The sequence below is a fragment of the Pseudovibrio sp. Ad46 genome, assembly GCF_001623065.1.
Classification (GTDB): Bacteria; Pseudomonadota; Alphaproteobacteria; order Rhizobiales; family Stappiaceae; genus Pseudovibrio.
The window spans coordinates 1-115343 of sequence record NZ_LMCG01000004.1 but is presented as its reverse complement, the minus strand read 5'-3'; the positions used below and the strand labels follow the sequence as shown (position 1 = coordinate 115343).

Here is a 115343-nt window from a genome sequence, read left to right as displayed (position 1 = left end):
GTGCAGATGTATTCTTTGGAGTTTCCGTGAAGGGTGCTTTGACACCTGACATGGTGAAGACCATGGCGCCGGACCCAATTATCTTTGCGATGGCGAATCCGGATCCTGAGATTACGCCAGAAGAAGCGAAGGAAGTTCGCCCGGATGCGATTGTTGCAACGGGTCGTTCTGACTACCCGAACCAGGTGAACAACGTTCTCGGGTTCCCGTATATCTTCCGCGGGGCGTTGGACGTTCATGCAACAACCATTAATGATGAGATGAAAGTTGCCTGCGCTCGAGCGCTTGCAGAACTGGCTCGTGAAGATGTTCCTGATGAAGTGGCAGCAGCTTATCGTGGCAGCCGTCCTCGTTTCGGCCCCGAATACATCATTCCGGTTCCGTTTGATCCTCGTCTGATTTCCCGTATTCCTCAAGCAGTTGCACAAGCTGCTATGGACAGCGGTGTGGCACGTCGCCCAATCGTGGACATGGATGCTTATGGTGCGCAGCTGCAGGGTCGTCGTGACCCAATTGCCGGCACTTTGCAGCGGATCATCTCCAAAGTGCGTCAAAATCCGAAGCGCATTGTGTTTGCGGAAGGGGAAGAGCCAGCGGTTATTCGCGCAGCTTCCGCCTTTGTTGCGCAAGGGCTGGGTGAAGCGATTCTTGTTGGCCGTGAAGATGAGATCCGCGCCAATGCGACATCTGCCGGTATTGATGTAAACCGCCCGGGCATTCGCCTTGAAAGTGCGCGATCCTCCACCCGCAATGCGGATTACGCGGAATATCTGTACTCTCGCCTGCAACGTAAAGGCTACCTGCAACGTGATTGTCAGCGTCTCGTCAACAATGACCGTAACTACTGGGCGTCCATTATGGTTGCGCGTGGCGATGCTGATGGCGTTGTAACGGGAACAACACGAAACTATTCCGTTGCGCTGGAAACCGTCAGCCGCTGTATTGATACCAAACCGGGGCACCGCGTGATTGGTGTTTCACTTGTTGTGACACCGGGCAAAACCGTTCTTGTGGCCGATACGGCTGTTCATGACATGCCGACCTCAGAGGAACTGGCGGATATTGCGGAAGAAGCAGCGCATGTTGCCCGCCGTCTTGGGTCCGAGCCTCGCGTTGCTATGCTGGCGTACTCTACATTTGGTCACCCGAAAGGTGAACGGACTGAGCGTCTTCAGGAAGCCGTTAAGATCCTTGATCGTCGCCGTGTGGACTTTGAGTATGATGGTGAGATGGGTGCAGATATTGCACTTAACATGGAGAAGATGGCGGCTTATCCGTTCTGCCGTCTGAATGGACCTGCAAACGTGCTCATTATGCCTGCGTTCCACTCCGCTTCCATCGCGACGAAATTGTTGGAAGAGCTTGGCGGATCAACGCTTATTGGCCCATTGCTGGTTGGCATGGACAAGCCGGTTCAGATTGTACCGATGGGTGCCAAGGATAGCGAGATCTTCAATATGGCAGCTATTGCGGCCTACAACATCACTTAGGTCTGACGGAATTGTGAGATCAGGAAAAGCGTCGCTTCTGCGGTGCTTTTTTATTCCCTAAGCCTCTGATGAAACTACACTTCTATCTGAAAGAAATTATATTAATTACAGATCTCTCAAAAATGGCCAAACAGTCTCAAACCTCTCTTCACCTTGCTATCTAAATGCATGCGAATTGGGTCCGTATTTATAGATATTGTTGGCCTCAACATTGATAGCCTTAAGGGCCTGGGAAAGTTGGGAGTCGATCTATGGTTAAGGGTACGCTCGAAGTTACTGAGTACCAATGGGCGCAGAAGGTTTACAAGCAAAACTCATGGCCGTTCGATGCATATGACGGCGACCCCACTCCTGCTTCGATTGAGGCTCACTGCAAAAGTCGTTCTGCTCAATACAAAGCAGAACTTAAGAGCTACAAGGCGCTAAAACCCACTCTCCAAACAGACGCTCAAATGCAAACATTTGATAGTCTTTGCGAGCAAACTCAAAGTCGCATGAAGAATGCAGACTATCTATCGCAAACTGGCAATTTTCTTGATGCGGATAGCACACTGGATGACATAGCAGCACTTGTTGATGGTGTTGGAATTTTAGTAGGGAAGAGCAGGGCTTCAGAGCAGCAGAAAAACGGTGTAGATGGCAAGCAAACTGCTGATAAAGCAGCTACACGCGTTGATCCTCTACTCGCTGTACAACAACGAGTAGCGGAGTTTTCTGCAAAGTTGAAAGGCTACAAAGCTGAGAGGAAGATACTGGTCTCTAAAGATCAGAAAACCTTGTTCGATCAACTCTTCAAACAAGCTGCTTCAACAATGACATTCGTCACCAGTTTGGTAAAAAATAGAGATGCAGATGGTGCTGATCAGCGACTTTTTGATGCTGAAGCGCAATTGCAAGGTGTGCAGCAAGTACTTGAAATACAGAAGCAAACTGTTCGCGATTCGGAAAGTATCAAAGCCGCTCTAAAGGATGCAAATGCTCGGCTTTCAGGAGTCAATGGGCTTCGCAAAACCATTAAATCCCCTCAGGAGCAGAAAGCGTTCACGGATTCTTCAAAGCAAGCAAAAGGGCAAATTAAGCAGGTTGAGGGCTTACTTAAACGACATGAATTTGATGCCTGTCAGGCTGAGTTGAAAGTCCTTAATAACCTAGTTGAAAAAGCAGAGAGTTACGTCAAATTTGTTCCCGTTGATCCGAGTCTTAGCAAACAATTGAAAACGACACGGATTGAAATCCAATCTTGCTATCAGCAGGTAAATGAAGTTCCTGATAAAACTCTCAAACGGGATTTTGAAAAGAACTATCAAGTCGCGATCAACTTACTTGCAGAGACAGAGGATCTGATTGAAGGGCATGGACGTTCCTCTGAGGAAGATATTGCAGCCAATTTAGCTACACTTAAGACCTTAACTGAAGCATTGATAGATTGCGTGGTCAGCACAAAAGAAGCTGCAAAAAAACAAGCAACTAATCAACCGACAGGAAGACGGTCGCGGCCAAACTCAGCTTCGAAGAATGCAGCTCAAAATGCGCTAAATAAAGCTCTTTCCGATTGCACAGGATCTTTGGATGTGGCTCAAGAAAATCTCAACGAGCTTTTGAGGTCTGGGTCCGAGATCAAAGATGCTGCTCTTGCCAGCAGCTTTGCTCAGTATAACAGTGCGGCGCAGACCTATATCACCGAAGGCAAGCAGTATGTAGCGGATCGGAAACTTCAGGAAGCACGAGGCAAACTTGCTACTTGTGAGGATGCAATCAACTCAATGCGGTTCTTCTTAGAATCCGCTCAAGGTTCTCCCGATTTGCAGGCGTCAGAGCAGCAACCATCGCCTCACGATCAAACTGCCTCACCTAGTCAATCAGATCCCATAGCTTCGCACCAAGAAGCTCAGCTTAATGAAGAACGTCTTTTAGAAGAAACAAGGCAAAGAGCTAGCTCTATTCGCAACGCATTGAAAGAAGCAAGAAAGAGGGAAAAGCGTCTGAAGCAGCAACAGGCATCGATCACTGACCAGCAGCTAATGGCACAATTTGTCTCGATGATTGAGCAAGCAGACAAAACAATCCGAGATGTAGGCGTTATGCTTTCTTCAAGACGTGACGGTCGTATCGAATACTCTGAGCAACGCTTACCCTTGATTGATCAGCTCTATCAAAGAGCCCAGGAAATCCTTGATCTGAATAATACTCCTCAACAACACCCCAAAACGCAGGGTGCTCAAAAAACTAGTGATGATGGAGCAAAACAGGCCTTAACTGATCAACTGAAACAGTTAAAAAATGTGATTGCAGTCTCGGTAGCGAATGAATCCACGATTTCAGATCCAAAAATCCTGGATGAAATTGCAACCTATAAAATGCTTTCTGATCAGATGGTTAGTCAGATTGAATTGTACCTGGAAAACAATGACACAAAAGCTGCCCGAGATACTCTGCAGCAACTTCAAGATGTCAGCAAAAACCTTCAGGCCTGTGTAAAGCAGCAGCTGGGACCGGCACAAGAAGAAAAGCGCGCTGAACCAGAACCCATCACTACTCCAAATATCGCTGAGGCCAAAAAATGGGCAAAATCCTTGAAGGGGTTGAAAGCAAGCATACCTAATGAAGACAAAATCCCAGTTTTTGAGAATTGCCAACTGTTGAGTTCAGAATTGATACCGATGATTGAACGTTCAATTAGATCAGGTAACATGGCAGAAGCAGAGGCTCTCCTTGAGCAAGTTGCTGGCTTAATGCGTGAAGTTCAAGAAATAATGTCGGAAAAGAAGTATATTCTTGTACCTTACAAGCATGCAGCCCCGGGCATTCTGAACAACGTCGACTCTCGCAAAACGCCTAGCGGCCCTAATCCAGAACTCTACTGCGAGGAACAAGACGGTAAGTTTTGTCTGAAGCATGCTCTTAATGCGTGTTTGGGTTTTGGAGCAGTATCTCCGCAAGACATGGAAGATGCTCTTTTACAAAATACCTGTGAAGGTTACAAAAACCAGTCCGATATCATAACTTTTGGGGAAGTACGCGAGTATTATCCTGGCTTAACAATCGAAGAGATGCGCCGTCAGATTTCAGAAGACGCTGATGGCTTTTTCCTTAAATCCGCAAAAAAGCAATTCGAGTTGCTCTACGAGGGAATGACACCTGAAGACTATATTCGAGAACGTGGAGCAGATCCTCATACTGGTATGGCCATAATAAAATCAAAACAACAACAACTCGGAGTGCCTAACCTAAAGGATACCCATCTTGATAAGCCTAACTCAGAAGCAGACCTTCAAGCTAATGTGAAGAAAGTCACAGACCTTACGAAAGACGGCGCCGTAGATCGATTGATTGTAGGAGCAGGAGCTCATTTTATTGCTCTTCGAAGGAATACTGAAGGTGAGTGGTTTGAAGTGGATAGTAAATCCCCCACGGCGAGAAAAGTTGAACTAGAAGAATATGTTAGACTGAAAGCTAAGCAACACAAGGATGAAGCAATCACAATTATGCACTTTGATGGGGATGTGAACGCTGATGCCACCAAGGGAGCTTCTCAACCAAGGAGATGAGTTGAGAAGCTGACAAGGAGGAGTGAGTGCGTCGGTCAGACGCGCCGCATGTAGCCTTTGTAGACCCAACCGATTTGCTCGGAGGTTTGGGCGTCGCGGATGCCTAGCCAGTTGCCTTTGCAATCGGCGATGTTGATTGCTTGATTTGGGATAAGGCGGCCAATGACGTTGTAATTGGTTCCGGGGCCGGTACGAAGGTTAAGCACGCCTGACTTCAATGGCTTAACTGCATACGTGCCTGCACATGCCTGATCAAACCCGATGGGCACTTTTGGTTGGTGCTGGTAGACTGTCTGTGCTGGGGAGCTGCTTGCAAAAGCAACGAGTGCTCCACATATACCAAGGGTCATCAGATGACCGCGATAAACTCCAGATTTTCTCATTGGTCCCGTCCAGTTCAGGTTCCATAAATGACCAGAACAGGGTGACAAACCCCGATAATTTTGGTCTAACGGTCATTCTGGTATTGCTTGAACACGGTGCAAATATGGTCTCTTCCGCTATGATAAAAATCTGCGGCATCTCTACGAAGGAAACTGCGGACGCGGTTACGAAAGAACAAGTCGATATGATCGGATTTGTCTTTTTTCCGAAAAGTCCGCGCTATGTTTCCATGGCTAAAGCCAAAGAGCTGGCAGACCACGTGCGCGGTAAGACGCAAATTGTTGCACTTACTGTGAACATGGATGATGCAGGCCTGAAGGAAATTGTCGACACTATCTCACCAGATGTTTTGCAGCTGCACGGGAGTGAAACCCCTGAGCGCTGCTCTGAAATTCGTGAGAGTTTTGGCGTTCCTGTGATGAAAGCCTGCGGGATTTCCTCTGCAGAAGACGTGGAGGCACTTACGCCCTATATTCCGCACGTAGACAGATTTCTTCTAGATGCAAAACCACCAAAAAATTCCGATATTCCGGGAGGAAATGGTGTCAGCTTTGACTGGAAACTGCTACAAGGCCTAGAACTTGGAAAGCCTATCATGCTTTCTGGCGGCTTAAGCCCTGATAACGTCCGCGAAGCTTTGGCAATCTCCGGAGTGAGTGATGTCGATGTTTCATCCGGCGTCGAACGCGAGAAGGGCGTTAAAGACATCGAGTTGATTGAGGCTTTTGTGCGTGAAGCGCGCAGCGTTGCCGAGTGAATTTGGGAAGAATTAATGAACCAGCAAGCCAACACATTGCGTTCCGGTCCGGATGATCGCGGCCACTTTGGTGATTTTGGGGGTCGTTTCGTAGCTGAAACGCTCATGCCTTTGATCCTGGATCTGGAAAAGGCTTACAGTGACGCAAAGGCTGACCCAGCATATGCGGCAGAGCTGGAAAACCTGAACACCCACTATACTGGTCGCCCATCTGCGCTTTATTTCGCTGAACGCCTGACAGAAGAGCTGGGCGGTGCGAAGGTTTACTTTAAGCGTGATGAGCTGAACCACACCGGATCTCACAAGATCAACAACTGTATTGGTCAGATCCTGCTGGCTAAACGTATGGGCAAAACCCGCATCATTGCGGAAACCGGTGCTGGTCAACACGGTGTTGCGACCGCAACAGTTTGTGCGCGCTTTGGTTTGCCATGCGTTGTTTACATGGGTGCTACCGACGTTGAGCGTCAGAAACCAAACGTGTTCCGCATGAAGCTTCTGGGTGCTGAAATTGTTCCCGTTACTGCGGGTGCTGGTACGCTCAAGGACGCGATGAATGAAGCGCTACGTGACTGGGTAACCAACGTGGATGACACGTATTACCTGATCGGTACAGCTGCTGGCCCGCATCCTTATCCAGAGATGGTTCGTGATTTCCAGTCTGTGATTGGAGAAGAGACCAAAGAACAACTGATGAAAGCAGAAGGCAAATTGCCAGATGCTCTCGTTGCTGCAGTTGGTGGCGGCTCTAACGCGATTGGCCTGTTCCACCCGTTCCTTGATGATCCATCCGTTGAAATTTACGGCGTTGAAGCTGGTGGTAGAGGCCTGCAGGGTGAAGAACACTGTGCCTCGCTAAACGCAGGTAAGCCGGGTGTACTGCATGGTAACCGCACCTATCTGCTGCAGGATGATGACGGACAGATCCTTGAAGGACATTCCGTTTCTGCAGGTTTGGATTATCCTGGTATCGGCCCAGAGCACTCCTGGCTGAAGGATACAGGCCGTGTGAACTACGTGCCTGCGACCGATGAGGAAGCTCTGGATGCATTCCAGATGCTGACCCGCGTTGAGGGTATCATTCCAGCTCTGGAGCCAAGCCATGCGCTTGCTCAGGTGATCAAGATGGCGCCGAAGATGGACAAAGACAAAGTGATCGTCATGAACCTTTGTGGTCGTGGTGACAAGGATGTCTTCACTGTTGGCAAGATCCTTGGATTTGACCTGTAAGTCATTTGATTTTCAAATGAAAAAGGCGGGCCTTGTGCTCGCCTTTTTTGTTGCCTGACATTGAATCGGAAATGAAACGATTAGCCCGTGGCAGCAATGCCATCCAGAACGCCGGAAACGCCAGCTTCCCAGCCTAAAATGGCGCGCTTACGAGTGATGCCCCAGTGATAGCCACACATATTGCCCTTTGCCCCGAGGACGCGGTGACACGGAACGACGAAGGACAGCGGGTTCTTTCCAACGGCTGTTCCGACAGCACGAGAGGCTTTGGGATTGCCAAGGTTATTCGCGATCTCCGAATACGTGGTAGCCTTGCCTAAAGGAATTCTCAGAAGTGTTTGCCAAACGCGGATTTCAAAGTCCGTACCAATGAAGACAACACGAAGCGGCTGTTCTTCCTTCCATTTATTTGGTTCGAAGATGCGGGAGACGTAAGGAGCGGTGAGTTGCTGGTTCTCTTCAAACTCAGCAGCTGGCCAGCGTTCGCTCATGTCAGTAAGTGCTTTTGCCTCTTCACCAGCATCAGCAAAGGCAAGACCTGCCAGACCACGCTCTGTTACCATCAGCAGGACAATCCCAAACGGGCAGGGATGGAAGCCCCAACTGATCTTTACGCCTGCACCACGCCGTTTGTAGTCGCCAGGCGTCATCGCCTCATGGGTTACAAACAAGTCGTGCAAACGGGCGGGGCCTGAGAGGCCAACTTCGAGCGAGGCTTCCAGAATACTAGCGGAATCTTGTAAAAGGGCACGTGCGTGATCGATGGTGATGGCTTGCAAGAATTGCTTGGGTGTAATGCCTGCCCATCTTGAAAACACCCGTTGAAGCTGAATTGGCTGAAGGCCAACGCTGTAGGCAAGCTCTTCAAGGGAGGGTTGTTCCCTCCAATTCTCGGAGATGCCTTGAAGGGTTTTCTGGACGACACGATAGTCCTCAAGAGCAGAACTGTCTTCTACAAACGTGCCATTTGCGAGATTGGCTGCATTAAACATCTTGATTCATGGCTCTTAGATTTCGTTTCTCATTTGGTAAAATCTAGATGATCCTCAGCCTAAGAGCCACCCGAAACGCGAGTACATGGGAACAGAGTATTTCAGGCTCAGGCGTGATCAAACCCACGATTGCGTGCGGAGTGGATTGCCTGAGAAAACGCAGAGGCGAAACTTGTCCGGTCATCCGGGTTCAAAAACGCTCCAACAATGAGGAAAAGTTGATCAGAACGCACCAAAATGCGGGTAACTCCAACATCATCATCCCGTTCAATTTGGAGTTTCATGTGAAACGGATTGAGCACATACTCCTGCACTTCGCCTTTGTACGTGACATGCTTCAATCTAACCTCAAGCGGAGAAACGCTGATTTCCTCATAGGTTTCAGCCGTCGCAAAGTTGTGCCTGAACGCGAGCCAGAGAAAGAGAACAGGTAGTGATAGGAGGATAGGCGCGGGCCATAATCCCATCAAAACAAGCACGAGCGAATAAAAGCCAGCAATCAAGCCGGCGCACCAAAGAACGATGTTCACGCCCCGGCGGGACAGTGAGCGGTGCGGGGTTAGAACAGCCTGAAAGAAAGGGGGATAAGGCTCCCGCTTTTGAAGATCATGGGGCATTGGTGCTATTTCGCACTCTGTTTCATTGCTACTCTTTATCGCTTAAGAGTATAGAGCTTTCAAAGCCTACGCAAAGTCACTTATTTCCTTCGAGAGTCCTATGGTTGACGCTACCAAAACAAAGAAGGTTGCATCTTCTTCCAGTACACGCAAAAAGCCGGTTTCCAGATCAAGGTATTCTAAAGCCGAGATCTACGAAATCTTTGCGGCATTTGAAAAAGACAATCCAGAACCGGAAGGGGAACTTAATCATTCCAACGAGTTCACACTGCTGGTTGCTGTTGTGCTTTCCGCTCAAGCAACAGATGCCGGGGTGAACAAAGCAACGAAACATCTCTTCCAAATTGCAGATACGCCAGAGAAGATGGTTGCTCTTGGAGAAGATAAGATCCGTGAAGAGATCCGCACAATCGGGCTCTATAAAAACAAAGCAAAGAACACGTTTTTGCTCTCTCAAATGCTGATTGAGCATCATGGTGGGCAAGTTCCGCAAACCCGTGAAGAGTTGGAAGCTTTGCCGGGTGTTGGCCGTAAAACAGCTAATGTGGTGCTGAATATTGCTTTTGGGCAGCCGACGATTGCGGTCGACACGCATCTCTTCAGGATAGCAAACAGGTTAGGGCTTGCCCCCGGCAAAACACCGCTGGATGTTGAGTTGAAACTGGAAAAGATAATTCCGCAAGACTTTATGCAGCACGCACACCACTGGCTGATCCTACATGGCCGTTACATCTGTAAGGCGCGCAAGCCGGCGTGCGATCGCTGCATCATCTATGATCTTTGCAAAAGCAAAGAGAAAATCTTGAAGGAAGTTGCCTAAGTAAAAGCAGAGGCTCTTAATGCATCTGCTTTTTACGGAGACGAACAACCACTTCCACGCGGGAAATTTCCATTCCTTCAGGTGGGACTGGCAAGTTGTCTAGTGTCAGGCCACTGTCTGGAATATCGATTACACGGTTCTCATCTTCCAGGAAGAAATGGTGATGCTCAGAAGTGTTGGTGTCGAAGTAAGTCTTTGTTCCTTCAACAGCAACTTCACGCAGCAAACCAACTTCAGTGAACTGATGAAGTGTGTTGTAAACTGTCGCCAGAGAGACGGGCACATTCGCTAGGATAGCTTCTTCGTGAAGGACTTCCGCCGAGATGTGGCGATTACCCTGAGAATAAAGAAGCTCAGCCAGTGCCACGCGCTGACGTGTAGGGCGCAGACCTGCGTCTCTTAGCATCCCTGTTACATCTTGATGTTCGTTAGCAATCTGCGAGCTCATTTTTTCCTACTTTAGTTCTTTAGGGTGCTGATGTTTTAACACCTACGCACCAATTCTACCAGCATTAGATTAAAAGCAACCTATTGACCTGCACCCAAGCACTCTCAATATAAGGGAGCATAACCCTTGATACATCAAGCTAAAACCAAGCAGGATTAACCGGACTGCTTATAACAATAATAAGAATAGTATAAGTTTAACACAACTGCGTACATTGAGCACACGCAAACTCACATACATCGCTCTTTCGATATTCGGGCTCGTGTGCTAGGAAGGCCCGAACAGTTAATACTTAGAACCATCGTTACGTTTAGGTAAGGTGAACCCTACGTTTTTCTGGCCTCAAACAAACGACAAATTATGCGGGAATAGAATGCACGAGAAGCGTTCAAGCTACGATAAAGAAGCTCTGCTGGCCTGTGGTCGCGGTGAGCTGTTTGGCCAAGGCAATGCACAGCTGCCACTTCCTCCTATGCTGATGTTTGATCGCGTCACCGAAATTTCTGAGGACGGCGGCGAGTACGGCAAAGGCGTAATTCGTTCTGAATTCGACATTAATCCAGATCTCTGGTTCTTCGAATGTCACTTCCAGGGCGATCCTGTTATGCCTGGCTGTCTTGGTTTGGACGCTCTGTGGCAGATGACTGGCTTCTATCTTGGCTGGCTGGGTGAGCCTGGGCGTGGTCGTGCACTTTCTACCGGTGAAGTTAAGTTCACAGGTCAGGTTACTCCTGACGTAAAAATGCTGGAATTCGGTGTTGATATGAAGCGCGTTATGCGCTCCCGCCTGAAACTGGCAATTGCTGATGGCTGGGTAAAAGCTGACGGCGAGACTATTTTTGTTGCGAAAGACCTGCGTGTTGGTCTGTTTCAAGACGAAGCGAAATAAGTAATCAAATTATGCGAGGGTTTGTCATGTGGAATGATGAACCCTTTTTTGGAATTTGGTCCGAACGGACCACTTAACCCACGGGAGACCTTAGATGAGGCGTGTGGTTGTTACTGGTATGGGTATTGTTTCACCTCTTGGCAACAATGCTGAGGAAGTGAAAGCAAGCCTTTACGAAGGTAAATCCGGTATTGTTGCAGCTGAAGACTACGAGAAGCTCGGCTTCCGTTGTCAGGTTCATGGCGCACCTACCCTAGATCCATTGGAAAAACTTGGCCGTCGTACTTCTCGCTTTATGGGTGAAGGTGCTGCATGGAACTACATTGCCATGGAGCAGGCCATTGAAGATGCCGGTCTTTCCGAAGACCTGGTTACCAATGACCGCACAGGCCTGATCATGGGTTCTGGTGGACCATCCACCAAAGCGATCGTTGAAGCTGCGGATATCACCCGTGAAAAAGGCCCACGCCGCATCGGGCCGACCGCTGTTCCGAAAGCTATGAGCTCTACGAACTCAGCAACGCTTGCAACACCATTTAAAATTCACGGCGTCAACTACTCCATTTCCGCAGCTTGTGCGACAACCAATATCTGTATTGGTAATGCCTATGAGCTGATCCAATGGGGTAAACAAGACGTGGTATTTGCGGGCGGTGGCGAAGAACTGGACTGGACACTCTCCAACCTGTTTGATGCTATGGGCGCAATGTCTTCCAAGTACAATGACACTCCTTCTACTGCTTCTCGTCCATATGACAAGAACCGTGATGGCTTTGTTATTGCTGGCGGCGGCGGCGTGCTGGTTCTTGAAGAACTTGAACATGCAAAAGCACGTGGCGCAAAGATCTACGCAGAAATCGTTGGTTACGGCCAGACTTCTGATGGTCACGACATGGTTGCACCAAGTGGTGAAGGCGCAGCTCGCTGCATGAAGATTGCGCTTAAAGACGTTGATTGTGACATTGACTACATCAATCCACATGCAACCTCTACGCCTGTTGGTGACATCAAAGAAATTGAAGCGATCCGCGCCGTGTTCGGCGACAAGGTTCCGCCAATTTCTGCGACTAAAGCGCTTTCTGGCCACTCTTTGGGTGCTGCCGGCGTTCATGAAGCGATCTACTCTTTGCTTATGATGGAAGGCAATTTCATTGCGGCTTCTGCTCATATTGAAGAATTAGATCCGGATTTTGAGGATATGCCAATCGTAAGAGAACGCGTAGATAATGCAGAATTGAATTGCGTTCTTTCAAACGGCTTTGGATTTGGCGGCACCAACGCGACCGTCGTGTTTAAGCGATACAAAGACTGAGTTTGAGGTCCTGAGCTTGCTCAGCTCCTTTAGCTTTTGATTAAAGGAGTTTTCTATGAGCAAGCTTATGCAAGGCAAGCGTGGTCTGATTATGGGCGTTGCCAATGACCACAGCATTGCCTGGAGCATAGCCAAAACTCTTGCAGAACAGGGTGCAGAAATGGCGTTTACCTATCAAGGTGACGCCTTCGCCCGACGCGTAAAACCACTGACAGACAGTGTTGGATGCGATATGCTTCTTCCATGTGATGTGGAAGACATTGATAGCGTGGACAAGGTTTTCGCTCAGCTCCAAGAAAAATGGGGGAGCATTGATTTCCTCGTGCACGCGATCGCGTTTTCAGACAAGTCTGAACTGCGTGGCCGTTATGCAGACACTACCCGCGATAATTTTGCCCGCACCATGCAGATCTCCTGCTTCTCATTCACAGAGATTGCAAAGCGAGCGGCTGATTTGATGCCGAATGGCGGTTCCATCCTGACACTAACGTATGGCGGCGCGACAAGCGTTATGCCAAACTATAACGTCATGGGCGTTGCCAAGGCCGCACTGGAAGCATCTGTGCGCTATCTGGCTATGGACTTTGGAGAGCAAGGCATCCGCGTGAATGCTATATCTGCAGGGCCTGTTCGCACGCTGGCTGGCGCAGGTATCTCTGACGCTCGTTTGATGTTCAACTTCCAGCAGGCAAACTCTCCGCTGAAGCAGACTGTTACAACCGAACAGCTTGGTGGTTCTGGTCTTTATCTTCTCTCAGAGTTATCTGGCGGAGTGACTGGTGAGGTTCACTTTGTGGATTCTGGTTACAACATCGTTTCCATGCCACGCATGAAAGAGTTGAAGACCGCCGACAAGCTGATGCGAGAAAAGGAAACTGTCTAGATTTCTTTGATTGTTCAGGTGAATAGCAAAAAGCCTCCAAGTTTCCTCAGAGGCTTTTCGTTAAACTGTTGTTGGAACTGAGATCAATTATTGATTGTCTCGTTTTTATAAACACCAAACAATCTGCTCTGATCAATCCAACCTTCAAAATCTTTGCCGGAAACGCGGCAGTAACCATCCGTGCATTCGACAACACCAGCAAGAACCAAAGGCTCAAGAAACGCGATGATCTCTTCATTCGGACCAGGCCGCTTACGGAGAGGGGTGGTTTCAACGGTGTTTTCCAGCCAAGGCGTTACCAGTGCAGAGCGGTAGCCAGTCAGCAAGGTTTTGAAAACCCAGCCGTCTTTGCCTTCCCAATCGCGAATGCGGCGCCAGTCGTCATATTCCTGAATGACTTCAACCGGCAGCCTGCTGCGAATGAAAGTCCAACCAATGTCGTGGTTTCTGCTTGGACCTTTGCGAACGTTCACTCTATCAGATTTAAGACTGACAAAACGCGGAACTGGAAGACCAGATACACCAGAACCTGCAGACTGGGCCTGAGCGGTGATTACGAATGGGGAAACAAAAAGGAATAATAGAAAAGTAGCTGCAAGGGCACTAAGAGTACGAAAGCTTTTATTTTTCATAGTGATACCAAAACTTCCCGTAGGCTAATCCGTAATTTTCACTAAAATCGAGACACAAGTATCATACCTTAGATCTCGCGATTTCCGATAGTGGCTGCTATTAGATGTAGACGTGTTTGACAAGTCTTGTTTTCACCGGAACATTTGGTAATGAAACTTTGACAGCCTGTAAGACCTTTGAGTCATTGACTCATATGGTGATTAGGGCAGGGTTAAAAAACTTCGAATTTTTGACAGAAGGCGGGGACGATGCCAAAAAAGAAGCCTATTGTGGTTGTGACGCGGAAACTGCCGGATGTTGTTGAAACACGCATGCGCGAGCTTTTCGACACACGGTTGAATGAGCAAGATAAGCCGTTTACACAGGCTGAGCTTGTGGAAGCCGTCAAAATTGCTGATGTTCTTGTCCCCACTGTTACAGACCGCATTGACGCTTCGGTTTTGGCTCAGGCTGGCCCTAATCTGAAAATGATTGCCAACTTCGGTAATGGCGTTGACAATATTGACGTTATCTCTGCCAACAATCGCGGTATTGCAGTTACCAATACTGCTGGTGTGATGACCGAAGACACCGCAGACATGACCATGGCGCTTATTCTCGCTGTTCCACGTCGCCTTTCTGAAGGCATGAAGAAGATTGAGAACAAGGAATGGGACGGCTGGTCTCCAACCTGGATGCTTGGTCGCCGTATCTGGGGTAAACGTCTCGGTATCATCGGCATGGGCAGGATCGGTCAGGCGGTCGCCAGACGCGCAAAAGCGTTTGGTATGTCTATCCATTACCACAATCGAATTCGTGAGCCTCTGGAGCTTGAAGAGCAGCTGGAGGCTACTTTCTGGGAGAGCCTGGATCAGATGCTTGCGCGCATGGATGTCGTCTCCATCCATTGTCCGCATACACCGGGTACCTACCACTTGCTTTCCGCACGCCGTTTGAAGCTGATGAAGCCTGATGCGTACATCGTGAACACCGCTCGCGGTGAGATCGTGGATGAAAACGCGCTGATCCGTCAGATTGAATCAGGTGAACTTGCAGGGGCTGCGCTGGACGTGTTTGAGCACGAGCCTGCGATCAATCCGAAGCTTGTGGCATCCGATAAGGTGGTTGTGCTGCCTCACATGGGGTCGGCAACAATCGAAGGGCGTATTGATATGGGTGAGAAGGTCATCATCAATATCAAAGCCTTTATGGACGGGCATCGTCCACCGGATCGCGTTTTGCCATCTATGCTCTGATAACAGTTTGAAGCGCTTCAGAAATCTGGAGCGCTTTTTGTTTGGAACCTACTTCAGATACTTGTTCCAGGCAGGGTCAGATTTCATTCCAGCAAGGAATTTGGCGTGCGCCTCAATTTCTTCCTCTGACAGGGAAGGGGAGAGAGGGTTTGGGCGTTGCTTGGCTGCGTCGCGCTTTTTCGGCTCATCATTGAGTTTATCCAGATCGATCGCTTCATCGTCTGGCACCAGACCAAGATTTTTCTGCTTACCGCCGTTCATCTCCAGATAAACTTCAGCCAGCAGTTCCGCATCGAGCAACGCGCCGTGGTATACGCGCTTTGTGTTATCCACGCCGTAGCGCGAACACAAAGCATCCAGAGACACCGATCCGGTCGGGAACTTTCTGCGGGCGAGCTTTAGAGTATCCAGCACCTGCGTATTTGGGATTTTCGGTTTATTACAACGTCCAAGCTCCATATTGATGAAGCCCATATCGAATGGAGCGTTGTGAATAACCAGGCGTGAATCTCCAACAAAATCAAGAAATTCGTCAGCTACATCGACAAACAGCGGTTTATCGGAGAGGAACTCAGCAGAGAGGCCGTGAATACGGAACGCTTCTTCTGGCATATCTCGTTGCGGGTTGACGTAAAGATGGCAGGTCCGGCCCGTTGGAATGAAATTTATGAGTTCCACTCCGCCGATTTCAACCAGCCTATCCCCATCAAGCGGATTCAGGCCTGTGGTTTCAGTATCGAAGGAGATTTCGCGCATAATTACACCGTTCTAGAAGCGATAGAAGACACAGCGCGCATAATGGCACCCACTGCACGACGGGCCGGCTCAACGCCTCGGCCAGTGTCGACAATAAAATGCGCTTTTTTGCGTTTTTCTGCGTCGTTTAACTGTTTTGCGTAGATAGCCTCAAATTTCTCTTCTGTCATGCCTGGTCTTTCAAGAACACGCTGACGCTGCACATCATATGGTGCAGAAACCACGACGACTGCATCAACGGCCTTGTGTTTGCCGACCTCGAAGAGGAGAGGGACGTCGAGAACAACGACCTTACGACGATCTAGTTTTGCTTGATGCAGAAACTCAGTTTCAACTTCCTGAACGAGCGGGTGGATGAGGCTTTCCAGAAGCATCATCTTTGCTTTGTCGTGAAGGACGATTTTACCGAGGGCTTCGCGGTCAATCCGACCATCTTTAGCAGTGCCGGGAAAGGCGCTGCCAACAGGTTCAACAGCTTTGCCAGTGTAAAGTGCATGGACCGCAGCATCTGCATCATAAACAGCGGCTCCAGCCTCTGCGAAGAGCTTTGAGGTGGTTGATTTCCCCATTCCAATCGAGCCAGTCAGACCGAGAATAACCATTCAGGTAAGTCCCATTTCTCTCAGGATCATCTCACGAAGCTCGTCGGTGACTTCCGGACGAACTCCAAACCATTTTTCAAAACCCGGTACAGCTTGGTGAAGTAGCATTCCCAGACCATCAACCGTCGAATTGCCACGCTGAGCAGCATCACGAAGCAGTTTGGTTTGTAACGGAGAGTAAACTATATCCGTCACAACTGCTGATTTCGACAGGTTATCAAGATCAATGTTTAATTCTGGTTGTCCAGGCATACCAAGAGAGGTCGTGTTCACCAGAAAATCCGCTTCTCCAAGCTTTTCCCCCAGACTATCCCATTCAATTGCGATGGTATTTAGGCCAAAATGATCTGCAAGTTTCTGCGCTTTTTCTAGTGTTCTATTGGCGATATACACTTCTGTGTATCCTCTGGACAGCAACGCCCAGATAATCGCTCGGGAGGCCCCGCCAGCACCCAGAACAACGGCTTTATTCCCGTTGTTATCCCAGTTGGGCAGCATTTGGTCGAGATTTCCCAGAAAGCCAAGACCGTCGGTGTTTGAGCCATTCAAGACACCTTCATCATCCAACCAAAGCGTATTCACAGCTCCAATCATTTTGGCTGCATCATCCAACATCTCAGCAGATTTATACGCATGCTCTTTGTTTGGAATTGTCACGTTACAGCCAACAAACCCATGCTCGGCCAGTGCGCTGTAAAAGCTTTCGGCAGTCTCAGGAGGTACATCCTGTGCAATGTAGCTGCCTTTTATGCCGTGCTGCTTGAGCCAATAACCATGTATCAGAGGAGATTTTGAGTGGCCAATTGGATGTCCTGTGACAGCTGCATTCCTCATTTCTTCAAAACCTCAATCTCGCGCAAGAATGAGAGGAGGCTCAGGAGAGGCAGGCCCAACACTGTAAAGTAATCACCCTCAATCTTATCAAAGAGCTGTACGCCTTCGGCTTCCAGCTGATACGCACCAACGCTGGAGAGAATTTCGGACCCGGTTCGCTCAATGTACCAGTCCAGAAAATCTTCTGATAACTCACGTACATTCAGAATTGCCGTCGAAATACCTTCCCAGACAACTTCACCGTCTTTAACAACACATGCCGCAGAATGAAGCGCGTGGCTTTTGCCGGAAAAGCTCATGAGTTGCTTGCGGGCTGCGTTCAGATCTTCTGGCTTAACGAGGCGTTTCCCTTCGAATGCCAGGATCTGATCAGCGCCAACGACGTAAGCACCATGATTTCGGGCGGAAACTTCTTTCGCTTTCGCAACGGATAATTTAGCTGCAATCACTTCTGGGTCCACACCAGTGGAAAGCAATGGCTCTTCTATCTGTCGTTCATCAACATTTGCTGGAATACGATCAAAAATTAAGCCTGCGTTTTCTAAGAGAGTCGCGCGAATTTTACTTCCGCTCGCTAAAATCAGTCGAGTCATACTCTGCTTTCTCAATCTGAGGATTTCTTGTGCTGTTTATTGGGATAAAGCGCGATGCTTCTCAATATTCTTCTGTCTCTTTTTGCTCATTTTTATGTTTTCGGAGCAAATCCATGATCTCAGCTGCCGTTTCTTCGATTGAACGGCGCGTTACATCGATGAGCGGCCAGCCATTTTCAGCACACAACCGTTTCGACATCGCAATCTCCTGAGCAATTGATTTGCGATCAACGTAGGTGTCGTTGTCTGTTTTGGCATCCAGCGACAATATGCGGTTCTGGCGGATATCCCGAATACGTTCGGCCGTGGCCATCAGACCGACCACGAGAGGTCTTTTGGCTTTCAGGAGCTGACGGGGAGGGCGCATATTGGGAATAAGCGGGATGTTAGCCGCCTTAATACCTCTATTTGCCAGATAGATAGAGGTTGGCGTCTTAGAGGTTCGGCTAATGCCGACGAGAATAACGTCTGCTTCGTCCAAAGCCCCTGCGATTTGGCCGTCATCATGCAGCATGGTGTAGTTCATCGCTTCCATGCGCTGGAAGTATTCCTCATCCATCACGTGCTGTCCGCCCACACGCCACGTTTCTGTGACGTTCAGATAGCTATGGAAGACCTGATAGACGGGCTTGAGAACATTAACGCATGGCAGCCCCAAATCCTGGCATTTACGCTCCAGACGGCGGGCATAGGATTGTTCCACAAGGGTGTAGAGAACAATTCCTGGTGCAGATTCAATCTCTTCCAAGACTCTACTCAACTGTTTGTCATGCCGGATCAGCGGGTAAACATGCTCGATGGGCTGAATATTCTCATATTGCGCGGTCGCAGCACGCACAATTGTCATCAAAGTTTCGCCTGTTGAGTCCGAAACCATGTGTAAATGGAAGTAGTTAGAGTGGTTACCCAAGGTATCATCCTCAACATTCCTAAGAGACTTGGAAAAACTAGCCAAATCTCACTGTGCTTTCAAATTAATGCCCGCTGACCCTAATCCGTCAACAATTCCATATTTTGAGAATACTGATTTCGAAACGACTTGGATAAACGGGATTGCACATTGCCCACGCAAAAGATTCACAGCACAGCATACGGGATAAACTGTGATCTGTGGTTATTTTCCAGATTGTAACCTATTGAATCTTTAGAAAAAACAATTTGTTTTCGACTCCTGTTGAGAGTCTTGCTTGTTTTTGATCTGTGACTTTTCCTATTAGGGTTTTCTCAGTTAGGAATTGTGGAATTAAATTGATCCCTGCTATTCACTCACTAATAGAAATAGAAACTTCCAAATAAGAAGATTCTTTTTAAGCAGGCTTGGGAAAAAGAGGCGATTTATGGAATCTCATGAAAGAGCGGTAATGCGCGTTTTGGCAGGCGAGAAACTAGAGCGCCCACCAATCTGGATGATGCGCCAGGCAGGACGGTATTTGCCTGAGTACAGAGCTGTACGAGCTCAAGCACCGAATTTTCTCGACTTCTGCTACAATACCGATCTTGCGACAGAAGTTACTCTCCAACCCATTCGCCGGTATGGCTTTGATGCTGCCATCCTATTTTCTGACATCTTCGTTGTTCCAGATGCGCTTGGCTACCCTGTAAATTTTGAGGAGGGTCGAGGACCAGTTCTCGAACCACTTTCGACAGAACTCGTTGATAAGCTTGATCAAGCTAGGACGATGGAGCATTTGGCTCCTGTTATTGCCACAGTCGAGCGTTTGAGAGCGGAGTTACCGACTGAAACCACCCTTCTGGGCTTCTGCGGAGCCCCGTGGACGGTTGCTTGCTATTCTGTGGCTGGTCATACCACCCAGGACCAGTTTGCCGCTCGTATCGGCTCCTATCAGGATCCTGAGCTTCTGACTGCATTCATTGATCAGCTGGTTGAAGCTTCGATCACGTACCTGGTGGCTCAGTTTGATGGTGGTGCAGATGCGCTGCAGATCTTTGACACCTGGGCAGGTGTTCTGGATGACATAGGTTTTGAGCAGTGGTCCGTTGGTCCAACCCGCAAGATCGTTGATGGTGTGAAAGCTCAGCGTCCAAACGCGAAGATCATTGGTTTCCCGAAAGCATCAGCTGCTCGCTTGAAGCGCTATGTTGAAGCCACTGGTGTTGATGCAGTTGGTCTGGACTGGACTGTTCCGGCAGAAGTGGCGCAGGAAATTCAGAAAATTGTTCCTGTACAGGGCAATATGGATCCAATGCGCCTAGTTGCTGGTGGACGTGCGCTGGAAACTGGAATAGATCACGCTCTCGAAGTTTTGGGTAATGGTCCGCACATCTTTAACCTTGGTCATGGCGTTGTTCCGCAAACTCCGCCAGAACATGTTGCTGAGATGGTGAAGCGGGTTAAAGGCCTGTAAGCAGACACTGCGAATTAGATAAGGCGCGGATCATGGAAGATGCATATTCCTGGGCGAAGTCCCTCCACATAATTTCTGTGATTGCCTGGATGGCGGGATTGTTCTACTTGCCGCGCCTTTTCGTTTATCACACGAACGCTGAAATCGGTTCTGATAAGAGCGAGACCTTCAAGATCATGGAGCGCCGATTGCTTAAAGCGATTATGGCTCCATCCATGATGGCCACCTGGATTTTTGGCTTGTGGCTGGTTTATCTGCTTGATGCTTATTTTGATCTTTGGTTTATGCTGAAGTTTTCACTGGTTATACTGATGACGATATATCACGTGATGCTTTCACGTCATGTCACTAAGTTTGCGCAGGATCAAAATAAGAATAGTGAGCGCTACTTTAGAATTATTAATGAACTACCGACACTATTAATGGTTGCAATTGTGTTCCTGGTGATCTTTAAACCCTAGGTGATCCGAACATTCGAATTTTAATATTGGAAAATTAGGAGAATTAGTGGGCAATAAGCACTTGCCGAATTCAATTCGATTAGTTATTGTCCCCGCAACTTCACGATGTAGCTTATGTGATCGCTGATCTCCTAGCGATTTTCGAAGGTCGATAAATATCGTATCTAGATGAGCTGCTATTCCCCCCTAACGTTTTGTGTTCGAAAGTTCTTGATCCTTCTAAAGCTAAATCAAGTCCAGAACCCATAGTAAAGACGATCCCTATTGATGCGGGAAATGAAACTCAGAGACCTGAAAACTAAGAGCGCAACTGAACTCCTTGCTTTTGCTGAGGAACATGACGTTGAAAATGCAAGCACCATGCGCAAACAGGAACTTATGTTTGCGATTTTGAAGAGACTTGCAGAGCAAGATATTGAGATCATCGGCGAAGGTGTCGTAGAGGTCCTCCAAGATGGATTTGGATTCCTCCGCTCTCCTGATGCGAACTACTTGCCAGGCCCAGACGATATTTACGTTTCACCTTCACAGATCCGTCGCTTTTCTCTGCGCACCGGTGATACTGTTGAAGGCCAGATCCGTAGTCCTAAAGAAGGTGAGCGTTATTTCGCCCTTCTGAAGGTCAACAAAATCAACTTTGAAGACCCTGAAAAAGCGAGACATAAGGTTCACTTTGATAACCTGACACCGCTTTATCCAGATGAGCGCTTCAATCTTGAAATCGAGAATTCTACCTCCAAGGATATTTCTTCTCGCATTATTGATCTTGTAGCTCCGCTCGGCAAAGGCCAGCGTGCTTTGATCACTGCGCCTCCTCGGACAGGTAAAACAGTATTCCTTCAGAATATTGCGAAATCTATTACCACCAATCATCCTGAATGTTACCTCATCGTTCTGTTGATCGATGAACGTCCGGAAGAAGTAACGGACATGCAACGTACAGTTGATGGTGAAGTTGTATCTTCAACCTTTGATGAGCCAGCTACTCGTCACGTTCAGGTTGCTGAGATGGTTATTGAGAAGGCAAAGCGTTTGACCGAACATGGTCGCGACGTTGTTATCCTTCTGGATTCTATTACTCGCCTTGGCCGTGCTTACAACACCGTTGTTCCTTCCTCCGGTAAGGTTCTGACCGGTGGTGTTGATGCGAACGCCCTGCAGCGCCCTAAGCGCTTCTTCGGTGCTGCGCGTAACATTGAAGAGGGTGGTTCTTTGACCATCATCGCAACGGCGCTGATTGATACCGGTAGCCGTATGGATGAAGTTATCTTCGAAGAATTCAAGGGTACCGGTAACTCCGAAATCATCCTTGATCGTAAGATCTCTGATAAGCGCGTCTTCCCAGCAGTTGATATTCAACGCTCTGGTACTCGTAAGGAAGAACTTCTTGTTCCTGCTGATAAGCTCAAGAAGACTTTCGTTCTGCGCCGTATTCTCAGCCAGATGGGTACTGTTGATGCTGTTGAGTTCCTGCTCGACAAGCTGCGTCAGACCAAGTCCAATGATGACTTCTTCGACTCTATGAATACCTAGGTTTACTGCCTACCGAATTTTTCAGCCCCGCTCGTCAATTCGGTGAGCGGGGCTTTTTTATTTTTTAAGCCAATGTATTTGAATAAAAATGTCTACTGATGAAGCATCTGCAACTTCTGGGAAGGGTACAATGCTTAATATCTTTTGCAAATGTGGTTGTGTTCTCAGAGAGATGCGGTTTTTTATCTGAGGACCTTGGCAGCAAGATTAGATGAGACACTCATGAAAGTAGTAGCTTTGGATAAATGTCCGCGGATTGAAACTGATCGACTTGTTTTGCGGAAATGGGAGCCACGGGATTTAGATGGTCTCTATCGCCTAAATACCGATCCCAAGGTGGGAGAGTTTTTCCGCACACTAAACTCTCCGGAAGAAACACCTTTGCTGCTGGAAGTACATTTGCTCAAACAACAGAAAGATGGCTTCTGCTTTCCTGTGATCGAAGATAGAGCCACAGGAGCTTTTCTCGGGTTCTGCGGGTTTAACGTCCCTCTGTACCAAGAGCCGATGTTTTTTGAGCCGTGCACTGAAATGGGCTGGTGTCTTATCCCTGAAGCCTGGGGGAAGGGGATTGCAGTTGAGGCAGCTAACATCTGGCTTAAATTCGGATTTGAAACTCTTCAATTAGAAGAGATTGTATCTTTTACTGTTGTTCAAAATCATCGATCGCGACGTGTAATGGAGAAGCTTGGCATGATTAATGATCCTGCCGAAAATTTTGACTTTCCTGGTGTTGAAACTGATGATCCGTTATGTCGGCATGCTTTATACCGGCTTTCCAAAGAGCATTATTTTAGGCAATTGAATGATGGAAACTTTAATCGATAAATGCCCGCGTGTTGAAACCGAAAGGCTTGTTCTTCGTAGATGGGAAGAGCGTGATCTGGATGGTGTCATTCGCATGAATGGTGACCCGAGAGTGATGGAGTTTTTCCGATCTCTGAATACGCCAGATGAAGCGCGGCAGTTTCTTGATATTATGATGAGGCAGGAAGAAAAGCATGGTTTCTGTTTTCCCGTGGTGGAAGACAAAAAGACTGGTGCCTTTCTCGGTTTTTGTGGGCTCAATGTTCCTGCGTACAGTGGGCCTTTGCCATGTGAGCCCTGTGTTGAGATTGGTTGGCGGCTTACCCCTGAGACATGGGGCAAGGGCATTGCTGTCGAAGCGGCTAAGTTCTGGCTTGGATTCGGATTCGAAACGCTTCAGCTTGATGAAATTGTTGCCATCACGGTCGTGCAAAATCACAAGTCCCGGAGAGTGATGGAGAAGGTTGGCATGACACATGATCCTGCTGAGGACTTTGATTTTCCGAATGTTTTGGTTGACCATCCTTTGTGCCGGCATGTTTTGTACAGGCTCTCTGCAGCTCAGTTCGTTGAGCAAGCTAATGGTTGATATCGCGATTGATCGGTGTTCGCGCATTGAGACTGAGCGATTGGTGCTGCGGAAGTGGGAGCTTGCTGATCTGGATGGTCTTGTCGAGATGAATGCTGATCCGCGGGTGATGGAGTTCTATCCATCGGTGCTGTCTCGTGCTGAGAGTGAAAAGATGTTGGCGCGTTACATGGATGCGCAACAGCAGCATGGATTTTGCTTTTCGGTTGCCTCTGAAAAACGGAGTGGGCGGTTTCTTGGATATTGTGGGTTGAAGGTTTCGGGATATCAGGAGCATCTTTTATTTGGTCCCTGCGTTGAGATAGGCTGGCGGCTCTTACGCAGTGAGTGGGGAAAGGGCTTTGCTACTGAAGCCGCACAAATGTGGCTTGGATTCGGACTCGAAACTCTTAAGCTCAATGAGATTGTCAGCTTTACACCCGTGCAAAACTCTCGCTCCGAGAAGGTAATGCAGCGTCTTGGTATGGTTCGTGTTGAAGAGTTTGCGCATCCCATGCTTGAGGATGGGCACCGGCTTAAACGCCAAGTGCTCTATAAAATGACGCGACAACGGTAATTGGGGCAGGGCTATGATTGAAGACGTCATCGACAAATGTCCGCGTATTGAGACTGAGCGGCTCGTGTTGCGGAGATGGGAAGAGCGGGATTTGGAAGGGCTTGTTCAGATGAATGCAGACCCACAGGTGATGGAGTTCTTTCCGGCGGTGATGTCCCGGCAGGACAGTGAGCGGATGTTTGAGCGGCTCATGGCGAAGCAGGTGAAGTATGGGTTTGGTACTCCAGTTGTTGAGGAACGGGCGTCAGGGAGGTTCTTAGGGTTTTGTGGGCTCGGTGTACCGACCTACCCAGAACCGCTGCCCTTCGACCCGTGTGTGGAAATCGGATGGCGTTTTATACCCGGTGCATGGGGGAGGGGGATTGCTCAGGAAGCCTCGCGGATCTGGCTTAGATTCGGATTTGAAACTCTTCGTTTGGACGAGATTGTAAGTTTCACTTCTGCTATCAATCAGCGTTTTGAAAAAGTAATGCAGAGGCTGGGAATGGTGAGGGATGCTTCGGCAGACTTTGATCACCCTTTGATTGAAGAGGGGCATCCATTGAGGCGGCATGTTTTGTACCGCCTTTCTAAAGAGAAATATTTGGAACGGAAAAATGGTTGAGACATTAATTGATAAGTGCCCACGTATTGAGACCGAGCGTCTCGTGTTGCGAAAGTGGGAAGAGCGTGATCTGGACGGTATGGATGAGATGAACTCAGATCCGCGCGTCATGGAGTTTTTCCCAGATGTGATGTCTCGCGATGAGAGTGCCCATATGCTTGAGCGTATGATGGCTAAGCAGACTGATCTGGGTTTTGCATGTCCTGTTGTTGAGGATCGGGCTTCTGGTAGGTTTCTTGGTTTTTGTGGTTTGAACATTCCGACCTATCCAAAACCACTTCCGTTTGATCCGTGTGTGGAGATTGGTTGGCGGCTTATCCCTGATGCCTGGGGGAAGGGGATAGCGCAGGAAGCAGCTCGTATCTGGCTTGGATTCGGTTTCGAAACTCTTGAGGTTGATGAGATCGTCAGCTTCACGACGGAGACAAACTTGCGTTCGCAAAAGTTGATGCAACGGTTGGGTATGATGAGGAACCCAGCTGATGATTTTAATCATCAAATGTTGGAGGATGACCACCCGTTGGTGCGTCATGTGCTTTACCGATTGATGAAGGATCGTTTTGAAAGCGTATCTAAGAGCTGAACGTAATTGAATGCTCGTGTATGGGTGATCTGTGAATTATGTGATGTTTCACGTGAATCACCCATGTTTTCAAAAGTATATTTATGAGCGCTGACTCACGTGAAACTGTGAGTCAGCGTTTAGTTCATTTGCGGATCAGATCTGCTCTTTCACCTGTTCAGGTGCTGTTGTTGGCAGAGAGCATCCTTTTTCGGAGCAGATGAAGACAGTGGTTTCATCCGTGTTCCAGGATGAGTTTTCCAACTCCACCGGCTTAGCCACACCAGCAGGAATAACATCCACATAGAGGGCAGGATCAGCTTGAGAATGTAGAGCCTGCATTATTGGATTCGCGTCCGAACCAGTTCCCAGAACCACAAGCGCTTTCTTGAATCGGGTACGTGCATCAAGTGCTGTAAGCAGTGATGCTGTGCCGAAGATGTTGTTTGGAACATCCGCTGCAAATGCATTCAAGGTTCCATCGGCGACATCACGAGAAGATGCGTCACCTGTCAGGATCCAATGTTCTGAGAAGGCAAAAGCTGCCACGGCGTTGTAGTTTGGTGTTGCTTCATCATAGGCGTGGTAGGGGCGGAGGATGAGATCGTCGGCGTCCTTATCTGTCATGTAGAACGCACCGTTGGAATGGGTGAAGCGCTCTTTCAGAATATTCAGGAACTCTTCTGCCTGTTGCAGGTAGCTCTGCTTTTCGGATGGATTCGGTTCCGATCTGTACAAGGCAAGAGCTGCTCTAGCGGCCCATGCATAGTCAGCGGCAAAACCGACTTCCAGTCGTTGGCCCTGACGCCAGGAATGACTGAGCTTTCCATCAACAAACATATGCTCTGTGATGAAGGCGAAAGCGGCCTTGGCGGAAGTGCGCATAGTTTCATGTGAGGTAAGAGCACTTGCTTTTACCAGCGCACAGATGAGCATACTGTTCCAGTCTGCCAGTACCTTGTCGTCTTTGTGAGGCGGAATGCGTTTGCTTCTGTGATCCAACAGGATTGCTTTGCAGGTTGCCAGAGCTTCTTCTTCAGCAGCTTCCAGAAGAGTAGGGGAGTGGCGTCGGTTGAGGATGATGTTGCCTTCCCAGTTTCCATCCGGGGTGACGTCGTAGACATTAGAGAACAGCTCGAAGTGTTCTGCCAGAACGAGGTTCTTCAACTCATCATAGGCCCAGACATAAAACTTGCCTTCGACACCTTCACTGTCTGCATCCATGGAAGATGCAAAGCCACCTTCAGGAAGCTTCATGTCACGCTCAAGCCAATCGGCGACTTCCTGGATTCGGATGTGAAACAGTTCATCGCCCGTTTCCTGATAAGCCAAGCACAGGTGTTCGATAAACTGCGCGTTGTCGTAGAGCATCTTTTCGAAATGAGGGACCAGCCAAATAGAGTCGACTGCGTAACGAGCCAGGCCACCTCCCACATGATCATAGATTCCACCTTGCGAAATCGCTCGCGTGGTTTTCAAAAACTGCTCACGCATGAAGGTGTTTTTTTGCGCCTTGGCGGTTCTGAAGATGAGCTCCTGAACGGAGGCTTGAGGGAACTTTGGTGCACCCTTCATGCCGCCTTCTTCCTCATCCTGTATGTTGAAGAGTTGCTTGCCGGCAGCGGTGATCAGGAAGCCAGATAGAGGGGAGGCCTCTGATGGCGGCTTGTTGAGAGCCTGGCTGATGGCTTGCCGGTTCTCTTCAATAGTGTCGCGATCAGCAATGAAACTTTGTGAAATTGCGGTCAGAATATCCTTGAAGGCAGGAGAGCCGTGTCGTGCTTCATTCGGGAAATAGGTACCACCCCAGAATGGATCACCCTCTGGAGTGAGGAACATGGTCAGTGGCCAGCCACCCTGTTGACCAAGCATATGGAGTGCTTGCATATAGATCTGATCAATGTCCGGGCGCTCTTCGCGGTCTACCTTGATGTTGACGAAATGCTCATTCATGAGAGCCGCTGTTGCTTCATCCTCAAAACTTTCATGGGCCATAACGTGGCACCAATGGCAGGCGGAGTAGCCAACAGACAGCAGAATTGGCTTGTTTGTTTTTTGCGCTTCTTCCAGTGCTTCCTTACTCCACTCCCACCAGTGGACAGGGTTATTTTGGTGTTGAAGAAGGTAAGGGCTTGAAGCGTTCGTTAAGCGATTTCTGCTCATAAAGAGGTGATCCTGAGTTCAAGGTATTGCTTGGCGTAAAGGCTAGGTTTAACGCAGTTCATACGAGATCATACAGTTAAAGAACCGGACGTGGAATGAATACACAACAGGAAACCATCTACGCAGTTTCTAGCGGCGCACTTCCTTCAGGCGTTGCTGTTATCCGTTTATCAGGTCCACAGTCCGGGCCAATCCTGAGAAAGCTGATTAAGGGTAAATTCCCCGTTTCACGTGAATCATGCCTTAAGAAATTATGGGACCCTGTAGATGGTTCTGTTTTGGATCACGCGCTGATTTTGTGGTTCGAAGGCCCTGGAAGTTTCACCGGTGAAGACACTGTCGAGCTACATTGCCATGGCGGGCGAGCTGTTGTTGCGGCGGTGCTACGCGCACTTTCCACCTTTGAAAAGACACGACCAGCTGAACAGGGTGAGTTCACGCGCCGGGCATTTCACAACAACAAACTCGACCTGACTGAGGTTGAGGGTCTCGCTGATCTGATTGATGCAGAGACTGATGCGCAACGTCGACAGGCTCAGCGTCAGATGGATGGGGCGCTTGGTGACCTCTATTCGCAGTGGCGGGAAACACTGATCCGCAGCCGTGCGATGATTGAGGCTGAGCTCGACTTCTCTGATGAAGATGACATTCCAGATTCTGTGGCCGATGAAATATGGGTGGAGCTGGCGAAGCTTCGGGACCAGATTGTCGCCCACCTTTCTGATGCGCGGAGAGGGGAGCGTCTGCGCTCAGGTCTGCAGGTTGTTCTGCTTGGTCCACCGAATGCGGGTAAGTCCAGCTTGATGAATAAACTGGCTCAGCGTGATGTGGCGATCGTGACACCGGAAGCTGGAACGACCCGCGATGTGCTTGAGGTGCATCTGGACCTTGGCGGTTATCCGGTCACGCTGATTGACACAGCGGGCATTCGTGAGAGTGCTGGCATGATCGAGAAAGAGGGCATTCGCCGTGCTCTTGTTCATGCTGAAAAAGCGGATCTCATTCTCTGGACACATGCGCCGAATGTGACTGCTGAGGAGTTGCCGGAGAGCTTGCTGAAGAATGGTGCGGAGATCTGGCGTCTCAATACCAAGAGTGATCTGGGTCCTGATGCTGATCATGACTCCTTCGAAACGACAGAAGAGATCAATGTCTCCGTTCGTGAAGAGGGCGGCATGAACGCGCTGCTATCAAGCCTCGAGTCGTTTGCGGAACGAAATATCGGATTGATCGAAAACCCGCTTATCACTCGTGAACGTCATCGTTCTCATCTGACCCAATGTGTGGAAGATCTGAACCACGGTATTCAAGCGGAGGGCTTTCCGATTGAATTGAGAGGTGAGGATTTGAGACGAGCAGCTGATCAGCTGGGGCGTATCACAGGTCGAATCGACGTTGAAGATTTGCTCGATGTCATCTTCCGTGACTTCTGCGTTGGTAAATAAAAGATGTAGAAGTGCCATGTTTCACGTGAAACATTTATTGGGAATCGTGAGTCAGTGGGGAAAAACTGGTGAGTCTCGTGGATAACTAATGCTGCGGCATTGGCGACTCATTGCGCTGTTTTCTTTGACCCAGCGCGTGACCTGTTGTATCAAGTCTTCAAGAAAATAGGTAGTTGCCCTTCTAGTTCCCCCAAGTTTTATCTGCGGCCTTCATATGGTCCAGAGGCTCGCAGAGAGTGTGGCTTGTCCTTTCTCTGTTTTTAGATGGGCGAAATGCAGGACCGAAATGTCTGATAATTTTGATCTTGAGTTTGACGTTGTCGTGATTGGCGGCGGCCATGCAGGCTGTGAAGCCGCGGCTGCGGCTGCGCGCATGGGTGCCCATACAGCGCTTATAACTCATCGCTTTGACACCATTGGTGTGATGTCATGTAACCCAGCTATTGGCGGTTTGGGGAAGGGGCATCTGGTTCGAGAAATCGATGCGCTGGATGGATTGATGGGCCGGGTGGCTGATGCTTCCGGTATTCAATTCCGCATGCTCAATCGCCGCAAAGGGCCAGCTGTGCAAGGGCCGCGCTCTCAGGCTGACCGCAAGCTTTATCGCGAAGCGATGCAGGCTGAGATTAAAGCGATTGATAATCTCGATGTGGTGGAAGGTGAAGCTGACACGCTGATCCGTGAGGGTGATATCCTCAAAGGCGTCGTGCTTGGTGATGGTCGTCGGGTTTCGGCCAAGGCAGTTGTGATCACGACCGGCACGTTCCTGCGTGGTCTGATCCATATCGGCGATAAGCAAATTCCTGCGGGTCGTGATGGTGAAGCGCCAGCGCTTGGTTTGTCTGTATCTCTGGAAGAGATTGGTCTGCGTCTTGGTCGTTTGAAGACAGGCACTCCGGCACGTCTGGATGGGCGCACGATCAATTGGGATATCCTTCAGCAGCAGCCAGGTGATGAAGAGCCTATTCCATTTTCAACACTGACTGACAAAATCCAGATCCGTCAGGTGCCGTGTTACATCACACGCACGACCCCAGAGACGCATCAGATCATTCGCGACAACATTAAACGTTCAGCGATGTATTCGGGCGAGATCCAGGGCAGGGGTCCTCGGTACTGTCCGTCTATTGAAGATAAGATCGTTCGCTTTGGTGATCGTGACGGTCATCAGATCTTCCTTGAGCCAGAAGGATTGGATGATCCAACGGTCTATCCGAATGGTATTTCGACCTCGCTGCCTGAGGATGTTCAGATCCAGTTTCTGCGCACCATTCCGGGTTTGGAGAAGGTTGAGTACTTCAAACCGGCTTATGCGATTGAGTACGATCACATCGACCCGACTGAACTGACAAATACGCTTGAGGTGAAGAAGCAGAAGGGCCTTTACCTCGCGGGTCAGATCAATGGCACGACCGGCTATGAAGAGGCTGGAGCTCAGGGATTGTTGGCTGGTTTAAATGCTGCCAGAACGTCTCAAGACGGCGCTGCAGTGACTGTTGGACGTGCTGACGGGTACATTGGTGTGATGGTGGATGATCTCATTACACGGGGCGTTTCTGAGCCGTATCGCATGTTCACATCCCGCGCTGAGTATCGTCTCACACTACGTGCAGACAATGCGGACCAGCGCCTCACACCACTTGGTCTTGAGTGGGGATGTATTGGTGATACGCGTCGAGTCGCTTTCGAAACGAAGATGGAAAAACTGCGGAAAACCAAGGATTTGATGCAGTCCGTCAAAATTACACCCAACGAAGGGCGCAAGCATGGCTTGCCGATCAATCAGGATGGTGTGAAACGCTCTGTCTTTGATTTGTTGGCCTATCCAAATATCACTCTTGAAGACCTCATTGAGATCTTTGATGAGATGAAGGATGTCGATATCAAATGTGCCGAGCAAGTTTCTATAGATGCGATGTATGCCGTCTATCTGGAACGTCAGGCAGCTGATATTGCCGCTTTGAAACGGGATGAGGACTTGGTTATTCCTGAGCGGATTGATTATGCCTCATTGACCGGACTTTCCAACGAGGTGCGCCAGAAGCTTGAAGCTTTGCGCCCTTCAACCATCGGGCAGGCATCGCGCATGGATGGGATTACCCCAGCGGCGCTGACTTTGCTGCTTGCGTATATTCGCCGCTCAGGCAAAAACATTGCTGGTGCTGTTTAGTATGTCATTCGAAAAAAGGGCTGATTACAGCCAGATTACACCTGTCATGCGTATGTATGAGGATGTTTCACGTGAAACGTTTGAGCGTCTAAGTATCTATGTGGACCTCGTTCTCAAGTGGCAACCTGCACAGAATCTGATCGCACCATCTACGATGAATGATATCTGGATGCGGCATGTGGCCGATTCTATTCAGATTCAGCGTAGTTTGCCGGATGCACGTTCCTGGATTGATTTCGGAAGCGGTGCAGGTTTCCCTGGATTGGTGACTGCGATGTTGCTGAGGCAGGAAGGGGGAGAAGGCATTGTGCATATGGTTGAGAGCAACCAGCGCAAAGCAGCTTTCCTTCGGACTGTGGCACGTGAGACTGGCTGTAACGTCAAAGTTCATGCGGGTAGAATCGAAGCCGTTACGAAAGACTGGCAGGCTCCGATTGAGGGTGTTTCGGCGCGTGCACTAGCTTCTTTACAGGTTCTCTGCGGGTTTTCTTCGCAATTTGTACAGCGTGGCGCGACTGCTGTTTTCCACAAAGGTCAAGATTTTCGCCGCGAAATTGAAGAAGCATCTGCCGATTGGTCAATTGATCTGGTAGAAAAAGTAAGTCTAGTAGATCCGCTAAGTCGCGTTTTGGTTCTATCTAAAATTGACCCGAAAACCGCTAACTAGGGTGCTGTCGGATGAGCTTACTGCCGCAATCTCCACGTGTATTGACTATCGCCAACCAGAAGGGTGGCGTAGGCAAGACGACAACAGCCATTAATCTTGGCACAGCGCTTGCTGCAATTGGCGAACGCGTCCTGATTATTGACCTGGATCCGCAAGGCAATGCGTCGACAGGGTTAGGGATTGATCGCGTCGATCGTGAATATTCTACCTATGATGTTTTGAGCGGAGATTCGACGCTAGAGCAAACTGTTCTGGAAACCGCTGTTCCGCGTTTATGGATTGCTCCATCAACTATGGATTTGCTGGGTGTTGAGTTGGAGATTTCTTCTGCACCTGACCGGACATTCCGATTACGGAATGCAATTTCAGGTATGGCGCAGGCAGCTGAGATGGGTAGGGCACAAGGGTATTCATATATTCTAGTGGACTGTCCGCCGTCGTTAAACCTCTTGACTATCAATGCCTTATCGGCATCTCACAGCATTCTTGTACCGTTGCAGTGCGAGTTTTTTGCTCTGGAAGGTCTAAGCCAGCTGCTTAGCACCGTTGAGCAGGTGAAGCAGTCTCTCAATTCAGAGCTGAGCATCCATGGCATTGTGTTGACCATGTATGACAGCCGTAACAATCTCTCCAGTCAGGTTGTACAGGATGTGCGTGAGACGATGGGTGATGCAGTCTATGAGACTGTGATTCCACGGAACGTACGTGTTTCCGAGGCTCCATCTTATGGCAAGCCTGCTTTGCTTTATGATTTGAAGTGTTCCGGTTCGCAGGCTTATTTACGACTCGCTTCCGAAATTATTCAGCGAGAGCGTGACATGCGGATGGCGGCTGCCTGATCTGGCTGCCGCTTCTACTTTAAAGAGATTTGTTATTTGACCCGCAGAGCGTGCGGGAAGGGGCTACCGACTCCCGAGCTCCTAGAATGTAGATAGGTGGAATTGAAATGGCGAAAACTGAGGAAGCAGGGCGTACCAATAAGCGACTAGGGCGCGGCCTTGCAACGCTGTTGGGTGACGTAAACTCAGAGCCAGCTGTCTCCACTCCAGAACGTAACCGTGATGTACGGAAGGTGCCGATTGAGTACCTTCAGCCGAACCCACGTAACCCACGCAAATCATTTGTAGAAGATGATCTGAACAACCTGACCGAATCCGTTCGTCAGAAGGGGATTGTACAGCCAATTCTGGTGCGTCCTCGTCCGAATAAGCCGGGTCATTTCGAGATCATTGCTGGTGAGCGTCGTTGGCGCGCAGCTCAGAAGGCTGGTTTGCATGATGCGCCTGTTGTCATCCGTGAGGTGACTGATCAGGAAGCGCTGGAACTTGCGATCATCGAAAATGTTCAGCGTGCAGACCTGAATCCTATCGAAGAAGCGTTGGGTTATGATCAGCTGATCGAAGAGTTTTCTTACAGCCAGGTTGAACTCTCCAAGGTTATCGGTAAGAGCCGGAGCCATGTGGCCAACACACTGCGTTTGCTGAAACTGCCAAACTCTGTGAAGGACTATCTTGCAGAAGGGCTTCTCACTGCTGGTCATGCACGTGCATTGATCACTGCAGAAGATCCTGCGGCTTTGGCTGAGCTGATCGTGGAGAAGGGGCTCACAGTTCGTGATGCAGAGCGTCTGGCTCAGAACCCGGATTTGTTCCAGAAGAAAGAAGCTGCTCCGAAGCCTGAAAAGGATGCGGATACACGCGCTTTAGAGAAGCGTCTGGCCGATGGTCTGGGTCTTAAGGTGGCTATTGCTCACAAGACTGATAAGGGCACTGGTGAGCTTAAGATCAAGTACAAGAATGTAGAGCAATTGGACGAAGTCTGCCGCTTGCTGGGCATTCAGAACTGATTGTTTCTGTTTTCGGAAATTTAGAAAAGGCCGCGTCTCTTAACTGAGGCGCGGCCTTTTTAGATTCGGAAAAGAAATGATTTTTTTGACCAGCAGACTTAACCTACGACTGGAAGCAGTTTTTCAATGCGTGCATTGACTTCTGCTCTCTTCTTCTCAGCCATATTGCGACGGCCGAACATCAAGCCCAGGCAAATGAAGTACCAACGGAAAACCCAATAAGCTAAGAGGATCAGCGCGGGCAGGCCTATGATCAGATTTATGACTGATCCCAGTGCCGCGTAGTTCTGCATGAGGTAGCCGATTAAAACACCAAAGCTGAGCAATGGCGGGAAAATCCAGGCCCACAATGATGCTGCTCCAAAAAGCGACAATTGAGGGCGTAGGAGCGCGAAGTTGATTGCCCAAAGTTCGTGTTGAGCAAACTTCAGCCTGATCCAGTGGATGAGTGAGTGAGACATAGGAGTGCCTGTGATTTCGCTTTGTGCGAATATTGTTGTTGTCTGTGAGGAAGGTGGCGACCCACCTTCCGCGTGTTTATCGTCGTCTGTTTGAGGCTTTAGCTACCTGAGCAATTGCCAAAAGGGTATGAGACACAATCGCAGTTGAGAGATTGGCGTTGAAGCGGGCTTCTTTGACAGCGTCGTTGAGACGGGTCAGAGCGCGTTCCAGAAAGTCCTCATTCCAGATCTCAACCTGTCTAACAATCTTCGAGCGACGCTTCCAGAAGATTGGAGGACGCACGCCGCCAATAACATCTTCTACAGCAATGCGTTGATTGGCTTTTAAGCGGCACAGGTGAAGCATTTGGAAGTGTCTGAGGGCTTGAGAGGCTATCACGCCAACGTCCGTCCCTGAGGCTGAGAGGCGCTCCAGGCCGTGGTCCAATGTGATCGTGTCACCCAATGCAGCGGCGTCGATTAGTTCATCCATGGCGAATGCAGAAGCATCGCCAATGATCTCTTCGACATGATGCACCTCAATGCGATTGTCATTCATCGCGTAGAGGCACAATTTCTTGAGTTCTCCGCGGCTTGCAATGCGGTCAGCGCCAAGCAGAGTGTGAAGCGCCATACGGGCTTCTTTGCTGATTTGCAGGTTTGCTGACTGGGTTTCTTCATCAATCAGACGATCTACATCGCGTGCCGTATCTGCAAAGCAGGGGATGGCGACAGCGGTTTTGCTGGCTTCAATCTTCTTGCGCAGGCCTGCTGTCTTCTTCAGGTCTCCGGCCTCAATCACGATGAAGGCAGAAAAGTCGTTGTTTTTGAGAAGCGGTTCGACGGCTGGCAGCACGCTCTTGGTGCCGTTTTCGCGGACCCAGATTGTGCGACGGCCACCAAAGAGGGGAATAGTCAGTGCCTCATCAATCAATCTGCTTGGGTCTGCAGCGATATCAGCAGCATCCAGTTTGACTTGGGAGAACGGATCATCATTCTCGGAGGCTGCTTTGGAGATGAGTGCTTGCGCTCGCTCATTCACCAACCCGGTGTCTGGTCCATAAACAAGAATGAGGTTTACGGAGTCTGGCGGGTTGGCGATGTACCGGTCAATTTCAGCAGCTTTGAGGGCTACCATAGTGGTCCTATTCTACAGGCTCTACAGGATGTGTTGCAAAGAAGCTTGCTATGCGGGTGTTGATGTCGGCAGCGACAACCTTGGTAGCACGGTCTTCTGCATCTCGTTCTGCTCTCAGGTTTGCAAAGCGCTGACTGGAAAAGTCAAAGGATGCAGAGGCAAAGGAGCGGCCAGTGTAGAGCGTACGATCTGTCTGGATATCTGCCAGAACGAAGCTGGTGTTGACGGTGATGTTGTAAGCGGTTGGCACGTCGGCCAGCTGCTCAACACCCACTTCAGCACGGCGCTTGTCTGTCAGGATTTCCAAACGATACTTTGGCGGCAGAGCATCACCACCACGTGTGAATGCGAAAATCAGCTGATTGCGCAGGACCTGATTGATACGCTTGATAGACCCTGAATCCCCATAGCTTGGGAACTTCATGGAAATTGCCGCCATTTGAGCCTGGACGGTCTGGGTCTGCTCTGAACCATCGCCTAACAGCGTTGGGCTAACGCCATAGAGCGGACGGAACTGGCAGCCAGAAAGAAGAAGGGCACCCGCAACAATTGTTGCCCCGCCGAGTAGAACCCGGCGGGAAGGGCGACCTGATTTAGCAGGGCGATCAAACAACGACATTTACAATCCTCTGAGGTACCACGATGATTTTACGTGGGGCCTTGCCATCCAGAGCTTTCTGAACAGCCTCATGTGCCAGAGTAGCTTCTTCTACCTGCTCTTTGGAAGAGTCTCTTGCTACAGAAAGCTCACCTTTTTTCTTCCCATTGATTTGAATCGGAAGCGTAATGGTGTTTTCTACCAGGAGATCCTCTTGGACAACTGGCCAGTTTGATGTGGATACCAGTCCTTCATTGCCGAGCATGGACCAGCATTCCTCAGAAAGATGAGGCGTGATTGGTTCCATGAGCTGCAGGAGGAAGCCAGTTGCTTCGCGCAGAGCATACGCCATGTCCGGTTTGGACAGGTCTGATTGAAGCGCCTTGCTGATCGCGTTGGTGAACTCATAAAGACGGGCAACAGCACGGTTGAAGCCAAGGCCATCAAAGTCTTTTGTGATGGCAGCCAGAGTTTTATGAGAAGCACGGCGCAGGGCTGTTGCTTCATCACTGAACTCAGCAGGTCTTGCGATGTTGGCTTCGGTCTTTTCTGAGACTTCACCAATGGTACGCCATACGCGCTGTACGTGACGCCATGCACCGATGACACCATCTTCAGTCCAGATGATGTCGCGTTCTGGCGGGCTGTCAGACAGAACGAAGAGACGTGCTGTATCAGCGCCGTAGGTGTCGATGATGTCGGTTGGGTCAACAACGTTCTTCTTCGACTTGGACATCTTCTCGATGGAACCAATGGTAACTGGAGCGCCGGTTTCTGCGTGAACCGCTTTTCTGTCGCCTTCGGTGCTGATGATGTTGATCTCAGCTGGTGTTACCCATTTCCCATCAGGGTCTTTGTAGGTCTCATGGTTCACCATGCCCTGTGTGAAGAGGCCTTTGAATGGCTCTTTCACATCCAGATGCTTGGTGATCTGCATGGCGCGTGCAAAGAAGCGGGAGTAGAGCAGGTGCAGGATCGCGTGCTCAATGCCACCGATGTACTGATCAACCGGCAGCCACTCAGAAGCAACCTTTGGATCGGTCGGATTGCTGTTCTTCGGATCGGTGAAGCGTGCGAAGTACCAGGAGGAATCCACGAAGGTGTCCATGGTATCGGTTTCACGTTGAGCATCCTTGCCACAGCATGGGCATTTCACGTTGCGCCATGTTGGATGACGATCCAGCGGGTTGCCCGGACGGTCGAAAGTGACATCTTCCGGCAGAACGATTGGCAGGCTTTCTTTTGGCGCAGACTGAACACCACAGTCATCACAGTGGATGACAGGGATCGGACACCCCCAGTAGCGCTGACGGGAGATGCCCCAGTCGCGCAGACGGTAGTTGGTTTCGCGGTGTGCCTGCTGTTTGCCTTTGGCTTCTTGTGCTTCTAGCTTGTCAGAAACAGCATTCTTCGCATCCTCGATGGACATGCCGTCCATGAACTCGGAATTAAAGATGGAGCCTTCGCCGGTGTAAGCTTCGGTGCCAACGTCGAATATGGCCGGGTCTTCACCTTCTGGCAGCACAACTGCTTTGACTGGCAGTTTGTACTTGTGAGCGAAGTCCAGGTCGCGCTGGTCGTGTGCAGGGCATGCGAAGATCGCGCCTGTGCCGTAATCCATCAGGATGAAGTTTGCGACATAGACTGGCAGTTCCCAGGACGGATCCAGTGGGTGTTTCACGCGCAGACCGGTGTCGAAGCCGAGCTTTTCTGCGGTTTCGATTGCTTCAGCTGTCGTGCCGATACGGCGACATTCAGCAATGAACTCCTGTAGTTCTGCGTTGTCTTCAGCCAGTTTCTGCGTGATCGGATGATCTGGTGACAGGCCCATGAAGGACGCGCCGTACAGCGTGTCTGGACGGGTCGTGAAGATCTCCAGAGTCTCATCACCGGTTGGAGCGGTTTCGGTGAACTCGAAATTGACCTTCAGACCAACCGATTTGCCGATCCAGTTCTTCTGCATGAGACGAACTTTTTCAGGCCATTCGGTCAGAGTGTCGATTGCTTCCAACAGCTCTTCGGAATGATCTGAGATCTTGAAGAACCACTGGGTCAGGTCTTTCTGCTCAACAACTGCGCCAGAGCGCCAGCCTTTGCCGTCGATCACCTGTTCGTTTGCCAGAACGGTCATGTCGACCGGGTCCCAGTTTACCTTCGCGTTTTTGCGGTAAACCAAACCAGCTTCCAGAAAGTCCAGAAACAGGGCCTGCTGTTGTGCGTAATAACTTTCATCGCAGGTTGCGAATTCGCGGCTCCAGTCAAAAGACAGGCCGATTGTTTTCAGCTGACCGCGCATTGCTGCAATGTTGTCGTAGGTCCAACCCTTTGGGTGTACCTTCTTTTCAGCTGCCGCGTTTTCCGCAGGCATGCCGAATGCATCCCAACCCATCGGGTGCAAAACGTTGTAGCCGCGTGCACGTTTGAAGCGTGCAACCACATCACCCATGGAGTAGTTGCGCACGTGCCCCATGTGTAGACGACCGGATGGGTAAGGGAACATCTCTAGTACGTAGTATTTTTCGCGCGGATCATCGTTGTCCGTCTCGAAGACGTTCTTTTCGTCCCATACTTTTTGCCAGCGCGCTTCCGTTGCGCGTGCATTATACCTATCCGTAGCCATTTATTCCGCCGTGTGTTTGATTTTTGCCCTGATCAAGCAAATTAGGTTTGCTCGGACTGTCACCAGAAATTGCCAGCTTGGTCAAGCGGTAGACAGAGGAAAAACCAAGAAGATTTGTCAGAAATTTCTCAATGAAGTGCAACTACTCTTGCATTTAGACCTTAGGGAGCGCATTTCATGTCTCCAATATGGATTTTTCGCTGGAGTTAGGAATGAGTGACGCTGCTGCACTTCGCCTTAAAGAGGTTAAGGAAAACATCGGAAAAGCTGAGACGGATGTTGAACGTCCGAACGGCTCTGTAACGTTGATTGCAGTCTCAAAAACATTCGAAGCTTCAGATATTAAGCCGGTTTTAGAAGCTGGACAGCGTGTGTTTGGTGAAAACCGGGTTCAGGAAGCGATGGGCAAATGGCCTGGGCTTCGTGAGGAGTTTGAAGGTGTTGAGTTGCATCTGATCGGCCCGCTTCAGTCTAACAAAGCGAAAGAAGCTATTCAGACCTTTGACGTGATCCACACTGTGGACCGGGATAAGATTGCTAAAGCGCTGAAAGTTGAGATGGATAAGCAAGGCAAAGCGCCAAAGCTGTTCATTCAGGTTAATACCGGGGAAGAAGACCAGAAGGCTGGTATTCCTCCAAAGGAAGCGGATGCGTTTATCGCGAAGTGTCGTGATGAATATGGGCTGGAGATTGAAGGCCTGATGTGCATTCCGCCAGTTGACGAAGCACCGGGCATGCATTTCGCGTTGCTAGAGAAAATCGCAAAGCGGAACGGTCTGGAAAAGCTCTCCATGGGAATGTCTTCTGATTACCCAATTGCCGTTCAACATGGTGCAACACATGTGCGTGTCGGTTCTGCGGTATTTGGTGCGCGCGATTATTCGCAGTAAGCATCACTGAAAATCTTGAGTTTTGAACGGGCGAGGGATTTCTCGCCCGTTTTTCGTTTGTATTAAAGTAGTTGATCGCTCAGCCATTGGACTGTGGTGGAGACCACGAGGTCGTTGTTTTGTGGGCTGATGATGTTGCCTGCGATGACGTGGTTGTTATCGTCACCTGAGCTTTTGATAAGCAGACGCTGTTTTGGTGCGCCCCATTTGTCATAGGCGACATTGGTGAGTGCTGCGTCGATGGTTTCATCCTTTTCACTGTAGATGAACAGGGCAGGTACGCTTGCTTTTGCGGGGTCTTGTTCCTGCAAAACTGAGATTGCGGTTGCCATTGGGAGGAGGGCTACACTTGGGTAGCTGATGGTCCAGCCCATTTGCTCTTCTTTAGATGGTGCCTTGGAAGATGAGCGGGTTTTGCCAATGATCAGAGGGACATAGTGTCTTGCGAACGGCATATCGAGCAGGAAGCCGCCTGCTGCTTTGACACCGAAGTTTGGTGAGACAAACACCATCGCGGCCACATCATCTTTCAGCGGATGGTCCTGCATGGCGAGCCAGGCTGCAAGTGAGCCACCGGTTGAGGTGGACATTATGATTGTCTTTTCACCAATGCGCCGGCCAATTTCGACTGCTTCAGCGAGATCATTGACCCAGTCGTTCAATGAGGCTTCTGCCATCGCTTCACCCGAGCGGCCATGGCCAGTCAGGCGGGTGAAGAAAAGATTGGCGCCCATCTCATTTGCAACGCGGTCCGGTACAGGGCGGATCTCGTGTTTGCTGGCGGAAAAGCCGTGGACGTAAATGATTGAAAGAGGTGTTTTGCTGTTCTTCTCACCATTGAACCAGATGATCTCTTTGGCCGTGTCAGAACGAATATCCTGAAACCTGGCCTCACTCTCTGAAAGATACACTTCGAGATCATCACCCATAATTTCGGGTTTGAAGGTGATCTCTGTATCGCGTGGTTCTCTTGGGCCTGTCATGAAGGCAATTGTGCCTCCTACGAGTAAAATCAGTACTACAAAAATAAAATATCGAAAGAGCATATGGGGTGCCTTTGTTCCTTAGCGGCACCAGCTTATTCCAGCTTGGGTTGAAATATCAAATCAGAGCATCAAGAAGTTTTATTGAGAGAAGACAGTGGGTACGCCTCTGGAGCCAAGCCACTCGATGATACCGTTGGAGACGAGGAGGTTGTTTTCCGGATTGATGATGTCGCCTGCTATGACGTGATGGTTGCCTGCGGACTCGGTTATGAGGAGGCGGTGCTTTGGTGCGCCCCAGTTTTCGAAGAACTTCGCTGTGGTGTGCTCATCTGAGGTTTCGTCACGGATATCGTAGATGAACATGGTTGGGATGGTTGCGTTTGCTGCATCCAGACTGCCCACGAGTTTGACCGTTTCGGCAAGTGGAAGTAAGGCGGTTGCCGGATAGGCGTTGGTCCACGCGTAGATCTCCTCAAACTTGGCATTCGGATCAGCGACCCGATAACGGCCCACGATGATTGGGGTGTAGTACTCTGCAAGCGGATATGTAAGCAGGGAGGTTCCTGCTGCGGCCAGTTCAAAAACGGGAGAGATGAGGACGATTGCTTCTATGTCCTCCTTTAGAGAATGATCAGTCAGATCCATCCATGCTGTCAAAGAACCTCCGAATGAGGTGCTGATAACTATGACTTTGTTGCCAATGGCTTTCCCAATTGTGAGCGCTTCTGCCAAAGCATTGAAGTAGTCATCGACCTTCGGTTCTCCCATAGCAGCAGGTGTACGGGCGTGACCGGGAAGTCGTGTGTAATAGAGGTTGGCCTGAATGGAGCTGGCGACGAGATCGGGAACGGGCCTGATTTCATCTTTACTGGCAGAAAAGCCATGCATGTAGACGACGGCAAATTCGGTTTTGGCCTTGGTGTCTGGGTTTTGCCAGATGATTTGCTTTTCGAGGCCGGGCTTAATGTCTGTAAAGCGGCTTTCTACCCGTGCGATGTATTCTTCAGGGTCTTCGCCAATGTCACTTGGGTTGAATGTGATAGAGGGAGACACATAGGTGTTGGTCCAGTAGAGCAGGAAGCCGATGATCAGCACAATAAGAGACAGCAAAAACAGATAGTTCTTTCGGAAGAGCATCGTTAAATCGCCTCTTTTTTTGCTGATAGTGAGTCAGCTTGGCAGGAAACCTAGTGCATCTTTGAGTTTTCCTTTTTATCCAAGCTTATACAATCTCCAACAAATGGCGGTTTTGCTTGACTCGGCACCTGTATTCTCGTAGATACCCGACCTAACTCCTTCTATGTGAAGACCGGAGCCACTGACTGGGACCCGAAAAGGTGTAAAGAGATCCCAGAAGTCAACACCCGACAGCGCGTTGCGCCCTCGGGTGATTTTTTGCTATGTGCAATCGATTTGCCGTGGCAATTTTGGCTTGGTGACACCAAATTCACTAGGAACGAGTGTACGGCACCAGTTGGTTTTCTTCAGGTGTTTGTGCAGAAACGAGATTTTAAAGGAACGACATGTTCGATAATCTGTCAGATCGCCTAGGCGGCATTCTAGATAAGCTCACAAAACGCGGTGCGCTTTCTGAATCCGATGTTAATGAAGCGCTGCGCGAAGTTCGCCGCGCGCTCATTGAGGCTGATGTGGCGCTGCCGATCGTGCGTTCTTTTGTCGACAAGGTGAAACACCGCGCTGTTGGCGCAGAGGTTGTTAAGTCCATTAAGCCGGGTCAGATGGTCGTTAAGATCGTGCATGACCAGCTTATTGAGATGCTCGGTGAGGAATCTCATCCGATCGACCTGAATGCGCCGGCTCCGGTTTGCATCATGATGGTTGGTCTGCAGGGTGCGGGTAAAACCACTGCAACCGGCAAGATTGCACGTCGTCTGACACAGCGCGATAAGCGCAAAGTTCTGATGGCTTCTCTTGATACGCGCCGTCCGGCAGCGCAGGAGCAGCTGAAAGTTCTGGGTGAACAGAACGAGATTGACACGCTTCCTATCATTGAAGGGCAGCAGCCGGTTGATATCGCAAAGCGTGCGCTGAATGCAGCGAAGCTTGGCGGTTATGACGTGGTCATGCTCGATACAGCGGGTCGTGGTCACATTGATGAGCCTCTCATGATTGAGATGGAGCAGATTAAAGCTGCGTCCAACCCGCATGAAGTCCTTCTTGTTGCCGACGCTCTGACTGGTCAGGACGCTGTTAATCTGGCGAAGAGCTTTGATGAGCGTTGCTCTATCACAGGTATCATGCTCACCCGTATGGATGGTGACGGTCGTGGTGGTGCGGCGCTTTCCATGCGTGCTGTTACCGGCAAGCCGATCAAGCTGATTGGTACCGGTGAAAAATCTGATGAGCTCGAAGATTTCCATCCAAAGCGTATTGCTGATCGCATCCTTGGAATGGGCGACATTGTTTCGCTCGTTGAAAAGGCTGCTGAAGCGATTGATGCGGAAAAAGCCGCAGAGATGGCTCGGAAGATGCAGAAGGGTCACTTTGACCTGAACGATCTTTCTGAACAGCTGAAGCAGATGGAAAAGATGGGCGGAATGTCCGGCATGATGGGCATGCTTCCGGGTGTTGGCAAAATGAAGAAGCAGCTTGCTTCCGCCAACCTTGATGAGAACATGTTCAAACGCCAGATGGCGATTATTTCCTCTATGACCAAGAAAGAGCGTGCCAAGCCTGAACTGCTTAAAGCAAGTCGCAAAAAGCGTATTGCTGCAGGTTCTGGTGTGCAGGTCGCTGAAGTTAATAAGCTTTTGAAAATGCACCGCCAGATGGCCGATATGATGAAGGCCATGGGTAAGGGCAAAGGCAAGGGCATGCTCGGCAAGATGATGGGCGCTATGGGTGGCGGTATGCCAGGCATGGGCGGCGGAATGCCGAACATCGACCCTAAAGCGCTTGAGCAGATGGCCAAATCCGGTCAGCTGCCGGGCGGCATGGAAATGCCTAAAGGATTACCGGGTGGTGGGCTTCCCGGGGGATTGCCAGGAGCTGGCGGCCCTAAATTGCCCGGTCTTGGTGGAGCATCTGGTTTGCCAGGGCTCGGCAAGGGGAAAAAGTAATTGAGCGAGATCGACAAAACTGAAGAAGCCAAGGCGATCCTTGGTGGACTTCGCTCCAGCATCGACAACATTGACGCTGCTCTGGTGCATATGTTGGCTGAACGATTTCGTTGCACACAGGCTGTTGGGGAGCTGAAAGCTACCCATGGTCTCCCACCGGCTGACCCGGCCCGTGAAAAACTTCAGATTGAGCGTCTGCGCCGCCTCGCGGCCGAGGCCAATCTTGATCCTGACTTTGCTGAAAAGTTCCTGAACTTCATCGTGAAGGAAGTCATTCGGCATCATGAAGCTATTGCTGCTGAACACAGCACAGACTGAATACCTAGGAGTAAATAAACAATGGCTACTAAAATTCGCCTCGCACGCGGTGGCACTAAAAAGCGTCCTTTCTACCGTATCGTAATTGCAGACGTTCGCTCCCCACGCGACGGTCGTTTCATCGAAATCGTTGGTCGTTACAACCCAATGCTTCCTAAAGATGCTGACAACCGCGTTGAGCTGAACGAAGAGCGCGTCAAGCATTGGCTTGGTCATGGCGCACAGCCTACTGACCGCGTTCTCCGCTTCCTGGACGCTGCTGGCCTGATGAAGCGTGAGCCACGCAACAACCCAAATAAAGCTAAACTCGGCAAGAAAGCTCAAGAGCGTCTTGACGAGAAGCTGGCTGCAGAAGCTGAAGCAAAAGCTGCTGCTGAAGAAGCAGCTGCAGAAGCACCAGCAGCTTCCGAATAATATAAGCATACCCGATCTGAGAAGGAGACGCCGGCAATGGCAAACAAGCCTGAAGACCGCATTCTAATGGCTCAGATCGGGGCTGCTCACGGCATACGTGGAGAAGTGCGGGTCAAACCATTTGGTGATGACCCGCTTTCTTTTGGCGATTACGGTAAGCTCGAAAGTGCTGACGGTAGCCGCAAATTTAAAGTTAAGAAGGCTCGCATTCAAAAAACTGTTGTGGTTACCAAGTTTGAAGGCGTGAATACCCGCAATGAAGCAGAAGTCCTCAATGGGATGAAGCTTTATATTGCTCGCGAAAAACTGCCTGAAACAGAAGACGAAGACGAGTTCTATCACACTGATCTCATTGGCCTGAAAGCCATTGATGAGAACGGTGAGGCAATTGGAACTGTGATGGCTCTTTTGAACTTTGGCGCAGGTGATTTGATTGAAGTTGCCCCGAAGAGCGGCAATTCTCTTATGTTCCCATTCACAAAAGCTGTTGTTCCTACCATTGATCTCAAAGAGGGATATGTGGAGGTTCATGCTCCAGAAGGCTTTTATGATGAAGGTGAAAAAGAACCTGAAGACGGCTCCAAGCCGGATGCAGACTGATTTTTCACATGACCAGATGCAGACATTGCTGAGATCATCAGCGTGATTTTTGCAGTTTGTGCATCAAAATACATTCCAGAGACTGACCTTACTTAAGCAACGGGTATCCTATGGCCTTTCGTGCATCCATCTTGACGCTGTATCCTGAGATGTTTCCGGGAAATTTGGCAATGAGCATGTCTGGGCGGGCGATGGAGCGCGGGGATTGGTCTCTAACAGCGAACAACATTCGCGATTACGCGACTGATAAGCATCGCTCTGTTGATGATACTCCTGCTGGCGGTGGCGCTGGTATGGTTCTGCGTCCTGATATTCTTGGCAAAGCAATTGATGATGTGACTGAGGATGAGGATACACGTCCACGGTTGCTCATGAGCCCACGCGGGAAGCCATTTACGCAGGCAAAGGCTCGTGAACTGGCTGATGGACCGGGTGTGATCATCGTTTGTGGTCGTTTTGAAGGTGTTGATGAGCGCGTCATAGAAGGGCGCCAGCTCGAGGAAGTGTCTATTGGCGACTACATTCTCTCAGGAGGAGAAGTTGCTGCTCATGTGGTTTTGGATAGCATTGTTCGGCTTCTTCCCGGTGTTATGGGAAATAAAGAGAGTGGTGAAACTGAAAGCTTTGAGAATGGCTTACTTGAGCACCCGCATTATACGCGGCCTGTAGAGTTTGAAGGACAGGAAGTCCCATCTATTCTTAAAAGTGGTAATCATAAACTGATTGATCAGTGGCGCCTTGAGATGTCTGAAAAGATTACTCAAGAAAGACGACCAGATCTTTGGAAGGATTACCTAGAAAATAGCCGTGGATAGCGGGTTTTCTACACTTTTTTCATGACAAACCTACAAAAATCGGCTAAACCCGCGCCGACTGGAGTGGATTCTGTCTGGCGTTTGCCGCTAGGGTCCTAGTTCCACTTCACTTCCCGGCATAATGCCAAGGTTTGGTGAACACGTCCCGGTGGCTCGACCACTGAGGGACGCTCTGACCAATATTTAAAATGGAAGAAACTGCCATGAATATCATTGAGCAGCTCGACGCCGAAGAAATGGCTCGCATCGAAGAGAAGCGTACGCTTCCTGAGTTCTCTCCAGGTGATACCGTACGTGTTCTCGTACGCGTTACCGAAGGTACTCGTACTCGTGTGCAGGCCTACGAAGGCGTATGCATCGCACGCTCCGGCGGCGGCATCAACGAAAGCTTCACCGTTCGTAAGATTTCTTACGGCGAAGGTGTAGAGCGTGTATTCCCAGTATTCAGCCCAATGCTCGAAGGTCTGGAAATCATTCGCCGCGGTAAAGTCCGTCGTGCGAAACTCTACTACCTGCGTGAGCGTCGCGGTAAGTCCGCACGTATCGTTGAAGCTACCAACGTACGCGCAAAGCGCCTTAACGAAGAAGCTCGTGCGGCTGCTAATGCTGCGAAAGCTGCAAAAGCTGCTGAAAAGGCTGCTGAAGCTAAAGGTTCTGCAGAGTAAGATTTACTCTTCGGCCTCTATGGTTTCTAAAACCCCGCTGAGAAATCAGCGGGGTTTTTTGTGTTCATGGTCGGGTTTTCTGCAGGTTCTGCGGTTTGGTTGGCTTCAGGCATCGCAGCTCTCTCGGTGTCATCCCGGGCAGAGCATAGCGGAGACCCGGGACTCATGAGTGCCTGACGGCAAACGCTACACTCGCGATATGCAGCAATTATCGTATAGGTCCCGGCTCGGGGACCGGGAAGATAGTGGCGGGCGGGCTTCTTGCTCCGCAGCCAGTCGGCTTCCCTTGGTGCCGTCCTAGCTTTTGAGCTGGGATCCATAACCTCTTGCTTTTTCACCAACGCGTTTGGTCAATTTCTGACACTGGGGGTATGGGTCCCGGGTCTTCGCTTTGCTGTGCCCGGGATGACACCGCTGGGTGGGGCAAAGGCTGTCTCAAAAAACTTATTCCCCTTCTGAAATCCTCCCATATTCTGAACCTATGCCTACGTAGCGGGCTGCTGGCGGAGCGACCGTCAGTTTGTCGTAGGCTGGGTTGGGCTGTTGGAAGACGTAACGCACCTTTCAGTGGTCCGGTGAACCGAACTTCAAACGTGACCGCATGGTTTGAGGGGAAGGGCCCAGGACTATAGGGTATCACGCGGCGACGGATACAAGAGCACCGGCAGGGAGACTTGCTTTTGCGAAGGTGTTTGTCAAAGACGGAGGAACTGTTTGGGCAGGGAAACCTGACTGGATAAGCCACTTTCTTTCCGGGAAACCGGCTATCGTGCCTTATAGGCAAAAGAGGCGACGTTGTTCATTATAAAAAGCCCGGGCAAGGCGCGTAGCCAATGCTGAAGAAACATTTTTAAACAAGTAGCGCAGGTATTGCCTGCCGCCTTGCTCATCCCGACTTCCGGGTACTCTGGTTCAACACTGCATGGGATGCCATGTGGTGATGTTGGTGTTTGCAGTGTAAATGTGACAGGCTCTGGTGCGCATCCTTTGCGCAAGTTTTCAGGGGGATATTCCGGGGAGCTGCCAGAATACAATTAATCCAAGTGGGTTAGGTTAGTACTGAAAGATGCATTGAGTAGGGAGCTTGAAGGCAAATGGTGATCGCATTCATCATCATTTTCATCGTGTTACTCGGTATCTATGCCGTGTTTGTAGAGCCTTGGCTGCCTCCGAAAATTACCCGGCATAAAGTTGTTGTTTCTCCGGAAGCTCTTGGTCAAAAACCTTTGCAGATTGTTGTTATGACCGATCTGCATGCCTGCTGGCCGTGGATGCGCCCTGAGCGGATAGCCCGCATTGTAGAGCGCGTGAACAGTCTGGAGCCTGATCTTATTGCGCTTTTAGGCGACTACCACACAGCCATGCACCCGCCGTTTGCAAAGCCGTTAGCTTCTGCCGCCGCTTGGGCGCGACCTATGCAGCATTTGAAGGCGCCTCTGGGCGTTTTTGGTGTGTTGGGTAACCATGATTGGCTTGAAGGTGGTGAGGACGCCAGAGAGGCATTGGAAGCTTCTGGAGTATCTGTTCTTGAGAACAGAGCTCAGCGTGTATCTACGCGAGGCAACTCTCATGTCTGGCTCTTGGGGCTGGATGATCAGTATGGCGAGGCCTGCCAGTTGCACGGGACGGGACGCCGGGATGATCTTGAGGTGGCCTTAAGTCAGGTTGAAGATGACAGCGCCCCGCGGATTTTGCTTGCCCATGAGCCGGACATATTCCTGGACGCCAAGAAGTCCGTAGATTTGACCCTAAGCGGGCATACGCACGGAGGGCAGGTTCGCTTGCCGTTTATTGGTGCACTGACAATACCATCGCGGCTTGACCGGAAGTATGCGAAGGGCGCTTTTGAGGAAAATGGAAGCACTCTTATCGTTGGCAGTGGGCTTGGGTGCTCGGGACTTCCAATCCGTTTTCTGTGTCCGCCAGAACTTTTGCTCATAGAAATATATGCTTAGGCTACAGGGTATTGATCGCATCAAAAGGATTGTTTGATTGCGTCTAACTTGCTTTCATTACCTTTCCGTCTTGAGAGAATCTCAAGGCAAAGAAGCTTGATATTTTGGCGATCTGGGCCGATTAATAGAGCCAGTATAGCGGGAGCTTCGTTTATAGTTGTTTCCGTATTTTCAAGATTTATGCGGCCGCAGAGAGCTGCAAGTAATAAGTGAGTGGTCCTGTTTTCTCGGATCTTGAGCGCTTGGTAGGTGCGATCAGAGCCGAATTTGAAACAAGGATCATTCGTTTCCAGGAGACAAGCGCAATGTCGCAGGCCAAAACTCTTTACGATAAGATCTGGGACCACCACGTGGTCAGCACGCAAGAAGACGGCACTTGCCTGCTTTACATTGACCGCCACCTGGTACACGAAGTTACGAGCCCGCAGGCATTTGAAGGCCTGCGTATGGCTGGCCGTCAGGTTCGTCACCCAAAGCGTACACTGGCTGTTGTTGACCATAACGTTCCAACCACTGATCGCTCCCAGGGGATTGATGATCCTGAAAGCGCGTTGCAGGTTGATACGCTTGCGAAAAATGCTGCTGAGTTTGGCGTTGAATACTATTCAGAGCTCGATCAGCGTCAGGGCGTGGTGCACATCGTGGGTCCAGAGCAGGGCTTTACACTGCCGGGTATGACGATCGTTTGTGGTGACAGCCATACATCCACGCATGGTGCGTTTGGTTCTCTTGCACACGGTATTGGTACTTCTGAAGTTGAGCACGTTCTGGCGACCCAGACGCTGATTCAGAAGAAAGCGAAAAACCTGCGTGTGACTGTGAATGGTCAGCTGCCGGAAGGTGTGACAGCGAAAGATATCGTACTGGCGATCATCGGAGAGCTGGGTACTGCTGGCGGTACTGGTTACGTCATTGAATACGCTGGTGAAGCGATCCGTAACCTGTCTATGGAAGGTCGTATGACCGTCTGTAACATGTCTATTGAAGCTGGTGCACGTGCTGGTCTGATTGCTCCGGATGAGAAAACCTTTGAGTACCTGAAGGGCCGTCCTAAATCACCAAAGGGTGCTGCGTGGGAACAGGCACAGGCTTATTGGGAAACTCTGTTTACTGATGACAATGCAGAGTTCGATACAGAAATCGTTCTGGATGCAGCGAACCTGCCTCCAATCGTGACCTGGGGTTCTTCTCCTGAGGATGTTGTTTCCGTTACCGGTGTTGTTCCTAATCCGGCTGAGATCGAAGACGACAACCGCCGTGCTTCTAAAGAACGTGCGCTTGAGTACATGGGTGTTGAAGCTGGTCAGAAGATCACTGACATCAAGGTTGACCGCGTGTTTGTTGGTTCTTGCACCAACGGACGTATCGAAGATCTGCGCGAAGCTGCTGCCGTTGTTAAAGGCAAGAAGGTTGCAGACACCGTTAGCGCGATGATCGTTCCGGGGTCTGGTCTGGTGAAAGCACAGGCTGAAGCGGAAGGTCTGGATGAGATCTTCAAAGACGCTGGTTTCGAATGGCGTGAGCCTGGGTGCTCCATGTGCCTGGCGATGAATGCTGACAAATTGAAGCCGGGTGAGCGTTGTGCTTCAACTTCCAACCGTAACTTTGAGGGCCGTCAGGGCTTCAAGGGCCGTACGCACCTTGTTTCTCCAGGAATGGCGGCAGCGGCTGCGATTGCCGGACATTTTGTTGATGTGCGCCACTGGAAGTAATCGCAGATAAAATTTTGTAAATGAGCGGGAGTAGGTGACTACTCCCGCTTTTTTTATTTTGGGACCGACATTGCGACAAAGTGTGTCGTGACGGGCTAATTATCTGATCCATAGCGGGTTTCTGCTGATGTGCTTGGCCTGTATTTCGATTTCCTTAGGGTAAGGAGGATTGTCAGACTTCACATAGCTGTCATTTGCTGACTACAATATCAAAACATCTCAAGATGATTTCCGCTCAGGCGCTTGTGTTCTGAGCGAGACTCGGGAGCATGTTGTGAACGCAGTCGTTTCAGAAGGCGCATTCCCGGCGCTTGTGTTGAATGCAGATTATCGGCCTCTGTCTTACTATCCCCTGTCTCTATGGGGGTGGCAAGATGCGGTGAAGGCTGTGTTTTTGGATCGAGTGAGTATCGTCTCTGAATACGATCAGGTTGTGAGAAGCCCAAGTCTTGAGTTTCAACTCCCCAGTGTGGTGGCACTAAAGTCCTTCGTAGAGACAGAGAGAAACCCAGCCTTTACGCGGTTTAATGTGTTTCTGCGGGACAGGTTTCAATGCCAGTATTGCGGTTCCCTTAAGGATCTGACTTTTGATCACCTCATCCCGCGCAGTAAAGGAGGCCTGACCACTTGGGACAACGTCATCACGGCTTGCTCTCCTTGTAATTTACGCAAGGCAAACAAATCCTGGCAAGAAATGAATATGCAGCCCATGCAAATGCCGTTTGTCCCACGTGTGCATGACCTACATAACAACGGCCGCCTGTTCCCGCCCAACTACCTGCACGAGAGCTGGTTAGATTTCCTCTACTGGGACAGCGAGCTTGAGCCGTGAAACGCGGTTAATGTTTTGTTAGCCATTAGCCCGAAAACTTTCAGTAAAGTTGAGTGATTAATACCCGAGATACTACCCTTATATTATGCTAGGCATAATTACATGGGCGTCGATGGTGGACATCTCGATGGGTTATTTCAGACAATTCTCTACACTATTCAAAAGATTCAACCGCTCCGAAGACGGGATGGTGGCGGTTCTTGTCGCAGTGCTCATGGTTTTGATGATTGTGTTCGCTGGAATGGCGATTGATTTCGGCATGGGCTTCAACACTCGCCGCGCGGTAAATCAGGCATTGGATGCAGCAGTGCTAGCTGTTGCTAACAAACTCACTATTACGGAGATGAGTAAAGCAGAAGTGCAGGAGATGACCGAAGAGTACTTCGAGGCTAATATTAAAGATTCAATCGGTGAAGATGTTGAAGTAACTAAGCCGATCGTTAAGTATGAGATTGGTGGCGATACGATCTCCGCGAGTGCATCTGCAAAACTCAATAACAGCTTTTCTCCAATGATTGGCCTGCTCACTGGTGGTAATGGCGATGAAGCTAGTGAACTTGCTGTTGGTAGTAGTTCAACTGCAAGATTTCCACGGAGTAATGTTGAAGTCTCGGTGATTGTAGATGTTACTGGGTCAATGAGCTCCCACATTGGTGCTCTAAAAAGGGCTTCAACCAGTTTGCTTGATGCACTGTTGCCTGAAGACACCGATATAGCGAAGAGCCGTATTCGTGTATCTTTCATACCATATAGCAACGGGGTGAAACTAGACACGGCACTTGCTGAAAAAGCGACTTTTGATGTCAGCTACTATGGCTGCGTACATGAGCGGATTATGGATCAATCCACAAGTGAAGTTCCATATGACTTTGAAGATGATGAGGGCAACACAGATTATATCGGATCTGGTTATAGTTATTGCCCACGGAATGCAAAAGTAGTTCCGCTGACTGCAGATCGAAATAAGATTAAAAACTCAATTAGTAGATTATCTGCTGGTGGCGGGACAGCAGGTCAAATCGGGATAGCTTGGGGGTGGTATACAATATCTCCGAGATGGTCGAATTTTTGGCCTTCTGATAGTGAGCCACTGCCTTATGAAACAGAGAATATTCGAAAGTACGCGGTGTTTATGACTGATGGTGACTTTAACGTACACTATCGAGATGACTATAATTATAGTCGCGTAGAACAGGCGCGCGAAGAGAAAATTAGAGAAAAAAAACGAAATAATACTTGGACTGAGGGACCGAATCCTGATGGGTCTAACAAGTTCACCTCAGATGAACATGAAGAGTTCGCTAACTTAGTTGAATGGAGGTACGCGTCTTCATATGGTGAGTATGGTATTTCATCTGTTCGTGCTAAAGAAATATGTGAGAATATGAAGGAAAAGAACATTACGGTGTATTCTGTTCATTTCGGGAGTTCTTATGCTGCTAAAAGAGTGATGCAGTCTTGCGCAACAAGTAACAGCACCTTTTATAAAGCTGATAATGAAAGTGAACTGATTCAAGCCTTTGAAAAAATCGCTAATGATATTAAGAATATATATTTATCTCAGTAGCTTTAGCGTAATAAAAAACCCCGCCAAATCAGCGGGGTTTTGTTTTCTGGGCTGAATTCAATAGGCGTGGCCTACACGGTTTCAGCTTTGTTTTGGCGGTTGTCGATTAGGTCGCCTACGACGGTTGGGTCGGCTAGAGTTGAGGTGTCGCCCAGGTTGTCGAAGCTGTCCTCTGCGATTTTGCGGAGGATGCGGCGCATGATTTTACCGCTACGGGTCTTTGGTAGGCCCGGGGCGAACTGGATGAGGTCTGGAGATGCAATTGGGCCGATTTCAGCGCGAACGTGCTTCACCAGTTTCTTCTTCAGTTCTTCAGATGGTTCCAAGCCTTCCATGAGGGTGACATAGGCGTAGATGCCTTGTCCCTTCACATCATGCGGGTAGCCAACGACAGCAGCTTCTGAGACCTCTGGATGGGCGACGAGGGCGCTTTCAACTTCAGCAGTCCCCATGCGGTGACCAGATACGTTGATCACATCGTCGACACGGCCTGTGATCCAGTAGTAACCATCTTCGTCACGACGGCAGCCATCACCAGTGAAGTAGAAGCCTTTGTAGGTGGCGAAGTATGTTTGGACGAAGCGCTCATGGTCTCCGTAGACGGTTCGCATTTGACCCGGCCAGCTGTCTGTTATGACGAGGTTACCTTCAGTTGCACCTTCTTGGAAGTTGCCTTCAGCATCAACAATGGCTGGCTGAATGCCGAAGAATGGGCGTGTCGCTGAGCCCGGTTTAAGATCGGTTGCCCCTGGTAGAGGCGTGATCAAGATACCGCCGGTTTCGGTTTGCCACCATGTGTCAACGATTGGGCAGCGCTGCTCGCCGACCACGTTGTTGTACCATAGCCATGCTTCTGGATTAATTGGCTCGCCGACTGAGCCAAGAACGCGCAATGACTTGCGGGATGTATTGGTTACATATTCATCACCAGCACCCATCAATGCACGGATTGCTGTCGGGGCGGTGTAGAAGATGTTGACGTTGTGTTTGTCACAAACTTCCCAGAAACGGCCTGCTGTCGGGTAGGTAGGTACACCCTCAAACATGAGTGTTGTCGCGCCGTTTGCGAGTGGACCGTAGAGGATGTAGCTGTGGCCGGTGACCCAACCAACATCAGCAGTACACCAATAGACCTCGCCTGGGTGGTAGTCGAAAACGTATTGATGCGTCATGGAGGCATAAACGAGGTAACCACCAGAGGTGTGCATCACGCCTTTTGGTTGACCTGTTGAGCCTGACGTGTAGAGGATGAAGAGCGGGTCTTCAGCATTCATTTCTGCTGGTGGACAATCTGCAGAAACTTTTTCTGTTTCTTCATGATACCAGAGGTCGCGGCCGTCCATCATGTTGACGTTGCCACCGGTGCGTTTCACCACGAAGACCTTGTCGACATTGCCGCATTTTTCGATTGCGCGGTCAGTGTTTTCTTTCAAAGGTACAGTTCGGCCACCGCGGACGCCTTCGTCAGCTGTGATGACAAAGCGTGATTTACAGTCTTCAATACGCCCGGCCAAGCTGTCAGGTGAGAAACCGCCGAATACAACAGAGTGCACTGCGCCGATCCGGGCACACGCAAGCATTGCGTAGGCTGCTTCAGGGATCATTGGCATATAGACAGTGACGCGATCGCCTTTTTGCACGCCATTGGCCAACATCACGTTTGCGAAACGGTTCACTTCTTCCGAAAGCTGTTTGTAGGTGATTGTCTTGCTTTGATCCGGCTCATCACCCTCCCAGATGATTGCAGGCTGATCACCGCGTTCTGCCAGATGACGGTCAATACAGTTGGCTGCTACGTTCAGCGTGCCGTCTTCAAACCATTTGATGGAAACATTGTGGTAGTCATAGGACGTGTTTTTGACCTTGGAATAAGGCTTTATCCAGTCAATTCGTTTTCCGTGCTCTCCCCAGAACCCGTCTGGATCCTCAACGGACTTCTTGTACATTTCCAAGTACTGCTCGTTGTTGAGCAGAGCGTTTTCGGCAATCTCAGCCGGTACTGGATATACATCACCAGTCATGGTCAATCTCCCCATTTCCTCCACGGGTAATCACATACCCAACTCCTGTGGCGTATTATGGGCAGCTGCCGTTGGGGCGTCTAGCGAATATGCTTCGAACTTTCGTAGGTCCCGTTGTCTTTAGGTTCGTTTGGCCTACGAAAATTCAGCAATACGAGATATCAAGCTACCTGGAATTAGCCAGAAATCAGCGCATAAACTGCGCCTTGAACCATCAAAACACCGAGCCAATGGCCAGCATCTATGAGCGTCAGCATCCATGAGGCTCGTTGGAATTTGTGATTGACGATCAGGCCTGTGAGTACAAAGCCACCCCAGATTACGATTGCTGCAGTCACGCCACTGGCAATGGTGACTGAGCCTGAGTAAACGAGGATCCCGGCAAGGAAGAAAGCCATGATCATTTCGCAGAGAAAAGTTATGACGTAAGTGGAAGGAGACATTTGAACGTCTTCTTCTGAGATGCCGACAGCTTTCATCCAAGAATATGAAAGCACATAGTACCAGATAGACCCGAAAATATATGAAGCGATTCCCGCAGCAAGCACACCCGGTAAGTAAATTCCTTCAATCATATCAATACACCTTGTAAAAGATATGGTGTGCACATGACTTGAGTATTTATTATTCGAAAAATGTATTGAAAATATTTGGTAGCTTCAAGTGCCAGCGGATTTGTAGCTGGCTGTTGAAACAATAGGAGAGGGTGGACAAGACCACCCTCAAAATTCAGGTAGGTTATTGCATTGCCGTAGCTTTTTCATTGGCCTTTGCAAGAGCTGGGCGACTTAAAACTCTTGAAAAATATTCGCTAACGGGTCCTTCCGGCCATTCGAACTTGGAGACTTTGGCCCAGATTGCACAATGACCGATGATGACATCAGCAATTGTGAAGGTGTCATCCATTGCCCAAGTGTTTTCGCCAAGGCGTTTTTCAAGCTGCTGCATCGATCTGTTCCACTCAAATCGGCAGGCGGGTTTGATGTCTGGTACGCGTTGGTCTTCTGGGTGAATGAATGAGTGTTTTGCAGCCATCCAGAGAATGGAGTCCATTTCATCGAGCGCAAAGTTGGTAAAACTATCCTGCCGGGCACGATCTAAAGTTCCTGATGGGAACGACAGGCTGGAATGTTTGTCTGCCAAATAGGTACAGATTGCTGTTGAATCGTAGATGGTTTCTCCATCAACGATCAGGGCAGGGATCTTGCCTGATGGGTTTACGGCATAAACAACTTCTTGATGAGGTTTGCTAGGCACGACCTCATAAGGCAAGTTCAGTTCTTCCAGCAACCAGAGTACCCGCATGGTTCTTGATTGTGGGTGGCCAATAACTTTGTACATAAGATCCTCCTCTTGGATCTGATCATCTGCGTTGATTATGAAAAAGAAAAGCAAGAATGAGTGCGACTTGAGGATAAGCTTTCAAATTACAAGATGTGCAGCGTTAAATAGGCAAAGTTGATCGATGCTGAGGTGAGTAAAAAGAAATGCCCCTTACAACTGAAGGGGTGATTACGACAGTGTCTCTTTGGTAGTTTGATTTCACAAAATAACCATCTTGAGAAAATGCCTTGAAATGTTTGGAAGTGGCGGTCTTTTACTGATATTGTCACCCTAATATTTCAGGAGAGACATCAATCTTTATTCCCGGTGTCTGGTGACATAGTTTTTATTGTTTACCCCTACTGTATTTCCTAAGGGTAGCTTGGGCTGTTCATGAAACTAAACTAGCAACTGAGCTATCGAAGACAGCTATGCAATGGTTGTTTGCTGCATAAACTGGTAGGCGTGGAGCGGTAAGATCGTGAATTTTTCGGTTTATTGGATTGCCCAGAAACTTCGATTTTTTGCTGTTTTTGCAATAGCTTTGGCCTCCGTGCTGACAAATGCTCGTGCCGATGTTGCTGCATGGCTGTTGATGGATGCCGACAATGGACGCGTTTTGGAGCAAAACGGCGCTTTCGACCGTTGGTACCCAGCTTCCCTAACAAAGATGATGACCGCCTATATCGCCTTTAAGAGTATCTCTCAGGGTGAGATGGCCATGAGCGATATGGTGATGGTCTCTCAAAACGCACTCAATCAACCACCGAGTAAGATGGGCTTCAAAGTTGGGACAACAATCACGCTCGACAATGCCTTGAAAATGATCCTTGTGAAGTCGGCCAATGATATTGCAGTAGCTGTTGCTGAACGGGTAGGTGGGACTGAAGAAAGCTTTATCAGCCAGATGAATGCGACTGCGCGTCGGTTGGGGATGACGCATACTAATTTTGTCAATCCTCACGGGCTACCAGACAATCGTCAGGTTTCATCCGCACGTGATATGGCGCTGCTTGCAAGTGCGCTGTGGAGCCAGTTTCCGCAGTATCGTTCTTATGTGAGCCACCCGGGAATTCGATTTGGCCGAAGAACATTTCGGTCTGGAAACAGAGACTTCCTTCTGCGTACTGCTGGCGCTAACGGATTGAAAACTGGATATATTTGTAATTCCGGTTTCAATGTAGCGACTTCTGCAACACGCAATGGAAAAACAGTTATCGCTGTTGTTCTGGGGGCAGCTTCCAGTTTAGAGCGCTCAGCCTTTGCCAAGAAACTTATTGATAGTGGTTTCAAGAAGACAGCGGGAACTAAAATTACTGCTTTCCGCGGCAGTGGGAATATCAACCCACCAAAGGACCACTATTGTAAGCGCAATGCCAAGCCAACGGCTCAGCAACTTGTTGATCGCTTTGGGACAAAACGTGGTTCTGCCAGCATGATGGCTTATGCCGATGCCGGCAGTCCGAGCCCACGCGGGAAGTCCATTCGTCTTTCCAAGAAGAAAGTGAACTGGGGTTTGGTCTATGAAGAAATTCTGGGCCCGCAGCTAAAGTCATATGCACCGGTGACTGTGCGCATTGGCAATGAGCATCCGGTTGTCGCACTGAAAAAGCTTGGAAATGCAGTGCCTTTGCCAATGCCTAAACCAGGGTCGCAAAAAGGTTTGGAGCCTGCGCCGATTGGAGGCATTCAGCAACTTAATGTGCCAGTGGGCAAGGGTACTTCTTTGCGGCCTTTGAAATCGACTTCTAAACGAGATTTGTTTGGCAGCCCGGGTGGGCTCTATGCTAATACGTCTGCCTTCGGTAAAACGCAGTCACCGTAGCTACAGGCAGTGCAGAATTATGGCTAGTACCCAAGAGAGGCGGAGTCCGCCAACCCCGATCCCAATGAGCGTCATTACTGGCTTTCTGGGAGCAGGTAAAACAACGCTTCTTAATCGAATTCTCAAAGAGCCAGTGTTGGAAAATACAGCGGTCATCATCAATGAATTTGGTGAGATCGGTTTGGATCATTTGCTCGTAGATACCATTGATGATGGGATTATAGAGCTATCATCTGGTTGTTTGTGCTGCACTATTCGTGGTGATCTCATCAACACGCTGGAAGATATTCTGCGCCGTATCGACAATGGCCGCATGAAGAAAATCGACCGTGTGATTATTGAAACAACAGGTTTGGCCGACCCAGCGCCTGTGTTGCACACTGTGATGCTACATCCGTATTTGGTTATGCGATATCGGCTTGATGGCGTGGTGACATTGGTCGATTCCGTCAACGGTCTGGATACGATCCACTCTCATGAGGAAGCAGTCAAACAAGTTGCTGTTGCTGATCGTATCGTGATGACGAAGACGGATTTGCAGGAGCCTTCTGATGATTTACTGGCTGAGCTGAAGCATCTGAACCCTGGCGCAACTGTGCTCAATGCTCAAGATGGCTCTGCAACGGCTGCAGCTCTCATCAACTGCGGACTGTACAATCCTGAAAGCAAAATCCCAGATGTTCAGAAATGGTTGAGGGAAGAGGCGTACAAAGATGAGCACGCTTCGCATGATCATCATGGACACCATCATCATGACCCAAACCGCCATGGCAAAGATGTTCGCGCCTTTACACTTGAGACCGACAGCGCGATCCCCAATGCTGCACTAGAGATGTTTCTGGACCTGCTACGCTCTGCACATGGCCCTAAGCTTTTGCGCGTTAAAGGGATTATAAAGACCATAGAGCACCCGGATCAGCCTTTAGTGATCCATGGGGTGCAGCATGTCTTCCATCCACCTGCACGGCTTGCAGAGTGGCCTGATGCTGATCAAAGAACGCGGCTCGTCTTCATTACCAAAGGCCTTTCTGAGGGCTTTGTGAAGAAAATGTTTGATGCATTCACCGGCGGTGTTGCTGCCGACACGCCTGACCGCACTGCGATGATGGATAATCCTCTTTCCATTGGTGGATTCAGCGGTACGTTTAAGTAACCAGCTGAACCGCAGCAATAAAAAAGCCCGCTCATGTGGCGGGCTTTTGTGTGTCTTATAAACGCTTTAGCGCGTAGGGACCGGAACCTCACCGCGGTAGTCATAGAAACCACGCTGGGTTTTGCGCCCAAGCCAGCCAGCCTCAACGTACTTCACGAGTAGTGGGCATGGGCGGTATTTGCTGTCTGCGAGGCCTTCATAGAGCACCTGCATGATGGACAGGCAGATATCTAGGCCAATGAAATCAGCCAGTTGCAGCGGTCCCATCGGGTGATTTGCACCCAGGCGCATTGCTGTGTCGATTGCTTCAACGGAGCCAACACCTTCATAAAGAGTGTAGATCGCTTCGTTGATCATAGGCAGCAGAATACGGTTCACCATAAAGGCTGGGAAGTCTTCTGAAACTGCAATCGTCTTATGCAAGCCAAGGGTGTAGCCCTTGGAAAGTTCAAAGGTTTCATCGCTGGTTGCAATGCCACGAACAAGCTCAACGAGTTCCATAAGCGGAACCGGATTCATGAAGTGGATGCCGATGAATTTTTCCGGACGGTCTGTAGCAGATGCCAGACGCGTGATGGAAATAGACGAAGTGTTTGTGCCAAGGATGGCATCAGGCTTCAAAATCGGGCAAACACTTTGATAAACCTTGCGTTTGACCTGCTCGTTTTCACTCACAGCTTCAACAACGAGGTCTGCATCGCTTAGGGATTTAACATCGTCAGATGTTTTGATACGGGTAAGAGCGAGGTCGCGATCTTCTTCAGTGATCGTGCCCTTTGAGATCTGACGTGCCATATTGCCATTGATGCTGGCCAGGCCTCTGTCGATACGATCCTGATCGATATCGTGAAGCACGATATCGTATCCTGCCAAAGCACTTACGTGTGCGATGCCATTGCCCATTTGACCGGCGCCAATAACACCGACTTTCTTTACTTCGACCACCATTGTCAGATCCAAATTCTTACAAGCATCGGTTAAACGTGCTTTGACGTTCTCGTAACAACATACATCGCAAGTCTTGCCTCAAACAGCAAGAACCCCAGAATGAAATATTAACATCCCGGGGTTCCTGAAAAGCTAATCAAATATGATTAGAGGGCTTTTTCCAGTTCAGGAAGAGCCTCGAACAGGTCTGCGACAAGTCCGTAATCAGCAACCTGGAAGATTGGTGCTTCTTCGTCTTTGTTAATTGCGACGATGATCTTGGAATCTTTCATGCCTGCAAGGTGCTGAATTGCACCGGAAATGCCGCAAGCGATGTAAAGATCAGGTGCAACAACCTTACCGGTTTGGCCAACCTGCCAATCGTTTGGTGCGTAACCAGCATCAACAGCTGCACGGGATGCACCGATTGCTGCGCCGAGCTTATCAGCAACAGGGGTGATGACTTCGTTGAACTTCTCTTCGGAACCGAGAGCACGACCACCGGAGATGATGATCTTAGCGCCTGCGAGTTCTGGACGATCAGAAGCTGCGATTTCTTCACCCACGAAGGAGGAAATTGCCGGATCAGCAGAAGCTGCAGCAGCTTCAACCGGAGCAGAGCCACCTTCAGCAGTTGCGGCGAAGGATGCTGTACGAACAGTCAGAACCTTCTTTGCATCAGCAGACTGTACAGTCTGGATTGCGTTACCTGCATAGATTGGACGCTTGAACGTGTCCGCAGATTCAACGGCAATGATTTCAGAGATCTGCATCACGTCGAGCTTAGCAGCAACGCGTGGCAGAGTGTTTTTGCCATTGGTTGTCGCAGCAGCAACAACAGCGTCGTAATCAGCAGCAAGTGCAACGATCAGATCGCCAACTGGTTCAGCAAGCTGGTGCTCATATGCTGCATCGTCAGCAACAAGAACTTTAGCAACGCCAGACAGTTTGGAAGCAGCTTCAGCTGCTGCGCCACAGTCTTTACCAGCAACGAGGACATGAACGTCGCCGCCCATTTCTACAGCTGCTGTCAGTGCCTTAGCCGTTGCTTCGTTCAAAGCAGAATTGGAATGTTCAGCCACAAGAAGCGTGGTCATAATGCTAACTCCTCTTGACCTATCTTAAAGAACGCCAGCTTCGTTTTTGAGCTTGTCTACCAGCTCATCAACGGAAGCGACCTTAACGCCTGCCTTGCGTGCATCAGGCTCAGCAGTGTTGAGAACCTTGAGGCGAGGGGTAGCGTCTACGCCATAGTCTGCCAGTGTTTTCTCAGCAATCGGCTTTTTCTTTGCCTTCATGATGTTTGGCAGAGAAGCGTAGCGAGGCTCGTTCAAACGCAGGTCAGTGGTGACAATCGCTGGCATGTTCAGCTTAACAGTCTGCAGACCACCGTCGATTTCGCGGGTGACGTCTACTGTGTTATCGCCAAGGTCAACCTTGGAAGCGAATGTGCCCTGTGCCCAGCCGAGAAGTGCAGCAAGCATCTGACCAGTCTGGTTGCAGTCGTCATCGATCGCCTGTTTGCCGAGGATAACGAGACCTGGCTCTTCTTCGTCAACGATGCCTTTGAGAACCTTAGCTACCGCGAGAGGCTCCGCAATGTCGTCGGTCTGAACGAGGATACCGCGGTCAGCGCCCATTGCGAGGCCGGTGCGGATCGTTTCAGTCGCCTGCTTAGGGCCGATGGAAACAACAATGATCTCAGTTGCTTTACCAGCTTCTTTCAGGCGAAGAGCCTCTTCAACGGCGATTTCGTCGAAAGGGTTCATGGACATTTTGACGTTTGCGAGTTCAACGCCGGAGCCATCCGCTTTCACGCGAACTTTTACGTTATAGTCAACGACCCGTTTTACGGGCACGAGAATTTTCATGTTCCTAGAACCTCCACTAGAAATGCAGGGGAGTATGCGTCGCCACCAAGTTGATAAGACACAGCTTCCGCCGGGCTACCAGAGCCAAAAGGGAATGCAAATTGCATTACATTTGCGGCGACCGTACTGAGCAATTTTGGGGCTGTCAACGATCGCCTAGGGTAAATAGGTATTGGGTTTCAACCAATGTATAAGGCCAAGTGGCCTTATGGTGAAGATAGTTGTCCATAAGTGTTGATAGTTTACCTATTCGTCAAGCACCTTTGATCAAATTCTTCATCAAAAAATCGCTATCTGTTTTTGCCCGCTACCCACAAAACATCGCCTTCGCCCTTCAAATTTGCATAGCGTGATGCAACAAAGAAGAGGTCGGAGAGGCGGTTGAGATACTGCAAAGCTTGCTTGTTGACCTTCTCTTTTTGAGAGAGCGCAGCAACGAGACGCTCAGCGCGGCGAGAGACGGTTCTGGCTTGATGCAAGTGTGTTGCCAGCGGTGTGCCACCCGGTAATACAAATGATTTCAACGGTGTAAGCTCAACGTTCATCTGGTCGATTGCGTCTTCCAGAGCGTTGACCTGATTATCTGTGATGCGCAGCGGTTCGTATCCGAGGTCTTCGCCGGTGTCTGGTGTTGCCAGATCGGCGCCGAGATCGAACAAGTCATTCTGAATACGGCCAAGCAGTTCATCCAGCACTGGCATCTCTTTGGATGCGTGCAGGCGGACTATGCCGACGACTGAGTTGGTTTCATCAACGGTTCCGTAGGCTTCAATGCGCAGATCATGCTTTTGCCTGCGCTCTCCGCTGCCAAGTGCAGTGGTGCCGTCGTCGCCAGTTTTTGTATAGATCTTATTGAGAGTGACCATTTTCTACTAGTTTCAAACCAAAATCAGGATGTGCTTGCGAAGTAAACGGAAAGCATAATCAATATGATAGCTGCGAACTGCAACAGAACACGATATCTCATAAGCTTTTGCGAACGGTTTGGATCTCCACCGCGTATCATGTTCCAAAGGCCGAGGGCGAGGACCAGAGCGACGGCGAATAGAGCAATAGGAACTAGAGTGGCAACAATACCGCTCATCAAAATCTCCAATAATAAAAGTCTCGATTGAGGTGTTGGATTAATTCAGAACCACAATAGAGGCATTCAGGACGGCTGCAAAGCTAACCCAAAGGAGATAGGGCAGATATAGCCATGCTGCAAAGGTTTGCGCTCTATAAAATAGGCGGAAAGTGAAAAAACTTAGCGCGAGCAAGATGATAAGGACAACAAGGCCAAGTGTCGGGTTTTGCTGTCCGAAGAATGCCCAGGACCAAATGCCATTTAAAAACAACACTATAACGAAAGTTAGCTGAATGCTGGTTTTCGAAGGTGGTTTGGCTGCCTCGTTGGTGCCAGTCTGTTGAAATTCGGTGGCCAGCCAGATGCTGATGCCGAGAAGTGTGTAGAGAACAGACCAAACCGGCGCGAAAATCCAATCAGGTGGATTAAAGGATGGTTTGTTGAGAGAGGCATACCATTCAGGGATGGCCGGTGCAGTAACGATGCCGCCGTAAGCTGCTGTTGCATAACATAAAAGTCCCCATCCAACGAGACGACTCCAGACAACTCTGTTCTTTAACTTCGCTTTTGTGGTGTCGCTAAGGGGCACGGAAATTCCTTTTGAAAGGTTTTGCGCAGAATTGCGTTTTTTGCGCATATTCCGCGTTGATTTGCGTTGTTACGTCAGCAAACGGCGTTGTGTTGTATTAGGTGCTCTACACAGCTTGCATTTTTCTAAAATATCACGCTAGATATTTAATAGGTCGTTTTTCTCTCTTCAAAGCATTTTCCATGACACAACAAGCAGTCCTTGGTGCGCGCGATGTGAATCTTATTCGCGGCGTCTTCTTTCTTCAACCCATCGCGCTGGGTGCCTGGTTTCCACGCATCGCAGAAATTCAGCAAAGACTTCAGGTGAGTGAAGGAGAGTTTGCCCTTGCGCTGGTTGGCATGCCGGTTGGGCTGCTGTTCATGCTGATGTTTGCCGGGCGACTAACGGAGAAGTTTGGAGCGCGCCAGCTTTTGATCGCGGGTCTGTTTGCGTTCATCTGTCTGATGCCATTGCCGACGTATGCCGAATCCATTCTGCAGCTGTTTGTTTATTTGGCAGTTGTTGGCAGCGCATTGGCGTTTGTGGAACTGTGCATGAACGTGATTGCGGATAAGACCGAGCGGAAGAGCGGGCAGCTCATTATGTCTGGCTGTCATGGCTTGTGGAGCCTTGGTGTGCTGGTGGGAAGTCTGATCAGCTCCGGCTTTTCCTGGGTTGGTTACGGGCCATCTGAAAGCATTCTCATGGCAAGTGGTATGGCGTTATTGCCTGCGCTGTTTACCTCCTACAGCCTGACAGAAGGCCGGGAGCCGGATGTCGCTGAGAAGTCTGAAAGTGGTTTCCAAATGCCGAGTGGCGCGCTGATTGCGGTGTGCTTCTTTGCGTTTGGCATCACCATGACGGAAGGGGCGATTGCGGACTGGTCTGCGATTTATGTGACTGATCTATTTGATCTATCTGCTGGTTACGCAGGTATTGCCTATAGCGCTTTTGCTCTGATGGTGACATTCGGGCGCTTAACCGGAGACTGGTTGCGATCTCGTGTTGACGTTCAGATCGCAGCTGCCGGAATTGTTATCCTTGCTCTCATTGGCGTCGGAATTCTGGTGATTTCGCCAAACTATGCGGTGTCGTTGCTTGGTTTTGGTCTGGTTGGGCTGGGTGTTTCCGGGGGCTTTCCACTGGCTGTTACGGCTGCTGCTGAAAAACCGGGTCGCTCTGCTGCGGTCAATGTGGGCTTGATGACGCAGATTGCTCTCGGCGGTTTCCTCGTGGGTCCTCTCGTCATCGGCTATGCCGCTGATCACCTCGGCATCCAGGGCGGCTTTATGCTGATGTTACCGGCACTTGTGCTGAGCTTGCTGATGAGCCGGTCTCTGATCAAGCGGTGAGGGGAAGTATGAGAGAACTAGAGATTAGTTTTCGGAGCATTCCTGCAACGCTGACCTATAAGCTTCGCCAGCAAGTGCTCTGGCCAGACTCGCCGATAGAACGGGTCATGGTTCCAGAAGATCACCAAGCCCTTCATATTGGAGCCTTTGAAGAAGAAAACCTGATTGGTGTTGGATCTTTCTTCTTCGATCTGCCCTCTGTGAGATTGCGAAAACTGGCGGTGTTGCCAGAGAAGCAAGGGCGCGGCATCGGAAGTAGCCTCATCCGTTTTGCTGCAAACCAGCCTGACCTACAAAAGGTAGACAACATCTGGTGCGATGCAAGAGCAGATGCTGTTTCATTCTATCAGCGTTTGGGTTTCAAGTTTGAAGGGGATGCCTTCCAAAAATTTGGCGTTTCCTACCTGCGCGCACGAGTTGAGCTTGCTCAGCTTTCACAGCAACAGCTGGTGATTGACGAGTTCTTAGATGCTGGACCTCTGGTCACTCATTAAGTGGGGACTACGGGTAGGAACTTGAACCTTATCGGTGCTTTGGTTGGGTCTGATTGCCTGTTGGTTTTGAGCTTCTTCATGAGGGTTTTGGCTTTGCCGACGGCTTGATCCAACTCTTTGGTATTCAGGTGATCTGCTATGTCTTCTTGTGCTTTTAGCGCAGGTTTGCTGCCGTTCTCTGCTGCGATGTAAAACCAGACATAAGCGCTTTCTATGTCCTGCTGAACTCCGCTGCCTTTGTAAAAGGCAAGACCGATGCGATATTGGGCTTCTACATGGCTTTGCTTTGCGGCGCGGAGAACCCATTTTGCAGCATCAGATTCATTCTTTGCAATGCCTTGGCCTGTGGCATTCATACGTCCAAAATTGAATTGTGCCTCAGCATGATTTTGCGTTGCAGCGAGGTAGTACCAGTTTGCTGCTTCAGTGTTGTTTTGTTCTACACCCACTCCGTCTTCGTAGGCTCTTCCGATACGGTACTGCGCTTCGGCATGACCCTTCTCAGCAGCGAGGCGAACCCATCTTGCAGCTGTGGTTTCGTCCTGCTCTACCCCTTGTCCTGTGGCATAAAGAAACCCAAGGTTATACTGAGCATCCGGGTGGCCTTGTTTAGCAGCGAAATGGTACCAAGCCGAGGCTTCTATCAGGTCTTGCGGTAGGCCTGTACCATTGGCGTACATAACAGCGAGGTTGTACTGCGCATCAGCAACACCTTGTTCAGCAGCGCGGATGTACCACTTCAGAGCTTTACTGTAGTCCTGATCTACACCCAGACCGATTTCGTAGATACGTCCAAGATTAAACTGAGCGTTGGCATGCCCTTGTTCTGCAGCCAGACGGAACTTTTCTGCAGCTTTGGGGTAGTCCTGTGGTGCGCCTTTTCCGTTGGTGAAGGCACGACCGAGATTATAATGGAACCCGGCAAGATGTTGCTCGGCAGCCTGATGATATTCCTTTGCAATACCGGCATAGTGCTGCTTTAAGTCTTCGCCAATGTAACGCATGTCTGTGAGACGGTTTTTTGCGATCGCATTCCCGTTATCGGCTGCAAGGCGATAAAACTTTTCTGCTTCGGCGTAGTCCAGTTTTACACCTAGGCCGACGGTGTAAAGATACCCGAGTTCAAGCTGTGCTTTCGCGTGGTTTTGCTCTGCTGCGAGACGGTAAAGCTTTGCAGCTTCAGCATAGTCCTGCTGAACGCCCTGCCCATTTTGATAAAAGAGTGCGAGATAGTATTGTGCTGCTTTGTCACCTTGATCGGCAGCAACTTCGTACCACTTTGCAGCCTCACTGTAGTCTCGTGGTCTGCCTTGGCCATTGGCGTACATTTGGCCAAGTTCTCGTTGTGCTGTCGCATCGCCTTGTTTTGCGGCTTGCATAAGTGATTTTGCAGCTTTGTCGTAATCCTGAAGCCGGGCCTGAAGGCCTTTTATTGCAATCTGTGCTCGGTCATGGTTTTGCTCAGCAGCAAGGCGGAACCACTTTTCGGCTTGTTGATTGTCTTGAGGTACGCCAAGCCCATCCTCATAAAGCACAGCAAGGTTGTATTGAGCTTGGTCATTTCCTTGCCGAGCAGCAAGCCGGTACCATTTTGCTGCTTCCTTGTAGTCTCTTGGTACGCCTAACCTCTTCTCGTACATGTACCCTAGCTTAAGTCTGGCGCCTGAATACCCTTGCTTTATTGAGAGGTGGTACCATTTGATGGCTTCTTTGTAGTCCCTAGGAACACCTCGCCCTTCTTTGTAAAAATAGCCGACATTGGATTGAGCTATTGCATTGCCTTGGTCGGCAGAAAGTCGGTACCATTTGAGCGCTTCCCTGTTATCTTTCCGCACTCCCATTCCTCTGGAGTACATATAGCCAAGTTCAAGTTGAGCACCGGCATGATCTTTCTCTGTGGCGAGGCGGTACCATTTTACGGCTTCTTCATAATCCTTCCGCACGCCGTTACCATAATGGTATAATAGCCCTAGGTTATGTTGAGCGCCTGCATGGCCCTGATCAGCGGCAAGACGATACCATTTTGCTGCTTCAACGTAGTCTTGTGGGACGCCAGTGCCATCTTCGAGATCAATTGCCAGGCTAAACTGTGCCTTTGCATCACCTTGCTTAGCCTTACGCCAAACCTTCATCGCTGCGTTACTATAACGTTTCGGCCCCGCAAGCCCTTGGGCGTAAAAGTAATTAAGTTCGCGTTCTGCTTCCGGATGCCCTTTGTCAGCTGCGAGCAGATACCATTTTTCGGCCTCTTTGAAGCTTTGCGGGACGCCTCGTCCTTTGTGATACAAGTTGGCAAGGCGGTATTGAGCGGCGACGTGACCTTGCTCAGCGGCTAAGCGAAACCATTTTGCAGCCTTGGTATAGTTCTGAGGGACACCTTGTGCCTCTTCGTAGAGAATTCCAAGTTTGTATTGAGAATGAAAGTCACCTTGCTCAGCGGATGCCGAGATGGTTTTGAAATCCTCGGCGTACACTGGAAGGATTGCTTGGCTGGACAGTGAAATGACCAGAGCTGCCAGAGCTAACTTCAAATGCCGCAACTGCATATTTTCCCCCGAATCTGCAACGCTTCAAACAATAGCAGAGATTACAATTTTAGGATTGGACAGTCGTAGTTCCGTCTCAAACAACCTTATTGAAAAGGTGAGAGTCCAAATCGCGATTGCATTTAGCTTTCTACAGATTAGCTGCAGGACTACAAGATCGGGCTGACTGTTGCGATGATGTTGTTTTTTATTCGTTTGAGGTATGACCAACTGGAAACAGTTTCAAAAAAGACCTGATCTGAACTGTCGAGGTATTGCTGTTGCCGTTCCAGAACAGCGTTCGTTATTGCCTTGTCTTGCAACAGAATGTTGTTTTCGTAGTTTAGGTCAAAGCTTCGCAGATCAAGGTTGGAAGAGCCGATCAAAGTGATCTTGTTATCCATTGTGAGTGTCTTGGCGTGCAACAGACCGCCTTTGAATTCAAAGAGATCACAACCAGCCTCCAGAAGTTTGAAATAGTGGCTGCGACTTGCAGCGGCCACGATCCAGCTGTCGTTGACCTTCGGGAAAATCAAGGTGACCTTTACGCCTCGATAAGCCGCTGCGCGCAAGGCTTCCAGAACAGTTTCATCGGGGACAAAGTAGGGGGTCGATAGTGTGAGTTCGAAGCGGGCGGTTGCAATCAGGCAGGCAAAGAGCTGAGGTGTTGCTCCTTTGCGTTCCGTTGGGCCATCGCCCATCACCTGTGCCGGGAACCCTTCTTGTGCCGGTTCTGACTTCAATTCAAAGTCATTTAGCTTTTCGCCTGTTGCTTGCATCCAATCGCTTATGAACAGAAGCTGGTTTTGCGTCACAATGGGCCCGGTCAGGCGTAGCATGATGTCGACCCAGGGAGCGTATTTTGCTTTGACCAGAAATTCCGGATCAGCTGAGTTTCTACTGCCGCAGTAAGTGACTTTTCCGTCGATAATCGTGATTTTACGGTGGTTGCGCAGGTCCAATCTGCTGGTCAGGAGCGTTCGTACTGGTTTGTCCAGCGGCAGGGCGACAGCTAGTTGAACGCCTGCCTCTTTCATCTGCTCCCATAACTGTGATTTTATGAGCTGGTGTGAGCCGAGACCATCTGCCATCGCGCGGCATACGACCCCTCGCTGGGTTGCTCTGATCAAAGCGTCGGCGAGTGCTGTGCCCGTGTGGTCATTTAGCCAGATGTAATAGAGAACATGCACATAGTCCTGCGCGGCATCGATATCTGCTATCAAGCTGTCGCGGGTTGCCGTGGCATCTTCCATGAGTGTGGCGTTGTTTCCAGCAACTGGATAAAAGCCGTTTATTGAACCAGCATAATGGAAGCTGTTGCGGTATTCCGGGTTGATTAGCTGATCGACATCAGCTGGCGTGCCCATGAATTGCTTAGCGTTTTCATGGATGTCATCAAAAATCTCTTTGTGGCGTTTGTCTGCGCGATGGCCAAGATCAGTTTCTCCGAAGAGGAAGTAAATGGCGATGCCGACATAGGGCAGCACGTTCAGAACAATGAACCAGGCGAGGCGAACTGGTGGTGACAAATCATCTCGCAGCAGAATTCGGATTGTAAACGTCAAAACTAATAGAACATGGAAAACTAGTATGAAGGTCATTTGAACTCGGCTGCGTTGAAATTTTGCCCTGTGATTGGTCGTTGGTGAACGTGTTGGTTAGGTTCACTTCATATCGGGGTTTAGCCAACCCGTATTATTCTCAGTGCCTTCAGGCAGGTCCTCATATTTTCCAAGGCGGATATATGCAATTTCCCGAAAGAGCTTAATGGTTGGGCGGAGGCCGAATAAAATTGATCCAACCAGAAACAGCCATGTTCCCAAATAGGTGGTTGCCTCTTTAAAAAAGAGAATGCTGCCAACGACGAACAGGGCTGCTGCAGAGAAATCAACAGCAGTGTAAGCGAGTTCGCAATACGCATAAATTTGCTTATGTCGCTCGCTCATTGTGCAATTGTCAGGATGAAATAGTGCCATGGGGAATCTCTTTTGCTGGGGGCATAAATCCAGAGTGCGCGCAATACGGGGCACTGGGAGTTTACTTTGAAGAAAACCGAGGCGTCTCGTTCTCTTACTCTTCCGACTTTGCAGACCTTCTCAGGATCATATCGATCATTGAGGTTGGCAGGATGCGTCGCAGAGTGCCCATGATGTGGGTTGGAACGGTTACGTAATAACGTGCCTTAGCCTTGGGGGCTTCAATAGCGTGGGTGAGTTTTTGGACGACTGCATCGGGTTGGAGCTTGAATTTTGTGGTGCCACCTTTGGCGAGCATGGAGAGACGGCGGTTGTAGCTTTCGCGGAAGTGGGAGGCGTTCTTGGTCTCCTCGCCGATTTCCTCATAGAACATTTGGACAGCTGTTTTGGAGAACTCGGATTGAATCGGACCCGGTTCGATTAAGCTCACCTGTATGCCTGAGCCATGCAATTCCAGCCGCAGGGTGTCGGTGTAGCCTTCTAATGCAAACTTGGTGGCGTTGTAGGCGCCGCGATAATCCATGGCGACGAGGCCAAGGATTGAGGAGCATTGCACGATACGGCCATGACCTTGCTCGCGCATCACCGGAATGACAAGGCGGGTGAGTTCGTGCCAGCCGAAGAAGTTGGTTTCGAACTGACGGCGCAAGGCATCCGTGGGAAGATCTTCTATGGCGCCAGGAAGGCCATAGGCGCCGTTGTTGAAGAGCGCATCAAGACGTCCGCCTGTGATTGCCAGAACTGACTCAACGGCGGACTGAATAGATTCGGTTTCGCAATAATCTAAATGAAAGGCGTGAAAGCCTTCTGAGCGCAGACGTTCTGCATCCTCTGGCTTGCGACAGGTGGGAAAGACCTGCCATCCTCTTTCTCTCAAAATGTGTGCAGCAGAGTAACCAATGCCGGTGGAACATCCGGTGATGAGGATGGAGCGTTTGTCTTTCACGTATGCGGCCTAAATCTGAGTTAAAGCGGATTGCCGAGGAGGAGTTTTGGGGAAGGGCCGGCCAGGCCTGCTGCTTCGCCGATGAAGTGTTTTTTCAGGAATGGCATGCGCTCAACAAGACCGAGGCCGAGATCGCGGACAGCACGGACTGGGTCGATGTTGTTGGAGAACAGGCGGTTCAGCACATCGGTGGTCATGCCCATCTGCCATGTGTCGAAACGGCGCCAGCTCTGGTAGCGCTCCAGAATGTGTGCTGCACCGATATCGAGGCCGAGACGGTGGGCGTCTACAAGCACCTCTGAAAGGGCTGCAACATCCTTGAAGCCGAAGTTGAGGCCCTGGCCAGCAATTGGGTGGATGCCGTGTGCAGCATCGCCTGCCAGTGCAACGCGGTTGGAGACGAAAGAGCGCGCCAGCACGAGGTTTAGAGGAAACGCAGCGCGGGGTCCGTCCAGTTTGAGCTCGCCCAGATGGTGACCGAAGCGGCGTTCCAGTTCGATTTCAAAGGTGAACTCATCGCCATTGACCAAGCGGTTGGCTTCTGCCGTCTTTTCAGTCCAGACGATGGAGGAGCGGTTGCCTTTCAGTGGCAGGATCGCGAACGGACCGGAGGGCAAGAAATGCTCTTCTGCGCGGCCATTGTGTGGGCGTTCATGTGCGATTGTGGTGACAATGCCGCTTTGATTGTAGCTCCAGCGATTGCATTGGATGCCTGCGAGATCGCGGAGTTTGGAGCGCACGCCATCAGCTGCCACGATCAAGCGTGACTGGATGGTTTTGCCGCTGCCGAGTGTGATGTTGACGTGAGCTGGCTCTACTGCAAAGTCTTTGACACTGTCGGGCGCGAAGATGTGAACGCCTGCATCTGTGGCTGCATCATGCAATGCGCCGACCATATGATTGTTCTGAACCATGTGGGCAAATGGTTCGCCGTCATCAACATCGCCTGCAAAAGTCAGGAAGATTGGGCGCACGCTGTCGTGCAGCTTGCTGTCTGTGACGATCATTTCGGTGATCGGCTGGGATTCATCTTCAAGCTTATACCAGATGCCGAGCTGATCGAGCATGCGCACGGCACCTGCCGCGATGGCCGAGGAACGCGGATCGTTCTCGATGGCTGAGCGTGGGCGCAGGTCTACAAGCGCGATTTTCATGGACGGTTCTGATTGCTTCAAAGCAAGGGCGAGCGATAGTCCAACATACCCGCCGCCGCCAATGGTGACGTCATATAGGTCTTCGGTGGCGGTCTGTTTCTTGCTCATAGAACTCTTTCCTGTAATCGTTTGCCCTATAACCATTAGGTTAGCCCAATTGATCGTTGACACTATCGATATAGCGCCACACTACTCACATGCAATCGAAATCACTACAAAAATAGGTTTGTCTGTAATGACGAAGGCTGTTGAAAATCTGCTGGATCTTTTGGATCTGGAGAAATTAGAGGAAAATCTGTTTCGTGGCACAAGCCCACAAAGCGGGTGGCAGCGTGTTTTTGGTGGACAGGTGATTGGTCAGGCTCTTGTTGCTGCCTCCCGAACGGTTGGCGCAGAACGTCAGGTCAATTCGCTGCATGGGTATTTTCTGCGTCCGGGCGATCCGAAGGTGCCAATCATCTATGAGGTTGACCGTATTCGTGATGGTGGCAGCTTTACAACACGGCGTGTTGTGGCGATCCAGCATGGTCATGCAATCTTCTCTATGTCCGCCTCTTATCAGCGCGTTGAAAGCGGGATGGAACATCAGATTGAGATGCCGGATGTGCCGATGCCGGAAGACCTGATGCCGATCTCTGAAATCTCCGATGAGCTGATCTCAAAGGCACCGGAGCCCGTGCAGAAGTACTGGAAGCGCGAACGTCCGATTGAGCTGCGTCCATTGGATTTAGGGCAATACTTTTCTCGTAAGAAGCAAGAGCCGGTGCAGCATGTGTGGGTGCGGGCGGCATCCAGGTTGCCGGATGATCCGCGCATTCACCAGTGCGTGCTGGCTTATGCTTCTGACATGACGCTTTTGGATACGGCGCTATTCCCGCATGGCATCAACGTGTTTGTGCCGAATCTGCAGGTGGCAAGTCTGGACCACGCCATGTGGTTCCACAGCGATTTCCGCTTTGATGAGTGGTTGCTTTACACGCAGGACAGCCCGCGTTCAGCGGGTGGCCGTGGTTTCAGTCGTGGCAGCCTTTACACGCGGGATGGTGTGTTGGTGGCTTCCGCTGTTCAGGAAGGCCTGATGCGGATGAGGGAGCGTCCTGTGCCGGGTAAGGGGTAAGATCAAAGATATTGCTTGGTGCAAGAGCTATACTTTGTCTGTAGCAATCTGTTTGTTTCTTTGATTTTTAAGATGACGGGGTGTGAGCATGTTTAAGCCCAATAGCGTTATTCTCTATGTCGAAGACGTGGAGAAAAGCACCAAGTTTTATACTGATGTTCTGCAAAGCAGCCCGATTGAGAGGTTTCAGGAATTTTCGCTGTTTTCTCTGGGAGACGATGTCACACTTGGCTTGCAGTCTGCGCAGGGGATTGACCCGAAACCTCAACCGTCTTTTGGCGGCTTTGAACTGTCACTGAGTGATGTGAGCCGGGAAGAGGTTGATCAGGTTTACAGTCTCTGGAAAGAGAAGGGCATTCCGATCGTTCTGGAGCCCACTGATCTGGACTTTGGCTACACGTTTGTTGCCACAGATCCTGATGGGCATCGGTTGCGGGTGTGCGCGACTGATACGACCAATGTGAGTTAGAGCACGTTGTGCCGGTTTCTCTAATATCTGTAGCTGTTTAGGGTTTCTCTGGCTTTGTATTGGCGTGCCAAGTCCGCTGTTTGGGTCGTTACAACACGGCGTCCGACGGGCCAGAAGGAAATTGCTGCGAGTTTGAAGGACTGAAGGCCAAAGGGAATGCCTATGATTGTCAGGCAGGTGAGAATGCCGGATATCACATAGCCTAGGAACAGCGAGAGGCCAAACGGCAGCCATAGGATGTTGAAGATGAAACCCAGGACCCCTGTTAAGACAGTGGTTGGCGTTGCGCCTTTGTTATCCAGATCTCTTATGTGCACAATATCCTTGCCAAAGGGCCATGCCGATAATTTGGCCATTTCCCAGGCTGCTCGTGTGTAAGGGAGGCCAATGATTGTGAGTGCGAACAGGAGGCCGTACACAAGCCACATCAGGGCCAGGTACCAGCCTCCAAGGACAAACCAGATTACATTTCCAGCGTAGCGCATAATAAATATCTCAAATTGATAAATGGATTTTGAGATGTATCTAAGTAGCCGCTACGTGAATTTCAATTCACTGAACCTTTTTCTGCCCAGCCAGCGCGGCGTTGACCAATGCAAAGGCTTCCGGGGCTGCCCAGTCGGCGGGGCCGAACATGGTGCCGATTTCGCAGCCGTCTTCACCGATCATGATTGTGCTTGGCAGGCCGGGGGCTTTGCCTTTGGTGCGCAGGTTGTTGAAGGTGTCCATGGTGTGGTCTGAGAAGTACGCCAGATCCTTCACGCCGATATCGCTCAGGAACTTCAGCGGCTTTGGATTGTTTTCACCACGGTCCATGTTAACGGCGATGACGTTGAATTCTGCGCTGCCGGCTTCACGCTGCAGTTTGTCCAGATGCGGCATTTCTTTGCGGCACGGAGCGCACCATGTGGCCCAAAGGTTGAGCAGTTTGGTGCCTTTCAGGTCTGCCATGGTGATGAAGTTGCCGTCAGCATCGTTGAATTTCAGCTGTGAGAGATTCAAAGGCTTCTCGGCAGGTAGGAAAGCGGCCACTTCGCCTGTGGTCAAACCCTTGAGATTTTTTGCGGTATTCATTGAAGAAGAGCAGGCGAGGGCTTGTGGATCCTCACTTTTTTGCTGATTAAGCGCCCATACAGCTCCGCCTACGACGACAAATCCAGCTAATGCTGCAATAAGCCCTTTTCCGAGGCCGAACTTTCCGGTAACTGTCAGTTTCTTCATATTAAACCCAAATCATAATGAGGCTAGACATGAGCAACCGCATGTGGGGGGGCCGTTTTGCGGAAGGGCCAGATGCAATCATGGAAGAGATCAATGCTTCCATTGATTTTGATCGCAAGCTCTACCGACAAGACATAGCCGGGTCCAAGGCTCATGTTAGCATGTTGGCTGCACAGGGCATCGTTAGCGCAGAAGATGCCGAAAAGATAGCTCAGGGTCTAGACACAATTCTGTCAGAGATCGAAGAGGGCACCTTTACCTTCTCTCGTGCGCTTGAAGACATTCACATGAATATCGAAGCGCGTCTGGCTGAATTGATTGGCCCGACCGCTGGCCGTCTTCACACAGCTCGTTCACGTAACGACCAGGTTGCCACAGATTTCCGTCTTTGGGTACGCGACTCTTTGGACGATCTTGAGGCACAAGTGACCGACCTGATGCAGGCTCTTGCTGAAAAAGCAGAAGAGCATGCAGCAGTTGTGATGCCGGGCTTTACACACTTGCAGTCCGCGCAGCCGGTGACTTTCGGCCACCACCTGATGGCTTATGTCGAGATGTTCTCTCGTGACCGCTCCCGTCTGCAAGATGCGCGTGCGCGTATGAATGAGAGCCCACTTGGCTGTGCTGCGCTTGCTGGTACGTCTTTCCCGATTGACCGTGAGATGACTGCGGCTTCTCTGGGCTTTGATCGTCCGACTGCAAACTCTCTTGATGGTGTTTCTGACCGTGACTTTGCCATTGAAGCGCTAGCGGATGCATCTATCTGTGCGATGCACTTGTCTCGTCTGGCAGAAGAGATTGTGATCTGGTGTTCTGCTCAGTTTGGTTTCATCAAGCTTTCCGACAAGTTTTCGACCGGTTCTTCCATCATGCCGCAGAAGAAGAACCCGGATGCAGCTGAGCTGATCCGTGCGAAGACTGGCCGTATTTATGGCGCGTTGAACTCTCTTCTCGTGATGATGAAGGGTTTGCCGCTGACCTACTCCAAGGACATGCAGGAAGACAAAGAGCAGGCGTTTGACGCTCTGCCGAACCTGTCTCTGGCTCTGGCAGCCATGACTGGCATGATGCGTGACCTTGAGCCGAATGTGAAAACGCTGAAGAAAGCTGCCGGTTCCGGCTATTCTACCGCGACTGATCTGGCTGACTGGTGTGTGCGTGTGGTTGGCATGCCATTCCGTGATGCTCACCATGTGACTGGTGCACTTGTTAAGATGGCTGTCGATAAAGGTGTAGACCTGCATCGCCTGACATTGGAAGAGATGCAGAGCGTTGAACCGAAGATCACGGATGATGTCTACAGCGTTCTTTCCGTTGATAAATCTGTTCGCAGCCGTGTCTCTTATGGTGGCACAAGCCCGGTGAATGTGCGTAAGCAATCCCGCCGTTGGCTTAAGCAGCTTGAGCGTGAGCAGAAGACGGAAAAGTAAGTCTGTTCTTCGGATGATCTTGCAGTCATCGTTGTTACGGTGCAGAAATAAAACTGAGAGTAGGCTCGGGTTCGCCCGAGTCAGTCCTTAGGTCAAATTTCTGGTTTGGTAAGATCATCCAGATTGGAGCAGAGAAAACATGAGCTCGCAAGGCATGAAAGACATTACAAAAAGCCGTAGTTCCAAGCTTTTGATTGGCCTCACAATTGTTGCACTCGGTCTGAGTGTTTCCGCTTGTGGGCGTAAAGGCAGTTTGGAAACGCCAAGCCAAGCTCGGGCGACTGCAGATGGTGCACCGCCACCCCTGAACGATGCTCCTGTACCAGAGACCCCTGGAGATAAGGACGAAAGTCTGTTTCTGGATCCGTTGATTGGTGCGGATGAGGATGATCCCGACTTCAATTTTTAGACTGGTTCGCTAAGCCCACCGGGGCAGAGCCAGCGTAGAGGACCTACATTGCATTACTTTGAGTTTAAGGATGGCGTGCTGCACGCTGAAGATGTTGCGCTGAGCGAAATTGCAGCGGAAGTTGGAACACCATTTTACTGCTATTCCCGCGCGACATTTGAACGTCACTTCAAGGTTTTTGACGGGGCGTTTGATGGAATTGATCATCTGACCTGTTATGCAATGAAGGCGAACTCCAACATCGCTATTTTGACGGTGTTGGCGAAACTTGGCGCTGGTGCGGATGTTGTTTCTGAAGGGGAACTGCGCCGTGCACTGAAAGCGGGCATTCCTGCAAACAAGATTGTGTTCTCCGGCGTTGGCAAAACCCGTCAGGAAATGCGTTTTGCGCTGGATGCTGGCATCCTGTGCTTCAATGTGGAATCCGAGCCTGAGCTGAAGCGGCTTTCTGCCGTTGCTTCCGAGATGGGTAAGACTGCGCCGATTTCTCTGCGCATCAACCCGGATGTGGATGCAAAGACCCACGCTAAAATCTCTACAGGTCTGGCCGCGAACAAGTTTGGTATTGCCTGGGACCGTGCACGCGCAGTTTACAATGAAGCTGCGCAGCTGCCGGGCCTGAAAGTGACCGGCATGGATATGCATATCGGCTCTCAGATCACTGAGCTTGGGCCTTTTGATGACGCTTTGGAACGCCTTGGTGTGCTGATTGGCATGCTGAAGGAAGACGGCATTGAGATTGACCACCTTGATGTGGGTGGCGGTCTTGGCATTCCTTACGGAAGCGGAATTGAAGCGCCACTGCCGACTGAGTATGCGAAGGTTGTTCGTAAACACATTGAGCGCCTTGGCGTGACGCTGATTACCGAACCGGGCCGCTTGATTGCCGGAAATGCAGGTATTCTCGTTACCGAAACGATTTATCGTAAAGAAGGTGAAGCGAAGAACTTCGTCATCGTGGATGCTGCGATGAACGATCTGATCCGCCCAACTCTTTATGAAGCTCACCATGACATTGGTGCGGTGAGCGAAGAGCGTCAGAACGGTGAGCAGATGATGGCGGACATTGTTGGGCCAGTTTGTGAAACCGGTGATTATTTGGCCCGCGACCGTGAAATGCCGAAGTTTGAGGAAGGCGACCTGCTGGCTGTCTACTCTGCTGGTGCTTATGGCGCGACCCAATCCGGCACTTACAACACGCGTCTTCTGGTGCCTGAAGTGTTGGTTGATGGCGACAAGTTTGCGATCATCCGTCAGCGTCCGAGCTACGATGAGTTACTAAATCAAGACGTTGTGCCGAACTGGGTTGAAAAGGCTTAACTCTGTTTGAAAGCCCCTTAGGTTTGCCAGATTGCTGATCTACGTTAATCGCCGTATGCTCAAAAGAAAAAGTAGGCGGCGATTAGCGAGGCCTTTGTGACCCATCAGAATGAGAATGGCGGCAATAAAAACCTAAAGAATGCCATAGCTTCTGCAAGTGAATTGCGAGAGCATAAGACGCGTTATGGCGAAGGGGCCGGGCTATTTGGCCTGTGGCAGTACCTGTTTTCTCAAAGATTATCCTATCGATTGAAAAGGCTGGCTTTTAAAGCGCAGCTTTATTTGTTTTGGGAGCGGTTTTGGCCTGCCATTCAGGTGCCGCTTATCGTGGCTTGCCTGTATGTTGCCGTTAGTTTTTTAGGGCTGTGGCAGCTGCTTGGGTTCTATGGCTCTGCGGTGGGATCAATCCTGTTTCTCGCTGTTTTTATTTGGAGTTGCTACCCGCTTTTACGCCTGAAGCTTCCTGATGAAGCGGAGGGGCTGCGCAAGGTTGAGCTTGCCAGTGATCTGCCGCACCGACCTTTGCTCTCTTACAAAGATGAGCAGGCGACCGGGATGGATGACGAAGAGGCGCTTGCGCTTTGGTCTGCGCATCAAAAGCGGTTGCGAGAGCGGCTTAAAAACCTGCGTGTTGGCGGGGTTAATCCGCGTGGGTTTGCCAAAGATCCTTATGCCCTGCGTGTTTTCGCGGTTATGTTGCTTGTGGTGGGGTATTCCGTTTCGGATGCGAACCGGTGGTCTAGCCTTTTGGCACCGTTCCAGTCTCAGGGTGTGGGAAGTGTTTTACCTGCTCGCATTGATGCGTGGGTTACTCCACCAGCTTACACGGGTGAGGCTCCTGTTTTCCTCAGCGGGGATGCCAATCAACTGCGGGATTCTCGAGATGCGCTCTCGATTGCCAGTGGCAGTGAGGTGCTAGTGCGGGCGCAGGGCACAGGTGAGTTCTCCGTTGTTTATTTCTCGCGCCGTGGACAAGAGGTTTTGGAACCGGAACGTGTGCAGCCGGGAGCTGGTGAAAGCTCTGCGGAGCTGAAAACAACCGAATGGCGCTTTCCGTTGAACTCAAGCGGACGCTTGCAAATTCTTCAAAATGACTCTCCGAAATATTCCTGGAAGATTGCTATTCGCCCTGACTTGCCGCCGCGCATTCGTTTGTTTGATGATCCGGAAGAGCAGCTTTCAGGCAGTCTCAAGCTGACTTATCTGGTGCAGGATGATTACCGCGTGGTTTCTGCTGAGGCTATTATGGAGCAGGTTCAGCGCGGGGATGAGGATAAACAAGGCCGATCTCTGGTGGAGGCGCCACGGTTTAACCTGAGCTTGCCGCCCAAAGATTCCAAAATGGCTGTCGGGCAGACCTTTCAGGATTTGACGGCTCATCCATGGGCAGGTTCTGAGGTGGCTCTTGTGCTTGTTGCTCGTGATGAGGCGGAGCAAGAGGGGCGCTCGCAGCCCGTTTATATCCAGCTTCCGGAGCGCCGATTCAATAAACCTTTGGCGCGGGCTGTTGTTGAGCAGCGCCGTAATCTCGCAATGAACGTTGAGAGCTATCCGCAGGTGGTGGATGCGCTGGATATGCTGATGATTGCGCCGGAGCGGTTCATCGATGATGCAGGATCTTATCTGCCGTTGCGCTTTGCTTATGCCGAGTTGGTTGCAGCCAATACGGATGAGCAGCTGACAGACATGCTGGACGTATTGTGGAACGTGGCACTGACGATTGAGGATGGTGGTTTATCTGCTGCCGAGCGGGCTTTGCGTGAGGCGCAGGAGGCTTTGCGGAGGGCATTGGAGCAGGGGGCTTCGGAGCAGGAGATTGCTGAGTTGATGAGCGATCTGCGCAAGGCACTGGATGATTATCTGAAATCCATGGCCCAGCAGATGCGCGAGAACCCTCAGCAACTTGGCCAAATGCCGATGGATGAGAATTCTCAGCAGATTACCCCTCGGGATCTGGATGACATGCTGCGCCGCATGGAAGAGTTGGCGAAAACCGGTTCTTTGGAGGCTGCCCGTGAGTTGTTGGCGCAGATGCAGCAGATGCTGGAGAACATGCAGAACGCGCAGCAGCAACAGCAAGCGCCAAGCCAGCAGCAACAAGAGATGTTGCAGGCCCTGGAAGATCTTGGCGAGATGATCCAGAAGCAGCGCAACCTGATGGATGAAACGCACCAGTTTGATCCGGACAGCCAGCAGCGCCGTCCCGGCCAGCGCAATGACCAGCAGGATAAGCGTGGTCAGGGTGGTGAGATGAGCAATGAGGAGGCGCAGCAGGCCTTCCGCGAGTTGCAGAAGCAGCAGCGCAATCTTTCTGACGACCTGCAGAAGCTGCTCGACAGCATGGCAAACAATGGCGCCAAGCCGAGCAAGGATTTAGATAGTGCTGGTAACTCCATGGAGGATGCTGGTGACGCACTTGGAGCGCAACAGGCAGATGAAGCTGTGTCTGAGCAGAGTCAGGCCCTGGAATCCTTGCGTAAAGGCGCTCAGCAGCTTGCAGAGCAACTGGCCGGACAGGCTGGTGGGCAAGGGCAAGCAACCAACTCTCCGCTGAACGAGGACCCGCTTGGCCGTATGCGCCGTGTTGAAGGGCCGGAGTTTGGCAGTCAGGTGAAAGTGCCTGATGAGATTGAGGTTCAGCGCGCGCGGCGTATTCTGGAAGAGCTGCGTCGCCGGCTTTCCGATCCTGACCGCCCGCAGCTTGAGCTGGAGTATCTGGAACGGTTGATGAAGCGCTACTGATCAGCGGTTTCAGGATGCTTTAATGAAGAGTTAGAAAACTAGATTGATCGCGATGTCGGTCCTTCCAGTTTTCTTTGCCATTTGGCGGCTCCTTCATTGTCGTGCCCGCTTTAGCTCCTATACTTTCGCCATGAGCCAGACAGACCCAAACAAACCTGAAGTTCTGTCACACATCATCGAAGAGGTGATGGATGACTGCATCAGGGTGTTTGTGCTTAAAGGTCTGCAAGCCTGTTCCATGGAGGACTTCTATGAGGCCTGTGGACCGCATCGGGCGTATGTGGAAGAACACTTCACGACTAAGCAGGACTTCTGCGCTGCGGTTTTGCTGTGGTGGCTCAACAGCATTTTTGCAGAACTGAAAAGCACCATTTCGCTGCACTCCAATCTGCATTCGGCTATCGAAGCGGTGCTATATGAGTTCATCGATATCTGTGTCGGTCATCGTGAAAGCAAGCACGGTGATAAGTTTTGTGTGCTCGACAATATGGCGTTGTTTGACGAGGAGCTGCTGGCGAAGTTTGCGATGTATTATCAGGAGGGTGTGAAGCATTTCCGCCTGAAATTCATGGATCTGAAGAGTGAACTCAAAGACCCTGATGATATTGAGAAGCTTCTGATCTTCTATGTGATGATCCTTGAGGGGCTTTATGTTCTGATCCGGCGTGGGTTCTCCCGTAACATGCTTTTTGAATATGCTGATATGAGCCTGCACACGCTGGAATTTTATGAAAAGCGCCCGTCTGATAAGGCAGCTGATTAAAGGTCCGCAGGCACCGGCTGCGAAACTGAAGCTGGATGAGGGCGTTAGAGATTGGCTTAGCTGGTCACGGCTTGTCTGAGCAGTTGCTGTGCAAGTGTGAGGGCGGGGTCGTTGCCTTGGCGGATGTCTTCTGGTGTTGGCATAACCGGATAATCCGGATGTATCCCAACTCCTTCGAACCTTGTCCCATCTGGAAAATCAGTACGCTTTGCTGAGATTGTGAGCTGTGTTTTTGGCAGAGGTGCCTCAAAATAGGGTTGTCCAGTTGAGCCCGCGGACGCTTCTCCAACGATTGTTGCGCGTCCGAAATGTTTTAGAGGTATCAAGAGATCTTCGGTTGCTGAGCCGCTGCCAATATCAATCAGAATAATCAGCTTTCCTCGAAACGGTGTGGCACTGGCCGGGAAGGTCTCGCCGTTTGTGAGGAGATGCATGGGCGTTGTTTCAGCGTTGGGCTGGGTGTGATGTGCGGAGAGTTCTCCGTTTTGCCATGCAGCCACGTCTTGTTCAGCTTTCTCCAGTCCGGTGATCTGAGGTGTTCGTTCCATCCAGATTGCGATCGGCTCCAGGCAGAGTTTTTTCATGAGCTTCATGGGTGTGTTGCCGCCGCCATTGCCACGTAAGTCAAGGATGAGTGGGGACTGGTTGTCAATCTGGCTTAGGAAGGCGAGAGCTTGTTCCTCGTACTCTGGTTTTGAGAAGCTGCGGATGATCAGGCGTGGATGCTTTCCCGACGTGTCGAGTTCAAATGCTTTGAGATATGAAAGCGGATGCTTGTGTCCTGCGCGGGTGGTCTGCAGGCTTTGCCCGTCGTGAAGAGTGATGTTGAGTTGGTTTGGCAAAAGAAAGCTATTGAATAGCAGCAGGTTGCGTTCTGCCGCTTCTGGCTTTGAGGCGCTGACAAGCTTTGTGTACCTCGCAAAGAACTCATTAGCAGGAAGGTCATTGACCTGCTCAATGACGTCTCCGGTTTTGATGTCTGTGCGGGTTGAACCACAAACCGCCCAAGCACGTTTTGAGGCTGCTACGGGTAGGGGGCGTGCCCAGAACCCAAAGCCTGAGTTTTGCAAGAGCGTGAAATCAATGAAGTGGGTATGTGCGTTCTCAAGGCGAGCCAGATAGCTCTGCGTTGCAAGCAGGAAGCCACGGCGATCTTCGACGTCTTCCAATGCACCTAGATAGCGAAAGTAGAGATCTGCGTTGCTGGTTTCCGGGATGTTTTCCCAATGCGCGAAACAGCTTTCTACCGCTGAATATATTCGGCTGGCTGCATAATACTTTGCTACAGGAGGAAGGGGCGCTGTCGGGTCTTCCAAACGCATCATTGCTTGTTGAAGGACAGAAGTCTCTTGTTCCATGGGAAAGCTCACTCAAAACCAACAATGAAATATGCGCATAGAAGATCAGGAAACCCCGATTTTGTACAGCGTGTTGGATTTAGGTTTGGCGCTTGAGACTGAAAAAACAAAACGCGACCGCTCGGAGGAGGGATCGCGTTTCTTGAAACTTTATTGGGGAAGGGCTTTAAGCAAACGCGGTTTGCTGAGAGCCTTCTTCTTCCTCTGCCAAGGCAGTGGTGACGGCTTTTCTGACTTCCACCAGTGAAAATGGTTTTGTCAGAACGTCCTTCACGCATTTACCGACTTCTTCAGAGCGTTCACGCTGGTCTGCGTAACCGGTCATCAAAAGGATTGGCAGGCCCGGATAGCGAGCGCTACTTTGCATCGCAAGTTCGATACCATCCATCTCCGGCATTCTGATGTCGGAGAGCAGAAGGTCAAACCTGCCCTGCTGTTGCAGCAGTACAAGAGCGGCTTCGGCGCCATCTTCTACGGCGGTCACTTTGTGCCCGTCCAGCTCCAATGCACGTTTTACAAAGGCGCGGACCGCATCATCGTCTTCCGTCAGAAGTATGTGAGCCATTATAGCCCCCCTAGTTAGTCGTCACCTTCCTGCGGCACGTAGCCGATGAATGGCAACTGTCTCCATGCATGCCCCATGTCCATGCCGTAGCCGACGACGAATTTATCCGGACAATCAAAGCCCGTATAATCCGATTTAACATCGGCTTTTCTGTGGTTCGGTTTGTCCAGGAGTGCAGCAATCCGGACAGACTTGGCTCCACGTTCGGCGATCATGTCGCGTGCAAACTTCAGAGTGCGGCCGGATTCAAGAATATCATCGACCAAGATGACGTCTCTTCCGGTCACGTCGCTTTCGATATCGCGGAGGACTTTTACCTCTCCTGACGACACCGTTCCACTTCCATAACTTGAAAGGTGTAAAAATTCCATTTCCGGAACGGAACCTGCTCTGTGCAAAGCACGGGCAAGGTCAGCTGCAAAAATGAAGCTTCCTTTCAAGACCGCTACTACGAGGAGATTGTGAGGCTTGTCCTGTGAGATAGCTTCTGCGACGGCTTTTACGCGTGCCGCGATTGCTTCTTCATCAAACAGCACGCGGATTTCCGGGTTACCGGTCATCTAATGCTCGCTCTTTTCTTTTGGCGCTCAACAAAGCGCAATTGAATGTCGGCGGCTCGCTCTGGCGGATTGTTTAGCCGAGCTCTGAACCGGGTTTTATCACCTGGTGCAAGCCAGTCTTCTCTTGGCTCAACAATCCAGGAGTGTATCTCTTGCGTGTCCAGTGAGCGCAACGCCAGCTTAATCGCCGGAATATACGTCTCGCTTCTTGTAATATTTTCTACAGAACCTTCCACAACAAGCACGACGGAACCGTCGTCCACCTCACGGAATGTTCTCAGATCCTTAAATACAAGACCACGCAGATTTACGGTCATACCAGCCAACTGGTAAAGACCAGCCAAATCGGGGAAGGTTCTTACGATTGATTCACGGTAGTGCACAGCTGAAAAACAGAGTGCGAGTGAAGCAGCAAGAAGACTTGCGCCCAGCAGGCCTTTCGCGCTTATAACACCTGATTTGCGGGATGACTTGGTTTTTTTTCTAGATCTTCGGTTGGACTTTTGAGAGGCGCCTTCAGATTTCTTTTTATCGTCGGGTTTATCCTCTTCAGAACCCGTTGGTTCTTCTGATGCCTCATAGGAGTTGCCGGCCTTGTCACTTGACTGAGTGCCGGTGTCCTTGCCCATAGAACCGCTTGAATCTGAAGGTTCTTCCTTGGGTTTTCCTACAAGGTCTTCTTCTGAAAATGCTTCGTGACGATCTGCTTTATCGCCGAGACCAGCCCAATCGCTTTCATCCAAGCTTTCGGAGAACGAGGGCTCTTTGCGGTCGTCATCGGGTGTTGAATTGTTGTGTACTTCGGGCTCAGCATCGAGTGCAGCAGCCCAATCGTCCTCTACCTCTGGTGTAACCTGCCAGATATGATTGCAGCTGGCGCATTTTACTTTGCGGCCAGTCTCTCCAATTTTGTCCGTTGGAATCTCGTAGGCAGTATTACATTGAGGGCAGATAATTTTCATCGAGCGTGGTCCAAAAGCGGTCGGCCTTTAAAAGGAATGGACAAGCCGCTTAAATCCTTCATTTTCTAGCGTATTCGTCTTCGAGAGCCGAAGGAGGCTGTCGGGAACACGTCTCAGAGCCACCAAATATGCAATATACTCACAAGTACTCAACTGCGTAGGCTTTGACTAGCCTAAATACTGGGGCTTCACGTCAGGTTGAGTGACTAGAATTTATACTATCTGAAGTATGAGGACCTCTATATCCTTAATGAAGTGTTAATTTATTCGAGGGATATCCAAAGGAACAGGCTCGCATAAATTTGCAGGGGTAAGTTCAGTCAAAAATTGAACGCGAGAAAATTATTTTTTAGAGTGATTTGCACGAGTTTGGCCTCATTTTTCTGATAAGGCGAAACCTCACGTCTGCTAGGGGAATTTTCGGTGATACGCTTTGAGAATGTGGGACTTCGGTATGGCATGGGCACTGAAGTACTTCGGGATTTGACCTTTTCCATTGAGCCGCAATCTTTTCAGTTTCTCACTGGTCCTTCAGGTGCGGGCAAAACCAGTTTGCTGCGCCTGTTATTCCTTTCTATGCGCCCCACTCGTGGGTTGATTTCTGTTTTTGGCAAAGACACCACCAAGATCGCAAAGGCTGAGCTGCCATCTATGCGCCGCCGGATTGGCGTGGTGTTTCAGGATTTCCGGTTGCTGGATCACCTGACCACCTACGAGAACGTGGCTCTGCCGCATCGTGTTGCGGGGAAATCCGAGGCAGAGTACCGTCCTGATGTGATTGATTTGCTGAAATGGGTGGGACTTGGTGATCGTATGCATGTGCTGCCGCCTGTTCTTTCCGGTGGTGAAAAGCAGCGTGCTGCTATTGCGCGGGCGTTGATCACACGGCCTGAAGTTTTGCTCGCAGATGAGCCGACAGGTAACGTGGATCCTCCGCTTGCTCGCCGTTTGCTGCGTTTGTTCATTGAGTTGAACCGGCTCGGCACCTCAGTCGTGATCGCAACCCACGATTTTCATTTGCTGGAACAGGTGGAAGCTCGGCATCTTATCCTCAACGACGGGCGGTTGGCTGTTCATGACTGATACTCAGCAAAGAAGAGAACCGCCAATGTCTGGCCCAAAGTCCGTGCCAAAACGTGCGCCAGCTGGACAAAAAAGGCCTGGCAAGCCGCGGAAAGGACCGCCAAAAGGCAAGGGTGGTCGCCCGGTCAAAAAAGCGGCGGGTGCGAAACCTTCCGGGTTACGGTTCAAGCTTAAAGAAAGACCTGCCCCGATTGTTCCGCCGCAGGCGATCTCCGGTCAGGCCCTGATGCTTGTTGTGGCGATCATGAGTTTTCTGGCCTGCCTGACCGTTGGGTTTGTGGCCATCGTCAATGATGCGGCGAATGACTGGACCAATGATCTGGTGCGCGAGGTCACTGTGCAGATCCGTCCTGCGGATGGCGTGAACATGCTGCAGGAGATTGATCGCACGCTGGCTCTTGTTCGCGAGTTTCCCGGTGTTGGAGACGCGCGCGCTCTTTCTGATGAAGAAACCAAGGGATTGCTTCAGCCCTGGCTTGGGGAGGGGCTTGAACTGGAAGAGCTTCCGGTTCCGCGTCTTGTTCTGGTGGAGATAGATGATCCTGAGCTACTTAATCTGGCAGATATGAAGGCTCAGATTGAGCAGGATATTCGTGCAGCGTCGGTGGATGATCACCGTGTCTGGAACCGTCAGCTTTCAGCTATGGCGAACACAGCTGTGCTTGTGGGTTTTGGTATTCTGGTGCTCGTTCTGTTTTCCATGGTGCTCTCCGTCATTTTTGCGACGCAGGCTGCCATGTCCGGTAACAAGGATGTGGTTGAGGTGCTGCACTTTGTTGGCGCGGAAGTTAGTTTTATTGCCTCCGAGTTTCAGCGTCACTTCCTGGTGTTAGGGCTTAAAGGCGGGGTCATTGGCGGTACGATTGCCGCACTGAGCTTTCTGGTTATGGGCTTCTTTGGGAGCTCGGACATCACTTCCGTCAGTGGAAATCAGGTGCAGGCCTTGTTTGGGGCGGTGCAGGTGAGTGCGATTGGGTATGTTGGAATTGTTGCTGTTGTGGTGCTTGTTGCGGTCTTGACCGCCCTGACGTCTCGTCTGGCTGTCCACAGACATTTGGCAAATATGGATTAAGTGTCGTTTTCTTTCCATTTTCGCCAGTTCTGATATGTAGTCAGGAAAATATTCGTTCAGGTTTGTGGCTATAAGCATTGTAGCGACATCATGGAGCATTCTTTGAATACGCGCGACACAGCGGCTAAATTTAAAGCAACCGGTGAGCAAGAGCCGGTACCAGCCAGCGTTGATAAACGCCCTGGCCGGAAGTCGTTTGTCCGGCGCAGTGTCCGTTTTTTCTTTTTGTTGTTTCTGATTTGCTCTGTCGTTTTTGCAGCTGGCTTCTTGTGGTTTGTGGAAGTTTTGCAGCCCTCTGTGCAGGCCGTTGTACCCAAACATGCTGATGGCATTGTTGTTTTGACGGGTGGTCGAGACCGGATTTCGCAAAGTCTGGATCTTCTGGAAGTGGGAAGCGCGAAGCGTCTTTTGATCTCAGGCGTTCATCCATCAACCAGTGCAAAGCAGATCGCGCGGCTTAATTCCAAACGCATGTGGTTGTTTGATTGCTGCGTTGATCTGGACCGAAAAGCGCTCAATACCATCGGGAATGCCGAGGAAACTGCCAACTGGGTGCGAAAAAATCAGTTCAGCTCACTGTTGGTCGTTACCAGTGCCTATCACATGCCTAGAGCATTGGCCGAATTGCAAGTTCGCCTGCCGGATGCTGAGCTTTACCCAAGTCCTGTCTACCATAAAGAGCTGGATTTAGAGCATTGGTATGAAAGTTCTTCGATAACAAAGCTTCTCCTACGCGAATATGTGAAGTATATCCTCGTTCGGCTGCGAGTTGAGCTGGACGCTGTATTCCCTGTAAGACACTCCTCTTAATTTCGTAAGATGAAATCTGAATTCACCTTGGCATAGTGTCAGGTGGAAATGGTTGTGAAGGTCCTATGCTCGTCCTGCGTTCCGTTCTTTTTAACGTGCTTTTTTACATCAGCACCCTGATCATTATGATCGCATGTATGTTTTTGTTTGTGCTTCCTGTCCGGCATTGCTGGTGGCTGCTGCCATTCTGGGGCCGTGTAGAGAAGTTTCTGTTGCGTTGGGTTGGTGGTGTAAAATCTGAGATCACAGGCATCGAAAACCTGCCAGATACCGGCTGTGTCATTGTTTCCAAGCACCAGTCTGCATGGGAAACATTTGCGCTTGCTGAGTATTATCGCCAGCCAACGTTTATTTTGAAGCGTGAGCTGCGCTGGGTGCCGTTCTTCGGATGGTATCTGATGAAGTTCCGCCAGATCCCTGTTGATCGTGGTAAAAAGGGTAAGGCCCTTGCTGCCATGGGTAGACGGGCCGCTGAGGCAATTGCGGAAAATCGCAATATCATCATCTACCCTGAAGGAACACGCCGTCCTGCTGGTGCTGAGCCACAATACAAATATGGTATCGTGCACCTTTATAAAACGCTGAACTGCCCGATTGTTCCGATTGCTCTTAACTCAGGTGTTTATTGGCCGCGTCGCCGGTTCTTCCGTTTCCCTGGCACGATCAAAGCAGAGATCCTTGAGCCTATTCAGCCAGGCTTGCCACCGGAGGAATTCTTCAAGCTTTTGCAGGAACGGATCGAGACTGCCTCTGACCGTTTGCTGGATGAAGCAGAAAAAGATACGCCGGATAACATTATCATCAAAGAAGCTCGTGTACTTCAGGCAGAATATAAGAAAAAATAAAGATTTTGCGTGGAAATCAGATGTTTCAAAGGAAGAAGGTCGCCTTTGCCTTAAAGGCGGCTTCTTTTTTTGACAATGCTCTGGCTTAACTTGTAACATGTTCGCAGTTTGTTCTATAAAGTACTATGGGAAATAGCAGGAGAAATCAGGAGAGTGCGTTGCAGTACTCATTGTTTGATGATCGCTTGCCAAGTGGCAGGTCTCCACGCGTGTCAGAGGAGCTAGGTGCTGGCAGCCAGTTTAAATACTGGTCTGGGGCATCCGGGCATCGTTACCTCTTTACCCGGATCTCTCCGGAAGAGGTTTCTGACTATGCGGAGAACCTTGTTCTGATCACAGACAAGAAGAGCGAAGCCGTTGTCTGGCTCGGGTTTTTGGGTATGTCGAATGAAAAGACCCCAATGCCTGCGCTGAAACCTTCGCAGGGTGCATACGTACATCTTCTGGCAGAAGACAGCGCGGAGAGGGATCGCGCTCACAATGATCTGCGTACGGGGATCTTTTCTTATATCAAGCAGGAAGACGAGTAGTCGAAACCTGAAGCTATATCGAGAGTTGTCGTGCCAGCCATTCTACGTTCTGGTCTTTAATACCCATTTCCTTCATATGCGCGTGAGTGTTGAGTACATACTCCGGATTTGCGCCAGACTGACCCACAGCCCCCTTTACAATCTGCAATTGGTCTTTTAGCGGTAACGCACCTGCATATTGCTCGTGTTTCTGGTCTGCAACGAATGTGACTGCACGAACTTTGGTGCCTTCCTCGTCCAGCAAACGGACACGGCGGTGTGTTTCCAGATACACCATGGTTTGCTGTTCACGCTCGCGGAGATACCCAAGTGTGTGCTGCCAGTTTTCTGGTGAGACCCTGAATGCCATGCCGATGCAAGCACCGCCTTTATCCAGCCCAAATACCAGTCCAGGGTTGTCTTGAGTCCCGCGATGAACCCATGAATACACGCAGAGAGATCTATGAACGCCATGCAAGATTGCGGGGACTGCTTGCTCGAAAGTAAAGCCAGGGCGCCAAATTAGTGAGCCGTAGCCAAATATCCATAAATCTCGCATAACTATTTTCTCGTAGAATTCTTTGAGTGACACGCCTATCAGGCTCGTAATCAGCATGCAACTCACAGCACTGTGTGAGGGTAACGGAGAGTAGATGACTGAACCAAAAGTATCCCGGCCTCCAAGAAAGTCGGCGTATTTCGTTTTGGCGATCCTTGTCGCCTTGATTATTGGCGGGTGGTCCGCCTATTGGGCAGTTGGGCGCGGTATTGTTTCTGACGTTATTCGCAACGGTGTGAAGGTTGCTGAAGCAGACGGCGGAAGTCTTGAATGTGGTGACCAGCAACTTGGCGGTTATCCGTTCCGATTTGAATTGACCTGTACCCCGTTCCGCATGGATAAGAACGGAGAGTGGTATTTTATCAATGAGTTACGTGGTGTAGCGCTGGCTTATAACCCGACCCATGTGATCTTTGAGGCGACTGGTCCTGCTGAGGCAAACTTTGGCCAGCAGGGGCCTGCATACTCTGCGCATTGGAAAACGGCTCAGGCGAGCGTGGTGGCTGAAAACAGTAAGCCTGCCAAAATTGACGCGGTCTTTAAAGAGCCGAAGCTGACTTACACCATTGGCGAGCAGTCTGTTGAGCTGAATGCTGAGCGGACAGAAGCGCATATGCGCCGCGTTGAAGGCAATGAGGACGCGCTTGATCTGGCTGTGCAGGTCAATGGCCTGACAGCAGGTAAAGTGTCTGATGATGTGCCGCTGGATATCAGCCTTGTTATTCAGTTGCCGGAGGGCTCGAAGCTTCTGGACGGCAAAGTTCGGAATATTGCTGATTTGATGGTTGATGAAGAATTAAAGGTCAACCTCTCCAGCTTGCAGCTGAAAAGCGGTGAGTTTTCCGTCAACACGGGTGGTGATCTGGTGATTGACCGTCAGGGGCGTTTGAATGGAACGCTGCCACTGGTGATCACTGGTATTCATCAGCTGGAGGATGTGCTGCGACCATTGTTCCCACAAGGCTCCAAGATGCTTGAATCGCTGCAAAAGACTGCGATGAGTATTGGGCAGGGAAGTGCAGTAAATGGCGTGCCGACGCTCAAGATCCCAGTGACCATAGAGAATGGGCGTGCTCGTATCGCGTTCTTTGATCTGGGGCCTGTGCCTCAGCTGATCATAAAAGAAAGCGGCTCGTAAGAGCCGCTTTTGGTTTATGCGAGAGCCAGACGGTCAATCGGGACGATGAAGCTGTCTTTGTCGTCTGGTTCTGCCAGATTTTCAAAGAGGCTGTTGTCGACCTTGTTTTTGTTTGGCACCAGCCAGCGGACGTGAAGCCAGTCACGTTCTTTACCGATCCTGGAGATTTCTTCCACGAGAGTGCGACCAATGCCGGTATGGCGGTGGTTCTGTACGACGTAGATATCATCCAACTGGCCAATGCGCAGGCCAGAGATCAGGTCTGGAATGTCAAAGAAAGCGGCAAAGCCAACCAGTGTCTTGCCTTCGAATGCACCAATGATTTCGATGGACTTGTCTTCGAGCAGGCGCTCGGAAAAGACTTCGTCCGGGCGACGTGGAGCGCCGCGCTTAAGAGCTTGCGCATTCTCTGCAATGAGAGGGGCCAAGTCTGGCGCGTCACCGGGTTTTAAGGCTCTAAAAGAAAGATCAGCCATTATACCTCTTCCCGTTCCTTCGTTTGATTTTGCGTTATAGAGTGACCCCAAACATCCCTTAAAATCAAGGTGTGAAAGTCTCATAGGGCTTGGAATTTTGTGGGATGCCTAATTCCTGAGGCTGGCTTGATTTTCATCGATGCTATTATTGCGGCCAAAGACCTAGTGTTTGACGGTTCAAAACTCGCAAATAGCACGAATGGTGAGTAGTGAAGGCGGATTGACGTCTCTAAACTCAGCCTGATTTTGCAACGCAACAGGAAGTGTCATGTCTAGCTCAGAGCAAGTTCATAATATCAGACCGCGTCGTAGTGCGCTTTACATGCCAGGTTCAAACGCACGGGCACTGGAAAAGGCCAAAGGGCTGGATGTAGATGTGCTGCTGCTGGACCTTGAAGACGCTGTTGCGCCTGATGCCAAAGAGATGGCGCGCACCCAGGTGTGTGAGGCTGTCGCTGGTGGCGGTTACGGGCATCGTGAGCTTGTTATTCGTATCAACGGGATGAAGACCCCCTGGGGCCAGGAAGACCTGAGAGCGGCTGTTGCTGCCAAACCGGATGCTGTGCTTCTGCCGAAGGTGGAAAGCCTCGCTGATATCAAGCCCGTTGCTGATTATCTGACAGAGCAGGGTGCTGACAGTGTTCGCATCTGGGCGATGCTTGAAACGCCGGGTGCGATCCTCAATGCCTCCGAAATTGCTGAGGCTGCTAAGGACCCGCATAATCGTCTGGATGTGTTCATCATTGGCACGAATGATCTGAGCAAGGAGAGTGGTGCACAAATCTTACCGGGTCGTGCTGTTTTGATGCCTTGGCTGATGACCTTCCTGGCGATCGCGCGTGTTGGTGGTGGGAATATTCTGGATGGCGTTTACAACAACTTCTCTGACCTTGTGGGCTTTGCGGATGAATGTAAGCAGGGCGCTGAGATGGGGCTGGATGGAAAGACGCTGATCCATCCTAAGCAGCTTGGGCCTTGCAACACTGCCTTTGCGCCGAGTAAGGCGGATGTTGAGTGGGCGAAGAAGATGATTGCCGAGTTTGAGCTGCCAGAAAACCAGAGCAAAGGCGCCGTGCAGGTTGACGGCAAGATGGTTGAGCGTCTGCATGCAGATATTGGCCGCAAAACGGTTGCGATTGCTGAGGCTATCAAGCGGCACGTGAACGCGTAAATTTGAACTCTGCGCACGTTTTAACCTCTGGTATCTGATAGGTGTGGCTGGTAGGTTCCCGCCCACACCAGAAGAATTTAAAGGAATAAACATGCGCCTTTACCGCCTCATCACCGAACCGGATTCTGCAAAGTTTTGTCACCGCGTCACTGAAGCGCTCAACAAAGGTTGGGAACTGCAGGGCTCTCCAACCATGACTTATGACGCAACTCAGGGCCTTACCATTTGTGGTCAGGCTGTGGTCAAGCATGTTGATGGTGAGAAATACACGCCAGAGACCAAGCTCGGCGCTTGGTAAGACACGTTTTTGATTGATGTTGGAAGTGGCGGGAATTTCCCGCCATTTTGCTTTTGGGCTGCCGTTAAGCGCTTTCCAGCATGGCCTCTAAAACACCCCGATAGACCGCTCTAATGCGATGATGATGGTTTGGGGAAGCCTGCCAGAAGTTGGTGAGGCCGGGGCCTGCATTTAGTTCCAAGACGTTTGCTGGTGCGTCGTCTTTGCTGAGGTCATCGCAAAGGATATCGACGCCTGCATAGCGCAAGCCGCATACACGCGCAGCTTCCACGGCCAGATCTTTGAAGCTTTGCGACGCGAGGTCGGTGACGTCGACTGCTTCACCACCGGTTGAGAGGTTGGCGTTGGAGAGGAGCTGCAGGAATTCTCCGTTATGGAGAGTGGTTGCCAGATTGTAGCCAGCTTCCTGAATGGCTTTGAGGATGCGCGGGTCGTCGTTTTCAACCTTATAGCCGCCGCTGCGGGTGGTGAGGGTTTTGATTTTTGCAGCCAGTAGTTCTGCAATGGTGTTGGTGCCATCTCCGATGATGGCGAGAGGACGCCGTTCGATGATGGCCAGAATAGCTCCATCAAGTACAATCACGCGGTAGTCACGGCCTGAGACAGCTTCCTGTACCAGCATGCGATCGTTGGATCGTAAGGCATTTGTCAGGTGGGTGTTGAGTTCCACCTCTTCAGAGATCTTCTGAACGCCAACGCCTTGAGTGCCCTCATTGGGTTTTATGAAAACCGGATAACCCAGTGACTGAGCGATCTCGCCGGCACCTGTGAGCGTATTCAGGCTTTTGGCGACATGTGGGTTGGCAGTACTGAGTTGCCTGATGGCTTTGTCTGAATGAATGAGTTTGAAGTTTGGGGTGGGCAGACCTGCGTCCTGTAGCAGGCGACCGCAGAAATCCTTGTCTCGTGCAGCCTCTCCAGCAGCATAGCTATTGAGTGCGAAAGCACCGCCCTTGATGGGAAAACGTTTGCCGCCGCCTGGTTCGATATAGCCGAAATAGAAGAACTCGCTGTCGAGAGCGAGTTTGATGCCTTTCTCCTGACACAGCCCTGCAAGCAAGCGTGGGGCAAGAGGGAGGTTCGGCAGGTCAGGCGAAACAGGGATAAACTGCATTCAAGTTCTCAAGCTAATAAAAAAGGAGCGCCGAAGCACTCCTCTTCATACATTAGTTTTTATAGCAGTGCTCTAGTTGTTACCGCGTCGCTGACGGGAATTTGCGATGTAATCAATCTTGAACAGATCCGGGTTAGTCGCGCCGTTCTCAGTCACGTCATAGATAGCAACAGACGTGTCATAACCCTGTGCGTCGCGTACGGTCCATTGCTTGAGCTTATAGTTTCTTGCGTCGAAGATCAGCGTCAGGCGGCCAGATGTGAAACGGGTTTTATCGTCGATCGCGATTGTGATGAGATCTGGTTCAACAACCACGTTGGTTACATTGGCGTCTGTCTTGAGGTCGATTTTATCAGCCAGCAGGAAGCGCAGCGGTGTCTGGGAAAGAGGCCAGATGTCCTGTGTCTGCAACTTACGGTCCTTCACTGAAACCATGCTGCCGTCAGCAATGATGTCGAGTGTAGAAGGCTTGTTGTAGTAGAAGCGGACTTTGCCCGGGCGGCTGATGAAGAACTGGCCTTCTACACGCCCGCCGGTTGGGCCAAACTGCACGAACTTGCCGTGCATGTTGCGAACAGAGTTGAAATACTTGCTAACGGCGTCAATGGCTTGCACGTTGGTCAGCGCGACTGGCTGTGCCTGCTGGGCTGTTTGAGCGGCGGAGTGTTCCGCAGTCAGTGGGACAGAACCAATAAAAAGCGCTGCCGCAATTGCGAGGCTTTTGCCAATCCTACCAAAAGAGATCGCCTGAGATGCAATCATAAATATAACTCCGCTGTCAAAACTCGTAGAACAACCGTAAGGCGAGTTGATTAACTCTTCTCTAAATCCAGCTTGCGGTTATTTGTGAACCCTCATTCTGAAAGGCTATCGTTACCATAAGGCGAAGATGGGGCATATGCCTCAAATTCCATAAATTCGCCTAGAGATCTCCGAAAAGACTGATCAACTTTTCGGGAGTGTTTTACAGCAGTCTCCCCGTGATTGGCTATAGGCAGACTGCTGTAAGAGAGGTATCAGAACTGTTCGCCGTTTTCTGGAAGCAGGATCTCGCGCTTACCGGCATGGTTCGCTGGGCTGATCATGCCTTCCTGCTCCATGCGCTCAATGAGAGAAGCTGCACGGTTGTAGCCGATTGAGAGGCGGCGCTGAATGTAGGAGGTTGATGCTTTGCGGTCTCTGGCGACGATTGCAACGGCCTGATCGAACAGGTCGTTGGTTGCGTTGCCGGAGCCTTGGGTCAGAGCGTCGTAACCGCCTTCAGACTCAGCGTCTTCAGTCACGTCAGAGAGATAAGTTGGTGTTCCTTGCTCTTTGAGGTGTGAAACGATGTCTTCCACCTCATCATCAGCGACGAATGGGCCGTGAACACGTTGGGTTCTACCGCCAGCAGCCATGTAAAGCATGTCACCCATACCAAGCAGCTGTTCTGCGCCCATTTCGCCAAGGATTGTGCGACTGTCGATCTTAGACGTCACCTGGAACGAAATACGGGTTGGGAAGTTGGCCTTAATGGTACCGGTGATGACGTCCACGGATGGGCGCTGGGTTGCCATGATCAAGTGGATACCAGCTGCACGGGCCATCTGAGCCAGACGCTGGATTGCGCCTTCGATGTCCTTACCGGCCACCATCATGAGATCAGCCATTTCATCGACGACCACGACGATGTACGGCATTTTCTCCATTGGCAGTTCTTCTTCTTCGAAGATTGGCTCACCAGTGTTTTTGTCAAAGCCGGTCTGAACGGTTCGGGTGAAGCTTTCGCCCTTCTTCATGGCTTGCTCAATGCGGGTGTTGTACCCGTCGATATTGCGCACGCCCATCTTGGACATTTTCTTGTAGCGATCTTCCATCTCACGAACGGTCCATTTCAAAGCGACAACAGCTTTGTTCGGATCGGTCACAACAGGGGTGAGAAGGTGTGGGATGCCGTCATAAATGGACAGTTCTAGCATCTTTGGATCGATCATGATCATCTTACACTGCTCAGGGGTGAGCCTGTAGAGCAAGGAGAGGATCATGGTGTTTACGGAAACGGACTTACCAGAGCCCGTGGTACCAGCCACGAGCAAGTGAGGCATGCGGGCAAGGTCGGCGATGACGGCTTCACCATTAATGGTTTTGCCGAGTGCCATAGCCAGCTTTGCTTTGGATGCGTCAAAGTCCTCAGAATCCAGAAGCTCGCGAAGGTATACGGTCTCGCGCTTTGCGTTCGGCAGTTCGATACCGATGGCGTTTTTGCCCGGAATAACTGCCACACGTGCAGAGATCGCGCTCATGGAGCGGGCGATGTCGTCTGCCAGTCCGATGACGCGGGAAGATTTGATGCCCGGTGCCGGTTCCAGTTCGTAAAGCGTTACAACAGGTCCCGGACGAACTGCGATGATCTCGCCGCGGACGCCAAAGTCACCCAGCACACCTTCCAGAATACGGGCATTTTGCTCAAGCGCGTCTTTACTCAGACGCTGTTTGCCATCGGCTTGAGGCTCAGCGAGCAGTTCAATGCTTGGCAATTCAAACGGTGGCTGTTTGATAATTGCAGTAGATCTCTTTTCCTGAGCAAACGGGCGCGGTACAGAACGTCCCGGAGCAGGGCGTGGTGGCTGTTGTTGAGGCGCCGCCTGCATTGGTGGTTCTTGCTCATCAGGACTTGCAATGCCGATCGGTGCATCTGGCTGAGGGCCGAGATGAAGGTCTTCGCCCTCATGGTATTCATCTGGTCCGAGCACATATCCCTGTTCATCATAAACGGGTTCACCTGCAGGAACTGGCTCCCACTGTTCTTCAGGATAGTGCTCGTTTTGTGCAGCGTAATGTTGGGTGTTGTCGTGTTGTGGGTCAAACTGCACATCTGACCGCTCAGCCTGATCTTCCTGCTGATAGTAATCGCTGAGGCCATCGTCTTCGACAGGCATAAGCTTGGCCGCTACTTTGCGTCTTAAACGGGAAACCAGTCCGCCTTTTTCAGCGGGCTCGTCCTCATCAGCTTCGTGCTCTTCCCACTGCTGATCTGCCTGTTGGTCTTGCTGTTCTTCTTCGTAGTATTCAGGTTGCTGAGGCTGGTTTGGATCATGCGGAGCTGCTGCATAATCTTCTTCCTGCCAGTTTTGCTCAGTGACCAGCTTGCGCTTGAAAACCGTGCGCTGGATTGCGCTGGTTGCCATGAGCTTCCAGTGGCTTAGCGCGCCAATGATTGCATAATAGCGGTTGTTTTCGCCGTCATAGTCTTCCTCAGAATCTTCCGTAAACGGTAATGCTTCGTGAGGAGTGTATTCATCTTCAACGGCTTCGTCTTCGTTGAACTCTGCCGGGGTTGGGTCTTTGCCGATGAGACCAGCAGCGTAAGCTAATAGCACAATTGAAGGCAGACCAAGGCCGACAGCACCGGTCAGGGTTCTCATGCCGGTTGAGAGCTCTGGCAGGATTGCGGTTGGAACTGAGAAGATCCAGTCGCCAAGGAAACCGCCAAGTCCTGTTGGCAATGGCCAGCTTGATGGAATTGGAATGGCCGCCAGACCACCTGCAAACAGTACGGTTCCGACAAGCCAGGTCAGAAAGCGTTTGCGGGTGACACCGGATGTGTATTTGAGAGACAGGCGCCAACCCCAGATGAAGATGGGCACTAGAAAGACAGCTGTTGCCAGCCCGATTGTCTGCATCAGAACGTCTGCAACAATGGCTCCAGTCTGACCCAGTGCATTATGAATCTCCGCATTGGTTGCGTGATTCAAGCTTGGGTCGTCCGTTGACCATGTTGCGAGGGCTGCCGCCACACAGAGACCGATGACGAGTATCACCGCGCCACCAATGACGATTATGTTGCTTTTGATAAAGCGCTTGATCGGGCTCTCTGTATCAGCCAGTGAAACAGAGCTTGCTTTTGGTCGTTGCATTGCAGCAGCCTGACGCATTCAATTACTCCAGAGAGTCCAAAATTCTTCGGAAGGCTTCCTTGCTGACTTCCAAAGATTCAACGAGGGCGAGGCGGATGTATTTATCACCGGGGTTGGAACCGTCCGGCATATCCGAGGCGATGTAAGCTCCTGGGAGGGACTTCACGCCCACTTCGCGCCAGAGCTTTTCAGCGATCTGTGTTCCTGAACCCCAGCGGGATACATCCAGCCAGAGGAAGAAACCACCTTCTTTGCGTACTGAGCCAAACAGAGGAGACAACATTTCCTCAGCGGCGTCATACTTTTCATTGTAGAGGCGGCGGTTTTCGATCACGTGTCCTTCGTCACCGAACGCGCGTACGGCGAGCGCTTGCACAGGCATTGGGACCTGTGGTGCTGCAACGTTGCGGAAATCTGCGAAGAACTGGATGAACTCCGGATCTCCGGCAGCAAAGCCACATCGTGCGCCGGGGAGGTTGGAGCGTTTGGACAGTGAGTTGAATGTCACGACATTTTTCAGCGTGCCATCAAGAGCTTCAGCTGCTTCCAAAATGCCTGTTGGAGGCGTGTCGCGATAGATCTCAGAATAGCACTCATCAGCAAAGAGCAGAAAGTCGTGTTTGCGTGCCAGCTTGATGAGCTTTTGCCAATATTCCATAGGCGCAACGGTGCCTTGTGGGTTGGCGGGGGACGCGAAATAGAATGCGACGGTGCGGTCGAGCAAAGCTGGATCGATGGCATCCAGATTTGGCAGAACTCCGTCTGCTGGTTCTGGCAAAAGAATTTCGTCAGCACCCGCAATATGAGCGCCAGCACCATAGGATTGGTAAAACGGGTTCGGCAAAATAACAGCCGGCTTACCGTCTTTCTTCAGATAGTCGCGAGCGCAAACACAGCCAAAGACAAGACCTTCGCGAGAGCCGTTGAGCGGAATAACGCTTTTGTCTGGATCGAAGACATCAGAGAGTTGAAAACGGTTTTTGACCCATTTGCCAACAGCTGCACGGAATTCATCAGTGCCACGAATTGCTGGGTACTTGCGGAAGCCGTTCTGATTTTCTTCAAGTACTTCAATGACGTAACTTGGAGGCTCATGACGCGGTTCACCGATCGTCATAACAATTGGATCAAGACCCGGTTCGATTCCAGCGAGCTGCTGATTCAGCCGCTGAAACGGGTTTCCTCCGCTAGATTTTTTCTCAATTTCTTTCGTGGACACAAGAATTCTCGCAGGAATGATTTACAACAAATGCTCGGAGCACCAAAACTCTAGTGTTTTTTGGTAAATTGGCTGTTAACCAATTTACTGTGCGCTAAGCTGAATAGGTGTCTCTTCTGGGGTTTGTCATCTGATTTTTTAGAAGTGTGGGTTTTGATGTGTGTGCTGAGTTAGGATCGAACTTGGGCCGAGATTTGTCGAAATGGCACAAACCACAGAAAACATTGAGGCGAGCCATATTCATTTGGATTCCTCATTTGTCATTGTTTTTTCCAAGTCAAAAGGCATGCGCAGACTCACGTTAGAACAGTTGCGTGACTATGAGCTGGAGCCCGACGAATTTTATTGGGCTTATTTGCAGCGGATTGCCGCTCAGAACCGCGAGTTTCTTGAAGAAGTTGGGCTGGAACACAGCGATATTGATGATCTTTTAGCCCGAGAGGTGCGTCCGCATTGCCATGTGCGCACAAGAGGGGCGTTTATTGCCATCAACGTTTTCAATGAGTTGCCCAAACAAGAAAGCGGCGACATGGAATGTGCCCAGATCTGGGTGGATGCTAAGCGGATGATCTGCATCTGGCACGATCCGCTGGATGTTTTTCAAAGTTTGCTTGAGGGGTTCAAGACCCGTGTGCCACCAGAAAGCACGGCAGAATTCTGGGCTCGATTGGTGCTGGCGATTGCGGAACGTGCTGAAGAAATGGTTGAGGTGCTTCAGGATAGGATCGACCATCTTGAGGATGTGGTGCTGGAGACAGGAGACCACCCTTGGGAAAGCGAGCTTGCGCAGGTTCGTCGGTTAGCAACCATTGTCAGGCGCAGCATGCTGGCGCATTTGGACATCTTGAGGAATTTTGAGATTGAGAAGTTTGAGTGGGTCAATCGGATCAACAAACGCCGCGTTCGTGAGGCGGGTGACCGGGCCCTTCGAATTGCCGAGGAGATGGATGCTATCCGTGAACGGGCAGAAATAGTTCACGATCAAATCATGTTTAAACGATCAGAGAACACCAATCGCTACATGCTGATGATGGCGGCAATTGCCGTTGTGTTTTTGCCGCTTAGCTTTGTGACTGGTTTGCTGGGTATTAATGTCGGCGGCATCCCGGGCAGTCATGACCCTGTTGCGTTTAGTATTGTCAGCGGGCTTTTGATCATTTTCGGCGTGGGACTGTTTGCGATCGTCCGGTGGTTTAGGATTTTCTAGAGGGCCGGCTCCGTGCGTCGTCTTATAAGGAAGCCGGAACCAGTCGGGAATACGTTCTAGAAATCGCTGGTAATGCCTTTGACTTCCCAATCGCTGTAGCGGGCAGGGTCCAAACCACCACGGCCATTGAGCTCTTTCGGCATTTCTTTTTGGGCTGTGTCGATCTCTGCACGGCGCTCTTCAGCTTCTTTTAAAGCACGTTGGGCGGCAGGGGGCAGGTCTTCAAACCGGCGTTTTTTTGGCGCTTCTTCAATCTGCTCCGTCGTATCGACTTCTTGTGTTTTAAAGTTTTCGACGGCTGATTTGTTGTCTTTTTCCATTTCAATCCCCGTTGGCTGATGCTGCTTATCGCTGTTGTAAGCTTGCGTTTGCCATTTGGAGCTACCACTTAAGCTGGTAGTGGTAGTTTCACAATGATCGCGTAGGCTTAGATATAGGCGCGAGAGCCTGTATTTTGCAATGGGCACTGCGTTCATTGGTGGATGACCGGTAGAATTGGCGAACTAAAAGAACAGATTGGAGCATTGAAACCATGAACTATGTACGGACCGGTATGCTGCTTGCGGCGATGACCGCTTTGTTTATGGGTATTGGCTTCATGCTTGGCGGCCAAACCGGCATGCTGATTGCTCTATTGATCGCCGGCGGCATGAACATCTTCTCCTATTGGAACTCGGATCGCATGGTTCTGTCCATGCACCATGCGCAGGAAGTGGATGAACGTCAGGCCCCGGAGCTTTATGGCATGGTTCGTACCATGGCAGCGCGTGCCGAGCTGCCGATGCCAAAGGTTTATGTGATCAACAACCCACAGCCCAATGCGTTTGCGACAGGCCGAAACCCTGAGAATGCGGCAGTTGCAGCAACGACTGGTCTTCTGAACTCTCTTTCCAAAGAGGAAGTTGCGGGCGTGATGGCGCACGAATTGGCGCACGTGAAAAACCGTGACACGCTGATCATGACAATCACTGCGACGATCGCTGGTGCGATCTCCATGCTGGCAAACTTTGCGCTTTTCTTTGGCGGAAACCGCAACAATCCGCTTGGTCTGATTGGGTCTATCCTGATGATGATCCTTGCACCAATGGCGGCGGCTTTGGTTCAGATGGCGATTTCCAGAACGCGCGAATATGCGGCTGACCGTATGGGTGCGCAGATTTGTGGTAACCCGCTTTGGCTTGCTTCCGCTTTGCATAAGATTGCTGGTGGCGCGGCACGGGTTGTGAATGAAGATGCAGAACATAACCCTGCAACGGCGCATATGTTCATCATCAATCCGCTTTCGGGTCAGAACATGGACAACCTGTTCTCGACACATCCGAACACAGATAACCGGATTGCGGCGCTTCGTCAGATGGCTTCTGAAGCTGGCTTTACTGAAACACGTAGTTCTGGCGGTGGTGGTCATTTTAACGTGCGCGAGACGTCGCAAGCTCAGCCGCAGCGTGAAACACGTCGTCCAAGTGGCCCATGGGGAGCATCCCGCCAATCAGGTCAACGTGGTGGGAATGACCAGCCCAGTCGTGATGAACCTCGGAAGCCCAAAGGGCCATGGGGCTAAAAGCAAGGGAAATCTGCGAATGCGAACCGTCTCTCGCATTTGCTTTGTTGATTGTACCGTGTTTACCTGAATAACTATTCGCGCTTCCCAAATTGTCTTTGCAATATTAAAGGTTCTGTGGTTAGCCGAGCAGGATTTGACAGTTCTCCTTTGGTTACAACTGGCAGTAATCCGCCGAAACTCTAGTGGAACCTGATGAAACCGGTTGGCCTCTGAGTGAGGCTCTTCACACAAGAATGCATCTTTAAAAGAATAGATGGCGCCGAAGGTCTGGCGACACATTCTGGAATACATGGATCAACGATGAGCGCAGAGCGTAAGAATACATCCTCTCAGGACAGAAACTCCAAGTTCAAGGGGAGAAAGCGTTCTGGAGCACCGAAGACTCCAAGAGACAATGACAGAGCTTCTGAAACAGAGAGCGTAGAGGGCACCTTTAAAGATCCTGGCTATGCTGCTCGTAAGGCTGCCACCGATCTGATTGGTAAAGTTTTGAGCAAGCGCATGCCACTGGATGGCGAGCTTGATCTAAACAACGGTCATCCGGGCTATAAACGCCTTGAGCCGAATGATCGAGCGCTTGTTCGTGCGATTATTGGCACTGCGCTGCGTCGTCGTGGCCAGATTCAGGATGTGATTGATCGTTTCCTTGACCGTCCTATTCCTGAGAAAACGGGTCGCGTTCTGGACATTCTTCATGTTGCCATGGCGCAGTTGTTCTTTATGTCCGTGCCGGATCACGCAGCGGTTTCCCTGGCTGTGACGCTCGCTGGTCGTGATGCACGTGCCAAGCCGTACAAAAACCTCGTTAATGCCGTTCTGCGCCGTGCAACACGTGAAGGTGCAGCGATTATTGCTGAGCAGGATACTGCGAAGCTGAATGCTCCTGATTGGATGTTTGCACGCTGGTGCGAAGTTTATGGCGAAGAAGCTGCGCGTGCGATGTCCGCTGCGCATATGCAGGAGCCGTATCTGGACCTGAGCGTGCCAGCAGACCGTGATGATTGGGCAGAAAAGCTGGGTGGTGAAGTTCAGCTGGGTTACTCCGTACGCTTGCAGCCAGATGGGCCGATTGAAAAGCTGGAAGGCTTTGAAGATGGCAAATGGTGGGTTCAGGATGCTGCAGCTGCAGTTCCGGCTCGTTTGCTGGGTGATATCAAAGGCAAAGTGGTTGCTGATTTGTGTGCCGCCCCCGGTGGTAAGACCATGCAACTTGCAGCCGCTGATGCTGATGTGACAGCTGTCGATATCTCAGCCCGTCGTTTGCAGCGTCTGACACAGAATCTAAAGCGTGTTGGATTGGAAGCTGAGACTGAAGTTTCTGATCTTCGTGAATTTGTACCGGTTGATCTTTTTGACGCGATTCTTCTGGATGCACCTTGTTCTGCAACCGGTACCATTCGCCGTCACCCAGATGTGGCATGGCTGAAGCGTGAAGATGATGTGCTCAAGCTTGCTGACCTACAGTACGAGTTGCTTGAAAAAGCACTGGGTTGGTTGAAGCCGGGCGGAACTCTTGTCTATTGCACCTGTTCGCTGGAACAGGAAGAGGGTGAACTGCAAGTTCAGCGCTTGTTGCTGGAGCATCCTGAGGTGCAGCGTGTGCCTGTAACAGCTGATGAGCTGGGCGGCGTTGCTGAGGCGATTAATTCTCAAGGCGACTTCCGTGCGATGCCAGGTCAGAACCCATCCTCAGGTAAAACATCTGGTGGTCTGGATGGCTTTTTCGCGGCTCGTTTGCGTCTCTCTTAAAAAGAGCTGGTGGAATGTCACCAAGGATTTGCGCAAAGTGGGCATGGTTAACGAGATTTAAAGAGCTTGGGCGCAAACCATTTGTTAAGTTTGTTTAGAGCGTGTTGTTGCAAATCGCTTTCTTGCTCACGCTCTAAATCTTTGTTTTTGTGCGTATCCTTATCTGAAACCGAAACTGCTTTTCGGGGATACGCTCTAATGGAGTGCTGAAGGGGTATGACGGGCGCAACGGTGTCTGAAAGACTTAGAATCCTTAGTCTTTTGACACAAAACATGGCTCAAAACAGTCTGAACTGGGCGCGAGGGGGATCTATGTTCCGCTTGTTCTCGTTTGGAAGTGCGCCATCGCGTCTGCTTATCGCTCCTCAGGATCTGCGCACTGCAGATGCTACAAACGCCGCTGACATTTATGCTGGCCGGTTCCTGTTTGCCGGACATCTGGTTGAAGTGGGCGGGCAATCTCCGTTTGATGTTGAGCCGCCGAATCTCCAATGGTCAAAAGCGCTGCATGGGTTTTCCTGGCTTCGCCATTTGCGTGCTGCTGAGACCAACATGGCACAGCAAAATGCCCGTGCCTTGGTTGAGGACTGGATTAGGTCCTGTGGTCGCTGGCATGATAGCGGCTGGAAGCAGGAAGTTGTTGCGCGCCGCGTGTTGAGCTGGATGGCTCAATCTCCGTTATTGCTGACCGGATGTGAAGCGGATTTCTATCGTGCCTTCATGCGGTCGCTGTATCGGCAGGTGCGCTATCTACGCCGGACTATGAACAAAGCGCCGGATGGCTTGCCGCGTCTGACAGTTGCTATGGCGAATGCTTGTGCAACAGTTTCCATGGATGGGCAGGGGCGTCACGTCAAACAAGCTCTGAAGCGTCTTGATCAGGAGTTGAAGCGTCAAATCCTGCCGGATGGTGGTCATATCTCCCGGCATCCCGGTGCGATTATTGAGATCCTTGTTGATCTGCTTCCAATCCGTCAGGCGCTCGTGATGCAGGGGCAAACGGTGTCTCCAGTCATGATGGAATCCATTGACCGCATGATGCCGATGATCCGTTTCTTCCGTCATGGTGATGGATCCTTTGCTCACTTCAATGGCATGGCTTCTACTCCGGGTGATGTGGTTGCAACCATTCTTGCTTATGATGATGCACGTGGAACACCGCCTGTTAGTGCGCCGCATTCCGGCTATCAGCGTCTCACTGGTGGTGATAGCCTTGTAATGATTGATGTGGGAGCACCGCCGCCAACGCGTTTCTCTAGCAGTACGCATGCCGGTTGTCTCTCCTTTGAGTTCTCCTCAAAGCGCAATCGTATTGTGGTGAACTGTGGCGTTTCTACACGAGAGCAAGTTGCCTGGAAGATGGTGGCTCGTTCCACCGCTGCACATTCAACAGCCGGGATTGGTGATACGTCTTCCTGTCGTTTTCTGACGTCCTCTCGTTTCGATAAGGTGTTGGGTAACCCGGTGTTATCCGGTCCTAAAGATGTTGAAGCGGAGCGGCAGGACACGGACCTTTCTGACCGCGTGATTGCGAGCCATGATGGTTATGTCGAGCGTTATGGCATTGTTCATGAACGTGATCTGACGCTGTCGCGTGATGGAACCGTTTTAGATGGGATCGATCGGTTCAAGCCGATATCTGACAAGGCAGAGGAAGAGACTGTCACGATCCGCTTCCATCTACACCCACAGGTAAGCTGCACGATGTTGCCATTGGGTGATGCTGCTGTTTTGCAGTGTGCAGATGGTGAAGCCTGGGAATTTTCTGCTGATGGGATTGAGTTCTCCGTTGAGGAATCAATTTACCTGTCAGACGTATTCGGTCACCGTCAAACGCAGCAGATTGTTCTTAGTGTTGGTGTAAAAGAAGCGCTGAGTGTGACTTGGATGCTAAGAAAGACAGCCTCTGCCAAGGCGCGGCGGAAGATCTAACGTCATTTGTGCTCTTGCCCTTTAGGGGATGTAAACTGCTCCTAAAGGTTACCCGTCAAACCGCTCTCAATCCCCATGAAATGGGTTCCCACAGCTGTGAATAAGTGTTATTTGGCGGGCGTCAAAACCCTTCCATTTTCTCTAAGAGAGTAGGCTTTTACCCATGGCCGTTGTCTCCAAAGGCGTTCCGATACCTGAACTCGTATCGGTTAAGCGTGCGCTTCTTTCTGTCTCCGATAAAACCGGTCTTGTTGAGTTTGCGAAAGCGCTTTCCGAACGTGGAGTTGAGCTGATCTCAACAGGCGGAACTCGCAAAACGATTGCTGAGGCTGGCCTCCCAGTTAAAGATATTTCCGAGGTTACTGGTTTTCCTGAAATCATGGATGGCCGTGTTAAAACGCTTCATCCTATGGTGCATGGCGGATTGCTGAGCATTCGTGATGATGCTGAGCATGTTGCTGCGATGGATGAGCATGGCATCACTGGTATCGACCTGCTTTGTGTGAACCTTTATCCATTTGAAGATACGGTTGCATCTGGTGCTGACTACGCAAACGGTGTCGAGAATATCGACATTGGTGGTCCGGCGATGACACGCGCTGCTGCCAAAAACCATGCCTATGTAACCACTGTTGTTGACCCTGCTGATTATGCTGCTGTGGTTGTGGCGCTGGATACGCATAACGGTCAGTCTCCGATTGCTCTTCGTAAGAAGCTGGCGCAGAAAGCTTTTGCTCGTACCGCTGCTTATGATGCTGCTGTTTCCAACTGGATGGCAGAGCAGATTGATAAGGCAGCTCCGGATTATCGCGCGATTGGCGGTACGCTGAACGAAGTGATGCGTTATGGTGAGAACCCGCATCAGGCAGCAGGCTTTTATGTAACCGGGGAGAAGCGCCCAGGTGTGGCGACGGCTCGTCAGGTGCAGGGTAAGCAGCTCTCTTACAACAACATCAATGATACGGATGCAGCGTTTGAGCTTGTTTCCGAGTTTGATCCGGCTCGTACGGCAGCAGTTGCTATCATCAAGCATGCGAACCCGTGCGGTGTTGCAGAAGCGCCTACGCTGAAGGAAGCCTATGAGAAAGCGCTGGCGTGTGATCCGGTTTCTGCGTTTGGCGGCATTGTTGCGCTCAACGGGACTCTGGACGCGGATGCTGCTGCTGAGATCACCAAGATCTTTACTGAGGTGATTATCGCTCCTGATGCGACAGAAGAAGCGATTGAGCTGGTTGCTAAGAAAAAGAACCTGCGCTTGCTCCTGACGAATGGTCTTTCTGATCCACGCGCCAAAGGTCTGTTTGTGAAGACTGTTTCTGGTGGCTTGCTGGTTCAGGATCGCGACAGTGGTGTTGTTGATGATCTGGACCTGAAGGTGGTGACAAAGCGTGCGCCGTCTGATCAGGAACTGGCAGATCTGAAAATGGCCTTCCGTGTTGGCAAGCATGTAAAATCCAATGCGATTGTCTACGTCAAAGACGGCGCGACTGTTGGCATCGGAGCAGGGCAAATGAGCCGCGTTGACAGCGCTCGCATTGCAGCCCGCAAAGCTGAGGATGCTGCAGAAGCCGCTGGCCTTGCAGAGCCACTGACCAAGGGCTGTGTGGTTGCCTCTGATGCGTTCTTCCCGTTCGCTGATGGGCTGCTTTCTGCTGCTGAGGCTGGTGCCACTGCTGTTATTCAGCCAGGTGGTTCCATGCGTGATGATGAAGTGATCAAAGCTGCTGATGAAGCTGGCTTGGCAATGGTCGTTACTGGAATGCGCCACTTCCGTCACTAAAGGGCAGCATCTCTTTAAAATTCTGGGCCTTCGCAGGTTATGCTTGCGAAGGCTTTTTTATTGGCCGCTGGTTTTAATTAAAGCTGAAAGCCAATGCTTAGCTGTAATTGGTATGGTGGAGGGAACGAAAACAAGGCGCAAAAGCGTCGATAACTGCGCATGGTGCAGATGCTGCAAGATCAAGGGTTCCTTCCCAAACTTCAACGCGTCATAGTCTCGGATAACTGGGCTACGTTCATCGCGAAACATTTTGTCTGGCTTCTTGCTGGATACTTCATCGTCCAGACCATTATTCGTTATTTTGCATCTCCCGTATTGGGCCTGGATGAAGCGGAGCAGATTATTGCGGCTCAGAGTTTTCAGCTTGGATATGGCCCGCAGCCACCGCTTTATACCTGGCTGACAATCGCTTTCTTCTGGGTGTTTGGAGAAGGGCTCTTTGCAACGGCTCTTCTTAAAAATACCTTGTTGTTTCTTGGCTATCTGGGTGTTTGGCTCACCGCGCGGAGGGCCTCTGATCCGACGTTGGCTGCTATCGGGACGGCCTCACTTATCTTTCTGCCGCAGATCTCCTGGGAATCGCAGCGGGCGTTGAGCCATTCAGTTTTGATGTTCGCGTGTTCTGCATGGACGGTTTATCTCTTCCTGACCTGCATCGAAAAACCAAGCTGGTGGCGTGCTGTTGTGTTTGGTGTTGTGATCGCAGCAGGTGCACTTTCCAAATACAACTATATGTTTTTGCTTGTCGCTTTGATCGTAGCTGGCTTTTGCATTGAGGACGGGCGCAAGTTTCTACGCTCAAAATACATTCTTGGTTCTGCTGCTGTTGCTGTTGTGATTTTGCTTCCTCCTGCTTTCTGGATGTTTGAGAACCAGGACCTCATCTATGCGCGTGTCCATAAATTTGGAATCGAAAAGGCAGAACGGCATTTTCTGACCGGGTTTATCTCTTTGATAAATGCAGCTTTACAGTTTGTCATTGTGGCTGTGGTCCTGTTTTTTTGCGCATGGGCGACGAGCTTTTATTGGAAGGATGCTGAGCAGCACGACCAATATGTGAATGAGACCATTCGCAAACTTCTTACGCTTGTCGTTATCTTTGGGCTGGTTATTGCTGCTGTGTCTGTTGTTGCAAGTGGCGCGACCAATGTGAAAGATCGATGGCTTCAGCCAATCCTGTTTCTTGCTCCGTTGGTTGCTTCGCTGTGGCTGTTTGCTGAGGTCTCAATACGTCAGGCCAAGATCATTCTTGGAACAGCTAGTGTGCTGGCAGTGCTGATCGTTGTGCTCATTCCCTTCAACTTTGCTTTTGGCAGTTTTAAAAAGCCAAGTGCGCATTCGCTTCCTTCTCAGGCAATTGTTGATACGCTGGCGCAGTATGGTGTGCGAAGTGTTCTGACTACGTCTCACAGCATTGCGGGTAACATTGGCGACCTGAAACCGGGTTGGGCAGTGACCATTCCGGAGTATTCCGGTATCGATATCAACTACGCCTATCCGGTTGCGATCCTTTGGAAGGGGCACTCCAAGGCTGTCCCTGAGAACATGTCTGCCCTTTATCAGAAGCTTAAAGGCAAGCCGATCCCTAACAGTGAAATCCATAAGGAAGCTGCGCCTTACTATCATTGGTCGGAATATCCGTTCGAGTATAGCTTCATCATTGTTGAGGGGAATAATCAGGCAGCCTCACAGCATTAGAGTTATACGGCTAAATTCTCCCAGTTTTGAGAATGGGTGGATGCTCTGAAAATTGGTAGGCTGGTCATCGCGACTTGAGATCAGGGAGATGGGTCCGTGATATTCGATGAGATTACAGTGGAACCTGCCAGAGAAGCCGATGCACACCGCTTGGGTGAACTTGTCTTTGCGATGGAAAGCGAGCTTTGGCCGGAAGATGAGCTTGATGTTGGGCAGTTCAAAATGATGGCTGAGGATATTCTATCTGATGATGGCTCTCGCTATTGGGCTTATCTGGCGCGGTCTCAGGGGGAACTTCTCGGGCTCATTACACTGTCGGAAAAGAAGGCCATTTATGCTGGTGGCCGGTTTGGTGAAATCGTTGAGTTTTACGTTGTGCCGTCTGGCCGGTGTGCCGGGGTTGGCAAAATACTGTTGCAGCAGGCGGTGTTGAAGGGGCAGGAGATGGACTGGCCTTACCTGGAAGTGGGAGCGCCGCATCAGCCAGCCTGGAAAACAACGCTGAGTTTTTATCTTAATAACGAATTCAGAGAAATTGGTCCGCGGCTGGAAAGGGAAATTTAGGTGCGATTGCGAGTTCTTTTCGTTTAGGGCTGTTTCATTCAATTCAACAACAGAATGTCCAGAATGGGCTTTTAGGCTGGCTGCAACTTTTGTTGTTTGGCCAGGAGAAGCCTATGTGTTGGATGTGCAATGACAAAGCGGGTTTGGTTGGATCACCAGCGCGCCGCAAGTTTCTGAAAACGGCTGGTGTGTTTGGTGCTGCTCTGGCAACGGGTGGTGTTGGTGCTGTTTCGTCTGCCAGTGCGCAGGAGCCGCCTATTCCTAAAAACGAGATTGGTGGTGAGGCTGCTCTGAAGCGTTTGATGGATGGTAACAAGCGCTATGTTGAGGGGAATATCTCTCCTGCTGATTTCCAGAGTACACGTGCTGCACTGGCTGCTGGGCAGAACCCGTTTGCGGCGATCCTGGGCTGTGCGGATTCCCGTGTGGCGCCGGAGCTGGCGTTTGATACGGGGCGTGGGGATCTCTTTGTCGTGCGTGTCGCCGGTAATGTTGTGACGCCTGAAGGGCTGGCGAGCCTTGAGTTTTGTGTTGATGTGCTGGGTACGCAGCTGATCATGGTGCTGGGTCACGAGAAGTGCGGTGCTGTGAAGGCGGCGATTTCTTCTGTTCAGAGTGGCAACCAGTTTCCCGGTCATATCCAGACGCTTGTTGAGCTTCTTCGGCCTCCTGTGCAGCAGGCGCAGGGTGAGAAGGGGGATGTTCTCGTTAATGCCATCAAAGCCAATGTGCAGTGGGGCGTGACGGCTTTGCAGCAGGCATCGCCTATTTTGGACAAGCACTTCAAGGCGGGGACGTTGAAGGTGGTTGGTGGGGTGTATGACCTTGATACGGGCAAAGTTACAATGGTGACATAAGAGGGATCGCAGATGGTTGTTCCCATAATCAGGGTGTCTGAAGCGAAGGACCTTCCGGCTTTGCTGGAGCTTGAAGCGCATTATATGGCGGAGCTGGAACCGCAGAACTTTGAGCGGTGGAAGACGTGTGAGGCCGTGCATCGCAAGCGGATGGAAGAGGCTTTGTTGCGTACCTTTGCCGCTGAGATGGCGGATGACATCAAAGGCTATTGCTACTGGGGGCTTCTGAATGACAGTGCCCATATCTTCAACGTGTATGTGCATCCGGATTTTCGCCGGTACGGTTTGGCGAAGTATCTGCTTGAGCGCACGGAGGAGGATATTCAGCGCAAGGGCTTTAGCCAGTGGACGTTCAACCCGATCAAGACCCACCCTGCGAAGGTGTTCATTGAGCAGCTTGGCTATAGATTGCAGTGGGAAGATACGGACCGGCTTCACATGTTCAAGGAGAAGGCGGCGGCGTGAGCCTTCCCATTATGCAAACAGCTTTAGCACCGCTGGAAATGTCCGGCGGTGTTTTCACGTGAAACTCCCAAAATGGGGAGGGCAAGGCGAGCAGGCAGTGCCTGCGCATTTTATTGGTTATGAGTCTTCGGCATTGGCTGTCGCCTTGCCCGGGCATTTTGGTATGGACAACATCGCCTCTTATCCTGAAAGACACGATAGCCAGTTTCCTGGAAGGACAGTGGCTTTGCTCAGGCAAGTTTCCCGGCCTAAACAGGTCCTCTATCCCTGACATCAGCTGCTCTGACCAGCAAATGCCACTGCGTGATGCCCCTCAAGCTTGGGCCCTTCCTCTCAAACCATGCGGTCACGTTTGAAAATCGGTTCCACCGGACCTTTGAAAGATGCGTTACTTCTCTCAAAAGCCCCACCCAGCCTACGACAAACTGACGGACGGTCCGCCAGCAGCCCGTTACGTAGGCATGGGAGTTAGTATGGCGGCATCTTTTGCCAGGGGGGATAAGTTTTTGCAGGCTCCTCCTGTGTTAGCCCGATCCTCAGGGGCAGTGGCTGCATAATGTGTGCGGGTGTTTGTGAGGCAGCGATAGCATTTGTGTGTGGGAGAGCGTGAGTGAGTGGAGCCGAGAGGGTTATGGTTATGGGTCCCGGGTCTTCGCTTTGCTGCGCCCAGGATGACGCCTGGGAGGTTGCGGATGAGAACTCTGCGCACTCTGGCAGATAACCGGGTGTGTGTTTGGCTAAGGTCAAGTGAGGGGTGGGGTGACGGGTGTATGAGTGGGATCTGCAGTTTGTAGTGGTGAGTTGCCTGGAAGGGTGCTTTCCGGGCGATTAGAGAGGTGTTTTCGTTGAAAGTTTCGTATCTGGGTCTCAGCCTTTTGGGTGGGGCGATGTTGTTTGCCGGTGGTGCGCAGGCGCAAGGCAAAATCACCAATCATCAGGCCGAGGGAAACCTGCAGGTGACCCATGATGTGGGCTGTATTGCGCGGGAGAACGCCAAGACGAGTTACACTCCGGCTGATCTTTATGCGTCGATCTTTGATTGCATTGAGAAGGAGCAGTATGGCTCTGCCGTTGATCTTTATGTGATGGCGTTTGCGCGTGGCACTTTTGATATGCAGCGGGTGAAAGACAAGAGCGCGTATCAGGCGCTTTCTGTGCTGAGGATGGTGACTTTTCAAAGGATGAACGAGGCGCAACGCACTGCGTTTGGTGCAGCACTGGAAAATTACAGCAAGGATGGCATTGCCGAGGCCTGTGACTTTCTGCAGGGGCAGGATGCGCCGGATTATTACCCTAAATACATGATTGCGCATGGTATGGGCGCGTTTACGAACAAGGACGATGACGGGCTGGTCACGCCGTTTGATGCCGCTGCTGCATGGCAACTGACCCTGACAAAAGCCGGCATTTGCGCTGGTAAATAAGCGCTGGCCTGCGGAGGGTGGTGGCTCCGCAGGCCAGCAGGGTGCTTTCCGCGAGGATGCGGGGTGTAGGTGCGTTCTCGCTTCCGGCACCGGAGCGGATGGCAGTGTTGCCAAATGCTCTTACACAGTGCGCCAGCACATGCTCCACGTGGGCAGGTTCCCTTGCTTTGTGGAGCGCTGGGCGGGCTTATTCAGGAAGCGGAATTTTGGTGTTTATCGGCTGCGGATGAGCGACCCGCTCTCCTGCGTATTCCCGAAAAGTGCTAGTGGTTTTCGGATTAGAATACGCATTAGATAAAGTTCCGCAGCGTTTTTGGAGTGCTTCCAGTCGGTCGTGGAAGGCATGATGCAAAGTGAACAAAGCATCGCGTTCGCTGCTGTGCTGCAGTCTCTCAGTGAGCAGTAAGTGCTGCATATAGCTGAGATTTTGCAGGTCAGAGACGACGACGAGGACTTCGTCTATTTCATTTTGGAACGTATTTGTGGTGCCACAGGCACATGCGGAGTCGGTCATTCTCAATCCCTCTGCTTACAGGGTGTTGAACAACCGCTGGACAGCACGGCTTTCTAGGGCCAGCTGGCGAGCGGGAGGCTAGAAACCTGCAAGCAGACAGGCGAGTTTATTCCCTCCCGAAGGAGGTATTATATTCACCGCCCTCCCGCTCATAGCAAAGGGTTTGCGCGCTACCTATAAAGCAGGCACAAAAAATCCGCTAGTCGATCGGGAGCGGTAACCGCTACTTGAAGGAGGTTTCTAGGCCTCATGTATGAATGTGGAATGAAAACCTGAGGTTGTCAAATTGTCGGTTTTGACGAGGGTGTGGATGGTGGGAGCGAAGAGTATAAATGCGAAATACAACCGATAAACTATTGCCAAGAATAAATCCTAAGGTGTAATGTAACCTATCTTTACGCGGAGTGCTTGTAGAGCACGGTCGGGCTTACAGCTAGACCCACACTTATTGACGGCATTTAAGTGCGATTGGAAGGAAAATTTCCTATCACTCTCAAAGCCGTAGTTTCTCGATTGACAGGAAATTTTCCTTCCAATCGCCCCTTTGAGGTAAAGAGTTTTAGATGGCTTCGGCTCGTGATCCACGACCCAAAATCATACGCTCATTAGACATAAGTAAAGCTCAGGTGAAGTTAGATCTACACTTGGTTTTTTTGTGTGGAGGTAAGGTAGAGTTAGAAGACCCGCGCCTTTCAATACGAAGCATGTTTATGGATGTTTGTGGAGGATCAATTGGCGAGAATGGGGACGTTGTATTAGCTGAGGATTTTCTTGATTGGCACACCGTGTACGATGATTTATCTCAGTTTGAAAATGATATAGCGGCAATCTCCTCTCTTGTTGTTATCATTCTCGAAAGTCCTGGTGCACTTACAGAGTTTGGTTTGTTTTATGCGAATAGAGAGCTGCGTTCAAAGTTACTTATCGCAATCGATGAAACAAATTTTGATGAAAAATCCTTCATCCGAAATGGATTGCTAAATCCCCTCATGGATGATCGGGAAGAGATGGTCCGGTCTTATTCAATCAACCATATGAACATGGACAGTGTTCAAGAGTCAGAAATCAAAGGTATGGTTGATGATGTTGTCGAGCATCTTTCGCAGACAAATCATAACAAGAGATTCGATTACAATGATCGAGGCCATGTAATACTTCTTATTTTCCAGCTTATAGATTTGTTTGGAGCTCTTTCTGTTAAAGAGATACAGCAGTTACTCGATGATGTTAATGTGTACTGCTCATTAAAGAAGATTAAATCTGCACTTTACATTCTAAAAATATTTAAACTTATTGGAAGTAAACGATATTCATCACAAGATTTTTATGTAGTGCGTTCAGGAGTCCAGAGTCGAATCAATCTAGTCTTTGCGGCAGACGCACATTTAGATTTTTTTCGAGCGAAAATTTTGATTAAGGAGTTTTACGAAAAAACTGCATCGCAAGATACGAAAGTCAGTAGACGATTGAGGGCAATCAAATGGGTGCAGGAGAACGTGTTGTGACCATAATCGATCATATTCAGCATGAATTTGGTTTTAGTCGCAATGAACTCGTTGCATATGCTGGAACATGCCCACATCGTTACAAAACATATAACATCCGAAAGAGAAATGGTGATCCACGGACTATTTCTCAGCCGTCAAAGGATCTAAAAGCAGTTCAACGATTTATCGTTAGTAGGTTCTTTGAGGACCAGTTTGTTATTCATGAGGCCGCTACAGCTTACAGAAAAGGTGTAAGCATTGTAGACAACGCAAAACCTCACTTAAACTCATCTTATCTTTTGAAGATGGATTTTAAAAACTTCTTTCCCTCAATTAAAAGCGATGACTTTGTAACCTACTTAGTTGAGATGGGCATATATGAAGATGAAGCTCGGATTTTGAGCCGGATTTTCTTTAAAAAAGAGCGTGATGAGTTAGTTTTGAGTATTGGAGCGCCTAGTTCGCCAATTATTTCGAATGCATTGTTGCATGAGTTTGATGAACGGGTTGCTCAATACAGCAAAGAACGATCACTGAATTTTACGCGTTATTCGGATGATATCACTATCTCTACAAACGTTGAAAATGTTCTATTTGATGTGCCAAATTATATTAATGAACTTCTTGGTGATATTCGATTACCTCGTTTGCGCATAAACGAAGAAAAAACAGTATTTTCGTCTAAGAAGTTCAATAGACATGTGACAGGCATTACAATCTCGAATGAAGGACAGGCCTCTCTCGGTCGCTCAAAAAAAAGACGCCTTAAAGCAGCAGTGCATAGCGCAGATAAGCTAACGGAAATTGAGCGTTTCAAATTGAGAGGTAGATTGGCTTTTGCTAAGCAAGTTGACCCGAAGTTTATTGAGTTACTGCACGCCAAGTATCCGAAGCAGATTAGTTTGATAAACAGTGCGCAATGGGCGTGGGATTTGTCTGATTTTCTTTAGCGTTGAATAGATACCAAAAAATGGCCTAAATGAACCGGTTCGATGCTTTTGCTCTATTGAACGCTGTAAGTTGAAGACGTAGTTTTAGAAGATATAGTGGAGGGTTCCACTGACTTTGATGTAATCTAGTTCGTTCTCGGTATGGATGCGGCAGCACTCGCCGTCTTCCCGCACTTGATGCGGGATCCAGTGCGGGGATGGCTAAGGTTTGAGTGTGTGGCTCTGGGTCCCTGTGTGTTTGTTTTGTGCTTGAATGGTAGCGAGGCGGAGGTCGTTGGGTCCCAGATCAGAGCCCAGCACGGCTTGAGATCGTGACGCGGCCAGACCCCGCCTCGCATGTATTACCAAACCTGAACAGTTGATGGTGGCCGCTTTTGCGGACCACGTAGCACAGGGACAGGCTCCATGACCTTACACCCT

General features: G+C 50.4%; 109 protein-coding genes (1 of these 109 running past the window's edge). 64 read left to right on the top strand and 45 right to left on the bottom strand.

What is annotated here, in order from left to right:
* Both PsAD46_RS01605 and PsAD46_RS01600 read left to right on the top strand, forming a co-directional pair.
* Positions 1-1490, top strand: the 3' portion of a protein-coding gene (locus PsAD46_RS01605; RefSeq protein ID WP_057463194.1) for an NADP-dependent malic enzyme. Its footprint begins 793 nt before the window's first position; 1490 of the gene's 2283 nt are visible here — the last part of the coding sequence; the start codon falls outside the window, past its left edge; it ends in the stop codon at positions 1488-1490.
* 251 nt (positions 1491-1741) lie between these two features.
* A complete protein-coding gene (locus tag PsAD46_RS01600; RefSeq protein WP_063286238.1) occupies positions 1742-5038 on the top strand; it encodes a hypothetical protein in 3297 nt (1098 codons plus the stop codon).
* A 35-nt stretch (positions 5039-5073) separates the two neighbouring features.
* On the opposite strand, the gene PsAD46_RS28310 is transcribed toward PsAD46_RS01600, so the two are convergent.
* Entirely contained in the window at positions 5074-5421 is a 348-nt protein-coding gene (locus PsAD46_RS28310; protein WP_208981615.1) for an SH3 domain-containing protein, read from the bottom strand.
* 41 nt (positions 5422-5462) lie between these two features.
* Between PsAD46_RS28310 and PsAD46_RS01590 the strand changes: the two genes are divergently transcribed.
* Positions 5463-6179 (top strand): phosphoribosylanthranilate isomerase, encoded by a 717-nt coding sequence (locus PsAD46_RS01590; RefSeq protein ID WP_063300546.1) that lies wholly within the window; start codon positions 5463-5465, stop codon positions 6177-6179.
* A gap of 15 nt (positions 6180-6194) precedes the next feature.
* Entirely contained in the window at positions 6195-7409 is a 1215-nt protein-coding gene (gene trpB / locus PsAD46_RS01585; protein ID WP_063306000.1) for a tryptophan synthase subunit beta, read from the top strand.
* An 80-nt stretch (positions 7410-7489) separates the two neighbouring features.
* Here the strand turns inward: trpB and PsAD46_RS01580 are convergent, their stop codons facing one another.
* Complete coding sequence (locus PsAD46_RS01580; protein ID WP_063305999.1) at positions 7490-8401, bottom strand: bifunctional helix-turn-helix domain-containing protein/methylated-DNA--[protein]-cysteine S-methyltransferase; 912 nt, start codon at positions 8399-8401, stop codon at positions 7490-7492.
* Positions 8402-8508: 107 nt separating this feature from the next.
* Positions 8509-9018 carry a DUF2244 domain-containing protein gene (locus PsAD46_RS01575; RefSeq protein WP_208981613.1) on the bottom strand — a complete coding sequence of 170 codons (510 nt, stop codon included), beginning with the start codon at positions 9016-9018 and terminating at the stop codon, positions 8509-8511.
* Positions 9019-9118: 100 nt separating this feature from the next.
* Between PsAD46_RS01575 and nth the strand changes: the two genes are divergently transcribed.
* Complete coding sequence (nth, locus tag PsAD46_RS01570) at positions 9119-9838, top strand: endonuclease III (protein ID WP_063286235.1); 720 nt, start codon at positions 9119-9121, stop codon at positions 9836-9838.
* A gap of 16 nt (positions 9839-9854) precedes the next feature.
* Here the strand turns inward: nth and irrA are convergent, their stop codons facing one another.
* On the bottom strand, positions 9855-10286 hold the full coding sequence (gene irrA / locus PsAD46_RS01565; protein WP_057463201.1) for an iron response transcriptional regulator IrrA: 432 nt from the start codon (positions 10284-10286) through the stop codon (positions 9855-9857).
* Between the two features lie 373 nt (positions 10287-10659).
* Here irrA and fabA point away from each other — a divergent pair, with 373 nt between their 5' ends.
* From fabA to fabI, 3 genes are all read left to right on the top strand, one after another.
* Positions 10660-11175: a 3-hydroxyacyl-[acyl-carrier-protein] dehydratase FabA gene (gene fabA, locus PsAD46_RS01560; RefSeq protein WP_063286234.1), complete on the top strand. Its 516-nt coding sequence runs from the start codon at positions 10660-10662 to the stop codon at positions 11173-11175.
* 94 nt (positions 11176-11269) lie between these two features.
* Positions 11270-12487 carry a beta-ketoacyl-ACP synthase I gene (fabB, locus tag PsAD46_RS01555; RefSeq protein WP_063286233.1) on the top strand — a complete coding sequence of 406 codons (1218 nt, stop codon included), beginning with the start codon at positions 11270-11272 and terminating at the stop codon, positions 12485-12487.
* Positions 12488-12542: 55 nt separating this feature from the next.
* The gene (gene fabI / locus PsAD46_RS01550; RefSeq protein ID WP_063291216.1) at positions 12543-13370 is read left to right on the top strand and encodes an enoyl-ACP reductase FabI; all 828 of its coding nucleotides are present in this window, start codon (positions 12543-12545) and stop codon (positions 13368-13370) included.
* Between the two features lie 83 nt (positions 13371-13453).
* On the opposite strand, the gene PsAD46_RS01545 is transcribed toward fabI, so the two are convergent.
* Positions 13454-14002 carry an SH3 domain-containing protein gene (locus PsAD46_RS01545; RefSeq protein ID WP_063305998.1) on the bottom strand — a complete coding sequence of 183 codons (549 nt, stop codon included), beginning with the start codon at positions 14000-14002 and terminating at the stop codon, positions 13454-13456.
* A 249-nt stretch (positions 14003-14251) separates the two neighbouring features.
* Here PsAD46_RS01545 and PsAD46_RS01540 point away from each other — a divergent pair, with 249 nt between their 5' ends.
* Positions 14252-15238, top strand: a complete 987-nt coding sequence (locus PsAD46_RS01540) for a D-glycerate dehydrogenase (protein WP_057463206.1) — start codon at positions 14252-14254, stop codon at positions 15236-15238.
* 48 nt (positions 15239-15286) lie between these two features.
* On the opposite strand, the gene dnaQ is transcribed toward PsAD46_RS01540, so the two are convergent.
* The 5 genes from dnaQ to PsAD46_RS01515 all read right to left on the bottom strand — a co-directional run bounded on the left by dnaQ (position 15287) and on the right by PsAD46_RS01515 (position 18933).
* Complete coding sequence (gene dnaQ, locus PsAD46_RS01535) at positions 15287-15994, bottom strand: DNA polymerase III subunit epsilon (protein WP_063305997.1); 708 nt, start codon at positions 15992-15994, stop codon at positions 15287-15289.
* Positions 15995-15996: 2 nt separating this feature from the next.
* Positions 15997-16596, bottom strand: a complete 600-nt coding sequence (coaE, locus tag PsAD46_RS01530; protein WP_057463208.1) for a dephospho-CoA kinase — start codon at positions 16594-16596, stop codon at positions 15997-15999.
* On the bottom strand, positions 16597-17430 hold the full coding sequence (locus PsAD46_RS01525) for a shikimate dehydrogenase (RefSeq protein ID WP_063291217.1): 834 nt from the start codon (positions 17428-17430) through the stop codon (positions 16597-16599).
* Positions 17427-18023 (bottom strand): Maf family protein, encoded by a 597-nt coding sequence (locus PsAD46_RS01520; protein ID WP_057463210.1) that lies wholly within the window; start codon positions 18021-18023, stop codon positions 17427-17429. The genes PsAD46_RS01525 and PsAD46_RS01520 overlap by 4 nt, the downstream gene beginning before the upstream one ends.
* Positions 18024-18084: 61 nt before the next feature.
* Complete coding sequence (locus tag PsAD46_RS01515; RefSeq protein WP_082596851.1) at positions 18085-18933, bottom strand: pyruvate, water dikinase regulatory protein; 849 nt, start codon at positions 18931-18933, stop codon at positions 18085-18087.
* A gap of 427 nt (positions 18934-19360) precedes the next feature.
* On the opposite strand from PsAD46_RS01515, the gene hemE reads away from it, so the two are divergent.
* The 8 genes from hemE (at position 19361) to PsAD46_RS01475 (ending at position 25522) form a co-directional block, all read left to right on the top strand.
* On the top strand, positions 19361-20389 hold the full coding sequence (hemE, locus tag PsAD46_RS01510; protein WP_057463211.1) for a uroporphyrinogen decarboxylase: 1029 nt from the start codon (positions 19361-19363) through the stop codon (positions 20387-20389).
* Between the two features lie 32 nt (positions 20390-20421).
* Complete coding sequence (gene hemJ, locus PsAD46_RS01505) at positions 20422-20850, top strand: protoporphyrinogen oxidase HemJ (protein ID WP_063291218.1); 429 nt, start codon at positions 20422-20424, stop codon at positions 20848-20850.
* Between the two features lie 267 nt (positions 20851-21117).
* Complete coding sequence (gene rho / locus PsAD46_RS01500) at positions 21118-22383, top strand: transcription termination factor Rho (RefSeq protein WP_057463213.1); 1266 nt, start codon at positions 21118-21120, stop codon at positions 22381-22383.
* Positions 22384-22605: 222 nt separating this feature from the next.
* Positions 22606-23211 (top strand): GNAT family N-acetyltransferase, encoded by a 606-nt coding sequence (locus PsAD46_RS01495; RefSeq protein WP_063291296.1) that lies wholly within the window; start codon positions 22606-22608, stop codon positions 23209-23211.
* Positions 23189-23779, top strand: a complete 591-nt coding sequence (locus tag PsAD46_RS01490) for a GNAT family N-acetyltransferase (protein WP_063291219.1) — start codon at positions 23189-23191, stop codon at positions 23777-23779. Before PsAD46_RS01495 ends, PsAD46_RS01490 begins: the two co-directional genes overlap by 23 nt.
* Complete coding sequence (locus PsAD46_RS01485) at positions 23772-24335, top strand: GNAT family N-acetyltransferase (RefSeq protein WP_208981612.1); 564 nt, start codon at positions 23772-23774, stop codon at positions 24333-24335. Before PsAD46_RS01490 ends, PsAD46_RS01485 begins: the two co-directional genes overlap by 8 nt.
* Before the next feature lie 13 nt (positions 24336-24348).
* A complete protein-coding gene (locus tag PsAD46_RS01480; protein WP_063291220.1) occupies positions 24349-24939 on the top strand; it encodes a GNAT family N-acetyltransferase in 591 nt (196 codons plus the stop codon).
* Positions 24932-25522 carry a GNAT family N-acetyltransferase gene (locus PsAD46_RS01475; protein WP_063291221.1) on the top strand — a complete coding sequence of 197 codons (591 nt, stop codon included), beginning with the start codon at positions 24932-24934 and terminating at the stop codon, positions 25520-25522. Before PsAD46_RS01480 ends, PsAD46_RS01475 begins: the two co-directional genes overlap by 8 nt.
* 135 nt (positions 25523-25657) lie before the next feature.
* Here PsAD46_RS01475 and PsAD46_RS01470 read toward each other — a convergent pair whose 3' ends face one another.
* Positions 25658-27664, bottom strand: coding sequence for a thioredoxin domain-containing protein (locus tag PsAD46_RS01470; RefSeq protein ID WP_063291222.1), 2007 nt, complete (start codon positions 27662-27664; stop codon positions 25658-25660).
* A 95-nt stretch (positions 27665-27759) separates the two neighbouring features.
* Here PsAD46_RS01470 and mnmE point away from each other — a divergent pair, with 95 nt between their 5' ends.
* The 5 genes from mnmE (at position 27760) to PsAD46_RS01445 (ending at position 33792) form a co-directional block, all read left to right on the top strand.
* On the top strand, positions 27760-29109 hold the full coding sequence (mnmE, locus tag PsAD46_RS01465) for a tRNA uridine-5-carboxymethylaminomethyl(34) synthesis GTPase MnmE (protein ID WP_063305996.1): 1350 nt from the start codon (positions 27760-27762) through the stop codon (positions 29107-29109).
* A gap of 286 nt (positions 29110-29395) precedes the next feature.
* A complete protein-coding gene (gene mnmG, locus PsAD46_RS01460; protein ID WP_063305995.1) occupies positions 29396-31279 on the top strand; it encodes a tRNA uridine-5-carboxymethylaminomethyl(34) synthesis enzyme MnmG in 1884 nt (627 codons plus the stop codon).
* Position 31280: 1 nt separating this feature from the next.
* Positions 31281-31946 carry a 16S rRNA (guanine(527)-N(7))-methyltransferase RsmG gene (rsmG, locus tag PsAD46_RS01455; protein ID WP_342633493.1) on the top strand — a complete coding sequence of 222 codons (666 nt, stop codon included), beginning with the start codon at positions 31281-31283 and terminating at the stop codon, positions 31944-31946.
* Between the two features lie 11 nt (positions 31947-31957).
* Positions 31958-32785, top strand: coding sequence for a ParA family protein (locus tag PsAD46_RS01450; protein ID WP_063286220.1), 828 nt, complete (start codon positions 31958-31960; stop codon positions 32783-32785).
* Between the two features lie 107 nt (positions 32786-32892).
* Positions 32893-33792, top strand: a complete 900-nt coding sequence (locus tag PsAD46_RS01445; RefSeq protein WP_057463221.1) for a ParB/RepB/Spo0J family partition protein — start codon at positions 32893-32895, stop codon at positions 33790-33792.
* Between the two features lie 98 nt (positions 33793-33890).
* On the opposite strand, the gene PsAD46_RS01440 is transcribed toward PsAD46_RS01445, so the two are convergent.
* The 4 genes from PsAD46_RS01440 to leuS all read right to left on the bottom strand — a co-directional run bounded on the left by PsAD46_RS01440 (position 33891) and on the right by leuS (position 38588).
* Complete coding sequence (locus PsAD46_RS01440; protein WP_063305994.1) at positions 33891-34253, bottom strand: hypothetical protein; 363 nt, start codon at positions 34251-34253, stop codon at positions 33891-33893.
* Positions 34254-34329: 76 nt separating this feature from the next.
* Complete coding sequence (holA, locus tag PsAD46_RS01435) at positions 34330-35370, bottom strand: DNA polymerase III subunit delta (RefSeq protein WP_063286218.1); 1041 nt, start codon at positions 35368-35370, stop codon at positions 34330-34332.
* A gap of 7 nt (positions 35371-35377) precedes the next feature.
* Complete coding sequence (gene lptE, locus PsAD46_RS01430) at positions 35378-35989, bottom strand: LPS assembly lipoprotein LptE (protein WP_057463224.1); 612 nt, start codon at positions 35987-35989, stop codon at positions 35378-35380.
* Positions 35976-38588, bottom strand: coding sequence for a leucine--tRNA ligase (gene leuS / locus PsAD46_RS01425; protein WP_063305993.1), 2613 nt, complete (start codon positions 38586-38588; stop codon positions 35976-35978). Before leuS ends, lptE begins: the two co-directional genes overlap by 14 nt.
* Before the next feature lie 212 nt (positions 38589-38800).
* Between leuS and PsAD46_RS01420 the strand changes: the two genes are divergently transcribed.
* Positions 38801-39478: a YggS family pyridoxal phosphate-dependent enzyme gene (locus PsAD46_RS01420; RefSeq protein WP_057463226.1), complete on the top strand. Its 678-nt coding sequence runs from the start codon at positions 38801-38803 to the stop codon at positions 39476-39478.
* Between the two features lie 62 nt (positions 39479-39540).
* Here PsAD46_RS01420 and PsAD46_RS01415 read toward each other — a convergent pair whose 3' ends face one another.
* Positions 39541-40461 (bottom strand): alpha/beta fold hydrolase, encoded by a 921-nt coding sequence (locus PsAD46_RS01415; RefSeq protein ID WP_208981611.1) that lies wholly within the window; start codon positions 40459-40461, stop codon positions 39541-39543.
* A gap of 141 nt (positions 40462-40602) precedes the next feature.
* Positions 40603-41601: an alpha/beta fold hydrolase gene (locus PsAD46_RS01410; RefSeq protein WP_063305991.1), complete on the bottom strand. Its 999-nt coding sequence runs from the start codon at positions 41599-41601 to the stop codon at positions 40603-40605.
* A gap of 386 nt (positions 41602-41987) precedes the next feature.
* On the opposite strand from PsAD46_RS01410, the gene ffh reads away from it, so the two are divergent.
* The 10 genes from ffh (at position 41988) to PsAD46_RS01360 (ending at position 52422) form a co-directional block, all read left to right on the top strand.
* Entirely contained in the window at positions 41988-43544 is a 1557-nt protein-coding gene (gene ffh, locus PsAD46_RS01405; RefSeq protein WP_063305990.1) for a signal recognition particle protein, read from the top strand.
* The gene (locus PsAD46_RS01400) at positions 43545-43862 is read left to right on the top strand and encodes a chorismate mutase (protein WP_063303867.1); all 318 of its coding nucleotides are present in this window, start codon (positions 43545-43547) and stop codon (positions 43860-43862) included.
* A gap of 21 nt (positions 43863-43883) precedes the next feature.
* Entirely contained in the window at positions 43884-44276 is a 393-nt protein-coding gene (gene rpsP, locus PsAD46_RS01395) for a 30S ribosomal protein S16 (protein WP_063286212.1), read from the top strand.
* Between the two features lie 36 nt (positions 44277-44312).
* Positions 44313-44876 (top strand): ribosome maturation factor RimM, encoded by a 564-nt coding sequence (rimM, locus tag PsAD46_RS01390; protein WP_063305989.1) that lies wholly within the window; start codon positions 44313-44315, stop codon positions 44874-44876.
* A gap of 110 nt (positions 44877-44986) precedes the next feature.
* Positions 44987-45691: a tRNA (guanosine(37)-N1)-methyltransferase TrmD gene (gene trmD / locus PsAD46_RS01385; protein ID WP_063305988.1), complete on the top strand. Its 705-nt coding sequence runs from the start codon at positions 44987-44989 to the stop codon at positions 45689-45691.
* 203 nt (positions 45692-45894) lie between these two features.
* Positions 45895-46356, top strand: coding sequence for a 50S ribosomal protein L19 (gene rplS / locus PsAD46_RS01380; protein ID WP_057463274.1), 462 nt, complete (start codon positions 45895-45897; stop codon positions 46354-46356).
* 1094 nt (positions 46357-47450) lie between these two features.
* A complete protein-coding gene (locus PsAD46_RS01375) occupies positions 47451-48311 on the top strand; it encodes a metallophosphoesterase (RefSeq protein ID WP_063305987.1) in 861 nt (286 codons plus the stop codon).
* A gap of 305 nt (positions 48312-48616) precedes the next feature.
* Complete coding sequence (gene leuC / locus PsAD46_RS01370; RefSeq protein ID WP_063306008.1) at positions 48617-50023, top strand: 3-isopropylmalate dehydratase large subunit; 1407 nt, start codon at positions 48617-48619, stop codon at positions 50021-50023.
* Between the two features lie 274 nt (positions 50024-50297).
* The gene (locus tag PsAD46_RS01365; protein ID WP_063291233.1) at positions 50298-50855 is read left to right on the top strand and encodes an HNH endonuclease; all 558 of its coding nucleotides are present in this window, start codon (positions 50298-50300) and stop codon (positions 50853-50855) included.
* 127 nt (positions 50856-50982) lie between these two features.
* Positions 50983-52422, top strand: a complete 1440-nt coding sequence (locus PsAD46_RS01360; RefSeq protein ID WP_193776895.1) for a pilus assembly protein TadG-related protein — start codon at positions 50983-50985, stop codon at positions 52420-52422.
* A gap of 71 nt (positions 52423-52493) precedes the next feature.
* On the opposite strand, the gene acs is transcribed toward PsAD46_RS01360, so the two are convergent.
* The 3 genes from acs to PsAD46_RS01345 form a co-directional block, all read right to left on the bottom strand.
* Entirely contained in the window at positions 52494-54443 is a 1950-nt protein-coding gene (gene acs / locus PsAD46_RS01355; protein WP_057464628.1) for an acetate--CoA ligase, read from the bottom strand.
* 176 nt (positions 54444-54619) lie between these two features.
* Positions 54620-55018: a DUF1761 domain-containing protein gene (locus PsAD46_RS01350; RefSeq protein ID WP_084404298.1), complete on the bottom strand. Its 399-nt coding sequence runs from the start codon at positions 55016-55018 to the stop codon at positions 54620-54622.
* Between the two features lie 163 nt (positions 55019-55181).
* Positions 55182-55784: a glutathione S-transferase family protein gene (locus tag PsAD46_RS01345; RefSeq protein ID WP_063306007.1), complete on the bottom strand. Its 603-nt coding sequence runs from the start codon at positions 55782-55784 to the stop codon at positions 55182-55184.
* 463 nt (positions 55785-56247) lie between these two features.
* Between PsAD46_RS01345 and PsAD46_RS01340 the strand changes: the two genes are divergently transcribed.
* Positions 56248-57591 carry a D-alanyl-D-alanine carboxypeptidase family protein gene (locus tag PsAD46_RS01340; protein ID WP_063305986.1) on the top strand — a complete coding sequence of 448 codons (1344 nt, stop codon included), beginning with the start codon at positions 56248-56250 and terminating at the stop codon, positions 57589-57591.
* Positions 57592-57655: 64 nt separating this feature from the next.
* On the top strand, positions 57656-58744 hold the full coding sequence (locus PsAD46_RS01335; RefSeq protein ID WP_084404297.1) for a GTP-binding protein: 1089 nt from the start codon (positions 57656-57658) through the stop codon (positions 58742-58744).
* Positions 58745-58810: 66 nt separating this feature from the next.
* Here the strand turns inward: PsAD46_RS01335 and PsAD46_RS01330 are convergent, their stop codons facing one another.
* The 6 genes from PsAD46_RS01330 to PsAD46_RS01305 all read right to left on the bottom strand — a co-directional run bounded on the left by PsAD46_RS01330 (position 58811) and on the right by PsAD46_RS01305 (position 63245).
* Positions 58811-59692, bottom strand: a complete 882-nt coding sequence (locus PsAD46_RS01330; protein WP_063286202.1) for a 3-hydroxybutyryl-CoA dehydrogenase — start codon at positions 59690-59692, stop codon at positions 58811-58813.
* A 146-nt stretch (positions 59693-59838) separates the two neighbouring features.
* Positions 59839-60768: an electron transfer flavoprotein subunit alpha/FixB family protein gene (locus tag PsAD46_RS01325; RefSeq protein ID WP_063291238.1), complete on the bottom strand. Its 930-nt coding sequence runs from the start codon at positions 60766-60768 to the stop codon at positions 59839-59841.
* A 24-nt stretch (positions 60769-60792) separates the two neighbouring features.
* Positions 60793-61542 carry an electron transfer flavoprotein subunit beta/FixA family protein gene (locus tag PsAD46_RS01320; RefSeq protein WP_057464633.1) on the bottom strand — a complete coding sequence of 250 codons (750 nt, stop codon included), beginning with the start codon at positions 61540-61542 and terminating at the stop codon, positions 60793-60795.
* A gap of 290 nt (positions 61543-61832) precedes the next feature.
* A complete protein-coding gene (locus PsAD46_RS01315) occupies positions 61833-62408 on the bottom strand; it encodes a cob(I)yrinic acid a,c-diamide adenosyltransferase (RefSeq protein ID WP_063291239.1) in 576 nt (191 codons plus the stop codon).
* Positions 62409-62431: 23 nt separating this feature from the next.
* Positions 62432-62626 carry a twin transmembrane helix small protein gene (locus tag PsAD46_RS01310; RefSeq protein WP_063291240.1) on the bottom strand — a complete coding sequence of 65 codons (195 nt, stop codon included), beginning with the start codon at positions 62624-62626 and terminating at the stop codon, positions 62432-62434.
* Positions 62627-62666: 40 nt separating this feature from the next.
* A complete protein-coding gene (locus tag PsAD46_RS01305) occupies positions 62667-63245 on the bottom strand; it encodes a TspO/MBR family protein (protein ID WP_208981610.1) in 579 nt (192 codons plus the stop codon).
* Between the two features lie 134 nt (positions 63246-63379).
* Here PsAD46_RS01305 and PsAD46_RS01300 point away from each other — a divergent pair, with 134 nt between their 5' ends.
* Both PsAD46_RS01300 and PsAD46_RS01295 read left to right on the top strand, forming a co-directional pair.
* Positions 63380-64531, top strand: a complete 1152-nt coding sequence (locus tag PsAD46_RS01300; protein WP_063286198.1) for an MFS transporter — start codon at positions 63380-63382, stop codon at positions 64529-64531.
* An 8-nt stretch (positions 64532-64539) separates the two neighbouring features.
* On the top strand, positions 64540-65025 hold the full coding sequence (locus tag PsAD46_RS01295; RefSeq protein WP_063305985.1) for a GNAT family N-acetyltransferase: 486 nt from the start codon (positions 64540-64542) through the stop codon (positions 65023-65025).
* On the opposite strand, the gene PsAD46_RS01290 is transcribed toward PsAD46_RS01295, so the two are convergent.
* The 5 genes from PsAD46_RS01290 to PsAD46_RS01270 form a co-directional block, all read right to left on the bottom strand.
* A complete protein-coding gene (locus tag PsAD46_RS01290; RefSeq protein WP_063305984.1) occupies positions 65022-67571 on the bottom strand; it encodes a tetratricopeptide repeat protein in 2550 nt (849 codons plus the stop codon). The two genes, PsAD46_RS01295 and PsAD46_RS01290, sit on opposite strands and share 4 nt — an antisense overlap.
* A 149-nt stretch (positions 67572-67720) precedes the next feature.
* A complete protein-coding gene (gene cls, locus PsAD46_RS01285; RefSeq protein WP_063286195.1) occupies positions 67721-69151 on the bottom strand; it encodes a cardiolipin synthase in 1431 nt (476 codons plus the stop codon).
* Between the two features lie 63 nt (positions 69152-69214).
* On the bottom strand, positions 69215-69526 hold the full coding sequence (locus tag PsAD46_RS01280) for a YrhK family protein (RefSeq protein WP_057464639.1): 312 nt from the start codon (positions 69524-69526) through the stop codon (positions 69215-69217).
* 94 nt (positions 69527-69620) lie between these two features.
* Complete coding sequence (locus tag PsAD46_RS01275; protein ID WP_082830702.1) at positions 69621-70472, bottom strand: SDR family oxidoreductase; 852 nt, start codon at positions 70470-70472, stop codon at positions 69621-69623.
* 20 nt (positions 70473-70492) lie between these two features.
* Positions 70493-71734: a ubiquinone biosynthesis hydroxylase gene (locus tag PsAD46_RS01270; protein WP_063305983.1), complete on the bottom strand. Its 1242-nt coding sequence runs from the start codon at positions 71732-71734 to the stop codon at positions 70493-70495.
* Between the two features lie 127 nt (positions 71735-71861).
* Between PsAD46_RS01270 and tesB the strand changes: the two genes are divergently transcribed.
* Both tesB and PsAD46_RS01260 read left to right on the top strand, forming a co-directional pair.
* Positions 71862-72743 carry an acyl-CoA thioesterase II gene (gene tesB, locus PsAD46_RS01265; protein ID WP_057464641.1) on the top strand — a complete coding sequence of 294 codons (882 nt, stop codon included), beginning with the start codon at positions 71862-71864 and terminating at the stop codon, positions 72741-72743.
* A gap of 88 nt (positions 72744-72831) precedes the next feature.
* A complete protein-coding gene (locus PsAD46_RS01260) occupies positions 72832-73212 on the top strand; it encodes a VOC family protein (protein WP_057464642.1) in 381 nt (126 codons plus the stop codon).
* A gap of 20 nt (positions 73213-73232) precedes the next feature.
* Here the strand turns inward: PsAD46_RS01260 and PsAD46_RS01255 are convergent, their stop codons facing one another.
* A complete protein-coding gene (locus tag PsAD46_RS01255; RefSeq protein WP_057464643.1) occupies positions 73233-73697 on the bottom strand; it encodes a YccF family protein in 465 nt (154 codons plus the stop codon).
* Positions 73698-73764: 67 nt separating this feature from the next.
* A complete protein-coding gene (locus tag PsAD46_RS01250; protein WP_063286191.1) occupies positions 73765-74433 on the bottom strand; it encodes a TlpA disulfide reductase family protein in 669 nt (222 codons plus the stop codon).
* A 29-nt stretch (positions 74434-74462) separates the two neighbouring features.
* On the opposite strand from PsAD46_RS01250, the gene argH reads away from it, so the two are divergent.
* The 5 genes from argH to PsAD46_RS01225 all read left to right on the top strand — a co-directional run bounded on the left by argH (position 74463) and on the right by PsAD46_RS01225 (position 81097).
* Positions 74463-75863, top strand: a complete 1401-nt coding sequence (argH, locus tag PsAD46_RS01245) for an argininosuccinate lyase (RefSeq protein WP_063286190.1) — start codon at positions 74463-74465, stop codon at positions 75861-75863.
* Positions 75864-76002: 139 nt separating this feature from the next.
* Positions 76003-76272 (top strand): lipoprotein, encoded by a 270-nt coding sequence (locus tag PsAD46_RS01240; RefSeq protein ID WP_063305982.1) that lies wholly within the window; start codon positions 76003-76005, stop codon positions 76270-76272.
* A 48-nt stretch (positions 76273-76320) separates the two neighbouring features.
* Positions 76321-77592: a diaminopimelate decarboxylase gene (gene lysA, locus PsAD46_RS01235; RefSeq protein WP_063305981.1), complete on the top strand. Its 1272-nt coding sequence runs from the start codon at positions 76321-76323 to the stop codon at positions 77590-77592.
* A 96-nt stretch (positions 77593-77688) separates the two neighbouring features.
* Entirely contained in the window at positions 77689-80334 is a 2646-nt protein-coding gene (locus PsAD46_RS01230; protein WP_063305980.1) for a TIGR02302 family protein, read from the top strand.
* 130 nt (positions 80335-80464) lie between these two features.
* Positions 80465-81097: a TetR/AcrR family transcriptional regulator gene (locus PsAD46_RS01225; RefSeq protein WP_057464717.1), complete on the top strand. Its 633-nt coding sequence runs from the start codon at positions 80465-80467 to the stop codon at positions 81095-81097.
* A gap of 56 nt (positions 81098-81153) precedes the next feature.
* Here the strand turns inward: PsAD46_RS01225 and PsAD46_RS01220 are convergent, their stop codons facing one another.
* From PsAD46_RS01220 to PsAD46_RS01205, 4 genes are all read right to left on the bottom strand, one after another.
* Entirely contained in the window at positions 81154-82455 is a 1302-nt protein-coding gene (locus PsAD46_RS01220; RefSeq protein ID WP_063305979.1) for a S41 family peptidase, read from the bottom strand.
* A gap of 166 nt (positions 82456-82621) precedes the next feature.
* A complete protein-coding gene (locus PsAD46_RS01215; RefSeq protein ID WP_057464650.1) occupies positions 82622-83020 on the bottom strand; it encodes a response regulator in 399 nt (132 codons plus the stop codon).
* 14 nt (positions 83021-83034) lie between these two features.
* Positions 83035-83580: a hypoxanthine phosphoribosyltransferase gene (gene hpt / locus PsAD46_RS01210; RefSeq protein WP_057464651.1), complete on the bottom strand. Its 546-nt coding sequence runs from the start codon at positions 83578-83580 to the stop codon at positions 83035-83037.
* Entirely contained in the window at positions 83577-84542 is a 966-nt protein-coding gene (locus tag PsAD46_RS01205) for a zinc-ribbon domain-containing protein (protein WP_063305978.1), read from the bottom strand. The genes hpt and PsAD46_RS01205 overlap by 4 nt, the downstream gene beginning before the upstream one ends.
* 423 nt (positions 84543-84965) lie before the next feature.
* On the opposite strand from PsAD46_RS01205, the gene ftsE reads away from it, so the two are divergent.
* The 5 genes from ftsE to PsAD46_RS01180 all read left to right on the top strand — a co-directional run bounded on the left by ftsE (position 84966) and on the right by PsAD46_RS01180 (position 88882).
* On the top strand, positions 84966-85625 hold the full coding sequence (gene ftsE, locus PsAD46_RS01200) for a cell division ATP-binding protein FtsE (protein ID WP_057464653.1): 660 nt from the start codon (positions 84966-84968) through the stop codon (positions 85623-85625).
* Positions 85626-85650: 25 nt separating this feature from the next.
* Positions 85651-86697 carry an ABC transporter permease gene (locus PsAD46_RS01195; protein WP_063291255.1) on the top strand — a complete coding sequence of 349 codons (1047 nt, stop codon included), beginning with the start codon at positions 85651-85653 and terminating at the stop codon, positions 86695-86697.
* 102 nt (positions 86698-86799) lie between these two features.
* A complete protein-coding gene (locus PsAD46_RS01190; RefSeq protein ID WP_208981609.1) occupies positions 86800-87507 on the top strand; it encodes an ElyC/SanA/YdcF family protein in 708 nt (235 codons plus the stop codon).
* A 137-nt stretch (positions 87508-87644) separates the two neighbouring features.
* A complete protein-coding gene (locus tag PsAD46_RS01185; protein ID WP_208981608.1) occupies positions 87645-88352 on the top strand; it encodes a lysophospholipid acyltransferase family protein in 708 nt (235 codons plus the stop codon).
* Between the two features lie 158 nt (positions 88353-88510).
* The gene (locus PsAD46_RS01180; RefSeq protein WP_208980588.1) at positions 88511-88882 is read left to right on the top strand and encodes a hypothetical protein; all 372 of its coding nucleotides are present in this window, start codon (positions 88511-88513) and stop codon (positions 88880-88882) included.
* Positions 88883-88895: 13 nt separating this feature from the next.
* On the opposite strand, the gene PsAD46_RS27510 is transcribed toward PsAD46_RS01180, so the two are convergent.
* A complete protein-coding gene (locus PsAD46_RS27510; protein WP_082597033.1) occupies positions 88896-89420 on the bottom strand; it encodes a gamma-glutamylcyclotransferase in 525 nt (174 codons plus the stop codon).
* Between the two features lie 94 nt (positions 89421-89514).
* On the opposite strand from PsAD46_RS27510, the gene PsAD46_RS01170 reads away from it, so the two are divergent.
* Positions 89515-90558 (top strand): DUF2125 domain-containing protein, encoded by a 1044-nt coding sequence (locus PsAD46_RS01170; protein ID WP_057464657.1) that lies wholly within the window; start codon positions 89515-89517, stop codon positions 90556-90558.
* 14 nt (positions 90559-90572) lie between these two features.
* Here PsAD46_RS01170 and PsAD46_RS01165 read toward each other — a convergent pair whose 3' ends face one another.
* On the bottom strand, positions 90573-91034 hold the full coding sequence (locus PsAD46_RS01165) for a GNAT family N-acetyltransferase (RefSeq protein WP_063305976.1): 462 nt from the start codon (positions 91032-91034) through the stop codon (positions 90573-90575).
* 268 nt (positions 91035-91302) lie between these two features.
* Between PsAD46_RS01165 and PsAD46_RS01160 the strand changes: the two genes are divergently transcribed.
* Complete coding sequence (locus tag PsAD46_RS01160; protein WP_057464659.1) at positions 91303-92205, top strand: CoA ester lyase; 903 nt, start codon at positions 91303-91305, stop codon at positions 92203-92205.
* A 91-nt stretch (positions 92206-92296) separates the two neighbouring features.
* Positions 92297-92503: a DUF1737 domain-containing protein gene (locus tag PsAD46_RS01155; protein ID WP_057464660.1), complete on the top strand. Its 207-nt coding sequence runs from the start codon at positions 92297-92299 to the stop codon at positions 92501-92503.
* Positions 92504-92567: 64 nt separating this feature from the next.
* On the opposite strand, the gene PsAD46_RS01150 is transcribed toward PsAD46_RS01155, so the two are convergent.
* From PsAD46_RS01150 to PsAD46_RS01135, 4 genes are all read right to left on the bottom strand, one after another.
* A complete protein-coding gene (locus PsAD46_RS01150) occupies positions 92568-93617 on the bottom strand; it encodes a cyanophycin synthetase (protein ID WP_063305975.1) in 1050 nt (349 codons plus the stop codon).
* A gap of 72 nt (positions 93618-93689) precedes the next feature.
* Positions 93690-94379: an outer-membrane lipoprotein carrier protein LolA gene (locus PsAD46_RS01145; RefSeq protein WP_057464662.1), complete on the bottom strand. Its 690-nt coding sequence runs from the start codon at positions 94377-94379 to the stop codon at positions 93690-93692.
* A 254-nt stretch (positions 94380-94633) separates the two neighbouring features.
* Complete coding sequence (locus PsAD46_RS01140; protein WP_063291260.1) at positions 94634-97531, bottom strand: DNA translocase FtsK; 2898 nt, start codon at positions 97529-97531, stop codon at positions 94634-94636.
* A 4-nt stretch (positions 97532-97535) separates the two neighbouring features.
* Complete coding sequence (locus tag PsAD46_RS01135) at positions 97536-98732, bottom strand: aminotransferase class I/II-fold pyridoxal phosphate-dependent enzyme (RefSeq protein ID WP_063291261.1); 1197 nt, start codon at positions 98730-98732, stop codon at positions 97536-97538.
* 202 nt (positions 98733-98934) lie between these two features.
* Here PsAD46_RS01135 and PsAD46_RS01130 point away from each other — a divergent pair, with 202 nt between their 5' ends.
* Positions 98935-99939, top strand: coding sequence for a CorA family divalent cation transporter (locus tag PsAD46_RS01130; RefSeq protein ID WP_063291262.1), 1005 nt, complete (start codon positions 98935-98937; stop codon positions 99937-99939).
* A gap of 56 nt (positions 99940-99995) precedes the next feature.
* Here PsAD46_RS01130 and PsAD46_RS01125 read toward each other — a convergent pair whose 3' ends face one another.
* Positions 99996-100259 (bottom strand): DUF1674 domain-containing protein, encoded by a 264-nt coding sequence (locus PsAD46_RS01125; protein WP_063286174.1) that lies wholly within the window; start codon positions 100257-100259, stop codon positions 99996-99998.
* A gap of 212 nt (positions 100260-100471) precedes the next feature.
* Here PsAD46_RS01125 and htpX point away from each other — a divergent pair, with 212 nt between their 5' ends.
* The 9 genes from htpX (at position 100472) to PsAD46_RS01075 (ending at position 111972) form a co-directional block, all read left to right on the top strand.
* Complete coding sequence (gene htpX / locus PsAD46_RS01120; protein WP_063291263.1) at positions 100472-101500, top strand: zinc metalloprotease HtpX; 1029 nt, start codon at positions 100472-100474, stop codon at positions 101498-101500.
* Between the two features lie 303 nt (positions 101501-101803).
* Positions 101804-103252 carry a 16S rRNA (cytosine(967)-C(5))-methyltransferase RsmB gene (gene rsmB, locus PsAD46_RS01115; RefSeq protein ID WP_084404296.1) on the top strand — a complete coding sequence of 483 codons (1449 nt, stop codon included), beginning with the start codon at positions 101804-101806 and terminating at the stop codon, positions 103250-103252.
* 273 nt (positions 103253-103525) lie between these two features.
* A complete protein-coding gene (locus PsAD46_RS01105; protein WP_063305974.1) occupies positions 103526-105184 on the top strand; it encodes a heparinase II/III family protein in 1659 nt (552 codons plus the stop codon).
* Positions 105185-105347: 163 nt separating this feature from the next.
* Positions 105348-106964, top strand: coding sequence for a bifunctional phosphoribosylaminoimidazolecarboxamide formyltransferase/IMP cyclohydrolase (purH, locus tag PsAD46_RS01100; protein ID WP_063305973.1), 1617 nt, complete (start codon positions 105348-105350; stop codon positions 106962-106964).
* 168 nt (positions 106965-107132) lie between these two features.
* Positions 107133-108662 carry a glycosyltransferase family 39 protein gene (locus PsAD46_RS01095; protein WP_063306005.1) on the top strand — a complete coding sequence of 510 codons (1530 nt, stop codon included), beginning with the start codon at positions 107133-107135 and terminating at the stop codon, positions 108660-108662.
* A 96-nt stretch (positions 108663-108758) separates the two neighbouring features.
* A complete protein-coding gene (locus tag PsAD46_RS01090; RefSeq protein ID WP_208981607.1) occupies positions 108759-109226 on the top strand; it encodes a GNAT family N-acetyltransferase in 468 nt (155 codons plus the stop codon).
* 113 nt (positions 109227-109339) lie between these two features.
* Positions 109340-110083: a carbonic anhydrase gene (locus PsAD46_RS01085; protein ID WP_244273164.1), complete on the top strand. Its 744-nt coding sequence runs from the start codon at positions 109340-109342 to the stop codon at positions 110081-110083.
* Positions 110084-110095: 12 nt separating this feature from the next.
* On the top strand, positions 110096-110548 hold the full coding sequence (locus PsAD46_RS01080) for a GNAT family N-acetyltransferase (protein WP_057464672.1): 453 nt from the start codon (positions 110096-110098) through the stop codon (positions 110546-110548).
* Positions 110549-111393: 845 nt separating this feature from the next.
* Positions 111394-111972 carry a hypothetical protein gene (locus tag PsAD46_RS01075; RefSeq protein ID WP_208981606.1) on the top strand — a complete coding sequence of 193 codons (579 nt, stop codon included), beginning with the start codon at positions 111394-111396 and terminating at the stop codon, positions 111970-111972.
* Between the two features lie 187 nt (positions 111973-112159).
* Here the strand turns inward: PsAD46_RS01075 and PsAD46_RS01070 are convergent, their stop codons facing one another.
* Positions 112160-112486 carry a hypothetical protein gene (locus tag PsAD46_RS01070; protein ID WP_063305972.1) on the bottom strand — a complete coding sequence of 109 codons (327 nt, stop codon included), beginning with the start codon at positions 112484-112486 and terminating at the stop codon, positions 112160-112162.
* Between the two features lie 563 nt (positions 112487-113049).
* Between PsAD46_RS01070 and PsAD46_RS01065 the strand changes: the two genes are divergently transcribed.
* Together PsAD46_RS01065 and PsAD46_RS01060 are read left to right on the top strand one after the other, a co-directional pair.
* Positions 113050-113991: a retron St85 family effector protein gene (locus PsAD46_RS01065; RefSeq protein ID WP_063305971.1), complete on the top strand. Its 942-nt coding sequence runs from the start codon at positions 113050-113052 to the stop codon at positions 113989-113991.
* Positions 113967-114923, top strand: a complete 957-nt coding sequence (locus PsAD46_RS01060; protein ID WP_208981605.1) for a retron St85 family RNA-directed DNA polymerase — start codon at positions 113967-113969, stop codon at positions 114921-114923. Before PsAD46_RS01065 ends, PsAD46_RS01060 begins: the two co-directional genes overlap by 25 nt.
* Positions 114924-115343 lie beyond the last annotated feature (420 nt).

What these genes read in the sequence shown, in the direction of transcription:
- PsAD46_RS01600 (WP_063286238.1), top strand. Translation starts at nt 1,742, where the DNA reads ATGGTTAAGGGTACGCTCGAAGTTACTGAGTACCAATGGGCGCAGAAG.
- PsAD46_RS28310 (WP_208981615.1), bottom strand. Translation starts at nt 5,421, where the DNA reads ATGAGAAAATCTGGAGTTTATCGCGGTCATCTGATGACCCTTGGTATA.
- trpB (WP_063306000.1), top strand. Translation starts at nt 6,195, where the DNA reads ATGAACCAGCAAGCCAACACATTGCGTTCCGGTCCGGATGATCGCGGC.
- PsAD46_RS01580 (WP_063305999.1), bottom strand. Translation starts at nt 8,401, where the DNA reads ATGTTTAATGCAGCCAATCTCGCAAATGGCACGTTTGTAGAAGACAGT.
- PsAD46_RS01575 (WP_208981613.1), bottom strand. Translation starts at nt 9,018, where the DNA reads ATGCCCCATGATCTTCAAAAGCGGGAGCCTTATCCCCCTTTCTTTCAG.
- nth (WP_063286235.1), top strand. Translation starts at nt 9,119, where the DNA reads ATGGTTGACGCTACCAAAACAAAGAAGGTTGCATCTTCTTCCAGTACA.
- irrA (WP_057463201.1), bottom strand. Translation starts at nt 10,286, where the DNA reads ATGAGCTCGCAGATTGCTAACGAACATCAAGATGTAACAGGGATGCTA.
- fabA (WP_063286234.1), top strand. Translation starts at nt 10,660, where the DNA reads ATGCACGAGAAGCGTTCAAGCTACGATAAAGAAGCTCTGCTGGCCTGT.
- fabB (WP_063286233.1), top strand. Translation starts at nt 11,270, where the DNA reads ATGAGGCGTGTGGTTGTTACTGGTATGGGTATTGTTTCACCTCTTGGC.
- fabI (WP_063291216.1), top strand. Translation starts at nt 12,543, where the DNA reads ATGAGCAAGCTTATGCAAGGCAAGCGTGGTCTGATTATGGGCGTTGCC.
- PsAD46_RS01545 (WP_063305998.1), bottom strand. Translation starts at nt 14,002, where the DNA reads ATGAAAAATAAAAGCTTTCGTACTCTTAGTGCCCTTGCAGCTACTTTT.
- PsAD46_RS01540 (WP_057463206.1), top strand. Translation starts at nt 14,252, where the DNA reads ATGCCAAAAAAGAAGCCTATTGTGGTTGTGACGCGGAAACTGCCGGAT.
- dnaQ (WP_063305997.1), bottom strand. Translation starts at nt 15,994, where the DNA reads ATGCGCGAAATCTCCTTCGATACTGAAACCACAGGCCTGAATCCGCTT.
- coaE (WP_057463208.1), bottom strand. Translation starts at nt 16,596, where the DNA reads ATGGTTATTCTCGGTCTGACTGGCTCGATTGGAATGGGGAAATCAACC.
- PsAD46_RS01525 (WP_063291217.1), bottom strand. Translation starts at nt 17,430, where the DNA reads ATGAGGAATGCAGCTGTCACAGGACATCCAATTGGCCACTCAAAATCT.
- PsAD46_RS01520 (WP_057463210.1), bottom strand. Translation starts at nt 18,023, where the DNA reads ATGACTCGACTGATTTTAGCGAGCGGAAGTAAAATTCGCGCGACTCTC.
- hemE (WP_057463211.1), top strand. Translation starts at nt 19,361, where the DNA reads ATGGAATCTCATGAAAGAGCGGTAATGCGCGTTTTGGCAGGCGAGAAA.
- hemJ (WP_063291218.1), top strand. Translation starts at nt 20,422, where the DNA reads ATGGAAGATGCATATTCCTGGGCGAAGTCCCTCCACATAATTTCTGTG.
- rho (WP_057463213.1), top strand. Translation starts at nt 21,118, where the DNA reads ATGCGGGAAATGAAACTCAGAGACCTGAAAACTAAGAGCGCAACTGAA.
- PsAD46_RS01495 (WP_063291296.1), top strand. Translation starts at nt 22,606, where the DNA reads ATGAAAGTAGTAGCTTTGGATAAATGTCCGCGGATTGAAACTGATCGA.
- PsAD46_RS01490 (WP_063291219.1), top strand. Translation starts at nt 23,189, where the DNA reads ATGATGGAAACTTTAATCGATAAATGCCCGCGTGTTGAAACCGAAAGG.
- PsAD46_RS01485 (WP_208981612.1), top strand. Translation starts at nt 23,772, where the DNA reads ATGGTTGATATCGCGATTGATCGGTGTTCGCGCATTGAGACTGAGCGA.
- PsAD46_RS01480 (WP_063291220.1), top strand. Translation starts at nt 24,349, where the DNA reads ATGATTGAAGACGTCATCGACAAATGTCCGCGTATTGAGACTGAGCGG.
- PsAD46_RS01475 (WP_063291221.1), top strand. Translation starts at nt 24,932, where the DNA reads ATGGTTGAGACATTAATTGATAAGTGCCCACGTATTGAGACCGAGCGT.
- PsAD46_RS01470 (WP_063291222.1), bottom strand. Translation starts at nt 27,664, where the DNA reads ATGAGCAGAAATCGCTTAACGAACGCTTCAAGCCCTTACCTTCTTCAA.
- mnmE (WP_063305996.1), top strand. Translation starts at nt 27,760, where the DNA reads ATGAATACACAACAGGAAACCATCTACGCAGTTTCTAGCGGCGCACTT.
- mnmG (WP_063305995.1), top strand. Translation starts at nt 29,396, where the DNA reads ATGTCTGATAATTTTGATCTTGAGTTTGACGTTGTCGTGATTGGCGGC.
- rsmG (WP_342633493.1), top strand. Translation starts at nt 31,281, where the DNA reads ATGTCATTCGAAAAAAGGGCTGATTACAGCCAGATTACACCTGTCATG.
- PsAD46_RS01450 (WP_063286220.1), top strand. Translation starts at nt 31,958, where the DNA reads ATGAGCTTACTGCCGCAATCTCCACGTGTATTGACTATCGCCAACCAG.
- PsAD46_RS01445 (WP_057463221.1), top strand. Translation starts at nt 32,893, where the DNA reads ATGGCGAAAACTGAGGAAGCAGGGCGTACCAATAAGCGACTAGGGCGC.
- PsAD46_RS01440 (WP_063305994.1), bottom strand. Translation starts at nt 34,253, where the DNA reads ATGTCTCACTCACTCATCCACTGGATCAGGCTGAAGTTTGCTCAACAC.
- holA (WP_063286218.1), bottom strand. Translation starts at nt 35,370, where the DNA reads ATGGTAGCCCTCAAAGCTGCTGAAATTGACCGGTACATCGCCAACCCG.
- lptE (WP_057463224.1), bottom strand. Translation starts at nt 35,989, where the DNA reads ATGTCGTTGTTTGATCGCCCTGCTAAATCAGGTCGCCCTTCCCGCCGG.
- leuS (WP_063305993.1), bottom strand. Translation starts at nt 38,588, where the DNA reads ATGGCTACGGATAGGTATAATGCACGCGCAACGGAAGCGCGCTGGCAA.
- PsAD46_RS01420 (WP_057463226.1), top strand. Translation starts at nt 38,801, where the DNA reads ATGAGTGACGCTGCTGCACTTCGCCTTAAAGAGGTTAAGGAAAACATC.
- PsAD46_RS01415 (WP_208981611.1), bottom strand. Translation starts at nt 40,461, where the DNA reads ATGACAGGCCCAAGAGAACCACGCGATACAGAGATCACCTTCAAACCC.
- PsAD46_RS01410 (WP_063305991.1), bottom strand. Translation starts at nt 41,601, where the DNA reads ATGCTCTTCCGAAAGAACTATCTGTTTTTGCTGTCTCTTATTGTGCTG.
- ffh (WP_063305990.1), top strand. Translation starts at nt 41,988, where the DNA reads ATGTTCGATAATCTGTCAGATCGCCTAGGCGGCATTCTAGATAAGCTC.
- rpsP (WP_063286212.1), top strand. Translation starts at nt 43,884, where the DNA reads ATGGCTACTAAAATTCGCCTCGCACGCGGTGGCACTAAAAAGCGTCCT.
- rimM (WP_063305989.1), top strand. Translation starts at nt 44,313, where the DNA reads ATGGCAAACAAGCCTGAAGACCGCATTCTAATGGCTCAGATCGGGGCT.
- trmD (WP_063305988.1), top strand. Translation starts at nt 44,987, where the DNA reads ATGGCCTTTCGTGCATCCATCTTGACGCTGTATCCTGAGATGTTTCCG.
- rplS (WP_057463274.1), top strand. Translation starts at nt 45,895, where the DNA reads ATGAATATCATTGAGCAGCTCGACGCCGAAGAAATGGCTCGCATCGAA.
- PsAD46_RS01375 (WP_063305987.1), top strand. Translation starts at nt 47,451, where the DNA reads ATGGTGATCGCATTCATCATCATTTTCATCGTGTTACTCGGTATCTAT.
- leuC (WP_063306008.1), top strand. Translation starts at nt 48,617, where the DNA reads ATGTCGCAGGCCAAAACTCTTTACGATAAGATCTGGGACCACCACGTG.
- PsAD46_RS01360 (WP_193776895.1), top strand. Translation starts at nt 50,983, where the DNA reads ATGGGTTATTTCAGACAATTCTCTACACTATTCAAAAGATTCAACCGC.
- acs (WP_057464628.1), bottom strand. Translation starts at nt 54,443, where the DNA reads ATGACTGGTGATGTATATCCAGTACCGGCTGAGATTGCCGAAAACGCT.
- PsAD46_RS01350 (WP_084404298.1), bottom strand. Translation starts at nt 55,018, where the DNA reads ATGATTGAAGGAATTTACTTACCGGGTGTGCTTGCTGCGGGAATCGCT.
- PsAD46_RS01345 (WP_063306007.1), bottom strand. Translation starts at nt 55,784, where the DNA reads ATGTACAAAGTTATTGGCCACCCACAATCAAGAACCATGCGGGTACTC.
- PsAD46_RS01335 (WP_084404297.1), top strand. Translation starts at nt 57,656, where the DNA reads ATGAGCGTCATTACTGGCTTTCTGGGAGCAGGTAAAACAACGCTTCTT.
- PsAD46_RS01330 (WP_063286202.1), bottom strand. Translation starts at nt 59,692, where the DNA reads ATGGTGGTCGAAGTAAAGAAAGTCGGTGTTATTGGCGCCGGTCAAATG.
- PsAD46_RS01325 (WP_063291238.1), bottom strand. Translation starts at nt 60,768, where the DNA reads ATGACCACGCTTCTTGTGGCTGAACATTCCAATTCTGCTTTGAACGAA.
- PsAD46_RS01320 (WP_057464633.1), bottom strand. Translation starts at nt 61,542, where the DNA reads ATGAAAATTCTCGTGCCCGTAAAACGGGTCGTTGACTATAACGTAAAA.
- PsAD46_RS01315 (WP_063291239.1), bottom strand. Translation starts at nt 62,408, where the DNA reads ATGGTCACTCTCAATAAGATCTATACAAAAACTGGCGACGACGGCACC.
- PsAD46_RS01310 (WP_063291240.1), bottom strand. Translation starts at nt 62,626, where the DNA reads ATGAGCGGTATTGTTGCCACTCTAGTTCCTATTGCTCTATTCGCCGTC.
- PsAD46_RS01305 (WP_208981610.1), bottom strand. Translation starts at nt 63,245, where the DNA reads ATGCGCAAAAAACGCAATTCTGCGCAAAACCTTTCAAAAGGAATTTCC.
- PsAD46_RS01300 (WP_063286198.1), top strand. Translation starts at nt 63,380, where the DNA reads ATGACACAACAAGCAGTCCTTGGTGCGCGCGATGTGAATCTTATTCGC.
- PsAD46_RS01295 (WP_063305985.1), top strand. Translation starts at nt 64,540, where the DNA reads ATGAGAGAACTAGAGATTAGTTTTCGGAGCATTCCTGCAACGCTGACC.
- PsAD46_RS01290 (WP_063305984.1), bottom strand. Translation starts at nt 67,571, where the DNA reads ATGCAGTTGCGGCATTTGAAGTTAGCTCTGGCAGCTCTGGTCATTTCA.
- cls (WP_063286195.1), bottom strand. Translation starts at nt 69,151, where the DNA reads ATGACCTTCATACTAGTTTTCCATGTTCTATTAGTTTTGACGTTTACA.
- PsAD46_RS01280 (WP_057464639.1), bottom strand. Translation starts at nt 69,526, where the DNA reads ATGGCACTATTTCATCCTGACAATTGCACAATGAGCGAGCGACATAAG.
- PsAD46_RS01270 (WP_063305983.1), bottom strand. Translation starts at nt 71,734, where the DNA reads ATGAGCAAGAAACAGACCGCCACCGAAGACCTATATGACGTCACCATT.
- tesB (WP_057464641.1), top strand. Translation starts at nt 71,862, where the DNA reads ATGACGAAGGCTGTTGAAAATCTGCTGGATCTTTTGGATCTGGAGAAA.
- PsAD46_RS01260 (WP_057464642.1), top strand. Translation starts at nt 72,832, where the DNA reads ATGTTTAAGCCCAATAGCGTTATTCTCTATGTCGAAGACGTGGAGAAA.
- PsAD46_RS01255 (WP_057464643.1), bottom strand. Translation starts at nt 73,697, where the DNA reads ATGCGCTACGCTGGAAATGTAATCTGGTTTGTCCTTGGAGGCTGGTAC.
- PsAD46_RS01250 (WP_063286191.1), bottom strand. Translation starts at nt 74,433, where the DNA reads ATGAAGAAACTGACAGTTACCGGAAAGTTCGGCCTCGGAAAAGGGCTT.
- argH (WP_063286190.1), top strand. Translation starts at nt 74,463, where the DNA reads ATGAGCAACCGCATGTGGGGGGGCCGTTTTGCGGAAGGGCCAGATGCA.
- PsAD46_RS01240 (WP_063305982.1), top strand. Translation starts at nt 76,003, where the DNA reads ATGAGCTCGCAAGGCATGAAAGACATTACAAAAAGCCGTAGTTCCAAG.
- PsAD46_RS01225 (WP_057464717.1), top strand. Translation starts at nt 80,465, where the DNA reads ATGAGCCAGACAGACCCAAACAAACCTGAAGTTCTGTCACACATCATC.
- PsAD46_RS01220 (WP_063305979.1), bottom strand. Translation starts at nt 82,455, where the DNA reads ATGGAACAAGAGACTTCTGTCCTTCAACAAGCAATGATGCGTTTGGAA.
- PsAD46_RS01215 (WP_057464650.1), bottom strand. Translation starts at nt 83,020, where the DNA reads ATGGCTCACATACTTCTGACGGAAGACGATGATGCGGTCCGCGCCTTT.
- hpt (WP_057464651.1), bottom strand. Translation starts at nt 83,580, where the DNA reads ATGACCGGTAACCCGGAAATCCGCGTGCTGTTTGATGAAGAAGCAATC.
- PsAD46_RS01205 (WP_063305978.1), bottom strand. Translation starts at nt 84,542, where the DNA reads ATGAAAATTATCTGCCCTCAATGTAATACTGCCTACGAGATTCCAACG.
- PsAD46_RS01195 (WP_063291255.1), top strand. Translation starts at nt 85,651, where the DNA reads ATGTCTGGCCCAAAGTCCGTGCCAAAACGTGCGCCAGCTGGACAAAAA.
- PsAD46_RS01185 (WP_208981608.1), top strand. Translation starts at nt 87,645, where the DNA reads ATGTTTTTGTTTGTGCTTCCTGTCCGGCATTGCTGGTGGCTGCTGCCA.
- PsAD46_RS27510 (WP_082597033.1), bottom strand. Translation starts at nt 89,420, where the DNA reads ATGCGAGATTTATGGATATTTGGCTACGGCTCACTAATTTGGCGCCCT.
- PsAD46_RS01170 (WP_057464657.1), top strand. Translation starts at nt 89,515, where the DNA reads ATGACTGAACCAAAAGTATCCCGGCCTCCAAGAAAGTCGGCGTATTTC.
- PsAD46_RS01165 (WP_063305976.1), bottom strand. Translation starts at nt 91,034, where the DNA reads ATGGCTGATCTTTCTTTTAGAGCCTTAAAACCCGGTGACGCGCCAGAC.
- PsAD46_RS01160 (WP_057464659.1), top strand. Translation starts at nt 91,303, where the DNA reads ATGTCTAGCTCAGAGCAAGTTCATAATATCAGACCGCGTCGTAGTGCG.
- PsAD46_RS01155 (WP_057464660.1), top strand. Translation starts at nt 92,297, where the DNA reads ATGCGCCTTTACCGCCTCATCACCGAACCGGATTCTGCAAAGTTTTGT.
- PsAD46_RS01150 (WP_063305975.1), bottom strand. Translation starts at nt 93,617, where the DNA reads ATGCAGTTTATCCCTGTTTCGCCTGACCTGCCGAACCTCCCTCTTGCC.
- PsAD46_RS01145 (WP_057464662.1), bottom strand. Translation starts at nt 94,379, where the DNA reads ATGATTGCATCTCAGGCGATCTCTTTTGGTAGGATTGGCAAAAGCCTC.
- PsAD46_RS01140 (WP_063291260.1), bottom strand. Translation starts at nt 97,531, where the DNA reads ATGCGTCAGGCTGCTGCAATGCAACGACCAAAAGCAAGCTCTGTTTCA.
- PsAD46_RS01130 (WP_063291262.1), top strand. Translation starts at nt 98,935, where the DNA reads ATGGCACAAACCACAGAAAACATTGAGGCGAGCCATATTCATTTGGAT.
- PsAD46_RS01125 (WP_063286174.1), bottom strand. Translation starts at nt 100,259, where the DNA reads ATGGAAAAAGACAACAAATCAGCCGTCGAAAACTTTAAAACACAAGAA.
- htpX (WP_063291263.1), top strand. Translation starts at nt 100,472, where the DNA reads ATGAACTATGTACGGACCGGTATGCTGCTTGCGGCGATGACCGCTTTG.
- rsmB (WP_084404296.1), top strand. Translation starts at nt 101,804, where the DNA reads ATGAGCGCAGAGCGTAAGAATACATCCTCTCAGGACAGAAACTCCAAG.
- PsAD46_RS01105 (WP_063305974.1), top strand. Translation starts at nt 103,526, where the DNA reads ATGGCTCAAAACAGTCTGAACTGGGCGCGAGGGGGATCTATGTTCCGC.
- purH (WP_063305973.1), top strand. Translation starts at nt 105,348, where the DNA reads ATGGCCGTTGTCTCCAAAGGCGTTCCGATACCTGAACTCGTATCGGTT.
- PsAD46_RS01095 (WP_063306005.1), top strand. Translation starts at nt 107,133, where the DNA reads ATGCTGCAAGATCAAGGGTTCCTTCCCAAACTTCAACGCGTCATAGTC.
- PsAD46_RS01085 (WP_244273164.1), top strand. Translation starts at nt 109,340, where the DNA reads ATGTGTTGGATGTGCAATGACAAAGCGGGTTTGGTTGGATCACCAGCG.
- PsAD46_RS01080 (WP_057464672.1), top strand. Translation starts at nt 110,096, where the DNA reads ATGGTTGTTCCCATAATCAGGGTGTCTGAAGCGAAGGACCTTCCGGCT.
- PsAD46_RS01070 (WP_063305972.1), bottom strand. Translation starts at nt 112,486, where the DNA reads ATGACCGACTCCGCATGTGCCTGTGGCACCACAAATACGTTCCAAAAT.
- PsAD46_RS01065 (WP_063305971.1), top strand. Translation starts at nt 113,050, where the DNA reads ATGGCTTCGGCTCGTGATCCACGACCCAAAATCATACGCTCATTAGAC.
- PsAD46_RS01060 (WP_208981605.1), top strand. Translation starts at nt 113,967, where the DNA reads ATGGGTGCAGGAGAACGTGTTGTGACCATAATCGATCATATTCAGCAT.